The organism is Streptomyces netropsis, from assembly GCF_014203545.1.
Taxonomy (GTDB): Bacteria; Actinomycetota; Actinomycetes; order Streptomycetales; family Streptomycetaceae; genus Streptomyces; species Streptomyces netropsis.
In genome coordinates, this window is sequence record NZ_JACHJG010000014.1 from 1 (window position 1) to 106,257 (window position 106,257).

Genomic DNA, 106,257 nt, shown 5'->3' on the forward strand with positions numbered 1-106,257 from the left:
GTCGAGCGGCGCCGGATCCGCCGACGCCGCAAGGCCCGCTTGAAGGCTGCCGCCCTGGGGCGCTCGCGGGGCGGGCTGACCGCCAAGACACATCGACGCATCTGTCCACCGACCGCCGCTGCCCGGGCGACCTCTTCGGCTTCCTTCGGTGTCAACTCACCATGGCGGAAGAGCAACGTCAGCGGCCAGGTCGGAGTGCCCGACCGCTCACCGTCGAAGGGGTGCCAGTCATCCCCAGATGAAAGGGCGAGGCTAGAGGCAGATGCCGGGAGGGGCCGCGTTCGGACCAATGTTGCCGGTCCAGGTGTTGGCCGTGCCATCGGTGCCGGTGCCGCTGGTGTTGTCGCGGCAGTCGAGCATGCCGTTGCGGCGGGCGACGTTGGACCGGATGTTGTTGCCCCCGTTGCCGCCGGCATCGATTCGGATTCCGTCGCCCGCGTTGTCGTCGGCGATGTTTCCGGAGATGACGGAGTTCGTGAGGGAGTTCGCTGCCACACTGATGCCGTGACCAACGGTGCTTGATTCGGAATTTCTGATGACGTTGCTGGCGATGGTGACGTTGGTGCTGGGCGAAAGGCCGAAGGCGTTGGCCCGCACGCCTAGAAATCCCCTCTCAATGATGTTGGAGGTGATCTTCAAGTTCGTGTTGTTGTCGCCCAAGAAGATCCCGGGGGCGCCAAAGTTGTCCCGGATGATGTTACTCCCTACGCTGGAGTTGCTGGACTTGAAGATGAACGCAAAGGCCCTGTCTTCCAGGGAGGTATTGCTGTTTACTTTGACATTGTCGACTTCTCCGGGAGCCAGCGCGTCCAGAAGGACGCCGGAGTTTTCGTTACCAGAGAAGGTGTTTGTTTCGATGTCCGCCTTTTTCAGGCCCGCGTCTGAGTAGATTCCGCTGCCACTTGCAGAACCTGGTTGATTGTTCTGGCGGATGCAGTTCTGTTCAACCTCGGAAAGGATTGTGCCGCTGGAGTGGAAATAGACTCCGATGACATTGTTCTGGATCATGTTCTGTCGGACTTGGTGGCCTGAGTGTGTCGCACTCGTGACGATGCCATAGCTGGAGGTGTTGTTCTGAACGGTGAAGCGGGAGAATCTGATGCCGTTCTCCAGCAAGCGGACACTGCCTGAACCGCCCGCCGACTGAATGATCGCCTGTCTGGACGGATCCGGAGCTCCGGCCTGGCGGCACGCTGTCCCTGTGGGGGCGGCGGCCGGTCCGATCAACTGCAAATTCGCCTTGTTCACGGTGACAACCTCGTTGTATGTTCCGGCACAGACCCTGATCACATCTCCTGGTGAGGCCGCAGTAATCGCTGCCTGGATCGTGGTGAAAGGTGCGCCCGGGCATTGCACCCCGTTGTCATCCACAACGAGTACGGACTGGGCTGCCTGGCTGGGCACTGCTGAGAATGCCGTAGCCACTGCCACGCCCGCCATGACGAGGACTGTCTTCTTCATAACCTTCTCCTTGGATTTCGGTGCAGCCCACAATCAGGTCGTGCGGTAGCATGGTCGACTAGGTGGCACATGGCTGGCAGCGAAACTAATGGAATCACCTGGAATTGGCAGGACTCCATCAGCTATGCAGATCGAACGAAGAGCGGGTGGTTTCCGCTGATTACGAAGCTAGGTGTGCCACGTTAGGTGTGCAAGCGGTAGCACTCTGTATGTGCCGCTGGGCATGCGACGCCACTGACCCGCCGGGGAGGGCAAGCGCGTGCCTCAGCTCGGAAGGTTGTCGAACGGCGCCGTCCACTGCCGCAGAAGATCAGCCGGTTTCCCGCCCTGGCGGACCGAGGGCGGGCTCAGGATCGCCCGCCCGTGGGCCCGCAGCCTTGCACCTGCTGAGGACGGGATCTTCGCCGATGCTCAGGAAGAGGGCGACGCAGTGGCCTGATCGAATGCGCTTGGTCTGCTCCCTGTTGCGTGCCTCGGCCACCGGTCAGACTTCAGTGGCAAACGGTCAAGGTTCAGGGGCACCGGACAACCAGGGGCGGATCGAAGCGGTGGACCGCCTGGACGTGCACCACGGTCGCGGGGATACCCACCAGCCAGGTATCGCCCGGCTTCAGTGCGGTCTCCTCCGGTTCCGTTCGAAAGATCTCCCACTCGCGGGCCGCGGGTGTTGGAAGCGCCCTCTGGCCGTTCCATCTGATGTTCTCGGCGCCCGCAGCCCCGGCAAGCAGCACTGGCGAAGACCCAGCGGATCAGACCTCAGCCGCCGACGCGACGCCGTCGCGTCCAGGCCCGCGAAAGCGTGCTCGCGCCAGCGGGCAGCCACCGCGTAGCGCCAGCCGCAGGCGACAGCGACCTCGGCGGCCGCGGCGAACGACTCCCGGTCTACCTCCTTGATCAAAGGCTCGGGGCGCACGTCGATCAGCCAGACACCGCGGCGGGTCACCGCGAGGTAGTCAGGGGTGTGGGAGCGGCGCTTCCCGCAGGTCCCGAAGGAGATCTTCAACGGCTGCGAGACGACGTCGACCACATCGCCGGCGCAGTCCATTGCCAGCAACACCCGGCCCTCCTCCAGGCTCTCCGCGCCGTGATGACGGCCAGTGCTGGTCAGGAACCGCAGGCCAGGACGGTGCCGTTGGTCCCGGCGCCAGGTGAAGTGAAGTGCCGCATCGGGAGAGCCACCGGCTCGCGATCTTCGTTTCTGGTGACAGAAAGAGTGCTGAATGAGCGCGTGTGACAAGTCGAATGCCTTGTCGGTGACAACCAGACTGCTCTGACGGCTCCACTTCGCCAGCTCACTCGGCTCGGCAGGTGACAACTCCTGAGCTTCGGCTCATGTGACGGTCCGTCGGAGAGGCGCTCTGGACGGCGGGCCGTCATCAATCCCGACATTGAATGCGAGGCCCTGATGAGCACTCCCGCGCCCCGGCGGCCACACCACCCCCGCACCGGATCTGCCTCGCCAGCGCCGGTCGACTTCGCGAAGGTGGGCCGGAGCTCGGTGCGGCGCCGGGCCCGGGGCATGACGCACGCTGAGGCCGCGGCCGCGCTCGAGGACGCCCGCTTCGATGCCCGGCAGGACTCCCGCCACGAGGACCTGGCCCTCGATGAACGAGGGATGGCGGAGCTCGCTGAGTGGGAGCGTGTTGAAGGGCTGCTGGCCAGGATCGGCGGCGTGTACGACCCGGACGGTGACGTCGTCGTCCAGGAGGAGCGCGCCGCCGAAGCCGCGGCCGCCGCCGCGCGGGAGGTAGAGCTGCGCGAAGCCGACCGGATCGCCACCCGCGCCGATGAGCTCCAGGTGTTGCGCGACCGGGGCGCCCTGGAACAGGCCGAGCCCCGCGAGGGCGACGAAGCCGTCCGCGACGAGCTGACCCGCCGCGCCGGGTCGTACGTGCAGCAGGACGTCGACGCCTGGCTCGCCCGCGCGCTCGCCGCCCACCGCGGCCACTACGCCGACCCGGCCGCCCGCGAAGCTGCCGCCGGCCTGTTGCACCCGCCGGTCCTCGCCCACGCCGCGCTGCTCGCCGCCCTCACCCAGCTAGTCCCCGGCGCCGACGTCGACCAGCTCCCGTTCGCGGCCCGGCTGGCCGCCGCTGACTCCGAGGCCGCCGGCGAGCTCGCGGCGTTCCTCACCGGCGCCGTCACCGCGGGGATCCAGGCATGAACCACGACCAAGAGGTCGTTGCCATCTGGGAAGAGCACAGCGCCATCGGCCACCACTACGAGGAACTGCGCGCCGACGGTACGGTCGACTCCTGGACCGAGCCGCCCTTCGGCGAGACCCGGTACCCCGGCGAAGACGACCCTGACCACAACCCGATCTGCGACTGCCCCGGGCCGTCTCCTCTGGCCTTCTGCCTGGAGTGCGCCAGCTGCGCCGAGTGCGAGCAGTGCTCGTGCAACCGTCCCCGCCTGCTGTGAGGCTCACGCTGAGCGACAACAACACCTCACAACAACCTTCCTGAACACCTGTGAGCTGTGAGCCAAAATAGACCTGTATGCCCTGTTTGCCTATGGGGTAGGAACCTGTTTTCCCTGGTGAACAGGCTCCACGGCCTTCGGCCCCGCTCCTGTGAGGCCCCCGGGTCGGCTGTGGCTTTCCGTGGCCCACGAATCGCGTGCAACCGTGCAACGCGGCCGCGTTCGGGGTGCAACACGCACTGCAACGCGCGAGTGCAACAGGCTTCTGTTGCGGCCCTGACCTGCGATAACACCCCGCATTCCCACCGTGAGCACCGTGTTGCACCTCGGGTTGCACCCTCGGGTTCCAGCTGCTCACCCAGCCTCTGGCCGCGCAGGCCCGGGGGCATGCGCGATCCATCGGGGGCCGACTGGAGCAGCCCCCTCCTGAACAACCAGCCGCGGCTGTGCCCGACCGTGTCATGCTGACGGTCCGTGAGCGTGACACCTGCTGTCACGCTCCCTCGGGAAAGTGTCACGCCGCCTATGATCCTTCCCTGTATGTCCGTTTCTCGGAACCTGGAGGAGCCTCCAGGCCCGGTTTCGCGGGCGGAGCGTGACACATAAAAGTTGATCTCCCGCGCGCCTACGAGCACCACGGAACGTAGTTGTCCTGTGCTATCAAGCTTTGAGCGTGTGCCATCGAACTTTGACGGACGCGAGTTCGTGTCATCGAAGACTGATCACGGAGCGCGGCGTTCCACTGGGCCAGGGGGGGCGGGTGCTTTGCGGGGGCTGGTACTGGGCGGCGGTGAAGGAATGAAGGGAAACCGCTGTGTGATGCCCGCCGTGCGGTGGACCGTGGGAAGTCCTGATGGCGGGAGGCTGGGGGATTCGTGGAGCAGCGGGTGCGAGTTCTCGCCGGGCGGTATCGCTTGTTGGAGATATTGGGCACGGGAGGCTTCGGGGAGGTGTGGACCGCGCACGATCACGTCATCGGGCGCACCGTGGCGGTCAAGTTGCTGCGCGATCCGGGCAGCGCGGAGGCGGTGGCGATGTTTCACCGGGAGGCCCGCACGGCCGGTGGGGTCAACCATCCAGGGATCGTCACCGTGCACGATCTAGGCCAGGACGTAGACGGCACCCTGTTCCTGGTCATGGAGCGTCTACACGGCCGCGACCTGGCTACCGTCCTGTCGGACACTGGACGCCCTCTCGATGTCGACCTGATTGTCGAGTGGGCGGGACAGGTCTGCGCGGCTTTGGAGGTCGCACACGCGGCGGGCATGGTCCACCGCGACCTCAAGCCAGCGAACCTGTTCCTGACCACCGACGGGCGGGTGAAGGTTCTCGACTTCGGGATCGCCCGCTATATCGACTCCGCGTCCGCCACCGCCAGTAGAGTCTTCGGCACCCTGGCATACATGGCGCCGGAGAGGCTGAGCGGCCGTGCCGGCGACCATCGCGCGGACCTGTACTCCCTCGGTTGTGTCCTCTACGAACTCCTCACCGGGCGAACACCACTGTCCGGGATCGAGGGAGACGCCCTCGACCAGGTGGGGCTTCCCCAGGCTTTTGAGCATCTTGTCTCAGATCTCCTGGCGAAAGACCCTGACGACCGACCCGCGAACGCGGCCATCGTCCACGAGCGACTCCGGGCACTTCCTCCCCGGTCGGCACGGTCCTCCGGCCGGCCGCCCGGTCACCGTGACAATGCGGCCGGCGCAGGCGCGCTCCGACGGAGCGAGTTGCCTCCGCCTCCCGCGCCACGGTCACCGGCCCGCTGGATGGCGGTCTCCTTGGGTCTGGTCGAGGATGAGCACTTCCTGTCCGACGGGGAGCTGCCACCGTTCCCGTTTTGGTTCACGGTCACGACCCGGCTAAATACCGTTATCCCAAGCAGGGAGCAAAGCCCCGAATCAACCTACGTCGACCATGGCATCCAGCTGGTCCCGCAACAGTGGTATCTGGCGGTGGGCTTCGCCGTACCGAAAGACCGCTCGCGTCGTAGCGGCCTGTTTGTGAGGACGCCGCACGGGCGGACGGTGATCCTGCGGGACCCCCGAAAGGTGCGCCCCGGACCTCAGGCGATCATCGACGAAGCACCGTGAGAGCCCGTTTAGTCATCAGACTTCGATGGCACACGATCAAGATTCGGTGGCACAGGACAACTGCCGGTCAGTAGGTGACGAAGATCCGCCGCGCGGGCCCGTCCACCCGGATGCGCCCTCCGACGGGGATCACCATCTGCGGATCGGTGTGGCCGAAGTCCACGTCGAACACCACCATGGCGTCGGGGGCGTACTGACGCAGAGCGCGCAGCACGGCCTCCCGCTGCTCCCGACGGAAACGCGCCTTCTCCTCCCCGCCGAGCCGCTTCTCGAAGGACCAGCTCTTCGCCCGGCCTACCAGTACGGCCGGGAACTGCTCCAGGAGCCCGCGTTCCCCCATGTTCCGCAGGATCCAGAACACCTCCCGGGCGGCGGGCATGTCCTCGGACGTCTCCAGGAAGAGCACGTCGCCGCGGTAGGAGGCCGACGGCCGTACTTCGCGGTCGGCCATCAACAGCCAGGACAGGATCTCCAGATTGCCGCCCCACCCGGCCCCCTCGACGACCCGGTCCGCCTGGAACCAGGTCCAGCCCTCGGCGGGCTCCATCTCCGGTTCGCTCTCGAACGTCCGCGGTTCCTCCCAGGGGCGGTCCACGTCCCTGGAGGTATGCGGGGCGGTGAGTTCGTACGCGCCCGAGGTGAACAGGGCTGCCCGCAGGGAGTCGGCGGTCAGCCGATGCATCGCGCCGGGGCGCCCGAACTCGGCCATCACCGAACCGCCGTGGTAGGAGACCATGCCCAGTTCGCGGAGGAAGAGCAGCAGGTTGGTGTTGTCGCTGTAGCCGAAGAACGGCTTCGGATGCGCGCGGACGAGGTCGCGGTCGAGGTGGGGGAGGACCGTGATCTGGTCGTCACCGCCGATGCTGGTGATCACGGCCGTGATCTCGGGATCCGAGAAGGCCGCGTGGATGTCGGCCGCCCGGTCCTCGGGCGACGACCCCATCCGGCGGGTGGCCGGGTACTCGACGGGCTTCAGCCCGAAGTCGTCCCGCAGTCTGCGCAGCCCCAGCTCGTACGGCAGGGGCAGCAGGCCGGGCAGGCCGGACGAGGGGGACAGCACCGCGACGAGGTCGCCGGGGCGGGGCTTGGCGGGGTACTGGGGAGCCGTCATCGGCAGATCGTAGACGTCAAGTGGGCCTGGTGGCAGTGGATTTACGCCCGGTGGGGGACGGCTCCGTGCGGCTCGTGAGCCCCTCTCACGACCCGGCGTCGAACGCGCGACGCGCGGCGCGGCGCCAGCGGTTGGCGGGGAGGGCGGGGCGCAGGGCCGCGAACGCGCCGCAGTACTTGGTGAAGACGGCCGGCCGTACGCCGTAGGAGTGCAGCAGGAGGTCCGCCTCGGTGAGGTGCCCCGCCGTCTTCGTCTCGACCAGGACGAGGCCCGTGTCGCAGCGCACTGTCCGGCCCGCGCGCAGGTCCTCGCAGACCAGCCCGGCGTCGCAGGTGATGCGCTCGCCGTCGGCCACCAGGGTCGCGCGGAGATAGTCGGTGCTGAGGGACGGGTGCAGCGTGGCGGGGGAGTCGATGCCGTAGGCGTGGTGGAGGGTGTCGGCGAGGAAGGTCCGGAAGTGGCCGTCGAGCGGGGTGTCCTCGCCGGTCAGCGGCGCGCGGTGCTTGACGGTGTCACCACGTCGGCCTTTGAGCTTGATCTCGAACTGCCGCTCTCCCGAGTCCTGGTACACCCGCTCGCGGATCTTGAAGCGAAGCCGTCGCCCCTGCCGGTGGTCGTGGAAGGAACGGAGCCCGGGGGTGTCGTAGTAGACCGAGTGGTACCGGAAGGTGCGGCGGCCGTCGATGGCCAGGGCGCGGAACGGGCCGCCGGGCCGCCGGGGGTCGGTCAGCCGCTCGACCATCCGCAGATAGATGTCGACGGGCACGAGATAGCTGCGGTCGAAACGGGCGAGCAGTTCGGCCCGCTCGTTGACCTCGGCGAGGGAGATGGCTCCGGTGCCGTGGGCCGCCTCGCCGATGGCCCGCACGGCCGCTGCCGCCGGCGGCGCCTGCGCGATGGTGGTCATGCCGCCTCCCACGCGGGAGCCGCGGCGCGTACGGTCTCCGACGGCTCGGCCCGGCGGGTGTCCGCCCCCGGCTCGGGCTCGCGGTAGCGGACGTCGACGACCGTCAGATCGCGGACGAAGTCGACTTCCATGACCGTCCAGTTCAGGGGCTCGCCGAGGCGGCGGGCGAGATCGGCGCGCAGGGCCGCGGGGTCGCTGTGGACGGCGTCGAGGGTGACGACCGTGCGGCGGGAGCGGGCGAGCAGCCGGGGGTGGTCGGCGCCGTAGATGACGAGGAGCAGCAGGGCGCTCAGCGCGGCCGCGAGGGAGAACGCCAGATGCGGCAGCCCGCAGATGAGGCCGAGGACGAGCGTGGTGAAGTAGTAGGCGACCTCCTCGTGCTGGACGGAGTCGGAGCGGAGCCGGATGATCGACAGCACGCCGAAGAGCCCGAAGCCGAGCGCGGTGCCACCGTTGCCGCCCACCTCCGCGAGGGCCGCGACGACGGTGAACAGGGCGACGTTCAAGGCCAGGTAGGCCGGTACGAGGTCGCGCCGCCGGTGTCGCGGGTAGTAGATGGCGAAGGTCAGCAGGCACACGGCGGCGAGGTCGAGCCCCAGATGTGCGGCGAGGTGTCGTAGGGAGTCCATGGCTTCGCTCTCTCTGTACGTTCGAAGGAATGCGGACGTAGAGAGAACTCTGGGTGAACGAGTGCACACATGTGAGTGAACATTGCGGATCGTTGACGGAACCGGATGAGGACTGTCCGGAAGGACACCCGTCCTGTCGCATTCGACGTTCTTGCGATGCCGTGCCCCACCACTCACGGCGGCCCCACACAGTGAAGGCGGGCCGCCGTGCACCCCCCCCCCGCGCCCGGTGGCTCAGTCCGCGGCCGGCGCGCGCAGGGCGAGGATGGCCATGTCGTCGTGCCCGTCGCTCGGCCGCGCCGCGACCACGGCCTCGCCCAGCGACTCCAGGGGCAGCCGGGCGTGTGCCGCCGCCACCTCCGCGACCGTCCGCAGCCCCTCTTCCGGATCGCGGCCCGGGTGTTCGACGAGACCGTCGGTGAACATCAGCACCGTGGCCCCCGGGGGCAGCACGTGCCGGTGGTCGTGGCGGGCGAAGGTGGTGTCGACCCCGATCGGTACGTCGGGCCGGCCCTCCAGGTAGCGCGCGTCGCCGTCCGCCGTGACCACCAGCGGCGGCGGATGACCGGCGCTGCTCCACACGATCGACCACCCGTCGTCGTGCGGTTCGAGCCGGGCCAGGCAGACGGTCGCCATGGTGGGTTCGGCGACGGCCTGCAGAGTGCGGTCGAGCCGGCCCAGCAGCTCGCTGGGCAGCACGCCCGAGTCGTAGGCGAGGGCGCGCAGCATATTGCGGACCTGCGCCATGGCGGCGGCCGCCCGTACGTCGTGGCCGACGACATCGCCCACGATCATCGCCCGGGCTCCGTCGGGCAGCAGGAACGCGTCGTACCAATCGCCTCCGATCAGGGCCGGTTCGGCCGCGGGCCGGTACAGGGACCAGGACGTGAAGGGCGCGAGTTCGGGCAGGCTCGGCAGCAGCAGCCGCTGGAACTGCTCGGCCGCCGTACGGACCTGGCCGTAGAGCCGGGCGTTCTCGATGGCCACGCCCGCGGCGCCGGCGAGCGCGATCACGACGGCCTCGTCGTCGGCGTCGAACGGCTTGCCGTCCCGGCGATCGGTCAGATACAGATTGCCGTAGACACGGCCGCGCACACCGATGGCGACCCCGAGCAGCGTGGTCATCGGGGGATGGCCCGGCGGGAAGCCCGCGGACCCCGGGTGGGTGGTGATGGTGTCGACCCGCAGCGGACGCGGATCGCTGATGAGCAGGCCCAGCAGCCCCAGCCCGTGCGGGAGCGCCACCCCGGCCAGCCGTTCGTTCTCCTCCTCGTCCAGGCCGACGGGGATGAACTCGGCGAGCTCCGTCCCCTCCTCGTCGAGCACCCCCAGCGCGCCGTAGCGGGCATCCACCAGGTCCATGGCAGTGGTCACGATGCGACGCAGCACGACAGGCAGTTCCAGCTCGCCGCTGATCGCGAGTACGGACCCCAGCAGCCCCCGCATCCGCTTCTGGACGCGGGCGAACTCGGCCGGCTGCTCACCGGCCCACGCGGGGTTCGCGTCCAGGAGCACCCGATGGCTCGGGAGCCCGTACCGTGACTCTTCTTCGTCTGCTTCCGGTTTGCCTGTCACCACTGGTCAAGGGTAGTGAGTCCGTGCCCGCACGGGGGCGGGTTGCCGTAGGTCGGGCGTGTGAGCTTGACCCGCTCGGCGCAGCGCGAGCCGTTCCCCCCCCCCCCCCCCCCCGGGGCGCGCCGGAGGTGAACCTCCCACCACGCCCCGCGGGCTCCGGGCCCTCAGGTCCCGCTGGTACGAGGGGTGAGTCCCCGCAACGGGTTGAGCCGGTCCTCCCCGATGCGCGCGCGCAGCTCGGGGTCGGTCACTCCGAGCCCGGTGCGCGGCGCCATGCACAGCACCGCGATCTTGCCCACCTGCCGGCTGGTCTGCACGACACGGCACGCTTCCGCCGCGTCGGCCAGGGGATAGACGGCCGACATGGCCGGTACGACGTCCCCGCGCTCGAACAGCCGATGGGTCTCCCACTGCTCCTGGAGGTTGGCGGCGTGACTGCCGATGATCTTCTTGAGCCGCATCCACAGGTAGCGGTTGTCGAAGGAGTGTTGATACCCGGAGCTCGAACCGCAGGTCACCACGGTGCCGCCGCGTCGCGCCACGAACACGGAGATGCCGAAGGTGGCACGGCCGGTGTGCTCGAACACGATGTCCGGCTCGCGGCCGGCCCGTTCGATGATGAGCTTGCCGAGCCGCTTGCCCGCCTCGATCACCTGCTGCGGGTCGTCGCTCAGGTCATTGGTGATGCCCAGCTCGGCGCGATTGATCACGATGTCGCAGCCGAGTGCGCGCACCGCTTCCGCCTTGCGCTCGGAGCTGACGACCGCCACCGGAACGCCGCCGCCGTTCTTCACGAACTGGATCGCGTACGCGCCCAGTCCGCCCGCCGCACCCCAGATCAGGACGATGTCGCCCTGCTTCATCCGGGCGCCCCGGTCGCTGACGAGCATGCGGTAGGCCGTTCCGGCGCACAGCGGGTTGCTCGCGGCCTCTTCCCACGTCAGATGCGCGGGCTTGGGGACCAGCTGGCTCGCCCGTACGACGCCGTACTCGGCGAGCGCCCCGAAGTTCGTCTCGAATCCCCAGGCCCGCTGCTCCTCGCCCAGCACCGCGTCCGCCTGCGAGGCGGGCTCCTGGTCGTCCGCCTGGACGGGGTGGACCACGACGTGGTCGCCCACCTTCCAGCGTCGCACCCCGGAACCCGTGCGCACGACGACGCCGGAGCAGTCCGACCCGACGACGTGGTACGGCTGGTCGTGGCGCGTGGCCCAGCCTCCTTGCCGGGCGTTCTGCTTCAGGAAGCGGAAGGTCGGCAGCGGCTCGAACATGGCCGACCACACGGTGTTGTAGTTGATGGAACTGGCCATCACCGCGACCAGGACCTCGTCCGGCGCGAGTTCCGGCAGGGGCACGGTGCCGAGGCGGAGCGATTTGCGGACGTCCTTGTCGGCCACCCCGTCGAACATGTCGACGTCCTCGGCCCGCAGATGCAGAGCCAGGTAGTCGTCGGGCAGCGGAGCGTTCTCGATCTCCTCGGCCGACGCGCCGTTCAGCACGGCATCGGACAGCTGGCTCATGCTCGTCTCCTCGTCTCCACGGAACTCTCCTCGACTCGGGCGTCCTTGCCCGCGAGGCATCTCGAAATGGTCTTGTCGACGGATGTGAACGGCACTATCGCTCGGCCCCGGCCCGCTCGACCGGCCCCAGTTCGGTCCAGTTCCGCTCGATGTGGTCCAGCGCGGCCTCCCGGTCGGTACCGGGAACGACGACGCTCCAGCCGTCGGGGAGGTCCAGGTACGGTCGCCAAAGGGCGTATGCGCCCTGGCTGTTGACGACCACCTGCCAGTCGCTGTCACCCGCCTGCGAGTCGCCGGCACCCGCGTCGAATGGATTTCCGGTCATCACTTCGCCCCGCTCAGGTTGTCGTCGCGTGCCAGTCCGGCACGGTCCGGGTGGAACCGCACCGGCAGGCTGTGGAAGCCGTTCAGAAGGTTGGAGCGAACCCGCGGCGCCTCGCCGGTCCGCTCGAAGCCCACGGTGAAGTCCCGCAGAGCCATGAGAAGTTCGGATATCTCGATCCTGGCGAGATAGGAGCCGACACAGAAGTGGGGGCCGTAGCCGAACGCGATCTGTCTGTTGGGCGTACGCCCCAGGTCGAACACGTCAGGCTGGTCGAACACCCGCTCGTCCCGGTTGGCGGAGGAGTGCCACAGGGTCACGATCTCGTTCTTCGCGATGCGGACACCCTCGATCTCCGTGTCACGCACCGCGGTCCGGCCGAAGTGCATCGACGGGGACGCCCACCGCAGCACCTCGTCGACGGCGGTGTCGATCCCGCAGTCCCCGTCCTTGAGCCGTCGCCACTGCTCCGGATGCGCGGCGAGCGAGTACACGCTGTCGATCATGGTCAGTCGGCTGGTCTCGTCACCGCCGATGATCAGGCTGTAGCAGTTGAGGACGACGTCCTCGTCGCTCAGCGGCGCCCCGTCGACCGTGCTCTGAGCCAGCGTGCTGATCAGATCCTCGCCCGGTGCTGTGCGCCGCTCCTCCACCAGATCCTGGAAGTAGAGCAGGATCTCGTTGCGCGCCATCGCCGACTCCTCCTCGTCGATGGCGTCGTCATCGGCGCTCAGGGCGGTCTTCGTCTGGGTGAGGAGGAAGTCGCGATCGCTCTCGGGTACGCCCAGCAGATTGGAGATGGTGGTCATCGGGATGCGGCTGGCGATCTCCAGGGCGAAATCGCAGTCGCCGCGTGCGACCGCTTCCCGGACCAATTGACGGGTGTTGGCCCGCACCGCGTCCGCCACGGGTTTGAGCACCCGTGGCCCCAGGGCCCGCAGCAGGATCTTGCGCAACTGCTCGTGCCGCGGGCCGTCGGTGACCGCGAGCATCTTTCCCGCTCCCGCGTCGCCGCCCTCCAACAGGGTCACGAGGACATTGCCCCGCTCCGAGGTGAAGTTCTCGTCGTCGCGGTGGACGGCCATGATGTCCGCATGGCGCGACAGCACCCAGAACCCTCGCCGCTGCCGCGTCGGCGGATTCCATCGAACGGGGCTGGTGTCCCTCAGGGTGCGCCAGAACTCGGTGAGATCGTGGTCCGCGAAGGTGGCGGGGTCGGCGAGGTCGACCGTGTCGGTGGTGACCGTTGTGGCATTCATCGCGATGCTCCGGCTGTTCGGGCCAAGGGAGAGGTCGACATGTCCGGTGGTCACCAGCTGGTGCGCCAGAAGCGCCGGCGCGCGAACGGATAGCTCGGCAGGGGCACGCGGTGGCTCGGCTCCCCCTCGTGCAGGACGGCGAAGTCCACCCGTTGGCCCCGCGCCCAGGCCTCGGCGAGCCCGAAGAGCGTCTCCTCGTCGTGGCGCGCGTCGTCGGTGGCCGGCACGAGACCGCCGTCGGTGCGCCGGAAACCGGAAAGGTCCACCTGTCGCGCCGAGCCGCTGGAGGTCACCCGACCGCCGGTGCCGGCCGAGAGGGCCTCGAGCAGTTCACCCTTGGTGCTCACCACGGCCGCCCAGCGCCGGTCCATGATCCGGCGTCCGAGGTTGAGACTGAAGCAGATGTCGTCGAGCCGCGCCCCGGGATGCCGGACCATCCACTCCCGCAGGGCCGCGCGCCGCTCGGCCAGCCCCCGGTCGTCGAGCGCGGAGAGCGTGACGAGCCTCGCCGCCCTGGACTCGGGCTCCCGGGCGGGCAGGGCCGGCGGTTCCTCCAGCACCAGGTGCGCGTTGTAGCCACCGCCACCGAGTGCGGTGATGCCCGCGCGCCGGATGCCGGCCTTCGGCGCCCAGTCCGCGCCTTCCAGCTGGGGTACGAAGGGGGAGTGGGGGAAGTCGAGCTCCTCGTTCACCTCCGTCAGGTTGATCGTGGCGACCAGCTTCCGGTGGTAGAGGGACAGCGCTGCCTTGACGGTGCCGGACCCGCCCGCGGCCACTCCCGCGTGGCCGATGTTCCCCTTGACCGAGCCGATGGAGGTGGTGCCGGTCTCCTTGCCGAGCGCCATCTGCGCCGCGCGGACCTCCAGCCCGTCGGTGATCGGCAGGCCGAAGGTGTTGGCCTCGTACAGCGACACGCTGTCCGGGGTCACGCCGCCGACGTGCATGGCGTTGGCGATGCAGGCGCTGAGCCGCTCGGGTTGGGCGAAGCCGTACGACAGCGCGCTGGCACCGTTGTTGTTGATGGCCGACCCCTTCACCGTCGCGTAGATGTGATCGCGATCGGCGACGGCCTGCCGCAGCGGTTTGAGCAGGAGCGTCGCCACACCGCTGGCGAGCCGCGTTCCCGTGCCCTTGGCGTCGAACGGACGGCAGTGGCCGTCCCGGGACGCGATGCGGCCCTCTTCCCACAGGTAACCGCGGCGCTGGGGCAGCCGGACCATGACCCCGCTCGCGACGGCCATGTCCGTCTGGCCCAGCAGGAGCGACTGGCACGCGAGGTGCACCGCGTAGTGGAACCCGGTGCACACCGCCGTCAGGGTGACCGCCTCGCCCGTCAACCCGAGGTAGTAAAGGGCGTTCGAGGTCATCGTGTCCGTGAACCAGGCGTTGCTGCGGTCCATCACCTCGGGGCCGACCGAGACCCAGTCGGGCGGGGAGCTGTACTGCGCCGGAGTCATGGGATTGGCTCCCGCGTAGACGCCCACCTCGCCCCCGACGCGGTCCGGGTCGTAACCGGCGTCCTCCAGGACGTCCCAGACGCTCTCCAGGAAGATGCGGTGCTCCGGCGTCATCAGCGTCGCCACGTGGTCCGGGATGCCGAAGACCGAGGGGTCGAACTCGTCGTAGCCGTCGAGCGGCGCGCAGGCCCGTACGTATGCCGGGTTGTTGACCAGCGCCTGATCCACCTCGATCTCCTCCTTGCGGAGGAAGGTGATGGACTCCCGTCCGTCGACGAGGTTCTCCCAGAACTGCTCCTTGTCGCGCGCGCCGGGATAGCGGCACGCGATACCGATGATCGCGACGTCGCCGTCGTCGTATTCCTGCTCAGGGGTTTCGTTCATCAGCCTCAAGATCTCCAATGGACCAGGATGTTCACGGTGGGGACGGCTCAGCCGCCGGACGGCCTGCCCCGGCCGCGCACGACGGAACGGCGGGCCGTGGCACGGCGCCTCGCTTCCGTGATCGCGTCGGGAGTGGCACCCTGCTCCTCGGTGTCCAGCCACGTGCCGAGCGACGCGATGTCACGGAACCGGAAGAGATCCGACACCCCGACTCGTCTGCCGAACCGCTGACCCATCCGCTTGGCCAGCCGCACCAGCAGCAGCGAGTTGCCCCCGAGGTCGTAGAACGCGTCGCGCACACCGATGGTCTGCGGCGCACGGTCGAGGATCTCGGCCCAGAGCTCGACCAGGGCCACCTCGGTCGGGGTACCGGCCGCCTCCACCGCCGTCGGCGCGTCGGGCGTCGGAGGTTCCGGCAGGGCCGCCCGGTCGAGCTTGCCGTTCGGCGACACGGGGAGCGCGGCGAGGAACACCACCGTCTCGGGGACCATGTAGTCGGGCAGTGCCCCGTTCAGCCGGTCCGTGATACGGGACTGGAGGGCGGAATCCAGCCACGGGCCGCGGTCGGCGGACTCCCCGCCCCGGCCATCGTGCGGCACGACGTACGCCACCAGCGAGCCCGCGTCCTGCTGCCCGTCGGCCGCGCGCACCGAGACCGCCGCCTCCCGTACCTCGGGGCAGCCGGACAGCCACGCCTCGGCCTCCTCCAGCTCGATGCGGTACCCGCGTACCTTCACCTGGTGGTCCGCGCGCCCTACGAACTCCAGTTCGCCACCGGGCACGAACCGGGCGATGTCACCGGTGCGGTACATGCGTTCGCCGACGAGATGCGGATCCGGTACGAAGCGTTCGGCGGTCAGCCGCGGCCGATTGAGGTAACCCCGGGCCAGGCCCGCGCCGCCGAGGTACAGCTCGCCCGCCTCCCCTTCCGTCAGCGGACGCAGCTTCTCGTCCAGGACGTAGAGCCGGGCGGTGGACGAGGGCGTGCCGATCGACGGCTCGCCGGGCTCGCCGCGTGCGACGAGCTTGAACGTGCAGAAGACGGTTCCCTCGGTGGGCCCGTACCCGTTGAAGACCCGCTCCACCTCCGTCCCGTCGTACACCCGGTCCACGAGCCGGCGGCGTACCGTCTCCCCGCCGAGGACCACCGATCGCAGCCCGGGTGGCACTCCGCCGGCGTCGAGCAGGCTCGCCATGACGGACGGCACGGTGTTGAGGTGGGTCACCCGGTTCAGATGCGGGCTCTCCGGGAGGTGGACCGCGCTCTCCAGCAGCACCACGCCGCCGCCCCGGGAGAGCGGGGCGAAGATCTCCATGACCGCCAGGTCGAAGCAGACGGAGCTCACGGCCGCGACACCGCTCAGGTCGCACTCCGCGAAGATCCGGTCTGCCTCGGACAGCATCGCCGCGCAGCTGCTGTGCCGGATCGGCACTCCCTTGGGCCGGCCCGTCGAACCGGACGTGTAGATCAGATAGGCGGAGTCGCCCGGAACGGTGGCGACGGGCCGGTCCGTACCGCCCGGACCGCCTGCGGTCCCGGCGGCGTCGCCGAGCACGAGCACCGTGGGCCCCTGCGGGCAACGGTCCCGCGACGCGACCGAGGTCAGCAGCAGCCGGGTACCGCTGTCCTCCACCATGAAGCGCAGCCGCTCGTCCGGGTACTTGGGGTCGAGCGGCAGGTAGCAGGCGCCCGAGCGCAGGATCCCCAGGATGCCGACGAGCAGGCTCGGGGTGCGCTCGACGCAGATGCCGACGGCAACCCCGGCGCGCGCGCCCTCGGCGACCAGCCGTTCGGCCAGGAGCGCCGACTGCCGGTCGAGTTCTCCGTAGGTCAGCACCCCCGCGTCGGAGAAGACCGCCGGTGCGTCCGGGGTCTTCGCGGCGTGTTCCAAGAACCTGCCGTGAAGGGTGTCAGCAGTAGGTGTCACAGGTCCGTCTCCTCCGGCCGGTCGTCCACGGGAAGGTGCTCAAGTGCCAGGTCCGGCTGGTCGATCGCCTGGAAGAGCACGGAGCGGAAGCGCTCCAGCAGCATGGTCACGGTCTCTCTTTCCACAAAGTTCGGCTTGTACTGGACCTGGCCGACCACCTCGTCGGAGACATCAGCCATCGTGATCTCCAGGTCGAATTTCGCGATGTCCCGCCGTAGGGGAAGCGGGACGAGCGGCAGCGCCCCGGAGGGCTTCTCGGGCTCACCGACGCCGTGGAAGAGCGTGTTGGCGTAGGTGAACGCGTCGCCGGAGAGCCAGTTGACGGCGAAGTCGAACCAGGGTGGACGTCCGTCGGCCCGGGGCGGATTGAGCTCCGACACCAGCAGGTCCAGGGGGTAGTCCATGTGCTTCAACAGGCCGAGCGAGAACGTGTGGACCTCACCGAGCAGTTGACGGAAACTGCCGGCGCCACTCGGCCGGGCACGTACCAGCACCGTGTTGAGGTAGTATCCCACCGCGGACTCCCGGCCCGCCTCACCACGCTGCGCGATGGCCGTGGCGACCACGGTGTCCTCGGTGCCGACCACCCGGTTCAGCGTCGCGAAGAAGCCCGTCAGTACGAGGGTGCTGATCGAAACGCCCTCCCGCACCGCGAAGGCCTTCAGCCGGCGCGCCTCCTCGGCGCCCCACCGGAACGTCAGGTCCTCCCCCTCGTATCCGACCCCGGGGGGCCGCTGCCCGGCCGGTGCCACGGCCCCGGCCGACCGCTGCGGCAGGTCGAGGTGGGCCGGAGGCGCGGACAGGCGTTCCGACCACCAGTGCAGCGCCTCTTCGGCCTCCGCGCCCTGGAGCCACGCACACTCCCAATCGACGAAGTCCGTGTAGGGAGCCACCGGCTCCTGGGGCGCCAGGTCCCCGTGCAACGCCCGCTCGTAGTACTCCCGCAGATCGCCTACCACGATGTCCACGGAGGCGGCATCGGCGGCGACATGATGGATGACCAGCAGCAGGTGGTTGTCCTCGGCCCCGCGGGACACCAGCACCGCCCGGAGGATGGGGCCCTGGTCGAGGTCGAGCGGTCGGTGTCCGTGCTCCACGAGCAGGTCGCGCACCGCCTCGTCGTCGAGCCCCGAGCCGTCGACCGTCAGGAACTCGTACACCGGCTCCGCCAGGATCAGCTGGTAGGGCCGTCCGCCCGTCTCGACGAAGAGGGTGCGCAGCGCGGGGTGCCGCTCCACCACCGCTCGTACGGCCCGCTCCAGGGCCCGCTCGTCCACCACGGCGGGGATGCGCGCGGCGCACATGAGGTTGTAGGCCACGCCGTCGGGCGACAGCTGCTGCATCAACCAGATCGAGCCCTGCCCGTGCCCGGTGGGCGCCAGCTCGAAGGACCGCTGCTCCAGCGCGGACCGCAGGCTCTCACGCGCGGGCACCGCGTCGGCCGGAGCGTCCAGCAGCTGCCTCGCGACGAGTTCGTCCAGCAGTTCTTCCGCGTCCTCGTCCGTCAGCTGTGCGACGGCGGATGTCCGGTCGTACGTCTTCGCCGGCTCCGCCGCATCGTCGCCCGCGGCTGTCCCCTCCCGCCGGTCGACGAGCTCGAGAAGATGATCGAGCAGGTCCCGTACGGTGCGGCCGTCGAGGAACTCCACCGGCGACACCCGGTGCCCGAAGAGCGTCTGCATCCTGTTGCTCAGGCGGATGGCCAGCATGGAGTCCAGTCCGAAGTCCCGCAACCGGGTCTGGGGGCCGAACATCCTGGGCGGCACCCCGAGCACCTCGGCGATCTCGCCGAGGATCACGTCCCGCGGCGCCCGGCTCACGTCCGGGTCCGCCGGGGCCGTGCCGGTCCCGGGCGGCCGCGGCGCCTCGGTGGCGGTGCCGGCCTCGCCCCGGCCGTGCGATGCCGTCCCCGTCCCCAGCCAGTAGCGGTCCTTCTGCCAGCGGACGAGCGGTGTCTCGACCACCTGCGCGCCGTCCGGGAACAGCGTCGCCGGCGACAGGGGCACGCCGTGCGCGAACAGGGAGGCCGCGGAGCCGAGCAGGCTGCGGATGTCGCTCTCGCCCCGCCGCAGGGATGCGACCACATGGACGTGGGCTCCATGGGCCAGTGCCGTCTCCTCGACGGCGCCTCGCAAGGTTCCGTGCGGGCCGATCTCGATGAAGGTGTCGACGCCGCCCTCGACGAGCGCCGCGACCGCCGGGGCGAACCGCACGGGATTGCGGAGGTTGTGCGCCCAGTAGTCCGCGTCGACACGGGGGTCCACCACACCGTCGAGCGCCGTGGAGTGGAACGGCACCTCGAACGGCCGGGGTGTGACGTCCTCGAGCGCCTCGCGCAGCGTCGGCAGGATCGGGTCCATCAGCACGCTGTGCCCCGCCCGCTCCACACGGATGGAACGCGTCGGTATCCCCGCGCGCCGCAGATCCTCTTCCAGGGCGCGGACCGCGTCGGGCGCGCCGGAGACGGCCACGCTGGTGGGACTGTTGTACGCCGCGACGGAAGCGCGTCCCTCGTAGCGGGCGAGGTAGGGGAGGACGTCGTCCGACAGCTCTACGACGATCATGGCGCCCGGGCCGGACCCGTGCTGGATGAGGTGCGCGCGGGCGACGGCGATCCGGGCCCCGTCCTCCAGCGACAGCGCGCCGCCCACGCAGGCCGCGGCCACCTCGCCCACGCTGTGCCCGAGGAGCGCCGCGGGCTGCACGCCGAGATCGGTCCACAGCCGCGCCAGCGCGACGTGGAGCGCGAACAGCACGGGCTGTTGTATGTCCACCGCGTCCAGACGCGACGTCTCCGGTGGCGCCACCAGCTCGTCGATCACCGACCAGCCGGCCACGGCGCGCACAGCGGTGTCGCAGGCTTCCATCCGCTCCCGGAAGCCGGCGTGCCACGTGAGCAGTTCGCGGCCCATGCGCGGCCACTGCGTCCCGCTCCCGGAGAAGACCAACGCGACCCGCCCCCCGCCGCCGCCCTCGGCCGTGCCCCGCACGAGGTCGGTGTGCGGCTCGCCGGCGCTGACCCGCGCGAGCCCGTCGAGGAGGTCCTGGCGGTCACGTGCCAGGATCGCCACGCGGTGTGGGTGGTGGGTGCGCCGGTCCGCGAGGGTGTAAGCGAGATCGGGAACCCCGAGGCCGGGCTCGCGCTCGACGTGATTGGACAGTTCGCGGCAGGTGTCGAGCAGGGCTTCCGCCGAGCGGGCGGTCACCGGCACGAGGTGCACCCGCCCCGCCGGCTCGGGCGTGCGCTCGGCGCGGGCGAACGCCCCCCGCCGGCTCGGCGCGAGATGGCGGCCTCGTACCCCGCAGACGAAGGCGTCGGCGGTGACGGGAAGCCCGGCGGCGTGCAGCTCGCCCAGTGCACAGAGCAGGCTCCAGCCGTCGTCCGTGCCGCGCTGGAGCGTGGGGAGGCAGCTGACCGGATGCCCCGCGAGGGTCTCGCGCACCGGCTTCAGCAGCACCGGGTGGGGGCCCAGTTCGATGACGGCGTCGACGCCGTGCTCCGCCATCGCCTCTACGGCACCGGTGAGTTCGCTCCGCCCTCGGACGTTCTCCACCCAGTAGTCCGGGCCGAGGAGGTCGCCGCCGGCGATCTGCTTCCCGGTGACGGTGGAGATCATGGGAATGCGCGGCTCGACCGGCTTGATCCCTTCGAGCGCGGCGCGTAACGGGGCCAGTACGGGGTCCACCAGGGGCGAGTGCGACGCGTACCCCATCCGTACCCGGTGACAGCTCACGCCGTCCGCCGCGAGCCGCTCGGCCAACGCCTGGAGCGCCGCGGTCCCGCCCGAGACCAGCACGGACGTGGGGCTGTTGTGCCCCGCCAGGGTGAGGCCTTCGGCGGCGACGAGATACGGGGCGAGACGGTCCGCCTCGGCCATGACCACCATCGTGTCTCCGAGGCCCACGGCATGCCGCTGCACGAGCCGCGCGTGGTGCACGGCCAGCAGGGTCGCGTCCTCGAAGTCGAGGGCCCCGGCGATGTGGGCCGCGGCGAACTCGCCGATGCTCTGGCCGAGCACCAGATCGGGTTCCACGCCCAGCGAGCGCCAGGCGTCCGCGAGGGCGATCTGGAGGGCGAACAGGAGCGGTTGGACGACCTCCATGTCATCGAGCCGGGAGTGTTCCCCGTCCGCGAGCAGCTGGTCGACCACGGAGAAGCCCGCCAGCTCCCTGATGCGTGCGTCCGCGCGCATCAGGGACCGGCGGAACGCGGGCATCCCCGCGAGCAGTCGTCTGCCCATCCCCAGCCACTGGCCGCCGGTGCCGGAGCACAGGAAAGCCACCCGCGGCTTCCTCGCACCGCTCTCACCCACTGCCAGCCCCGCGTGGGCGCGGTCGGCGGCGAACGCGTCGAGCTGTGCACGGAGTTCGGTCCGGTTGCGGGCAGCAGCCGCGAGCCGGAACGGGCCCGTACCGCGCGTGTCGAGTGCCTGCCGGCACATGGCCGGCAGATCCGTCGTGGCATCGTCCGCCAGCTCGGCGCGGAGTTCGGCGACCCGGTCGGAGAGCGCCTGCGGGGAGTCCTCGGCCAGCAGCAGGAGCGAGCTCTCCGGGTGGGGGAACTCCTCGGCGACGACGTGGCAGTTGGTGCCGCCGAAGCCGAAGGCACTGACACCCGCCCGGCGCGCGTCCGACCGTCGTGGCCATGCTGTGGTCCGGTCCTGGACCCGCAGACGGGCCTCGGCGAAGGAGATCTGCGGGTTGGGACTGCTGTAGTGCAGACTGGCCGGGAGAACGCCGTTGCGCAGGGCGAGGGCCACCTTGACGAGACCGGCGACACCCGCCGCGGGTTCGAGGTGCCCGATGTTCGTCTTCACCGACCCGATCCGCAGGGCGTCCTCGGGCGCGCGGCCACGGCCCAGCACGGTCCCGAGGGCCTTCGCCTCGATCGGATCTCCCAAGGGGGTGCCGGTGCCGTGGCACTCCACGTAGTCCACCAGAGACGGTGAGACGCCGGCCCGCCGGTAGGCCGCGCGCAGCAGGGCTTCCTGGGCGCGGGGGTTGGGGGCGGTGAGCCCGTTGCTCAGACCGTCGTTGTTGACCGCGCTGCCGCGGATGAGGCAGTACACGGGCAGCCCGCGTTCCAGCGCCACCCGCAGCGGCGCGAGGACGACCACGGCCGCCCCCTCGGAGCGCACGGCGCCGTCGGCGCGCGCGTCGAACGCCTTGATACGGCCGTCGGACGACAGTGCCCCGGTCTGGTTCATGGCCAGAAAATGGTCGGTGAAGAAGCTCAGGTTCACCCCGCCGGCGAGGGCCAGCTCGCTCTCTCCGGCCCGGATCGCCTGACAGGCGAGGTGCACCGCGACGAGCGAGGCCGAACAGGCCGTGTCGACGGCCATGCTGGGCCCCTGCAGCCCGAGGACGTAGGAGACACGGTTGGCGATGATGCTGTTGTGCATCCCCGTTGCCGTGTGGGGCCCGATGTCCTGCCGCGAACCGCTCTGGTGCGCCATCGCGGCGTAATCACTCCAACTGGAGCCCATGAAGACGCCGGTGTCGCTCCCGACGAGGCCGCCCGGTGGAACACCGGCATCCTCCAGCGCCTCCCACGCCAACTCCAGCACCAGACGCTGCTGGGGATCCATGGAAACGGCCTCACGCGGTGAGATCCCGAAGAAAAGCGGATCGAACATGTCGATGTCGTCGAGGTACCCGCCCCAGCGGAACGCGGTCGTCTCACCGTCGGGTCCCAGACGCTCTCGGCGCCGAGGACGCACCGTGTCCACGGCGTCCCGTCCGTCCACGAGCAGTTGCCAGTACGACGACGGGTCCGCCGCTCCGGGAAGCCTGCACCCGATCCCGACGAGAGCCACCGGCTCCTGCGGACCGTACGTCCTCGTCGGATGCCGCTCCCCGTCCGCTGCGGAATCGGCGTCGTCGCGAGGGCCTCGGGCAAGGGCAAGGGACAGCCCCTCCAGCGTCGGGTGGTCCCACAGCAAGGTGACCGGCACCGGCCTTGCGAGAAATTCCGACAAGGTGGCGACAAGCGCAGTGGACTTCAGCGAGTCCAGCCCGTACCGGTGAAGTGGTGCCCATCGGTCCACCTCGCCCCGGGGCACGCCCAGCAAGTCCACGAGCCGAGAAAGAAGGAAATCTCTGATCTCATGGATACTGCGCGGAACGGAATCAGCTGACATGTCTCTTCCCTAGTACTTCTCAAGCAACGGAAGGGGGTTGGCCGAGTCGACCGCCATCGCACGGAAACGCTGCTGACCGGCGGAAATGGGCATCTTCCACATCGCCCACCCGCAACTATTCGCCAGAGCAAGCCGATCTTCAAACGCACTTTGTCGATGCAGTGGAACACTTCATGTGATGCTCGATCACACAGGTTCGGGCACAGGCGAAGTCACCAGGTGACAGGGAGACCGTGAACACCGTGGGAAAGCGGGCTCTCGCGGAAAGCGATCTCTTCGAAAGGGACGGCGAGCCGCAGTCCGGGCAGACGCTCGAGTCCTTTGGTGGATGACTCCGGCATCACACGTGAACGGTGCCGCGGACACACGTGACGCTCTCGCCGCCCGTCCACACCTCACCGCCGTGAGCCTCCACGGTGAGCACGCCCTGGCGCCCCAGGCAGGCGCCCTGACCCGCCCTGTAGGAGTGTGGGGCAGCGCCGGTGCCGATGAGCCACTGGGCGATGCCCGCGTGCAGACTTCCGGTCACCGGGTCCTCACGCACACCGGCCGGCTGGGCGAAGGCGCGCACCTCGAACCGCAGGCGTGAACCTTCGGGGTAAGCGCCGACGACGCCGAGCATCAGATCGCGCATGTGCCACTCGTCCGGATCCAGGGCCAGCACCTCCTCGGCCGCGGCCAGCTGGACGGCGGCCCAGCCCGGGCCGTTGTCCACCCACTGGTGGGCGATGATCCGCTCCCGGTCGATGCGCAGCCCCCGTGCGATGCGGTCGAGGTGCGCAGGGTCCAAAGGGCCGCCACGCCGGAGACCGGGGGCGCGGAAACTCAGGCCGGTGCCGGACCGCCGTACTTCGACCAACCCGATCCCGCACTCCTGCGTGAGTTTCCCCGGCGACTTCGGGACGCCGCCGGATTCGAGCCACGCGTGGGCGGAGCCGAGTGTGGGATGGCCCGCGAACGGGATCTCCCCGCCCGGTGTGAAGATGCGCAGCCCGTAGTCGGCCTCGTCGGACGTGGGCGGGACGACGAACGTCGTCTCGGACAGGTTGGTCCATGCCGCGAGCCGGGCCATGTCCTGGTCGGAGACTCCGTCGCCGTCCAGGACGACCGCGACGGGATTGCCGAGATAGGGCGTCTCGGCGAACACGTCGACCTGCGCGAAGGAACGCATGCGCCGGCCGGACGGCTCAGCCGTGTCCCTGCGACGGAGGTCGTGCCGCGGCCGCGGGGTCACTCGCCCTCCACCAGGATCAGGTCCATGTGGGTGCCGTCGCGGAGGGGCACGATGGCGCGGTACTCGGGCGAGGCGTACCAGCGGCGGGCGTGGTCCGCCGTCGGAAACGCCATCACCGAAAGATGTGTGGGCTTCCAGTCGCCCTCCAGCGCCTCGAACTCGCCGCCACGGATCATGAACCCGCCGCCGAACAGCTCCAGTGTGCGGAGCACTTTCGCGCGGTACTCCGCCATGCGCCGTTCGTCGCCGATGACTCCGACATTGCCGATCAGTAGTGCCGTCATGTGAAGGACTCTGCTTCCGGTTGGATCCTGGTGGGTTTCAGCAGGCGAAGTCGGTCACGGTGCCGATGCCGAGCCGCTGTGCGGCGCGGACGACGGCAAACCCGGACGCGACGTCCTGTGCCGCCATCCCCAGCGATTTGTAGAGCGTGCGTTCGGTGGGACGGGTACGGCCGGGGTGCTTGCCGAGCAGTACCTCGCCGATCTCGGGCAGCTGCCGGTCGGCCGGTACCAGACCTTCCTCGACCGGACCGCTGATCTCGGAGGACTCACGCAGGGCACCCTCCCGGCTGTCCACGAACACCGAACAGGACGCCACCGCGTGCGAGTCGAGTTCGCGTTTGCCGGGCACGGAAGAACCGACGGCGTTGACATGGACCCCGTCGGCCAGGTCCTCCGCCCGCACCACGGGATCGGTCGTGTCCACCGTCGTACACACCAGATCGGCGCCCCGCAACGCGTCGGCGGGCGTGTTCACCAGCTCGACGTCGACGTCGACCCGCGTACGCGCCCACTTCAGGAACTCCTCGGCCCGCACGCGGCCGCGGTTCCAGAGCCGTATCCGGTGTATGCGCCTGATCTCGTTCAACGCGAGAAGATGGCTGCGCGCCTGGGCGCCGGCGCCGATCAGGGCCAAGTCGCCGGCGTCGGGCCGAGCCAGGGCATCGGTCGCCACGGCGGACGCTGCGGCCGTCCGCAGCGCGGTCACCGCCGCTCCCTCCATCATGGCCAGGGGCTGCGCGGTCTCGGGATCGAACACCACCACCACACCCACGTGCGTCGGCAGGCCGCGAGCGGTGTTGCCGGGGGCGTGCAGCACCGCCTTGAGACCGTAGCCCGAGTCGGACTCGCCGGTGACGTGGCACGGCATGGTGGCGAAGAGCGAGGCGTCCCGGCCCGACGCCAGCACGGTGCGGACCGGCTGGACGACATCGCCCCCGCTGTAGCGGCGCATCACCTCGGCCACCACCCGGTACGCCTCAGCCACCGGGAATGCCTCCCGTACCTGATCTCCGCTCAACAGCAGCATGGGATCTCCTTCACTCTCTCCTGTGTCATGCGCCCGAGCCGTCCGGCACCGACCTGGCGAACACCGACCACACCATGCGGATCGGCCTGGTCCGCGAGATGAACTCCAGGTCGTACAGTGCGGCGCACGGCCCGGTGGTGAGCGCGAGGTCGGCCGTGCCGTCCAGGGCGGCGCGAGCCGCCGCGCTGGTCGAGGTGGAGTGGAGCACCTTGTGTGTGGTGTGCTTGCGCGACAGCAGTTGCGCGATGATCGGTTCGGGCGCGGGATGCGTCGCGATCGTGGGGGAGTCCGGCACCGGTGTCGCTCCGCGGCGCACGGCGAGGCCGTACAGCGGTGTGTCCATCACGAACACGTTGGTGAGCTCCAAGGCCGGGTCCATGTAGAAGTGGTTGATCGCCTTATAGGCGTTGGCCACGACCACGTGCGCCACGTCCGCGGCGCGTAACGCGGCACCCGCCTCCTCATAGGTGTCGAACAGACGGACAGCGGCCGCCGGGCCGTCGGGCCCGGCGGATCTGCGCGCGAACTGGGTCGCGGCCACCTCACTGCTCGTGCCGGGCGGCCCGAGCGTGCCCACGGCCGAGGTCCCGTCCGAACCGGGGTGCAGGAGCGTGGTGAAGCTCAGCAGCGTCATCCTTGTTTCCCTGAAGTTGGCGTTGTCCGGGTGCGGGAGCCCCGGGGCACTTCTCCGACGGTCCGGCCGCCGGCCCTCGGGTCCCCGTCGGTGACCACCGGCGTGAGCCATTCGGGATGAGCTCCGGCGGTGGATCTCGTGGCCGAGTCGTAGAGCGCGGCGACCCGGGTCGTGACCGGGCCGATGGCGCCGCTTCCGATGTCCCTCCCGGACAGGGAGGTCACGGAGACCACGCCCTTGCCGGTGGAGGAAAGGAAGATCTCGTCGGCGGTGAACAGCTCCGCGGGACTGAGCACGCGCTCCACGACCTCCGTGCCGGACTCCCGGCACAAGGTGATCAAGGTGTCCCTGGTGATGCCCGGCAGGAGATCGCCCGTATCGGGAGGGGTGACGATGCGGCCGTCGAGAACGGCGAAGACATTCGCGGTGCTCGCTTCGGCGACGTTGCCCGTGTGGTCCAGGAGGATGGCGTCGTCGAATCCGGCGGCACGAGCCTCGTCACAAGCGAGAGCGCTGGTCACATAGCCACCGGCGATCTTGGCTTGGGCGGGCAGGGTGTCGCGCGGCGGACGCCGCCACGAGCTGACCGCGCAGCGTGTTCCCTGCACGGTTCCCCCCGAGGGAAAACCGAACGTGGTGATGGACAGCCCGTCGGACACACCCGCCAGTGACACACCGGGGGGCGTGTTCGGCAGCAGAGAGAGCTTGTGCGCCAGGGGCCGCACATAGGTGTCCCCCTCGTGGCCGTTGCGCCTCAACAGCTCGACCGTGATGTCGATGAGCTCTTCGACCGCGCTCGGTACGGCGATGATGCGCAGGACCTGGCAGGCGCGCAGCAGGCGTTCGTAGTGTTCGCGCGCCCGGAACAGGAAGAGCCCGGAGTCCGAGCGGTAAGCGCGAATGCCCTCGAACGCACCCGTTCCGTAGTGCAGGGCCTGCGTGGAGAGCGGCAGTCTCCGGGCGGTCGCGGAAACGAACTCACCGCGGTCGTAGGCCCACTCGCCGAGCCCGAGCGCCGATGGAGTGGCCGTGGCCTGAGCAGCCATCATGCCCTCGTCGCGGCGATGCACTCGGCCGAGCTGTTCTCGGCGGACGGATCCGTACGCAGATCCACGACCCGCGCGGCCTTCCAGCTCACCATGGCTCCCGTGCTGGTGATGGGGCCGGGGGTGCCGAACCCGACGGTCAAAGGGGTGTCCAGGGCGTCGAGGCAGTCCCCGGCAGCCGGCGCGATGTCGTCGCGGTGGTGGTCCGGATCGGCCTTGAGGGTCAGCGAGAGCAGATCCCTGCCGCGGTCGTCCCGGGCCACGGTGATCTGGTAGTCCTGGTAGCCGCGGAACCGGCGGAGCAGCAGATCCTCGAGGTCGTAACCGTTGACGAGGTGGCCGTTGAGGAGGAGCCGGTCGCGCACCCGCCCGACCGCTTCCACCGCCGGCGCCGGTACGGCGGCACCGGGGGCGGGGTCGGTCATCCTCACCATGTCACCGGTTCGGTACCTGATGAGCGGCTTCGCACCCGAGTACAGGTTCGTCACGACGAGTTCGCCGTACCGTACGCCGTCGGTGTCGGGTCGCACCGGCTCAAGGGTCTCGGGATCGATCACCTCGTAGAGGTTGATCAGCGGGGCGGTGCGGAGCGCCCCGTCGGAGGTGGCCGCCGCGAGCACCGAAGCCTCCTGCGACGCGTAGAGGGCGTTGCGCGCCTCGGCCCCCCAGAGCACGCCGATGTTCTCCAGCAGACTGGGTGACATCAACTCGCCGGTGAGCATCAGGACATCGAGTGAGAAGTCACGCCGGGGATCCAGGCCCTCTTCGACCGCCTTCTGCGCGAGCCGCATGGCCATACCGGGGGTGCAGAACAACCCGGTCACCGGCAGGAGGCGCATGACCTCCAGGGCGCGTTCGAAGCCGATCACCGGTGAGTGCGGCCACATCTTGGCCACCGCGTGCCCCAGATTGCGGCACACGTCCCCGAAGGTGTCCCCGGTGGCGTGCAGCTCAGTGGGGCCGGAGATACCGATGACCTGGTCGCCCCCGTGTGCGGCCAGGACATCGCGGTAATAGGCGGTGAGTACGGTGTTGTTGTGGATGGTGTCCCCGTTGGTGCGTGGACACGGTGTTGCCGCCCCTGTCGTGCCGGTCGTCTCGTAGAAGACCCAGGCGTCGGAGACGGGGCGCGACAGAATGTCGAGCTGGGCCTTCCTCAGGTCGTCCTTGGTGGTGAACGGAACACTCCGCAGGTCGTCGATCCGCAGCGCGGACACGTCCGCGTCGGTGATCCCCGCCAATCGTTCTCGGTAGAAGGGGGAGTTGGCGCGCACGTAGGTGAGAACCTCGCGCAGCCTGCGGGTCTGGTGGGACGCCAGCATGTCTGCATCCCACCCCCCTGCGATGAACGCGTCGAACTGGTTGCGCAGCTCGTTCGTGAGCGCCGCGGATTCCGGGTCGTACTGTGTGAACACCCAATCCTCCAATCGGGGATGTGCCGTCTCTCGCGCGAGACGAATCGGATGGGTCAGGCGTCGTTCAGGTCGGCGACCACCCAGTCGGAGATCGACCGCCAGCGCTCCACAGCGTCGCGATGGAACTCGTTGGTCTGGTACTTCTCCAGTGCCAGCAGATCGGGTAGCACCCCGATGACGGCGAAGTCGTAGGAGACGTCACGGTCGACCACATTCCAGCCGACCCGCCAGGTAAGAAGCTCCGGGACGTGACGCCCGACCTCCCTGGCGAACTTCTCGGCCTCGATCACGGACGGCGAGTTGCGCTCGACGCCGTCCTTGAGCTTGAAGAGAGCAATGTGCGTGATCACCGCTGCCTTTCACGCACCCACAACGGCCTTCAGGGAGCGAGCAGTTCCGTTCCATGGGAGAGGCGTTGAGGCGTGTGCGATTTACGTCGGCACCGACGAAGCGAGGGGTCGCGGTCTTCGCGCCGGAGCCCCGGCGGGATGCGACTCTGCTGCTCATCGGCGAACAAGGGGATTCCTCTGCTGTACCACCGTTCCCGCGAAGAAAAGCATGGCGGGATCTCTTGGAACGATCATGCCGATGTCCCCGGCGCTGTTCAATCGCACTTTTCCGATGCTGTGGATCGAACAATCGAATGGACCGCGCCGACTGGATGGCAGACTCCGGAGTCTCACGGGTCTTGCGGCGGTCTCGAGGCGACCGGCATCACTCAGGATGGCGCCTGCGCAGGGGTACCGGGCGCTGCTTCGCGTGACACGTTGTCGTGTTCACTTCTTGAGCAACGTCTTCGTCGTGATTCCCAGGACTACGCCGAGACGGCCGGCCGCCGGTTCCCCAAGGCGGAACAGAGACAGCTGCTCCTCGGCGGGGCTACGGCACTCCCTGGGACAGACGGCCGCCAGGTCCGAGCAGACAACCGTGGCGGAGTGGCCAGGAGAAGAGGGTGTTCCGTCGAGCTACGCATGCCCGACGGGGATGCGGGGACCCGCAACGCAGCATTTTCGGCGGTGCGTTGCGGCGTCCCGCGCTCTGCTTACAACGTGGCGACCGGGCCGTCCGGCTGGTGGTGGCGCTGTTCGACCATCTCGCGGCTCAGCTCCTCGGTCTCCTGCTGGGAGAGCCGCTCGAATCCGTCCTCGGTGATGACGGACACGATGGGGAAGATCCGGCGGCTGATGTCCGGGCCGCCGGTGGCCGAGTCGTCGTCGGCCGCGTCGAACAGGGCCTGGAGTGCGGCCAGGGCCGCGTCGCGCCGGGACATGTCCGCGCGGTACAGCTTCTTCAACGCGCCCCGCGCGTAGGGGGACCCGGAACCCTCGGCGTGGAAATCCGTCTTCTCGTACGGGCCGCCGGTGACGTCGAAGCTGAAGATGCGGCCCCTCCTACCGAGGGGGGCCGTCGGGTCGTACCCGGTGAGCAGCGGCACCACGGCGAGACCCTGCATGGCTTGGCCCAGGTTCTGCCGGATCATCGCGGCCAGCCGGGCCGCCTTCGCGTTGAGGGTCATGGGGATGCCCTCGATCTTCTCGAAGTGGGTCAGCTCGACTTGGTAGAGCTTCACCAGGTCCAGCGCGAGGCCCACCGTGCCGGCGAAGGCGACAGCTGAGTAATCGTCCGCCGGGTGCACCTTCTCCAGGTCGCGCTGCGCGATGAGGTTCCCCATCGTCGCCCGGCGGTCGCCCGCGATCATCACGCCGTCGCGGTAGGTGAGCGCCAGCACCGTGGTGCCGTGCGGAACCTGGTCCGGCGCGGCCTGAACGCCCTCGGGAAGGAGCCCGACCGTGCTGAGCAGCTCCGGCCGGTGCGCCTGGACGAACTCGGTGAAGGAGGAGCTTCCAGGGGTGAAGAACTCCGCTCCTAAGCGGCCTATGCTGTCACTCCGCGCCATGTTTGTCCTCCTTGGGTCAGGTGCGAACGATCAACTACTACCATGAACGACCCTATGGAAAACTCCTGTTGCCAGTGAGGGCGAACGGGCCCCGGGCCGGATGCGACAGGCGCCCGGCGCGGCTCCTGCCGCACTCCTGACCGGCTGCTGACAAGTGGTCGTCCGTGAACAGGACCTCCGGGTTGATGAGCCGGCCGGCACGGGGCACAGAGCGCGACATTGACGTCTTCCACGCCGCTTTCGACTTCGCCCGTGTCGGGGCCGCCCGCGCCACCGGTCTACGCGATCTGCCCCTGTACGACGCCGTGCGGAACCGGGGCTGGCTGGAAAACATTCCAAATCACCCTAGACCTGTTGCGCTGGGCGCCGATGCCTGCCCTGTCCGGAAAGCTCCGCCTGCGGAACCCTCGTGCGCGGCTGCGGCTGCTCTCCGTCGCCGCCCCGCCCCTCACCACCGCACGCCGACGGCACCCGGATGTGCCCGCCCCTGGCCGCGGATACCCGCGGTCATCCGTGCGATCGACCGGCGCCAGACTCTCCCGAACTCTGGATGACCAGCGACAACGCTCCTGCTCCCCATGAACTTGCCATCCCTTCGGGGGCCGTGGGGCCCGGCACCCACGCGACGCGACAGCCGCGGCCTTGCCCTTCCGGCGCCACCAGGCGGCTTGGGCAGTTGAACTGGCGGACCGTCATGAAACGGCGCGGTCGACCGCCCCGGCCCAGCAGTACGTCACCGCGGGTCGCCCTGGCGTCGGTCGTGCCGGGCGTGGGCTCCGCGGTCACATTCCAGCCATTCCGATCTTGGACTCTTTGCCTGCACGCATTGCGCAGGTATTTTCCTTTTCGAGGAATCAATGAATTGAGTTACATCCGCTCAGCGCACGCGACGCAAGGTACCCCCACCGACCTGCATTACCCGCCGCTCCATCAAGAGTTTGGATGTGAATATGTCAGCCAACGGCGCCGGGATAAAAATATTCCGTCAATAATGGGTTCGCGGCGGCGGTAACGCCGGTACCCGTCGACTCCGCTCTTCCGGGATGCCACCACCCGGCAGAGCGATGACCGAAAGTGCCAGCCTTCCGAGCATCGGCCCGCGCGTCATGAACCGGAATCGTTCCCCGGTCCCCTGCGCAAGCCCAAAGAAATCGAGACCCCCCATGACATACCGACTGGACTTCAGTCTGACTCAGCTGCTCTATTTCGTCACCATAGCAGAGACAAGAAATATCTCTGAAGCCGCAGCTCGTCTGCACGCTTCACAGTCTGCCGTCTCCTCGGCCATTCAGAGGCTGGAGCGACAGTTAGGCAGTCAATTACTGTCGCGCCAGCACGCCAAAGGAGTCACGCTCACGCCGAGCGGTCAGCTGCTTCTCGACGACGCGCGGAAGGTCCTGTTTCAGGCCCGCACCCTCAAGGACCACAGCAGCAGACTCCAGGGCGAGACCGCAGGCCATATCGACGTCGGCTGTTGTTGCACGATCACCCCTTTTCTCATCCCGGAGGCCCTCGCCGGACTGGCGAAGTCGCATCCGGGTCTGAAGGTGAACCTCCATGACACGCGCAAGCCGACCGAACTGCTGCGCAACGGATCGTGCGATCTGGTGGTGACGTACAGCTTCACCCCCACCGAGGGCAGGACGTTTATCGAACTGGCCACCCCTCCGCTCTATTGCCTCATTCCTCAGGAGCACCCACTGGCGCGTGCAGGGCATGCCTCGCTGAGAGAGATAGTCGAGCTGCCGCTTTTGATGCTGAATCTGTCTTCCGACAACGCATACAAATCCTATATGGAATCCATTTTTGCGGTGGGTGGAATCCCCATGCCTGAAGTGATCTGGGCGACGGGGACGGAGGTGATGCGTAGTCTGGTCAGCATAGGGGCGGGATTCATGCTCACGCACCACCGCCCCCTGTCGTTGGATACGTCCGACGACAGGAAGAACGCACTGGTGGTGATCACGGACGATCGCCCTCCCCTGTCCATCGGGGTGCAAATGCCGAAAACCCAGGTATCGAGCCAGAAAACACGCCACGTCATACACGCCCTCCGCAAGGCGGCGAGCGAGATATACGCACCGGCGCCCCGCGCCCTGCTACGACCGCCGGTCGACGTCCGTGGGTGAGCCGCGCTCGGCGTAGGGAACTGACAAGGCGTTCTAGACGGATGCGCCGAAGAGCTGGGTCCAGTAGGTGCCGGCCCGGCTGCCGGTGGCGTAGCCGATGCCGATGTGTGTGAAGTGCGGCGTGAGGATGTTGGCGCGGTGGCCCGGGCTGTCCATCCAGCCGCGCAGGACGTCGACGGGGGAGCGCTGACCGCAGGCGATGTTCTCGCCGATGCCACGGTGCGGGCACCCCGCGGCGGCGGCCCGGTCCCATGGTTCGCGCCCCTCGGGGGTGGTGTGAGAATAGAAGTCACGGCCGACCATGTCGGTGCTGTGGCCCTGCGCGGCCGCGGTCAGTCGTGGGTCGACGGCAAGCGGCCGCAGCCCGGCGGCGGTTCGTTCGGCGTTGGTGAGCGTGACCACCTCCGATGCGAGCCGGGCCAGGCCGTCCTCGGTGAAGGGCCTGGCCCACACAGCGGTCCAATAGACCTCATCGGGGCGGCCGCCGACGGCGTGACCGATCCCGACGTGGGTGAAGTCCGGGTCGCGCAGCGGGAGCCGGCGCTCCGCACCGGCCAGGCAGTAGGCGACGAACTCGTCCGGGGTGCGAGGCCCGGAGACGAGGTGCTCGGCGAGCGTCAGACACCGGTATCCGCCGGTGGTGATCCGGTGGAAGAGCGAGGTCCCGTCGGGGCTCTCGACACCGAGGCGGCCGTGCGCGGCCATGCCCGCGGCATGCGTCCGCGCGGCGGTGACCAGGCGGGGTTCGAGGGCCACCGGTGCCGCGCGGCGCGCCGCCCGTTCGACGTTGACCAGCCGGAGGAAGGCGGCCTCGTCGGAGGTGGGTCGAGGCGTGGTGGGCGGCGGCTCGGTGTCGTCCAGGACGTCGACGCCGAAATCGCGGGCGACCCCGGCGAGACCGTCCGCGTACCCCTGGCCCAGTGCCCGTAGTTTCCAGCCCGCCCCGCGCCGGTAGAGCTCGGCCAGCAGCAGCACGGTCTCGTGCGCGGGCCGGGGCGGGGTGAAGCGGAGCAGCGCGGTCCCGGCGCTGCCCGAGACGGTCATGACGGGGACCGCCGCCCGGGCGAGCGGCGTACCGGGCACGGCGGAGCTGACGACCACCGTGACCCGGGCCGCACCGGACCGCAACCGCCGGGGGTCGACGACGACGGTGTCCCCGCGCAGCCGGGCGCCCGGCGCGGACGGCTGGTTGAAGAACACGAAGTCGGCGTCGCCCGCGACCTTGCCCGATTCGTCGGTGACGATCACCGACAGGTCGAACGGCCCCGGCACGTGGATCGACAGGGCGCCGTCCGGCAGTGCCCGGTTCTCCCCGGTGGTCAACTCGTTCATCGTGCCCCTCCCGCTGCCATCGGCCGACGCCGGGTCAACGCGCGGCGAAGGGCCGGCGGTTCCGCGGACAGGACGGCAACGTCGCTGATCAGATGGCGGCCGACGACGCGGGGAGCACGTGGTCGCCGATTCTGTCGGTGCTCAGGCACAGGGAGCAGACCACCGCGTCGTGGGTGCGGCAGGCGGCCACGTCCGGACGCTCGAACTCCTGTCGGCACACGTGGCACGCGTAGAGCGCGGCGCTCGGGTTGCCGTCCGCGTCGAGCAGGGGTTCGTCGATCCCGTCCGTGGTGCGGCGCAGGTAGTAGCGCCCCTTGGTCAGTACGGCCATCAGCGGGGTGAGGACGAAGGCGATCAGTGCCGCCGCGACCGGGGAGTACGGCTGAAGCGTGTCGCCCAGGGCGTGGAAGTACAGGGCGATCGACAGGCCGGAGGCGGCGACGAAGGCGACCGTGCCCACCGGGTTGACGGCGTAGAGCATGCCGCGCCGGAACTCGGGTGCGTGCGGGGAGAGCTTCAGGAGGTATTTGTTCACGATGATGTCGGTGGCGACGGTGACGACCCAGGCGATGGCGCAGTTGGAGTAGAAGCTCAGGACGTGGCTCAGGAAGCTGAACATGTCGGCTTCCATCAACGTCAGCGCGAAGGCCAGGTTGAGCAGGACGAACACCATGCGTCCCGGGTAGCGCTTGGTCAGCCGGGTGAAGGAGTTGGTCCATGCCAGCGAGCCGGAGTAGGCGTTCGTCACGTTGATCTTGATCTGGCTGATCACGACCAGCGCCACAGCCAGCGGAACGACGAGCCACGAGGGCATCATCGCGTCGAACGCCGCCTTGAACTGCTGAATGGGCTCCGCCGCGGCCGTCGGCCCCACGGAGGCGATGACGTACACCGCGAGGAAGACCCCGATCGCCTGCTTCAGCGCACCCAGCACCACCCAGCCCGGGCCCGCCACCACGACCGCCGCCCACCAAGCGCGCCGGTTCGCGTCGGTCCGAGGAGGCATGAAGCGCAAATAGTCGATCTGTTCGCCGATCTGCGCGATCAGCGACAGACAGACACCCGAGCCCAGCAGCACCGAGGCCGTATCCAACCCACCCTGCCCGTCGGTGCCCGCGTAGGACAGCCAGCGGTCCACCGTTCCCGGATCGGTGACCATCAGATACACCAGCGGTCCCACCATCAGCAGCAACCAGACCGGCGTCGTCCACACCTGGAGCTTGCTGAGCGCCTTCATCCCGTAGACGACCAGGGGTATCACCATGAACGTCGAGACCAGATAGCCCAGCCACAGCGGCAGTCCCAGGCCGAGCTTCAGTCCTTGCGCCATGATCGCCCCTTCGAGGGCGAAGAAGATGAAGGTGAAGCTGGCGAAGATGACGCTGGTCAGGACCGAGCCGTAGTAGCCGAAGCCGGAGCCGCGGGTGATCAGGTCCAGGTCGATGTTGTAGCGCGCCCCGTAATAGGCGAGCGGAAAGCCGGTGACGAAGATGATCACGGCGGCGACGAGGATCGCGGCCAGCGCGTTCCCGGTGCCGTGGGTGAGTCCGATGCCGGCGCCGATCGAGAAGTCGGCCATGTACGCGATCCCGCCCATCGCGGTGGTCGCCACGACCGTCGGCGTCCAGCGACGGTAGCTGCGCGGCGCGAACCGGAGGGTGTAGTCCTCCAGCGTCTCCCGGGCCGCGTGCTCGGCGTCGGCCCCGGGGCGCGGAGACTCTTCACGGCCGGCGGGATCCTTGAGGCGTGGCTCGGTACTCATGTTGTCTCCTGGGCACGTGGTGGCTGCGACGGCTTCGCAGCCGGCCACGGGGAACGCTAGGCAAGGCGTATTTCCTGCCGCCGCCTCGAACGTGAAGGCGATGTTTCCGTGTCCTCTGTTCAGGTGAGTCACCGCGAATGTGGGCGGTGTTCGGTGTCCCGACGCACGGGTTGTCGTTTGGACTGACAGGCGGTGCCGCCCCATGCCCTGTTGCGCGCAGTGGCGACCAGAGGACGGCTGTTGTGTGCAGTTCGTGGCGGAACAAGAAGAGGTAACCGGTGCCAACAGATGACATCGATCGTCGGCTCGCCCACGACCCCATCGCGATCGTGGGACTCGCGGGAATGTTCCCCAAGGCAGAGGACCTCGGCGAGTTCTGGGACAACGTCGTGGCGGGCAGGGACTGCACCACCGAAGTCCCGCCCGCCTGGTGGAAGACCGAGGACCACTACGACCCGGACCTGTTCGCACCCGACAAGACCTACGCCCGCCGCGGCGGGTTCCTCTCGCCGACCGTGTTCGACCCCCGCGCGTTCGGGATGCCGCCGAACACCGTCGACTCCACCGGGCTGGTGCAGCTGCTGAGCCTCATGGTGGCCAAGGAGGTGCTGCGGGATGCGGGGTGCGAGCAGGCCGAGTGGTACGACCCGGCGCGCACCGGGGTGGTGCTCGGGGTGTGCGGCACCAACTCCACCCTCATCCCGCTCGCCGCCCGTCTGTTGGCCCCCGCGATCACCGATATCGCGCGTCGGCACGGGGTACCGGAAGCGGAGGCGCGCCGGCTCGCCCGCTCGTATCTGGACACCCTGCCGCCGTGGACGGAGGACTCCTTCCCGGGAATCCTCGGCAACGTCGTCTCCGGCCGGGTCGCCAACCGCTTCGACTTCGGCGCCGCCAATCACACCGTCGACGCGGCCTGCGCCAGCTCCCTGACCGCCGTGCGGGCCGCCGTCGACGAACTCGTCTGCCGCCGGGCCGACTTGATGATCACCGGAGGGTGCGACGCGGACAACTCCGTGGTGTCCTTCATGTGCTTCAGCAAGACCCCCGCCCTCTCGCTCACCGGCCGGGTGCGCCCCTTCGACGCCGAAGCCGACGGCACACTGATCGGTGAAGGCATCGGCATGCTGGCACTCAAGCGCCTCGACGACGCCGAACGGGACGGCGACCGGGTCTACGCGGTCATCCGCGGCCTCGGCAGCTCGAGCGACGGCCGCGCCAAGAGCATCTATGCCCCCTGCGGACAGGGGCAGTTGGCCGCACTGCGGCGTGCCTACCACGACGCCGACTGCGCACCCCGCTCCGTCGAGCTGATCGAGGCCCACGGCACCGGAACCCCGGCCGGTGACGAGGTGGAGCTGACGGCGCTCGCCGAACTCATGGCCACCCCGGACGACAGCCGCTACGTCGCCGTGGGCAGCGTCAAATCACAGATCGGGCACACCAAGGCGGCGGCCGGCGCCGCCGGGCTCATCAAGACCGCGCTGGCCCTGCACCACAAGCTGCTGCCGCCCACCATCAACGTCACCACCCCCAGCGCCCCGGCCGCCCGCGAGGACGGCGCCCTCTACGTCAACACCACCGCCCGGCCCTGGATCCTCGACCCGGCCCGGCCGGTGCGCCGGGCGGGCGTCTCCGCGTTCGGCTTCGGCGGGGTGAACCACCACGCCGTGCTGGAGGAGCACCGTCCCCCGCAGGGCCGGCCGGAGCGACGGGTCCTGCACCGCACCCCCCGTGCCCGCCTGTGGCACGCCCCGACCCCGCGGGAACTGCTCGTCCTGCTGGAGAACGGCGGGGCACCCGACGACGGGCCGGTCCCGGCCGGTCACGCCCGCGTCGGGTACGTCGCGAAGGACGAGGAGCACCACACCAAGCTGCTCACCGCCACCATCGACCAACTGCGCAACAACCTCGGACTCGACGAGTGGCACCATGTCAGGGGCATCCACTACCGCCGCACCGCCCTGCCGTCCGGCACCAAGGTCGGCGCGCTGTTCGCCGGACAGGGCAGCCAGTACGTGGACATGGGCCTGCGGGCCCTGCTCGACGTACCACCCGTGCGCGCGGCCTTCGACGCGGCGGGCGCCCTCTTCCCGCCCGAGGACACCCTGGCCCGCACCGTCTTCCCACCGCCCGGCGCCCACGACAAGCAGCTCGCGGACGAGCGCCTGCGCCGCACCGCGTACGCCCAGCCCGCCATCGCCGCGCTGGCCATGGGGCAGTACCGGTTCCTGACCGAGCTGGGGTTCGCCCCGCACGCGGTGCTCGGCCACAGCTTCGGCGAACTGCCCGCGCTCTGGGCCGCCGGAACCCTGGACGACGACGCGTTCCTGGCACTCGCGCGAGCCAGGGGCCAGGCCATGCAGTCCCCGCCGCCCGGCAGCACCGACCCCGGGGCCATGGCCGCGCTGCGCGTTACGGAAGCCAGACTGCGGAACCTGCTGGCCGACCACCCCGAGCTGGTGGTCTGCGGCCGCAACGCGCCGGACGAGCAGGTGGTGGGCGGCCCGAGGGCGGCCGTCGAGGGCTTCGTGCGGTCGTGCGCCGGGCAGTCGGTGCCCGTCCAGCGGCTGCCGGTCGCCGCGGCCTTCCACACCGCGTTCGTCGAGCACGCCCTCGACGCCTTCGGCGCGGCCTGCGCCACCGTGGACTTCGCCGCCCCCGCCATTCCGGTCCACGCCAACACCGCGGGAGCGACGTACGGCCCTGACCAGGAAGCCAACCGGCGCACCCTCGTGGAACAACTGCGCCACCCGGTGGAGTTCGCCTCCCGGCTGGAGGAGATGCACGCGGACGGCGTCGGCGTCTTCGTCGAATTCGGCCCCGGGCGCACCCTGACCGGTCTGGTGGAACGCACCCTGGGCGAGCGCGGCGCCCAGGCCGTCCCGTGTGACATCAGTGGTGCCGACGGAGGGGTGGTCCTCAAGGAGGCGGCACTCAGGCTCGCCGTACTGGGGCTGCCACTGGCGGGCATCAACCGCTACGACGCCCCGGAGCGACCGCAACGCCCCACGGCCTCGAACGTCGCCCGCCTGCTGGAGGGACCGAACTTCGCATGGGAGGCCAGACAAGGAGCGTACGAGGCCGAACCCCCTCGCCTCCCGGAGCAGCAGCGGGCCCCGCAGCCCCTCGTGCCGCCCGGGACGGACCCGCTGTCCCAGGCCGCCGCCGAACACCTCACCGCCCATGTCCGTTATCTGAACGGTCAGTTGGACACCGCGGAGCAGCTCACCGGCCTGCTGGCGGCCGGCACCGTCGACGGGCACGTGGACGAATCGCTCGCCGCCGCCGTCCACGCCATCACGGAACACAGCATCGCGCTGGGGGAGGCACACACCCGCGCCGGCGAGGTCGTCACCCGGCTGCTGAACCTGCCTGCCGACGACCCCGAGGCGTGGCCCTCCACGGCCTCGCAGGCCCCGGACGGGCCGGCCGTCCGACCGCCCGGGACGGCCGCCGCCCCGGACCGGACCACTCCGCTCGTTCCCCGCCCGGCGGGCGAACCACTGCCGCGCCCCCGCCCCGCCTCCCGCACCGCGCGGCCCCCGGCGCCCCGGACCTCCGCTCTGGCGGAACTCATGGCCGACCAGGACGGGCCGGGGCGACCGGCACGGACATCGACGAACACCTCGGACGTGGACCTGGAGGAGATGGAACAGGTCTTCCACCAGGTGGTCGCCGAAAAGACCGGCTACGACGTCGACATGATCGAGCCGGACCTCTTCATCCAGGAGGACCTCGGTATCGACTCGCTCAAACAGGTGGAGATCGCCGCGGAGGTCTGGCGCCGCTATCCCGTGATCACCCGGGACGAACTCTTCCGGTTCACCGAGGCCCGCACGGTCGGCGAACTCACCGACATGCTCCGGAACATCCTCGGCGGCTCGCGCCCCGAACTCCGGCGGGCCGACGTCATGCCCCTCGACCGGGCCTTCGTGACGTTGCGGGAACTGCCCGCCGCCGACGTCCGTACCGATGCCTACGGCGACCGACCGTGCGCGCTGCTGCTGGACGACGGAGGCGAGCTGTGCGCGGCAGTGGCCGAAGCCCTGCGCACCCGCGGCTGGCGCACGTGCCATCTGACGCTCCCCGGCGCCGACCGCGCCGACGGCGAGACCTGGGCCCTCGCGGACTGGACCGAGACGGCACTGGCCGCCCGCCTCGCCGACGTCCTGGCGGCCACCTCTCGGATCGACCTGTGCGCCCTGCCGGTCGACCGCCGCGCCGACACGACGGCGGATCAGCTCGTCACCCGACTGCAACACGCCGTCCTGGTGGCCAAGCACACCTTCCCCGTACTGGAGGAGACCGCCCGCGGCGGCACGCGTGCCGGGTTCGTCACCGCCACCCGGCTCGACGGCGCCCTCGGCTACGCCGGGTCCGGCGAGGATCCGGTGGCGGCCTTCGCCGGTGGCCTCGGCGGCCTCGTCAAGACGCTCGCCCTGGAGTCGGGGCCCCTGTTCTGCCGGGCTCTGGACTTCGCCCCGGAGCTGGCCGCCCCCACCGTCGGCGATGCCTTCGCGGCGGAGATCGCGGACTCCGCCACCGACGTCCGCGAGGTGGGAGTCGACGCGACACGGCGCCGCACGCCCGTCCTGTCCACGACCCCGGACCCCCTGCTGCCGCACCCGTCGGAGACGGCGGAGCTGGGCCCCGATGACGTGCTGCTCGTCACCGGCGGCGCCTCCGGCATCACCGCGTGGTGCGTCGAAGCCCTCGCCGCCGAACACCGCTGCTCCTACCTGCTGCTCGGCCGGACCCCGCTCACGGAGGAACCGGAGTGGGCGGCGGGCCTGGACGGGCCCGAGGCGCTCCGCGACGCGCTCGCCGAGCGGCTGCGCGCCGCCGGGGACGACGCCGCCGACCCGCACCACCGGTCCCGCACCGACCGGCAGGCCCAGGAGATCCTGGCCGGCCGCAGGATCCGGTCCGTGCTCGACGCCCTGCGGGCACGAGGCGCCGAAGCCGACTACCTCGCCGCGGACGTACGCGAGGCCGACGCGCTGTCGCGGGCGCTGGCTCCGCACGCCTCGCGCATCACCGGCGTGATCCACGCCGCGGGATCCCTCGGCGACTCGCCCCTGGCGGACAAGACACTCGACTCCCTCGCCCGGGTGATCGGCACCAAACTGTCCGGCCTGCACCACGTGCTCGACGCCCTGGACTCCTCCCGGCTCCGTCACCTCGTGGTCTTCTCCTCCGTGTCGGGCATCTGGGGCAACGTCCGGCAGTCGGACTACGCGCTGGCCAACGAGGCCGTCAACCGCTACGCCTGCGCCTTCAAGGCGGCCCACCCGACCTGCAGGGTCACGGCCGTCGCCTGGGGCCCGTGGGCAGGCGGCATGGCCGCCCCCGTGCAGGAGTTCTTCCGCCAGCAGGGCGTCCCCGTGCTGGCGCGCGACGTCGGCTGCGACTACTTCCTCGGCCAGATGCGTCCCGGCAGCGGCGCGGACGAAGTCGTCGTCATCGGGCCGGTCACCCCGCTGTTCCGCCGGTCCGACAGCCTGCCGGACCAAGGGCTGACGGCGCTGCGCTCCCTGGACGGACTGGAGCGCGAGCCGATGCTGCGCGATCACTGCTGGGCGGGCGCGCCGCTGCTGCCCATGACGGCCGCCGTCGGATGGGGGGTGCGCGCCGTGGAGGGCGCTCGGGCCGGGGCCCGGCCGGTGGTCGAGTGCCGGGACTTCCGCATCCGCCGGGGCCTGTACTTCGACGGCTCGCAGCCGAAGCAGGCCGAGGTCCGCGTGGTGCCGGACCCCGAGACGCCGGCGACCGACGCCCGGGTGACCGTACACACCCTCGATGACGACCACGAAGCGCAGATGCGGTACGAAGGCGGCTTCCGGTGCGCCGACCGTGCCCCCGACGCGCCGCGCCTGGAACTGCCGCCCTACCTGATCGCGGACGAGCCGCACCCCGCCTACACCGAAGGATTCCTCTTCCACGGCCCCACGCTGCGCGGACTGCGCAACGTCCTGGCCGAGGAGGACGGCAGGCTCGTCCTGGCCGCGCGGCTGCCGGACCCCGTCCTCGCCCACGGTGCGTACGCCGGACAGCTCTACAGCCCCGGCCCGGCCGATCTGCTGCTCCAGACCGCGGCCCTGCTCGGGCGCCGGCAGCACGAGGACGGTTGCGCACCGGTCAGCGTCGAACGCGTGGAGCTGTTCACACCGATCCCGGGCGACGCGCCGTTCGCCATCGTCGCCGAACTGGAGTCGGCGACCGTGCTCGACGTGCGCTGCACGGTCACCGCCTGTTCCCCGGACGGAGTGGTCCACCAGCGCTGGTCGGGACTGACTCTGGTCGGGCTCAGCAAAGAACAGATGGCGGACCGGATGACCGCACGCAGCCGCCGGGCGTCCGCAGGGGGCGGGGCATGACGGGCTCGGGAACGACGGACGAGCTCGGCTTCGACGGTGTCCCGTTCGCCGAGCTGTACGGCGAATCCGCTGCGGTTCCACCGGGCGGCATCGGCAGCAGCACCGCCGCGTCGTCGGACCGGCCCACGCCGACGGAGCCGGCCCGGCGCATGGCACGGCAAGTACAGCGCGCCCACGCCTCCGTGCTCCAAGCACACCGGGCGATCAGCGCCCGGCAGGCCCTCCTCGCCGGGGCCGGTACGTCCACGGGGCCGCGGTACGACCCTCGCGCGTGGGCGCGGCTGGGCGGCGCGTTGGCGGTGCTACGGGCGGGGGCGGCCCGGCTGCCGGACGCCGCCGCGCCAGGTGTGTACGAGGTGACCTGGCGGGGCCGGGTGCCGACGGAACCGACCGGGCTCCATGCCCACCTCACCGGCCCCGGCTCGACCGGCGCCCTCTGCCTTGTCCACGACGGCGACCGGCAGCCCGTCGCCTCGATCGAGCGGAGCACGGCAGGGCTGTCCGAAGAGGAACCGACGCAGCGTCATATCCACGGGATTCCCGCGGAGTTCCGGCCCCTCGCGCGCACCGCCGTTCATCGGCTGTCCGCGCCCGGGCTCGACGCGCTCGCCGCCGGGGACATCGCCGGTGTCTTCGGCGACGCCTTCGACCAAGACGGCTTGGAGCCGGAATGCCTGCCCGAGCGATGGCCCGCCCGCCTGCTGGAGGAGATCTCCGTCATCGAACCGGGCGGCGGCCCGTACGCCCAAGGGCTGCTCGCCGCGTCCGCCCGTATCGAGGCCGCCTGCGACACCGAACCGGTGTGGCCGTGGCTGGTCGCGGCGGCCACCGAGGCGCTGCGGGTGTACGTCTTCCACCAGGGCCTGCACCTGTGCCTGCCCGGGGCGCGGGTGGTTCCCTCCGAGGACGGCCCCATGAGGGTCGAGGTGCTCGACTCCGCGGCGGCGCGCGCGAGCGAACTGCGGTTCGCGGTCGAGGTGACCGGACTCGGCCTGGCGCCCCGCCCGTACGCGACGGCCGACTGCCGGGTCACCGCGGCCGGGCGGACGGTGGCCCGGCTGCGGGACATCGGCGTGACCGTCCTGGAGCGGCCCGGTGCCGACGTCATGCCGCACCCCGAGCGGCTCAGCTGCCGTAGGTCGCCGACGGGCGCCCGGGTGGCCGTCAACGAACTGCACATCGCGCAGGCGGTGGAAGACGATCCGGCGGAGGTGTTCGCCGCGTACGGTGCGCGGCCCACCGCGACCGCGACCCGGCCCCGGCTGCCCCGCGGCGACCTGCGGATGGTGGACCGCTGCACGCGCGCCGACGCCGGCCCGGCACCGGACCGGCCCGGCGGCAGGCTGACCGCCGAGTACGACGTCCCGGCCGGTCCCTGGTACTGCCGGGAGAACGGTGACACCGGCGTACCGCCGTTCGCTCTGATGGAGATGGCGCTCCAGCCCCTGGGGCTGCTCGGCGGGCTGACCGGTATGACATGGGAGTACCCCGAGCAGGACTTCGTGTGCCGCAATCTCGAAGGACGGGCCAGGCTGGTCCGCGAGGTGGACCCCCGCGCGGTGACGGTAGGTCAGGATGTGGTCCTGCGCTCGTCCGTGCCGCTCCCGGGGGCGGTGATCCAGCGCTCCGACTTCGAGCTGAGCACCGACGGCGAGGCGTTCTGCGTCGGCGAGGCGACGCACGGCTACTTCACCGCCGAGGTGCTGGGCGCCCAACAGGGGCTGGACGGCGGTACATACGTCGCGCCGTGGCTGGAACGCCGGTCCCAGAGCCCGACCGGGGCACTTCGGCTGGACCTGCGTGACGACACCCGCGTGGGCACCGGCCGGCTGGCGCTGCTCGAAGACGTGGTCGTGGTGCCCGGTGGCGGTGACCACGGCGCCGGATACGTGTGGTGCGACAAATCGGTGCGCGACGACGACTGGTTCTTCGAGCAGCACTTCCCCCACGACCCGGTGCTGCCCGGATCGGTCGGGGTGCAGATGCTCTTCCAGGCCGTACAGGCGTGCGCCGTGCACACCGGACTCGTCGACCACCTGCCGAGCCCCCGGTTCGCGCTCGCGGTCGGCGAGGAACTGCGGTGGTCCTACCGGGGCCAGATCCTGCGCCACCACCGGCGGGTGCGCGGCGAGGCGCACATCCGCGAGGTGCGGCGGGAGCGCGACCGGCTGCTCGTGCTCGCGGACGGCAGCGTATGGCGTGACGACCTGCGGATCTATCACGTGGACAACATCGCCTTGGCCGTCCGGCCCGGGGCGGGGCGGGAGGCCGGGCGATGACCGTGCACCACGACGCGGACGGCGTGTACGCGGTCCTCTCCTCGCTCGATCTCCCGTGCTACGTCGTCGCCGTCGGCGGGCGGGTGGGGGCCACCCACGAGCGTCCCGCGCCGGGCTCCGCCATCACCCTGCTCGCCGCGGCCGGTCCGCTGCCGCCCCACCGCCTCGGCTCGGCTGCCTTCGCGCGCCACCACGGTGTGCGCTCCGCCTACATGGCGGGCGCGATGGCCGGCGGCATCTCCGGCGAGGACCTCGTCGTCGCGCTGTCCCGCGCCGGTCATCTCGCCTCCTTCGGGTCCGCCGGTCTGCCCGCATCCCGGCTGCGGGAGGCGCTCGGACAGCTGGAGAACCGGCTCGGCGACGCTTCGTACGCCTGCAACCTGATCCACAGCCCCATGGCGCCGGAGGCGGAACGGACCTGCGTGGACCTCTGCCTGCGCCACCGCGTGCGCTGTGTGGAGGCGTCCGCCTTCGTCCAGCTCACCCCGGACCTGGTGCGCTACCGCCTCACGGGACTGCGCACCGACCCCGGCGGCGGTGTCCGCGCGGGGCACCGGGTCATCGCCAAGATCTCCCGCCCCGAGACCGCGGAGCTGTTCCTGCGGCCGGCCCCCGAAGAGCTCGTCGCCGAACTGCTGGCCCGCGGCGGGATCACGGCCGAGCAGGCAACCCTCGCCCGTTCGGTGCCGATGGCCGACGACATCACCGTGGAAGCCGATTCCGGGGGCCACACCGACCGTCGGCCGCTGACCGTGCTCCTCCCGGCCATCGCTCGGCTGCGCGACCGGCTCGGCCGCCCGCACCCCGGTGGTGACCCGGTGCGCCTCGGCGCGGCCGGAGGCATCGGCACCCCCCGCGCCGTCGCCGCCGCGCTCGCCCTCGGCGCGGACTACGTCGTCACCGGCTCGGTCAACCAGGGCAGCGTCGAGGCCGGGACCTCGCCGTCCGTCAAGCGGCTGCTGGCCGAAGCGGGCCTGGCCGACTGCGTCATGGCGCCGGCCGCGGACATGTTCGAGCAGGGCGTCACCGTGCAGGTCCTCGGCCGGGGCACGCTCTTCCCGAGCCGCGCCGGGCGGCTGTACCGGCTGTACCGCGACCACCCCGGACTGGACTCCCTGCCCGCCGTCGAACAGCGGCGCCTGGAGCGGACCTTCGGGATGTCCGTGGACCGGGTGTGGCAGGAGACCACCGACTACCTGAAGGATCGTCACCCCGAACGGCTCGTCCGGGCACAGCAGGACCCCAAGCACCGGATGGCCATGGTCTTCCGCTGGTACCTGGCCATGGCCTCACGATGGGCGACCTCAGGGGTGGACGACCGTGCCGAGGACTGGCAGATCTGGTGCGGGCCGGCGATGGGCGCGTTCAACGACTGGACCGCGGACAGCGCACTGGCCGCCCCCGAACGCCGTCACGTCACCGCCATCGCCGAACACCTCCTGCGCGGCGCCGCCTACCACCGCCGACTGGACCAACTGCGCGCCGCGGGCGTACGGATCCCCGACAGCTGCGCCGAATACCGACTGCCCGCACCGCCGGTACCGCGACAGGCCGGGGTGCGTGACACCGCGCCCCGTGCCCGTCGCTGACGCCCGCGCCCGCTAGTTCGCGGTCAGCCGACGCCGAGGCGGCCACGTCCTTCGACGCGGCCGAGACCGCGCGTGAGACACGTCCTGACGTCGTTGGTGGGAACCGCGGTGCCGGAGAACGAGCGACCTGCCATGAGGCCGGAGGTCACCCTGCCGCCGAGGAAGGAGTCGAGGGGCGTGTAACCCTGCCGGCCCCCGGAGGCGGGCCGCACGACGGACCGTCCGACGACGCCACCGGTGCGGTTCGCGCCCGTGTACCAGGTGATGGTGCCGCTGCCCTTGACGCCCGTCGCCCCGGAGCAGTTCGCGAGGCCGCTGCCGCTCAGGGCGAGCCGCCCGGACCTGATCCGTGACTGCCTGCCGTCGGGGGAGACACAGCCGCTCAGGTGGACGGTGCCGCGGGCGGAGACGCGCCGGGGGGTGCCGGAGACGGCGGGCGACAGCGTGATGCCGGGCGCCGTCCGCAGGGAGCACCTGAGCGTGCCGCCCGCCCGGACGGCGTCGGGTCCGGCCTGTGCGGACGGCCGTGCGGGTGTCTCGGCGTGACCCGGCGCGGTACCGGTCACGAGCAGGACGACCGCCGCTCCGGCGGCGGTCGCCACGTCGGCGCCGCGCCGCGCCCAGGCGGCAGCGGCGGCGCGGACGGTGTGAGCCCTACCGGGCATGTGACTCCTCCTTGTGTCGCAACGGATCTTCGCCGCGACGGATGGTCGCGGTGAAGGGAAACGGGCGCTCCCGGTCGGGCAAGGTAGTCCAACCGCTCCCTGGATTGCCATAGTTCACCCAATTACTTACCCCATACGAGTAAAGTGCTGTTTGCCGGAACTGCTCGTATTTCGTCAGGATTGCCGCGTCGACGAAAGGACCCGCATGCGAGGCGAACGTCCGGTGGCCGCCCCGAAGGCACGCGGAGGCGGTGCGGCCGGGTGGTCCGCCCGGCACCCGTGGTGGGTCCTGGTGACCGCGCTGGGGCTCGGTGCCCTGCTGGCGTTCGCCGCCCTCGGCGCTCCGGCCCGGCTGTCCAACGGCGGCTACATCGCCCACGGCACCGAGGCGACGCGCGTCGAGAACGTGCTCACCCAGCGGTTCGGCGCGGGCATTCCGGACCTCGTGCTGCACGCGCGCGCCGCCGGGCCCGTCACCGGTCCCGAGGCGGCCGCGGCCGGGCGGGAGTTCGCCCGTCAGGTGGCCCGGCGGCCCGGGGTGCGCCAGGTCCTCTCCTACTGGACCGTCGGGGACGCCCGGCTGCTGAGCGAGGACGGGCACGCCGCCCTCGTCACCGTCGATCTCCACGGGGACGAGCACGCGACGGCCCGGCGCGCCGCGACGCTGGTGCCCGGGCTGACGGGCCGGCACGGGCCGCTGCGGGTCACCGCGACCGGTCCGGCGTGGGTCATGGCGCAGGCCACCGAACTCAGCGGACACGAGCTCGTCCGGGCCGAACTCATCGGCGTACCGCTCGCCGTACTGGTGCTGCTCTTCGCCTTCGGCTCGCTGACCGCCGCCCTGCTGCCCGCGCTGGTCGGAGGGCTCGCGGTGGCCGGCACGTTCGCGGTGCTGCGGCTGCTGACCGCGCTCCTGCCCGTCTCCGCCTTCGCGTCGAACATCACCACGGCGCTCGGCTTCGGCCTGGCCGTCGACTACGGGCTCTTCGTCGTCACGCGCTACCGGGAGGAACTGGCCGCCGGCGCCGACCCCGGCCGAGCCGTCATCCGCACCATGCGCACGGCCGGCCGCACCGTGAGCTACTCCGCGGCCACCGTCGTCGTCTGTCTGAGCGCGCTCCTGCTCTTCCCGCAGGGATTCCTGCGCTCCCTGGCCGTCGCGGGGGTGAGCGTGGTGGTGCTGGCGGCGGCCACGACCGCGCTGGTCCTGCCCGCTCTGCTCTCCGTCGTCGGCACCCGCATCGACCGAGGTGACGTCTTCGCGCCCCTGCGCCGAGCCCGGCGCGGCGACGGCACGTCGCCGTGGCATCGCGCCGCGCGCGCCGCCACGGCGCGACCGGTGCTGTCCGGTGGCTGCGCGGTGCTCTTCCTGGCGACGCTCGCCCTGCCCTTCGCGCACGTCCGCTTCGGCGTCGCGGACGAGCGCGTCCTGCCCGAGCGGGTCGAGTCGCACGCCACCGCCGTCACGGTGGAGCGGGACTTCGACCTGCCGTGGAACCGCACCCTGACCGTGCTCCTGCCAGAAGTCGACGCCGTGGACCAGGAGGCGGAACTGGACGCGTACGCCCGCCGCGTCTCCGCCCTCCCCACGGTGGACCGGGTCTCCACCGGCCTCGGTGCCTACGACGACGGCCGGCTCACCGAGGGCCCGCGCGTCGGCTCGCTCGCCCACATCACCCAGGGCGCGACCTGGCTGGCCGTGACCGGCAGCGGAACGCCCGAGCAGGACGAGCGCCTGGTCGAGGAGCTACGCGCCCTGCCGTCCCCCGGGCCACACCTCGTCGGGGGCCGACCCGCCCGGGTGCTCGACACCAAGGACGCCGTCTTCGCCGCCCTGCCGAAGGCGGCGGCCGTCGTCATCGGCGGGGTCCTCCTGCTGCTGTTCCTCTTCACCGGCTCGGTCCTCATCCCCGTCAAAGCGGTGCTCATGGGGGTGATGAGCCTGACCGCGAGTTTCGGAGCCATGGTCCACGTCTTCCAGGACGGGCACCTGCGTGGCCTCCTCGGCGACTTCACCGTCACGGGGGAACTGGAGACCTCCATGCCCGTCCTGGTCTTCGGCGCGGCCTTCGCGCTCTCCGTGGACTACGAACTGTTCCTCGTCTCCCGGATCCAGGAGGAGTACCGGGCCTCGGGCGACCACCGCGGCGCCGTGGTGAACGGCGTCGCCCGCACCGGCAAAATGATCACGACCGCTTCGGTGATCTTCGCCGTCGCGCTCCTTCCCCTGGTCGCCTCCGAGATCACGCTGCTCAAACTCATCGGATGCGGACTGGCGACGGCGGTCCTGGTCGACGCCACCGTCGTCCGGGGCGTGCTCGTGCCCGCCTTCATGCGGCTGACCGGTCACGCCAACTGGTGGGCGCCCCGCCCGCTCGCCGTTCTCCATCGACGGCTGGGCGCGGACCGGTGGCACGTCCCGCCGCCCCGGCCCGCGGACGTGCCGGCCGCCCGGCACCTCACCGCGGATGGGCGGCCGTACGAGGCGGCCGGCCTGGACTCCGGCCGGGCGTCACGAGAGGGACCGCCCTGAAACAGGCCTCGTCGTAGCGGCGCAGCACCAAACGGGCCACCGTCTCGTGCGCGCCCAAGGGCGCGCAGGTGATGTTCGCGCCGCAGTCCGCCGCCCGCCGGGCGAAGAATCCGGGGGCCAGCAGATAGGGGGCCACCGCCGTGCACCGGTGGCCCCGCGCCCGTAGCGCGACGACGGCCTCGGCGGGCGTGGGGGACGCCCCGCCCAGATACGACGGCAGCACCGGGCACCCCAGCCGCACTCCGAGCAGCCGTGCCGCCTCGGCCGTCGCGGCGTTCGCCGCCGGGTCACGGGAGCCGGCGGCCGCGAGGACGACCGCCCCGCCCCGGGCGGTCCCGGGCCAGCCGGCCTCGCGCAGCCGGTCGCCGAGGGCCGTCGCGAGCAGCGGGTCCGGGCCGAGGACACGGGCCACGGGAGCCCGGCCGAAACCGGCCGCGGCCAGGGCGGCGGGGATGTCCGTACGGACGTGGTAGCCGGTTCCCAGCAGCAGCGGCACCACGACCGGGGTGCCGCGCAGATCGTCCAGCGTCTCCGCCAGTCCGGGATCGGCATGGCCGAGGAAGCCGGCTCTCACCCGCAGGCCGGGACGCAACCCCCTTACCTGATCCAGGAGTTGACGGACAGTCCGGACGCCCGCCGGGTCTCGTGTGCCGTGGGCGACGGCGACCAGCACCGGCGTGCGCGCGGCGCGACCCGCGGTCATGCGTCACCCACCAGGCGGTAGCCGCGCTTGGGCACCGTACGGACCAGGTCCGCGTGCGGCCCCAGGGCCGACCGCAACCGGGCTACGGCCACCTCCACCGCGTGCTCGTCGGCGCGGGCGGCGTCCGGCCAGGCACGGCGCAGCAGCTCACCGCGGCTGAGCACATGGCCGTGCCGCTCGGCCAAGGCCCGCAGCACGGCCGCGAGCAGCGGCGGCAGCCACACCGCCGTGCCGTCGCGGAGCAGCGCGCTGCCCTGGAGCACCAACCGTCCGGGCGGGCGCAGGAGTTCCAGGCGGCCGCGCCCCGGCAGTACCTCACCGAGGGTCCGTACCAGCGAGCCCAGCCGGCCCCGCTCCGGGCAGTGCGGCCGGAGGCCGAGCTCCAGCAGGGGCCGCGCGCAGACCGTCCCGACACACACCCCCAGCACGTCCTCGCGCAGCGCCGCCACCAGCGCGCCGTGGCGGCCGAGGGCGGCGGCCGTCTCCAGCAGGGCGACCACCGCCGGGGCACTGGTGAAGGTCAGGGCGTGCACCTCCCCGCGCACGGTCGCCTCCACCAGCCTCCGCAGCGCCTCCGGGTCCTGGGGCGGACCCCACCGGTAGACCGGCACCTCGATGACCTCTGCACCACGCTCGCGCAACGCCGAGGCGAAGCCGTCGAGCGGGGCGCCGTGTTCCTGGATCGCCACCCGCCGACCGCGCAGATCCCGGGCCAGCAGCCACGTCAACAGCTCGTGATTGGCCTCGGAATCGGGGGAGTAGGCCTCGTCCACACCGCTCGCCCGGACCGCCCCGGTGGCTTTCGGCCCACGGCTGATGACGGTGGCGCCACGGCACAGCCGGGTGAGCTCCGCCCCGATGCCCCATCCGTCGGCGGTGCTCATCCAGCCGCGCCAGCCCAGCCCCGTGGTGGCCACCACGTAGTCCAGCGGCCCCGCGAGACAGCGCTCGGTGGCCCGGCGCAGCGCCGTGTCGTCCTCGAGCGGGACGATGCTCAGCGCGGGCGCCTCGACGACCCGGGCACCGCGCCGGCGCAGCAGCGCCACCAGCTCCTCCCGGCGCCGCGCGGCCGTCACCCCGACGGTGAAGCCCGTCAGCTGCCCCACGGGCGAGTCGTTCGGCGACGCGGTGGCCGTGCGGGTAGTTCTCATGTGTGCAGGCTGCGCGCCCGGTGTTTCCGCCGGATTGCCCGGCCGTCACACCCGGGTGAGAACCCGCGGCCGCTTTGTTACGGCACATGTCGTGGTCATCACCGAGCCTCCCGGGACGTATGAAGAGCCCGTACCCCGCGCGCAACACCGCGGACGCCGCCGTGAAACGGCCGGGGGCGAACGTGGTCGGCATGACGACGACCGACACGCACTGCCCGTACTGCGCACTGCAGTGCGGCATGGGGCTGCGACGCCCTCCCCCCGGCGCCGGGCCCGGCGTGCCACCCGTGGAGGTCGTCGAGCGCCCCGGCTTCCCCGTCAACCGGGGCGCGCTGTGCGGCAAGGGCCGCACCGCCGCCGCCGTCCTGGACCCGGCCGTGCGGCTGACGGCCCCGCTCGTCCGCGACCCGGCCACCGGCACCCTCGTACGGGCGTCGTGGGACGAGGCCCTCAGCCGGGTCGCGGCCGGGCTCGAGGAGACCGCCACCCGCTACGGGCCCGAGGCCACCGGCGTCTTCGGAGGCGGCGGCCTGACCAACGAGAAGGCCTATCTGCTGGGCAAGTTCGCGCGCGTCGTGCTGCGCACCCCGCACATCGACTACAACGGCCGCTTCTGCATGTCGTCCGCCGCGGCGGCCCACCGGGCCGCGTTCGGCATCGACCGGGGGCTGCCCTTCCCGGTCGAGGACATCGCTACAGCCGGATGCGTCATCCTGGTCGGCGCCAACCCCGCCGAGACCATGCCGCCCCTGCTGCGGTACTTCACCGAGCTCCGCCGCAACGGCGGCCATCTGATCGTCGTCGACCCGCGCCGCACCCGCACCGCCGAACGGGCCGACACGCACCTGCGCCCGGTGCCGGGCACCGACCTCGCGCTCGCGCTGGGGCTGCTGCACCTGGCCGTCGCCGACGGCCACCTGGACGAGGAGTTCATCGCCGACCGCACCACCGGTTTCGAGCAGGCCCGGGCGGCGGCGATGGCGCACTGGCCCGAGCGGGTCGAACAGCTCACCGGAGTACCGGTGCCGCTGATGCGCGAGGCGGTCCGCCGGTTCGCCGACGCCCCCACCGCCATGGTCCTCACGGCCCGGGGCGCCGAGCAGCACAGCAAGGGCACCGACACCGTCGGCGCGTGGATCAACCTGTGCCTGGCCACCGGCAAGGCCGGCCGCCCCGGCAGCGGCTACGGCTGCCTGACCGGACAGGGCAACGGCCAAGGCGGGCGCGAACACGGTCAGAAGGCCGACCAACTGCCCGGCTACCGCTCCCTCACCGACCCGGCGGCACGCGCCCACGTCGCGAAGGTATGGGGCGTGGACCCCGGCACGCTGCCGGGCCCGGGGGTGAGCGCGTACGAGCTGCTGGACCGCCTCGGCACCCCCGGCGGCGTCAAGGCCCTGCTGGTGGCGGGCTCCAACCCGATGGTCTCCGCCCCGCGCGCGGCCCACGTCACCGAACGCCTCGCGGCACTGGACTTCCTCGCCGTCAGCGACGTCGTGCTCTCGGAGACCGCGGCGCTGGCCGACGTGGTCCTGCCCGTGGCGCAGTGGGCCGAGGAGACCGGCACCACCACCAACCTGGAGGGCCGGGTCATCCTGCGCCGAGCCGCCGTCACCCCGCCCGACGGCGTCCGCACCGACCTCGACGTCCTGCACGGACTCGCCGCGCGGCTCGGTGTCCCCCGGGGTTTCCCCACCGACCCGCAAGAGGTGTTCGAGGAGCTGCGGCGCGCCTCCGCGGGCGGCCCCGCCGACTACGCGGGCATCAGCTACCCCAGGATCCGGGCCGAGGACGGCGTCTTCTGGCCCTGCCCCCACCCCACCCACCCGGGCACCCCACGCCTCTTCCTCGACCGCTTCGCCACCCCCGACGGCCGGGCCCGCTTCGCCGCCGTCTCCCACCGGCCGGCCGCCGAGGAACCCGACGCCCACTACCCGCTGCACCTGACCACCGGCCGGGTCACCGCCCAGTACCAGAGCGGGGCGCAGACCCGGCGCGTGCCCGAACTGAACGCGGCCGCGCCCGGACCCTTCGTCGAACTCCACCCCCGTCTCGCGACGCGCCTCGGCGTCACCGAGGGCCAGCTGCTGGCCGTCACCAGCCGCCGCGGCCGGGCCCTGGCCCCCGCCCGGATCACCGACGCCATCCGCCCCGACACCGTCTTCATGCCCTTCCACTGGCCCGGCGCCGGCCGCGCCAACACCCTGACCAACCCCGCACTCGACCCGGTATCGAAAATGCCCGAATTCAAGGTGTGCGCCGTCCGGTTGGAGAAGGCGGCCACCGGAGAGCAGCAGCCATGAACCCCCACCGGATCGCGGTCGTCGGCGCCGGCATGGCCGCCGCCCGCCTCGCCCGACAGCTCCAGGCCCACAGCGCCCCCGAGGACATCGAACTGACGCTCTACGGAGCCGAACCCGACGCCCCCTACAACCGCACCCTGCTCACCGAGGTCCTCACCGGCCGGTACGCCGCCGTCGACCTCCCCTACGGCCCGGGCACCACGGTCCGTACCGGCACCGAAGTCGTCGCCCTCGACACGGACGCGCGGAAGATCGTCCTCGCGGACGGGGAGCACACCGCCTACGACAGCCTGGTCCTGGCCACGGGCGCGAGCCCCGTGCGGCCGGCCCTCCCGGGCTCGCGCACGCCGGACGGCGACCTCCTCGGCGGCGTCCACCACCTGCGCACGCTCACCGACTGCCGACTCCTCGCCGACGCCGCCGCACGGGCCGCGCGAGCCGTCGTCATCGGCGGGGGAGTGCTGGGCGTCAGCGCGGCCCGGGCCCTCGCCACCCTCGGCCCGCACGTCGACCTCGTCCACCGGGAACCACACCTGATGGGCCGCCACCTCGACGCCGAGTCGGCGGCGGCACTGCGCCACCAGCTGACCGGCCTCGGCATCGACACCCACCTGGGCCACCGGCCCCGCGCCCTGCACGGCACCGGCCGGGTGACCGCCGTCGAACTGGCCGACGGCACCCGCCTGGACACCGACCTCGTGCTCCTCGCCTGCGGAGTCCGTCCCCGCACCCACCTGGCCCGGGCCGCCGGACTCGACGTGCGCCAAGGGATCGTCGTCGACGACCGCCTGGCGACCTCCGCCCCCGGCACCTACGCCCTCGGCGACTGCGCCGAACACCGGGGCGTCGTCCACGGTCTGGCGGACCCCGCCTGGCGACAGGCGGACACCCTGGCCGCCCTCCTCTCGGGCACCGACCCGCACGCCCGCTACACCGGCGCCCGCCCCCTGACCCGGCTGACGGCGGGCCCCGTGCAGCTGGCCGCCTTCGGCGACCCGGCCGCCGAACGCCACGGCGACCACGAGGTGCTGCGCCTCACCGACGCCACCCGCGGCACCCACAGGAAGCTCGTCCGACGCGGCGACCGACTGGCGGGCGCCGTCCTGCTCGGCGACCTCGCCACCCTCGGCGACCTGCTCGCCGTATGGCAACGCGACGAGGACCTCCCCGCCGACCCCCTGTACCTGATCCACGAAGGAGCCCGCCCATGACGCGACCGTCCGACGCCACCGACACCCGCCGCAGCCTCGTCCTGGCCGGCCACGGCATGGTCGGCCAGCGCTTCCTGGAAGCGCTGTACGAGAAGGAGGGCGCGGACCGCCGGTGGCGCGTCACCGTCCTGGCCGAGGAACCCCGGCCCGCCTACGACCGCGTACACCTCACCGCCACCTTCACCGGCACCCGCGCCGAGGACCTGGCCCTCACCCCGCCCGGCTTCCTCGACTCCCACGGCATCGACCTGCGCCTGGGCGAGCCCGCCACCGCCGTCGACCGCGACGGGCGCACCGTCACCACCGCGTCCGGAGACCGGATCGGCTACGACGCACTGGTCCTGGCCACCGGCTCCTACCCCTTCGTACCGCCCGTCCCCGGCCACGACGCCGACGGCTGCCACGTCTACCGCACCATCGAGGACGTCGCCGCCATCCGCTCCCGCGCCGCCGGCGCGCGCACCGGCGTCGTCGTCGGCGGCGGACTCCTCGGCCTGGAGGCCGCCGGGGCCCTGCGCGCCCTGGGACTGCGGACCCACGTCGTCGAATTCGCCCCCCGCCTGATGGCCCTCCAGATCGACGACGCCGGCGGCGCGGCCCTCCGCCGCAAGATCGAAGAGCTGGGCGTGTCCGTCCACACCGGAGCCGCCGCCGAACGGATCGACACCGACGCCGACGGGCGGGTCCGCGCACTGGCCCTCTCCGACGGCACCGTGCTCGACGCGGACCTCGTCGTCTTCTCCGCGGGCGTACGGCCCAGGGACCAGCTCGCCCGAGACTGCGGCCTGCCCGTCGGCGACCGCGGCGGCATCGTCGTCGACACCGGCTGCCGCACCGCCGACCCCCGCATCCACGCCATCGGCGAATGCGCCCTCGCCGCCGACGGGCGCGTCTACGGACTCGTGGCCCCCGGATACGCCATGGCGGAGACCGCGGCCCGCCGGCTGGGCGGCGAGGACGGCGAGTTCACCGGCGCCGACACCTCCACCAAACTCAAACTCCTCGGCGTCGACGTCGCCAGCTTCGGCGACGCCCACGGCACCACCGAAGGCGCCCTCGACGTCCTCTACGCCGACAGCCGGGCCGGCGTCTACAAAAAACTCGTCATCGGCCCCGACGGCAGCCTGCTCGGCGGCATCCTCGTCGGGGACGCCGACTCCTACGCCACCCTCCGACCACTCGCCGGGAGCAGCGCCCCCCTGCCCGTACCGCCCGAACAACTCCTGCTGCCCGCCTCGGCCGGACCCGCGGGCGGCCCGGTGGGGGCCGCGGCCCTTCCCGACGACGCGGTGATCTGCTCCTGTCACAACGTCAGCAAAGGCACGATCCGCACCGCGGTCGCCGAAGGCGGCTGCGCCACGGTCGCCGCCGTCAAGAAGTGCACCAAGGCCGGCACCGGCTGCGGCAGCTGCGAGAAGGCCCTCACCACCCTCGTCACCGACGAACTCGCCGCCACCGGCACCGAGACGGCCCGGGGCCTGTGCGAACACTTCACCCACACCCGCGCCGAGCTGTACGAGATCATCCGGGTCAAGGGCATCACCACCTTCACCCGGCTCCTCGCCGAGCACGGCAGCGGCCAGGGCTGCGCCGTCTGCAAACCCACCGTCGCCTCCATCCTGGCGACCCTCGGGGACACCCCCTACATCCTCGACGGCGAACAGGCCGCCCTCCAGGACACCAACGACCACTTCCTCGCCAACCTCCAGCGCAACGGCTCCTACTCCGTCGTCCCCCGCGTTCCCGGCGGCGAGATCACCCCCGACGGGCTCATCGTCATCGGCGAGATCGCCCGCGACTTCGGCCTTTACACCAAAATCACCGGCGGGCAGCGCATCGACATGTTCGGCGCGACCGTCGACCAGCTCCCCCCGATCTGGCGCCGCCTGGTGGACGCCGGATTCGAGTCCGGCCACGCCTACGGCAAGGCACTGCGCACCGTGAAGTCGTGCGTCGGGCAGACCTGGTGCCGCTACGGCGTCCAGGACTCCGTCGCCCTCGCCATCGACCTCGAACTGCGCTACCGGGGCCTGCGCGCCCCGCACAAACTCAAGTCCGCGGTCTCCGGCTGTGCCCGCGAGTGCGCCGAGGCACAGAGCAAGGACTTCGGCGTCATCGCCACCTCCACCGGCTGGAACCTCTACGTCGGCGGCAACGGCGGCATGACACCCCGCCACGCCGACCTGCTGGTCCAGGACGTCGACCGCACCACGCTCGTCCGCACCATCGACCGCTTCCTGATGTTCTACATCCGCACCGCCGACCGGCTCGAGCGCACCGCCCCCTGGATCGAGCGGCTCGAAGGCGGCCTCGATCACCTCCGTGCCGTGATCCTCGACGACAGCCTCGGCATCTGCGCCGAACTCGACGAGCTGATGGCCCGTCATGTGGACACCTACCAGGACGAATGGGCCGCGACCCTGGACGATCCCGAACGCCTGCGCCGCTTCGCCTCCTTCGTCAACGCCCCCGGCACCCCCGACCCCGCCGTGCGCTTCGTCCCCGAACGCGCCCAGATCCGACCCTCCCGCCCCGGCGACGTGGACGGCACGGCCCCGTCCGTGCCCCTGATCGCCGGCCCCGCCCTGAAGGTGCGTACCCCATGACCGACATCGTTCACGCCCCCACCGCCCCCATCGCGGAGCCCGCGCTCCCACCGCCGCCACCGAACGAAGCGGCAGGTACGGCCCCCGCCCCGGACGCGCTCGTCGAGATCGGCGACGGCGACACCTGGACGACCGTCTGCCGCTACGGCGACCTCACCCCCGGCCGGGGCGTCACCGCCCTCGTCGGCGGCGAACAGGTCGCCCTCTTCCGCGACGCCGCCGGAGCGCTCTACGCGCTCGACAACCGTGACCCCTTCAGCGGCGCCTACGTCATCTCCCGCGGTGTCACCGGCAGCCGCGCCGGAACCCCCGTGGTGACCTCACCCATGTACAAGCAGGCCTTCGACCTGCGCACCGGGGACTGCCTCGACGACGACAACGCCCCCGCCGCCCTGCGCACCTGGCCCGTACGGACCACCGGGCCGGCCACCTTGCCACCGCCACCGCGGCCCGCACCTCCGAGGGCCCGCACCCTCACCGAATGGCGCCCCGAGGACCCCGCGTTCTGGGAACGCGTCGGCGCCCGCATCGCCCGGCGCAACCTCTGGCTGTCCGTCCTCACCGAACACATCGGCTTCTCGATCTGGAGCATGTGGTCCGTCCTCGTGCTCTTCCTCGGCCCGGAATACGGCATCGACCCCGCCGGGAAATTCACCCTCGCCGCCGTCCCCACGGCCGTCGGCGCGGCCCTGCGCCTGCCCTACACCGCCGCGGTCGGCCGCTTCGGCGGCCGGAACTGGACCGTCGTCAGCGCCCTGCTGCTCCTGCTCCCCACCGCGTTCGTCGCCGTCGTCCTCGAACCCGGCGTCTCCTACTCCACGCTGCTCGTGGCCGCGGCCGTGGCCGGCGTCGGCGGCGGCAACTTCGCCTCCTCCATGGCCAACATCAACGCCTTCTACCCCCAGCGGCTCAAGGGCCGCGCCCTGGGCATCAACGCGGGCGGCGGCAACCTCGGCGTCCCCGCCGTACAGCTCGTCGGCCTGCTGATCCTCGCCACCGCCGGCGCCGCGCACCCGCGCCTGCTGCCCCTGATCTACCTCCCGCTGATCGCCCTGACCGCCGTCGTGGCCGCCCTGCGCATGGACAACGTGCCCACCACGCGGGAGACCGGACACGCCCTGCGCGAGATCACACGAGACCGTCACACCTGGGTGATGTCACTGCTGTACCTCGGCACGTTCGGCTCGTTCATCGGCTTCGGCTTCGCCTTCGGGCTGGTCCTCCAGGCGCAGTTCCACGACCAGCTCGACACCCCGGTCAAGGTCGCGTGCCTGACCGTGCTGGGCCCGCTGCTCGGTTCGCTCGCCCGGCCCTTCGGCGGTGCGTGGGCCGACCGCCACGGCGGTGCGCGGGTGACACTGGCAACCTTCGCGGCCATGACCGCCGGCACCGCCCTGATCCTCACCGCCTCCCGGCTCCATCTCCCGGCTCTCTTCCTCGGCGCGTTCGCCGCGCTGTTCGTCCTGAGCGGCATCGGCAACGGTTCCACCTATCGCATGATCCCCGCCCTCCACCGGGCCAAGGCCCGGGACCGGGCCCTCACCGGTGGCGCCGACCCCGCCGCGACCGAGGCCGCCGCCCACCGCCGCGCCACCGCCCTGATCGGCCTCGCCGGCGCGATCGGCGCCTTCGGTGGCGTGCTCGTCAACGTCGCCTTCCGGCAGAGCTTCCTCACCTTCCACAACGGCGACGCGGCCTACCTCGCCTTCCTCGCCTTCTACGTCGCCTGCTCGGCCCTGACCTGGATCGTGTACCTGCGCCCGTCCCGGCACCGGCTGAGCGGAGTCTGACGCCGCCCGGGGCGGGCACCTCGGGAAGAGGAAACGGTAGTGTGGCCGCCGCTTCTTCACGAGGGAGGGACCATGGCCGATGCGCCGCAGGCCACCACGGTGCGCGGGCCCCGCAAGGACCAGGCCCGCAACCGGCGACGGCTGCTCGACGCCGCCCGCGAGGCGTTCAAGGACCAGGGCCCGGACGCCGGCATCGACGGCATCGCCCGTCGCGCGGGGGTCGGCGCGACCACCTTCTACCGCCACTTCCCCACGAAGGACGACCTGGTCGACGTGTTGCTCGACGAACTGTCCGAAGGTTCCCGGGAGGCCGCCGAGCACGCCGCCGGCATCACCGACGGCTGGACGGCCTTCCGTACCGTCTTCACCCGGGGCTGCGTTCCGCACGAGGAGGACCTCGCGCTCTTCGACATCCTGTGCCGCACCAGCGCGCGGGCGGCCGAGCGCGGGCGGCGGGTCACCGTCGAGCTGATCGGCCCGGTCGTCGAACGCGCCCGGAGCGAGGGGATGTTGCGCGGCGACGCGACGGTGGAGGACATCGCCGCGTTCATGCGCATGGCCGACTCGGCCGCCTCCGCCGGGCAACGCCGGAGGGCGCACGACGTCCTCCTCGCCGGTCTGCGCTCCCGCGGCGGTGCCGCCGACGCGTGACGACACGAGGCCCCAGAGACGCTATCGCCCGGCCGGGGCGGCCGCTTCGAGGTCGTCGACGCTGCCGGACATGATGGTGCGCACGTGCTCGGTGATGTGCGCGGCGGGCCAGTCCCACCAGGCCAGGGCCAGCAGGCGGGCGATGTCGGCCTCGTCGAACCGGGTGCGGATGAGCTTGGCCGGGTTGCCGCCCACGATGCCGTAGTCGGGAACGTCGTCGACGACGACCGAGCCGGAGGCGATGATCGCGCCGTGCCCGATGCGGACGCCGGGCATCACCATGACGCCGTAGCCGAACCACACGTCGTTGCCGACCACGGTGTCCCCCCGGCCGGGCAGTCCGCTCAGCAGGTCGAAGTGCTCGGCCCAGGAACCGCCCATGACGGGGAAGGGGAACGTCGAGGGGCCGTCCATCCGGTGGTTGGCGCCGTTCATGATGAACCGCACCCCGGTGCCCAGCGCGCAGAACTTCCCGATGACGAGCTTCTCCGGCCCGTAGTGGTAGAGCACGTTGCGACTCTCGAACGCGGTCGGGTCGTCCGGGTCGTCGTAGTAGGAGTACTCCCCGGCCTCGATCAGCGCGGAGGTCACCAGCGGCTTCAACTGGACGACGCGCGGCTGGTCGGGGAAGGGGTGGAGCGCGGTGGGGTCGGCGGGAACGCGGTTCACGGTGACGTCACTTCCGGGTGGTTGCAGGGGGCATTCATGATGCCGCGCCGTTCCCCGCGTCCGCACGCCGATATGCGCGTCGCGCTCATGGCGTGGCCGAGGCCGGAGCCGGAGAGCCTCGCGCGCGGCTTCGCGGTCCTGTCGGCTTTCGGGCACGCCCCGGTTATGCAACTTGTTGCATAATGCGTCCACGTGCTCTACAACTGTGCTGACGACACAGCGCGAGGAGCCGCCCGATGAGCCCGTACCCGCACCTGCTGAGCCCCCTCGACCTGGGGTTCACGACCCTGCCCAACCGGGTGATCATGGGGTCGATGCACATCGGACTCGAAGAGGCCGAGGGGGGCTTCGAGCGGATGGCGGCGTTCTACGCCGCGCGGGCGCGCGGCGGCGCGGGGCTGATCGTCACCGGCGGCATCGCCCCCAACGAGGCCGGGCGCCCCTGGGAGGGCGGAGCCAAGCTGACCACGTCGGCGGAGGCCGAACAGCACCGGGCCGTGACCGCCGCGGTGCACCGCGCAGGCGGCAGGATCGCGATGCAGATCCTGCACTTCGGCCGGTACGCCCACCACCCCGGCCTCGTGGCGCCCAGCGCGCTCCAGGCGCCCATCAGCCGCCACACACCGCACGCCCTCACCGACGACGAGGTCGAAGCGACCGTCGAGGACTTCGTGCGCGCGGCGGAACTGGCCCGGCTCGCCGGCTACGACGGTGTCGAGATCATGGGTTCCGAGGGCTATCTGATCAACGAGTTCATCGCCCCCGGCACCAATCGGCGCACCGACCGCTGGGGCGGCTCGTACGAGAAGCGGATCCGCTTCCCCCTGGAGATCGTCCGCCGCACCCGCGAGCGCCTGGGACCGGACTTCATCCTGATCTACCGGCTGTCGATGCTCGACCTCGTACCGGGCGGCTCCTCACTGGAAGAGGTGATCACGCTGGCCCGGGAGATCGAGGCCGCCGGAGCCACGATCATCAACACCGGAATCGGCTGGCACGAGGCCCGCATCCCCACCATCGCGACCTCCGTGCCGCGCGGCGCCTACACCTGGGTCACGAGGAAGGTCATGGGCTCGGTCTCCGTTCCGCTGGTGACCAGCAACCGCATCAACACCCCCGAGCTGGCGGAGCAGTTGCTCGCCGAAGGGTGCGCGGACCTGGTGTCCATGGCCCGCCCGTTCCTGGCCGACCCCGACTTCGTGGCCAAGGCCCGGCAGGGCAGGGCCGAGGCGATCAACACCTGCATCGGCTGCAACCAGGCCTGCCTCGACCACACCTTCAGCGGCCTGATCACCTCCTGCCTGGTCAATCCCCGCGCCTGCCACGAGACGGAACTCGTGCTGTCGCCGACCCGCCGCCGCAAGCACCTCGCCGTCGTCGGAGCCGGCCCCGCGGGCCTGGCCTTCGCCGTGTCGGCGGCCGAACGCGGGCACACGGTGACGCTGTTCGACGCGGCGGACGAGATCGGCGGACAGCTGAACATCGCCCGGCGGATCCCCGGCAAGGAGGAGTTCGGCGAGACCCTGCGCTACTTCCGCACACAGCTCGAACTGCACGGCGTGGACGTGCGGCTGAACACCCCCGTCACCGCCGCGGACCTCGCCGAAGGCACCTACGACGAGATCGTCGTCGCCACCGGCGTCACCCCGAGGACCCCGGAGATACCCGGCGCCCGGCACCCCAGCGTCCTCAGCTACCTCGACGTCCTGCGCGACGGCGCCGAGGCCGGCGAACGCGTCGCCGTCATCGGCGCGGGCGGCATCGGCTTCGACGTCGCCGAATACCTCACCGACGGCGGCGAGGGGGCGAGCCTCGACGCGACGACGTACTTCCGGCAGTGGGGCGTCGACACGGACTACCGCACCCCCGGCGGACTCCGCGCGGCCGACCGGCCGAAGCCGCCCCGCACCGTGCACCTGCTCCAGCGCAAGACCACCAAGGTCGGCGCCGGACTCGGCAAGACCACCGGCTGGATCCACCGCACCGAACTCAAGCACCGGGGCGTCACCATGGTCGCCGGCGCGCGCTACGACCGCATCGACGACGAGGGCCTGCACATCACGGTCGACGGCGTCCCCACGGTCCTGGCCGTCGACACGGTGGTCCTGTGCGCCGGGCAGGAGCCGCGACGCGAACTGTACGAGGAGCTGCGCGCGGCCGGCCGGACCGTCCACCTCATCGGCGGCGCCGACGTCGCCGCCGAACTCGACGCCAAGCGGGCCATCCGCCAGGGCACGGAACTGGCCGCTGCCATCTGACCGCCACGCCTAGGATGCGGGCATGTCCCTCCCGCACGCGATCCTGACCGCACTGCTCGAAAAGCCCTCCTCCGGGCTGGAACTCGCCCGCCGTTTCGACAAGTCGATCGGCTACTTCTGGTCCGCCACACACCAGCAGATCTATCGCGAGCTGGGAAAGCTGGAACAGGCCGGACTGATCCGCGCCCTGCCGTCCGACGCGCCGACCCGCGGACAGAAGAAGGAGTACGAGGTCCTGCCCGCGGGCCGCGCCGAGCTGACCGCGTGGACGGCCCGGGCCGAGGACCCGAAGCCCATCCGCGACCCGCTCCTGCTGCGCATGCGCGCGGCGGGAGTCGTCGGCGTCCAGGGCCTCGAAGCCGAGCTGCGCCGTCACCTGGCACTGCACCGGCAGCAGCTCGCCACCTACACGGAGATCGAGGAGCGCGACTTCCCGCCGGAGCGGGACACGGAGGAGGACCGGCTGCGGCACCTCGTGCTGGGCGGCGGCATCGAGCTGGAGACCTTCTGGACGACCTGGCTGGCCAAGGCGCTCGCCCAGGTCGAGGAGATGACGGCGGGGGAGGGCGGAGCGCCCGCCGCCTGAACAGGGACCGCCCGGCCGCTCGCACCCCCCGCGGAGGTCACCTCGACCGCCCGGTCCGCGTTGCCGGGTGTGGTCGGCTGTGTTGAGGTGGAGCCGACCGTAATGTCTCCCATGCGTCTGCGGCCGTTCACGGGCTGCGGGGCGAGGTCGGATCATGGACGACGATCTTCGTGTGCCGGGACCCCCCGACGCCGTCCCGCACGGTGCCGCCCCGGCGGGCCGCCATGGCTGACACCCCACCCGACGCCCGACGGCAAAAAATCACCGGCGCGAAGGTCTTCGCGAGCGACTACCGCCCGCGCGACCTCGCCGACGAGGGATGGCCCGCCGACTGCGCCCACGCCCTGCTGCTGCGCAGCAGCCACGTCGACCGGCCCTACCTCCGCCTCGACCTCGACCTGCTCCCCGCCGACCTGCGACCCGACAAGCTCGTACGGGCCCAGGACCTCACCTCCCCGCCCTACCGCAACCAGATCTCGGCCGAGTCCGTGCAGGCCCTGCTCCCCGAGGGAGAAGTGGCCGACTATCTGGGGCAACCCGTCGCCATCGCCCTCTACGGCGACTTCGTACGGTTCCGCCGCGCCGCGCAGGAACTGCGCGAGGACGCCGGCCCCCTGGTCTACGGACCGCCCCAGGCGACCGGCCCGACCCCCACGACCGCGCAGGAGCTGGAGGAGTGGACGCACCTGCGGGCCACCGGCGCCAGGCGCCAGGCGCACTTCCTCCTCGACACCACCGTTCCCCAGGGCTACTCCCACTGGAGCCGGGGGCGGGTCACCTTCGACGGCACCTCCTTCGTCCGGGACAACCAACCCGACCCCGAGGCGGACGAGCTGTTCAGGGCCCTCGCGGCCGAGCCGACCGACCCCACGGAGACCCAGCTCGTCACCACGACCTTCACCCAGCAGACCGACCCGGCGTTCCTGGAGCCCGAATCCGGACTCGGCTGGCTGGACCGCACGACCGGTGCGCTGCACCTGCTCCTCGGCACGCAGTCCCCGCACGGCGACGTGCCCGATCTGCGCAGACTCCTCGGCGCGGGCAACCCGGCGGTGAGCTCCATCCGGCTGACGACGACCGACAGCGGCGGCGGCTTCGGCGGGCGGGACAAGTCCCCGTTCGCCTTCTACCTCGCGCTCGCGGCGGTCTTCTCCCCGGGACCGGTCCGGCTGGCCTACGACCGGCGCGAACAATTCCAGGGCGGCCTCAAACGCCACGGGTCCGCCGTACGCAGCTTGGTCCGCACCGGCCCCGACGGACGGCTGCGGTCCATGCGCTCCTTCATCGTCCTGCGGGGCGGCGTCGAGGCCAACCTCAACGGGGCCGTCCTCGGACTGGCGGCCCTGCACGCCACCGGTCCCTACCGCGTCCCGCGCGCCTCGGTCCACGGCATCGTGCTCGAACGGGCCATCCCCGCCGTCGGATCGATGCGAGGATTCGGCATCCCGCAGGTCGCGTTCAACCTCGAAACCGCCCTCGACCGCCTCGCCGTGCTGCGCCTGGGCATGGACCCCATCGCCTTCCGCCTCGCGAACGTCCTGCGCCCCCACACCGGCCCGGGCGACGGCGACGTCGACCTGGCCGGAACACCCCTGCGGTTCCACGTCGCGAACGCCGAGATCTGCGCCGCCGCGCTGGCACACCCGTTGTGGCGCACCCGGAACGACCCCCGGCGAGCCGACGGCACCCTCTACGGCGTGGGGTTCGCCTGCTGCATGGAAGCGTTCGGCACCAGCCAGGACAGCGTCTACAGCGCCGTGCACCTCACCGACGACGGACGCGTCGAGGTGTGGGGACAGAACGTGGACATGGGGCAGGGCGCACGCCGCTCCCTGGAACAGGCCGCCCGTGAACTCCTCGGCGCGCCCGTCGACGTCCGCCTCGGCGTGGTCGGCCCCTTCGAGAAGTTCGAGAAGCAGGTCGACGACCTGGGCGAGCACCGCCTCGCGGGGATCAAACTCAGCCACGGCGCGAGCAGCGCCTCCAAGACGGCGTTCTTCCATGTGCACGTCTTGCGGGAGACGTGCCGCGCGCTGCTGCGGCTGCGGCTCGTACCGGCGGCGCGCACGCTGCTGGGCCTGCCCACGCTCGCCGAGGACGTGCTGCTGGCCGCCTGGCGCGACGGCGCCTTCCGTCTGCCCGACCACGCACCCGTTTCCCTGGCCGCGCTGGTCGCGGAACTCCGGCGCACCGGAGCGGCGACCTACGCCGTCGCGCACGGCTATTTCTGCAACGGCTGGTCGTCGGCCACGTTCCGGGTCGACGGAGTCGCCCACGCGATGGACATCGACGCGCTGGGCTTCGCGACCTCTCCCGAAGGCCAGGTCCTCCTCCCGGAGTACCAAGGGCCGCTGCGACCGCCCCCCGGCGAAGGACCGGGAAAGGCGACGGTCCCACGGTCCCTGTACGCGGCGGCCGGTCACCTCGTCGGCGTGGAAGTCTCCCCCCGACAGGGGACGATCCGGGTCGTCGACGCCGTCACCTTCCTCGACGCCGGCGACCCCCTGCTGCCTTCGGTGATCGAGGGGCAGGTGGAGGGCGGACTCGCGATGGGCATCTCGCACACCCTTTTCGAGGAACTGCCCGAGGAAGCGGGCGCCGGCCCCTTCGTCAACTTCGACCGCTACCGGATGCCGCGCTACGCCGACGTCACCGCGATCCGGCGCGAGACGGTCCTCGTCCCCCTGCCCCCGGGCGGTGTGCTGGCGGGCGGCGGACCCGTGCTGCGCCACAAGGGCATCGGCGAGGCCACCATGACGACCGTCAGCCCCGCCATCGCCAACGCGGTCGCGCACGCCCTCGGCCACACCGACGACCGCTGCTGGCCCGCCGCCACCCCGATCCGGGTGGCCGACCTCCCCCTCCCCGCCGGACGGCCGTGATGCAGGAACCGCAGACCGCACTCGACCTCACCGTCAACGGCACCCGTCACACCGGACGGGACGTCCCGGGTGACATGTCGCTCGTGCACTTCCTGCACGAGGACCTGGGGCTGACCGGCACCAAGATCGGCTGCTCGATCGGCGAGTGCCGCGCCTGCACCGTCGCCGTCCGCCCCCACCCCGGCGCCGCGCTGGTGACACGGCAGTCCTGCATGACGAGCATGCGGCACGTGCGCGGCTGGGACGTCGTCACCGTCGAGGGGCTCGCGACGGGAGACACCCTGCACCCGGTCCAGGAGGCGTTCCTCGAACGGGACGCCTTCCAATGCGGCTACTGCGCACCCGGCTTCGCGATGGCGGGACGCGTCGCCGTCGAACACGCCGCGGGCGAGAGGGACGAGCGAGGTGTGGAAGCCCTTGTCGACGCCGTGCTCGGCCCGCACGTATGCCGTTGCACCGGCTACAACCGGTACCGGGAGGCGATCATCGCCGTCGCGTCGGCCGCCACGGACGAACGCCCGGCCGAGCCGGCCCCCGAGCCGTCCCCCATGCCGGAGACGCGCCCGCCCGCCCGTACGGTGACGGCCCGGCTGTCGGCCGAGGAGTCGGACGCGCTCGGGTACACCCCGCTCTTCGACGACCCGACTCTCGAGCTGGTCCGGCTGCTGCGCGACGGCGCCGAGATCGAACACTCCCTGCTCGTCCAGTACCTGTACGCGGCCTTCTCGGTCGAGGTCCCCCGCTACACCCGCCTCGCCGGCTGGCCCAGCCACCGCTACGGCGGCCGGCCGCTGCATCTGATGGGTGTGGCGATCGAGGAGATGACGCACCTCGACATCGTCAACGGCCTTCTCGTGGCCCTGGGTTCGGCACCCCACCTCGGGCGGCAGCAGTTCCCGTACGAGAAGGACATCTACCCCTTCGACTTCGTGCTGGAGCCGCTGAGCCTCAAGTCCCTCGCGAAGTACGTCTACGTGGAGGCCTCGCCGGAGGCGGTCGACCCGGACCGGCCGCACACGCCCGAGGACCGTGCCTTCATCGAGAGGCTCTACGAGGTGCTCGGCGCGGGCGCGCAGCCTCGCCCCAACCAGGTCGGCAGCCTCTACCGCAAGGTCGGCAGGGTCCTCGCACTCCTGGAGAAGCGCGAACCCGACCGCCTCGACTACCCCACCTGGCAGGCCCGGCTCGACGTACTCCGCGAGGAGGGGGAGAGCGAACACTTCGCGCTGTTCCGCGCGCTGTTCGAAGGAACCCACCCGGCTCTGCTCGGCGCCCACCGGGTATGGGACCCCGAGAGCCCGGACCACCCGGTGATCCGCCTCCACCACGCCACCGGGCTCCCCCCGTCCGGCGAACCCGTCCGCGACGAGACCGTACCGGCACTGCGCCACCTGGCGAATCTGCACTACTGGGCCGTCTGCATGCTCCTGGACCAGTCCTACCGACGCGGCGGACAGTTCCACAGCGCGGCCCGCCGCCACATGACCGGCCCCCTCAGAAGCCTCGGAACCGCCCTCGCCCACCTCGGCGAGGGCGTGCCCTTCGACGCGTTCGTCGCGGGCTACGCACCCGGACGGGACGAGCGGGAGAACCTCCTGCTGAGCCGGAGCATGGTGAGCCAGACGGCCATCGCCCAGGAACGCTACGCACGGCACCTCCCGCCCGACTACGCCCACACCTGCGCCTGGGAGACCCTCTGGGAGCTGTCCCTCCTGGAATGAGGCGGTCACATCAGCAGTGGCCCCCGTCGCCTTCATACGGCCACACCTCACGAGGCCGGGTAGCGGGCTTTCGGAAGAACGGGGAGCGCCGCGGAAATGAAAAAGCCCCGGACCGTATTGACGGCCGGGGTAATTCTCTGCGTATATTGGAGAATTCCATGCCGTGACGAACTCATGGCATGGGGAAGCTTTATGAGGTCATGATATCCGGGTGGGAGCAGAATTGTCAAACGAGAAATTGGCGCACGAGCAGGAATTCATCGATCTGCTCCACGGCCGCCTGGACGAACTGCGGGCCGGAGCCGAGGCGTCGGTGAAGGGCGCCCTGGCGCCGACGGGGAACGGACTCCAGGCACGGGTGGAGCGCGATGTGCTGGTCGCCGAGCAGTCCGGGCTGCTCGCCGCCTTCAACGCCGGGGAGAACGGGCTCTGCTTCGGCCGGCTGGTGTTCCGGGACGGGCGCGATCACCACATCGGCCGGATCGGCATCCGGCGCGACGACGCCGACCGCACACCGCTCGTCGTCGACTGGCGGGCGGAGGTCGCCCGTCCCTTCTACCTCGCCACCGGGCACACCCCCATGGGGCTGCGACGCAGGCGTCACATCACCACCGAGGGCCCCCGGGTCACCGCTCTGCACGACGAGATCCTGGACCTCGCCGACACCCTGCGCACCGGCCATGAGGGAACCGACGCGGACGCCGTCCTGCTCGCCGCGCTGGACGCCTCCCGCACCGGACGGATGCACGACATCGTGCAGACCATCCAGGCCGAGCAGGACCGCATCATCCGCGCCCCGCACCACGGCGTCCTCGTCGTGGAGGGCGGTCCCGGCACCGGGAAGACCGTCGTGGCCCTGCACCGTGCCGCCTTCCTGCTCTACGCCCACCGGGAGCAGCTGGCCCGCCGGGCCGTGCTGATCGTCGGGCCCAACCCCGCGTTCCTCGGCTACATCTCGGAGGTGCTGCCCTCGCTCGGCGAGACCGGCGTCCTGCTCGCCACGCCCGGCGAACTCTTCCCCGGCGTGACCGCCACCGGAACCGACACCGCCCGGGCCGCCGCCGTCAAGGGCGGCTTGGCGATGGCCGACGCGCTGGCGCGGTTCGTGCGGGACCGGCAGACGCTGCCCGACCCCGTGACCGTGATCGAGCACGAGGACGGCGAGCTGCTCCTGGACGCCGAGATCGCCCACGAGGCCCGGCGCCGGGCGCGCGAGACCGGGCTGCCGCACAACCTCGCCCGCCCGTACTTCGCGTTCCGCGTCATCGACGCGCTGACCGCGCAGCTGACCGACCGGATCGGCGCCGACCCCTACGGCGGACCGAACCTCCTCGGCCCCGACGACATCGCCCAGCTCGGCAAGGCCATCGCCACCAGCCCCGAGGTGCGCTCCGCCATCGAGGAGCTGTGGCCCGCCCTCACACCGGAGCAACTGGTCGCCGACTTCCTCACCGACCCCGTCCACCTCCCGGAGGCCGACGCGCGGGCGATCCGCCGCACCGGAGGCGACTGGACCCCCGCGGACGTCCCGCTGCTCGACGAGGCCGCCGAACTCCTCGGCGAGGACGACGCGGCGGCCCGCGCGGCCGCCGAGGCCGAGCGCCAGGAGCGGATCGCGTACGCGCAGGGCGTCCTCGACCTCAGCTACGGCTCCCGCACCCAGGAGTTCGAGGACCGCGAGGACGAGGACTCGGAGGTGCTGGCCGCCCACGACCTGGTCGACGCGGAACGGCTCGCGGACCGGCACGAGGAGGCCGACCACCGCAGCGCCGCCGAACGCGCCGCCGCCGACCGCACCTGGGCGTTCGGTCACATCATCGTGGACGAGGCGCAGGAGCTGTCCCCGATGGCGTGGCGGCTGCTGATGCGCCGCTGCCCGACCCGCTCGATGACCCTGGTCGGCGACCCGGCGCAGACCGCCGAGCCGGGCGGCTGCGGCGCGTGGGAGCCGATCCTCGCGCCGTACGTCGACGACCGCTGGGAACACGTCAAGCTGGGCGTGAACTACCGCACGCCGACGGAGATCATGGAGATCGCCGCAGACGTGATCCGGTCCGTGGACACCACCTTCGAGCCCCCGCGCTCGATCCGCTCCACGGGCGCGGGACCGTGGGCGCGGCACACCGACGACCTGAGCGGCGCGGTCGCCGAGGCCGTCGCCCGGGAGTCGCGCGCGGAAGGACGCCTCGCGGTGATCGCCCCGCGCGGGCACCACGAAGCCCTGGCCGCGGCCCTCCCGGACGCCTCCGCAGGCCCCTCCCCGGATCTGACCGGTCCGGTGGTGCTGCTCGACCCGAGGCAGGCCAAGGGCCTGGAATTCGACACGGTGATCGTGGCGGAACCGGGGGAGTTCGGGGTGAGTGACCTGTACGTCGCGCTCACCCGGGCGACGCAGCGACTGGGCGTGGTCCACACGGGGGCGCTGCCCGCGGGGCTCCAGGGGTTGGCCGCCGCCGACGCCGCGCCCGGCCGGTGACCGCCCGGTGCGGGGACGCGCCGCGTCCCCGCACCGGGGAGGAGGGGAGACCGCGCCCTACGGCTTCGCCGAGTCCATCCCGGGGCGGGCCTGCCGCCACAGCCCCCGTGTGAAGTCGGGGATGGCCTGCGGCGCGCCCTGTGCCTTGATCGAGGCAGAGCTGAGCGGCACCGGAGCGGTCCAGGTGGCCCCGTCGTACACGTCGAAGTCGGGCACCAGACCCAGCTGCATGCACTGCATCAGCCGGAAGACCATGATGTAGTCCATGCCGCCGTGCCCGCCGGGCGGGTTGGCGTGCTCCTTCCACAGCCAGTGGTCCCATTTCGCGTACTTCTTGAAATCGCCCCACTCGTCGTCGGACATCTCCGGCTCGAGATAGATCCTCGGCGGGTAGTCCTCGAAGACCCCCTTCGTGCCGCCCAGAATGTTCAGACGGCTGTAGGGATGCGGATTGGAGACCGCGTGCTCCAGCCGGATCACCCGGCCCTTCGCCGTCTGTACGAGACTGATCGACATGTCGCTCTGGATGTAGCTCTCCTTCCAGCTCGCATCGCCCGGCGGCATGTGCTGCGCGCGATAGGCGGCCAGTCCCAGGGCGGGGGAGCCGAACGTCGTGATCCGCACGGCGCGGTCCCCGCGGTTGACGTCCATGTAGTTGGCGACCGGCCCGCACCCGTGGTTGGGGTAGAGGTCGCCCTTGAGCCGGGTGTGCCAGAGCCGCCGCCACGGGCTCTCGTAGTACGTCGGTGAGAACATCAGACCGCGCAGATCGTGGATGTACGCTCCCGCGCCGTGCAGGAGGTCGCCGAAGAGCCCTGCGTGCGCCATGCGCAGGACCCGCATCTCGTTTCTGCCGTAACAGCAGTTCTCCATCTGTATGCAGTGCCGGCGGTTGCGCTCGGAGAGGTCCACCAACCGCCACAGCTGGTCGAGTTCCATGGCGAGGGGACACTCGACGCCGACGTGTTTGCCGTTCCGCAGAGCCGTCTCGGCCATCGGGAAGTGCCATTCCCAGGGCGTCGCTACGTAGACGAAGTCCAGATCGCCGCGCGCGCAGAGCTGTTCGTAGTCGTCGTCGCCCTTGGTGTAGAGGGCGGGAGCCGGCTGTCCCGCGGCCGTGACCTTGGCGGCGACCTTCTCCGCCTTCGCTCTGACGGGGTCGCACAGCGCGTTGACCCGGACACCGGGGACGGCGAGGAAGAGGTCGGTCATGGCGTCGCCGCGGTTGCCCAGGCCGATGATCCCGACCCGGACGGTGCCACGCCGCTCGAACGGCGTGCCGATCATGGTCTTGCCCTGGCGGGCCGGCCAGGCCGGCTCGTCGGCCGCCTGCGGCGCCGGGGCGCCGGGGTCATGGGGGGCGGCAGCCGCGGCGCTCGCCGCGCCGAGTCCGCCGAGGCCCACACCGAGTCCGGCGCCGGCGGCGCCCGCGGACCTCAGCACGGAACGACGGCTGACCTCGGGGTCCTCACGGTGGTGCTGCGGGGCTGGCTCGTGCATCGGTCCTCCTGGGAGCTGATGATGAGCTGCACGTGCGTGAACGTCGGTAAGGACCTTGACGGTTGAGGCGGATGCAGCGCAAGAGGCCCTGGGGGCTCTCGGCACCGGTTCGTCACCGCGTCCTTGATGCTGTCGGGCCTCGGCGAGGTCGCGGGCGTGGCACCGGCTCGTCTGCGACCGGAGCCTACGTGGCCTACGGCGGCCTGCCGTCGGTGGTGCCACCGTGGGCGGTCGTCGGCCTCCGCGCCGCCACCCAGGCCATCGGAACGGTCGCGGAACCGCTACCCCGCGGTCCGGGCGTCCCGGCCCTCGCCGACCCCGGCCCTGACGCGGCGTAGGCCCCGGCCCGTAGCCCGATTGGTTCGAATCCGGCCGGCATCGGCTTCACCGTGGCCGTGACCGGTGATGTGTTGTAGCGGGGAGGGACCACCGAAGGAAGGATCTCTATGCGCAGTCAACTGCTCAGACGCGGCGTGAGGACGGCGGCCGTCGCCACCCTCACCTTCGCCACCGCCGTGGGCGGAGCGAGCGGTGCCACCGCACAGCGGCACGGGGCGTCCCCGATCGACGTCACCGTCAACGCCTCGGGCATCAAGGCACCGCACCACCACGAAGGCGGCCGCGTCGCCTTCCGGGTCTCGACCGACGCCAAGGACGGCCGTCAGCTCCAGGTCGTGCGCCCGCACAAGGGCGTACCCATCAGCCGCGTGCTCCGCGACCTGGCCGACGCGGTCAGCCACACCCCGTCCAAGGCGGCGGCCGGAATGCGGGCGTTCGAGGCCGACGCCGAGGCGGTGGGCGGGGCCTTCGTCACCCGGAAGGTCAACGAGGAATTCATCACGTCGATCCCGGCCGGCACGGTCTACCTGATCGACTTCACGGCGTTCCTGGACCGTCCCACCAAGCCGGTGGTGAAGTCCCTCAAGCTGTACGGTTCGCACGGCGGGCACCACAAGGCCCTGACGAGGTCGCCGCACAGCACCGTGACCTTCCGGGACACCGACGCGGGACCGCGCTTCCGTACCGAGGGACTGGTCACCTCCCACAAGCCCATCCTGATCCGCAACGCCTCGACCGAGATCCACGAGGCACAGATCCAGCGGGTCACCGCGGGCACCACCGACCGCGGGCTCCGCGCGTACTTCGACGCGATGGCGCAGAACAAGAAGGCGAAGTCGCCCTTCACCGGTCAGCCCGTGGGCTTCGGCGGCATCTCGCCCGGTCACACGGCGCTTCTGCGCATCCACGGCCTGAAGCCGGGCACCTACGCGCTGACGTGCTGGGTTCCCGATGAGCACAGCGGTCTGCCGCATGTCTTCATGGGCATGTACAAGATCGTCCACCTCCGCTGAGGAGTGAGCCCGTCGGCGGAGGTCGTCGGGAGCGGTCCCCGCTCCCGACGACCTCCCCTCACGCCGCCGCCTTCTCGAACTCGCCGGTGAAGGCCGCGCAGAAGGCCTCCAGATCGCCGGGCTTGCGGCTGGTGACGAGCGTATTGGGGCCGCTCGCACAGATCGCGACCCGCTCGTCGACCCAGGTGCCCCCGGCATTACGGATGTCGGTGCGCAGACTGGGCCACGAGGTGAGCGTCCGGCCCCGCAGGACATCGGCCTCCACCAGGGTCCAGGGGGCGTGACAGATGGCCGCGACGGGCTTGCCCGCGTCGAAGAACCCCTTCGCGAAGGCCACCGCCCGCTCGTCCATCCGCAGGGCGTCGGGGTTGGCAACGCCCCCGGGCAGGACCAGCGCGTCGTAGTCGTCGACGCCGGTGTGATCCAGGTCCGCGTCCACGGCGAAAGTGTCGCCCTTGTCCAGGTGGTGGAACGCCTGGATCCGGCCGGATTTCGTGGAGACCAGCCGGGGGGTGCCGTCGGCGTCGAGCACCGCCTGCCAGGGATCCGTGAGCTCGATCTGTTCGACACCCTCCGGTGCCACCAGGAACGCGATCCGCATGCTGCTCATCATGGTCCTCTCGTTGTCGGAGAAGCGGTTCCGGCCGTGACGACGGGGCGGCGCGGTCACGCGGTCCCGCCCCCACGCCGGTACGGGTGACCGGGCGGCGGCCGAGGAAACCCCGGCCGCCCTGAATCCCCTCGAACGATGTGCCCGCGCTACTCCCTCGGCTTGTGGCGGTGCAGTGCCCAGCCGGGCAGCCCGAACCAGCACAGCACCAACCAGGCGACCACCCCCGCGACCAGCCAGGGAACCGCCGCGTTGTGCAGCGCGATCCGCAGGATCAACAGCAGCGCGCAGGTGACGGTGGCCAGGAGCAGCACGACACCGACCATGGTCAGCCGCCCGGCCCAGACGACGGTCTGCGGCTTCATCCGGCGTCCGCTCACGATCCGGTGGAACGAGACCGGGCTGACGAGGGCGCCGGTGGTGGCCGCTCCCAGGACGACCGTGATCACGTAGATGGTGTGATCGGTGTCGTCCAGGGTGGCGAATCGTGGTGTGAAGACCACGGTCAGCAGGAAGCCGAAGAGGATCTGCACGCCCGTCTGCGTGACGCGGACTTCCTGGAGCAGCTCGTTCCAGCGCCGGTCCGCCCGTTCGTCGGCCGATTCCTCGCGCCCGTTGTGCTGCTCCCCGCCCGGCCCGGTTCTGCCGCCCTGCCCGCCGGTCGCCGCCATGCGGTCCTCCTTCCTGTCCCGCCGCCGCGTCCCGCCGCTGTCCCGTCGCCGCGTCGCGATGCCCGGCGCTCTCCTCAGCTTGCGCCGGATCCGGCTCCGGGGTGGTCCGGGCGGAGGAACGGGCGGCGAGCTGAGCGGTTGCGGGATCCTCTCCGCCCGGGCGCCTCCCCACCTGCGGGGGGAGGCGCCGTCATCCGGTCGGCTGCCCGCCGATCGGCTCCGTTGCGCCGTTCGGTACCCCCACGTTAGGGCGAGGCCGCACCGGGAACATGGAAGGGCATGCCGAAGCCCGCCCGCACGACGTACGAGTCCCACTGGATGGATTCGACACCGGACACGGCGTACCCCGCGATCGGCCCCGAGGCCGTGGTGGAGGCGGATGTCGCCGTGGTCGGCGGTGGCATCGCGGGCCTGTGCACCGCGTGGGAGCTGGCCCGGGCGGGCCGGGACGTCGTCGTCCTGGAGGCCGACCGGATCGCCACCGGCGTCAGCGGCTACACCACCGCCAAAGTCTCGGCGCTGCAAGGCCTGTGCTACGCGCGACTGCGGACCGAGCACGGGGCGGACGCCGCCGCCCTCTACGCACGCTCGCAGCTCGACGCCGTGGAACACACGGCAGCGCTCTGCGGGGAACTGGGCATCGACGCCGAACTGGAGCGGGCCCCCGCGTACACGTACGCGCGGACGGCCGAGCACGTGGACGCCGTCGGCGCCGAGGCACGCGCGGCACGGGAAGCCGGCCTCGACGCCTCGCTCGTCACCGACACCGACCTGCCGTTCCCGGTGGCCGCCGCCGTACACGTCCCGGACCAACTCCAGTTCCACCCGCGCAAGTTCCTGCTGGCACTCGCCGAACAGTTCACCGCGGGCGGCGGACGCGTCCACGAGCGCACCCGTGTGGTGGGGCTCCACGACGGCGCGCACTGCCGTCTCACCACCGAGAGCGGAGCCGTGGTGCACGCGCGTGACGTCGTCATCGCCACGCACTACCCGGTGTTCGACCGGTCCCTGCTCTCCGCCCGGCTCACGCCGCGCCGGGAACCGGTCGTCGCCGCGCCGGTCACGGCCGCGCGGGCGCCCCGGGGCATGTACGTCACACCCGAGGACGACATCCGCTCGGTACGCAGCGCCCCCTACGGCGAGGGGCAGCGGCTGGTCATCGTCACCGGAGCGTCCTTCGCACCGGGTGCACAGGGCGTGGCCGACCGGTTCGAGCGGCTCCAGGCCTGGGCGGACGCCTGCCTGCCGGGCTTCGCCGACGCGCCGTCCGTCCACCGATGGTCCGCGCAGGACAACGACTCCGACGACCACCTGCCGTACGTCGGCCACGTCCATCCCGGAACCCGGCACGTCCACGTGGCCACCGGATTCGGCGGCTGGGGCATGACCAACGGGGTGATGGCCGGCCGGCTGCTCGCCGCCCGCATCACCGGCGCCCCGCGTCCCGCCTGGGCGCGGCTCGTCGACCCGAGAAGGCTGCCACCCCTGCGGGACACCTCGGAGCTGATGAAGGGCCAACTGGACGTCGCCCGGCACTTCGTGGGGGACCGGCTGCACACCACCCACGTCGACGCGGTCGCGGACATCACACCGGGCCGCGGGGCCGTCGTACGGATCGGCGGACGCCGGTGCGCGGTCTACCGCGACCCGTCCGGCGAGGCACGGGCCGTCTCGGCGCGGTGCACACACCTGGGCTGCCTCGTCCACTTCGACGACGCCGAGCGGGTGTGGGAGTGCCCCTGCCACGGCTCCCGGTTCGCCACCGACGGCTCGGTCCTGCACGGGCCCGCCGTCCACCCCCTCGAACCACGCGAGATTCCCGGCAATGACGATCACGACAAGGGGAACAAGGAAACGGACACGTCAGGCTGAGTGCGGTTGCGGACCCCGGGGGCCGCCCACAGGGTGGGTTCCGAAGGCAGCCGCCTTCCGACAGACAGGAGACCGGACCATGAGCAAGGCAAAGGGCAAGGCCAAGCAGGTCAAGGGCAAGCTGAAGGAGACCACCGGCCGCGCCACCGACGACAAGCGGATGGAAGCCGAGGGTCGCGCCGAGAAGGTGGAAGGCAAGGCCCACGAGGCCGTCGCCGACGCCAAGAAGAAGTTCGAGCGCTGACGCGCCGGTTTCGGCTGGGAATGCCGAAGCCGGTACGGACGGTAAGGACCGGAGAACATGCCTCGAGGATCAAGCCCGAAGCGTGAACGCCAGTACGAGCACATCAAGGAGAGCGCCGAGGACCGTGGCGAGAGCACGAAACGGGCCAAGGAGATAGCCGCCCGCACCGTGAACAAGGAACGCGCCCGCTCCGGTGAGTCCCGCACCGCGAGCAAGAGCTCCACGCAGGACATGTCCTCCTCCCGGCGAGGCGGACAGCGCTCCCACAGCGGCGCCCAGGGACCGACCTACGATCAGCTCTACGCCGAGGCTCAGCGCCGCAACATCCACGGCCGCTCGTCGATGAACAAGACCGAACTCAAGCGTTCCCTGGGACGTTGACGGGTCACTGATCGCAGGTCACCGCGGCCGTTCCGGACGGAACGGCCGCGGCTCGTCGTGACCGCGGGTCCGTACGGGCACGATCAGGACTCGATGACGGCTTTCACGCCCGTGACCTCCGCACCCGGTACGAGGGCGGTCCTCCGCCGTGCGAGCGGACGCCGCTCGCCGGTCCACGCGGATCCGCCGGAGGGGCTTCAGTGTGCGCTGGTGGCATACTGCCTTCGCCCAGCGCGGATGGCCTGTCGGTCCTTCTCGCTCGTCGCGCCCCATACCCCGTATTCCTGACCGGAGTTCATGGCCCATCGCAGGCACTGTTCCATGACAGGGCAGCGCCGGCACACGGATTTGGCGTCTTCGGTCTGCGTGACGGCAGGGCCCGTGGTGCCGACGGGGAAGAACAGGTCGGGGTCCTCTTCCCGGCAGGCGGCGTCTTGTCGCCAGTTCACGTGGCAACTCCCTCTGTCGCGATCGGATCGGCTCTCTCTCCGCGTTGCCGGGAAGAGACGGCGTATTCCTGATCCCGGCGACGGGCTGGGACTTCCGCGCGTCAGCCGTCCAGCAGGCGGCTCACCACCCTGCCGAAGACCAGCCGGCCGGACCAGGAGACGAGCGGATCGAACAGCCGCGGCAGCCCGCGGACACGCAGGTCCTCCTCCCAGACGACCCACGACCCCGCACCGTGCGCGCGCACCTCCAGCTCGGCCCAGCCGGTGACCACCGAACCCCGCTTCTCCAGACGGCAGCGACCGGGGGCGGTGGCGGAGGGCGGCTGCCAGCGCACGACGTCCATGCAGTCGTCGAAGGCGACGCGCCCGATCCCCGTCCTGGCCACGATCCTCGTCCCCACACCGGGCGGGTGCGGCGTCGGCACGACGATCCGGGTGAGCGGGACATGCGCCGCGTGGGCCTCCCAGTGGGTGAGCCGTTGCCACGCGGCACCCACGGGCAACCGTGACGGGCGTTCGATCAGGAACGGGGCCATGACGGCATCGTAGGCGGCGACGCGGCGTGGGGCGGCCGCGTCAGCCGACGACGGACTCCACCACGACCGCGACCGTCAGCAGCACCAGGAAGAAAGCCACCACGCCCGCGCAGCCACCGAGCAACACCGTGCGTGCCCGCACCGGCCGCCCCTCGGCGGCGCGGCGCCGGGCGAGACGGGCCAGCAGGCCCGCGGGGACGATCAGAGCCGTCACCGCGAGCCACCACCAGAGGTAGACCGGGGGAGCCGCCACGCCCCCGCGGCACCCCGCCCACAGCCCCACGACGGCGATCGCGGCCGCCGAGACCGCCGAGGCCACGGCCGGTATCCACCACCAGGCCCCCGCTCCGCCCCACCACACGCCTGCCCGGCGCGCCAGTGCGACGGTGGGCATCACCAGAGTCAGCGCGAGGACCAGGGCCACGCCGGCCACGACCGGGAGAAGGAAGGGCAGCACCACGACGGCCAGGGCGCCGCTGTCGTCTTCGGGGCCGGGGTGGGTCACCCCCCAGGACCACAGGGCGGCGGCCGCGAACGCCATCTCGACCATCAGCGCCGAGACCGTCACCGTGAGCCCGGACGACGGCCGTCTGTCGCTGTCTGCTGTCACTGTCTGCACGCCCTGATCATCCTCCGCCCCCTTCCGCGCAGGTGCGGGGGCCGCGGCGCGATGATTCGATGTCAGCGTCGGGACGAGGTGTTCGCCTCCAGGAGTGGATCATGTAGTGTTGCCAACTCCATTACGGAACGACCCAGGAGGTGAGACCCATTACCGCTGTAGCAGGCTGGGTGCTCTCATCTCACGGCTGTACGGTCCACTTGACACAGTGACCGCGAGAGCGCCCTTCGGTATCCCGAAAGGCTTCCCATGTCGGTTTCCCCGTCATCGCTCTCCCCTCTCTCCGGTCGTTCTGATCTTTCCCGATCCGTCATCGTCACCAGGCTCCGGGCCGTCGGCTGTGTCTTCGCCGAGGACGAGGCGGAGCTGCTCCTCTCCACGGCACGTACCCCCGCCGACCTCGCCGCCATGGTGGACCGACGGGTCGCCGGTCTTCCCCTCGAACACGTCCTCGGCTGGGCGGAGTTCCACGGCCTGCGCATAGCCGTCGACCCCGGAGTCTTCGTACCCCGCCGTCGCACCGAGTTCCTCGTCGGACAAGCCGTCGCCCTCGCCCGGCAGGCCACGGCCACCGCCGCTCGGACCGCCCGAGCCGTCGTCGTCGACCTGTGCTGCGGCTCGGGGGCCGTGGGCGCCGCGCTGGGCGCGGCCCTGGACCGGATCGAGTTGCACGCCGCCGACATCGACCCCGTCGCGGTGCGCTGTGCCCGCGGCAACCTCGCCCCGGCCGGCGGCCGGGTCTACGAAGGCGACCTCTACGAACCGCTGCCCCTCACCCTGCGGGGCCGCATCGACGTCCTCGTCGCCAACGCGCCCTACGTACCCACCGAGGCGATCGGACTGCTGCCCCCGGAGGCCCGCCTGTACGAGCCCCTGGTTTCGCTCGACGGCGGCGCGGACGGGCTGGACGTCCAGCGGCGGGTGACCGCCGCGGCACCGCAGTGGCTGGCACCGGGCGGCCATCTGCTGGTCGAGACGAGCGAGCGTCAGGCCTCGAGGACCGTCGAGGCCTTCGCCGCCAACGGGCTGATCCCGCGCGTGGTCAGCTGTGACGACCTGAACGCCACCGTCGTCATCGGAACCAGGCCCGCCGTCGCGCCCGCGAGGGAGCGGCACGGCCGGTAGAACCCGCGGGAGCCGCCTCGCCCCGGCCGTTAGGCTACCGGGGCGGGGCGGCCAAGTCCTGCCGAACCACAGCGGGTTGAGCGCCATGAGTCCCCCTGCCCGCCCTCAGATACCAGCGCAGCAGGTCCACCACCCTGCCGCCCAGGACGGGTTCGGCCCGGTCGATCAGCGTGTCCAGGTGCGTGCGCTCGCCGGTGGAGAGGGCGGCGTACACCGACGCCGCGTCGGCGGGGTCCCACCGTGGCACGGCGGCGCGGGCCCGGCCGCGCAGCCCCGGCTCCGGGTCGTCCAGCAGGCTCAGGTGACAGCGCAGCCGGACCGTGCTGCGGTGCCCCGACAGCAGACGGTAGGCGGCGGTCCGCGCATGCCGGGGACGGTCGACGGCCAGACGCTCCCACAGCCACGCTTCGGGGAGCTCCGCGGCGTACGGTACGAGCGCGACGGACACCTCGCGCACCACGGACGCCGACGGGTCGTCCAGCAGGGGGCGCAGCCACGTGGGCTCCGCCGCACCCAGCGTGCGCAGCCCGCCGACCGCGCGGGCCCGCACCGGACCGCTCGGATGCGCCAGCAAGGGGCGCAGCAGGTCGGCGTCCGCCCGGGTGCCGCACTCGCCCAGCCCGGCGACCGCCCCGGGCGAGACGGCCGCGGCCGGGCCGGCGCACGCCTTCCGGTAGTGCGGCAGCGGGTCCTGGCCGTTCCGGCGCAGAACCCACCGCGCGCAGGCGCGGACGATGCCCGAGCGGTCGACGAGGAACGCCGTGGCCTCCTCGGCGCGTCCGGTCCGGCCCAGCGCCGTCACCCCCGCCGCACGCACCCGCGAGTGGCGGGAGCCCAACAACAGCCGGAGGACCTCGTCGTGCCGCCCGTCCCCGACGCGGGCGAGGGCAGCGTCGGCGCACATGTCCTGGACGACCACGTCGTCGTCGGTGGCCGCGAGGCGGGCGAGACGGGCGGGGGAGAAGCGGTCCCGGCCGATCGCGATCCGGTGCGCGAGGCGCCGGGTGGCCCGGTCCCGGCTGCCCAGCAGGGCGTCGGTCAGCTCGTCGTCCGCCTGCCGCAGGGTCTCCACGACGAGCTCCTGGGCGTACTCGCCGTGCCGGCGCCGTGCCGTGCGCAGCACGACCGCGGTCACGGTGGCCAGGGTCGTCGGATCCGCCTCGGCCAGAGCCGCGCGCAGCAACTCCCGGGCCTGTGCGCGGACCGGGACGACCCAGTCCGCGCAGCGCACGGCGACGAGCGGCAGCAGCGCCGGGACGGCCGCGCCGCTCACCAGGGCGGCCTGCCGTATCCGGCCGTCGGGGTGGCACAGGGCCACGGCGAGCGACGGTTCGTTCGCGGGCGGCTCGCCCGCGCGTACCCACGCCATGGAGGGCAGCGTGTCCGACCAGTACCAGGACCGCCGCCGTATCCCGAGGTCGAGCGCGATCCAGTGCTCGGCGTCCCCGGCGTCGAGAAGCGTCTCCAGCGAGGCTGCACTCCCTCGGCGGACGGCGTCGACCGCCTTCCGGGCCGGCTCGTCGTGCTTGTTCACGTGGTGTCTCTCCGCCCGGGTCGTGCGATCCTGGGCTCGGCGGCCCGGCTGTACGCATGGGGAGTCGGCTTCCTGGCCCCGGGCATCGTGTGGTGGCCGACCGCCGTGCTCGGCGCGGCCGCCCTCGTCACCGCGTCGCGCCGCGGGCCGGGAGCGGACACCGCCCTCGCCGAACTCGTCGAATCCACCGTCGACCTGCACCTGCACCTGCGCGGACGTGCGGCCGAACTCGGCATCGACTGCGCGCGCCCGCCGACCCGAGCCGTGGGGGCGGCCGTGACCCGCGCCCTGCGACAGGCCGCCTGAACACCGGCCCGGGCGGCGGGGCTCAGCGGCGCGGGCGGCGCCGCCAGGCGCCGACCAACTGGCTGCCGACGTAGAGCGCGGAGACGGTCGCGAGCAACGGCCGGAGGAACATCACGTCGTCCGACATCCAGCCCCAGGCCGCCATCATGACGCAGAGCGGCAGGAACAGCAGACGCAGCGTCCACCAGTGCCAGGGCTTGCGTACGGTGTAGACCCGATGGGGTCCCTGTCCGTCGGCGGCGGTGGCCTTCTCCCAGTCGCCCATCGCCCCGGGGCGGGTGAGGATCCGGGCGTCGGGCAGCTCCGTGAGGACCTCGGCGCGGGTTCCGAAGGCCGCGGGCAGGGGCGGCATGCGCAGCGCCGCGACGAGGTCCGCCTGTCGGCGCGGGGCGTCGTCGGAGCCGCGCAGCAGGGCGATGAGCGGGCGGATGTCGGCGATGTCGTACACGCCGGCCACCGCCTGGGCCGTGGCCGTCACCTCGTCGAGGCCGGGCACGGGGGCGGCCGGATCCCACTGGTGCTCGGCCAGTCGCTTGCCCTGGTGCACCAGGGTGAAGCCGTGCCGGTCACCCGACCGGTGGAGTATCAGGGCGGGCCACCGCTCCCGGGTGGTGAAGGTGCCCGCCGCGGTGACGAGCCGGTCCCGGGTGTGCAGGGAGCCGCGGCGCGCGTGGTCGGGGTGGAGCGCCATCTCGACCAGGGTGTGCCAGCCGTTGGCGGCCGTGGCCACGCGCAGCGGCGGCCCCGAGGTGAGGGTCGCCTCGGCGACCGTGTCCAGGGTCGCGGCGACGACGGCGAGGGAGCAGTGTTCCGCCGACGGGTACGGCTCGCCCGCAGCCGTTGCCTCGGCCGGACCGGGGACGGGCAGCGGGGCAGGCCGCGGGGGACGGCCGAAGAGCGGGGTGTTCCCCGCGACCTGCATCCGTACTCCGGTGCGGTATTCCAGGAACTCCTGGCGCGGGTCCCCCACATAGGCCCAGGGGAATCGGGTGGCGTGCACGCCGATGGCCCGGAACTGTTCGAGCGACTCCGCCCAGCGGCCGGAGTTGGCCAGCATCAGGGCGAGGTGGTTGCGCACGTCGGCGACCTCCGGGTCGCCCGCCTCGTAGTGCGCGACCATGTCGAGGGCGCGCTGGATCGCGGCATCGATCCGGGCCGGGTCGATCGGCCCGTCCGCGACGGCGGAGGCCACGATGACGTACTCGACGGCCGCCTGGAGCGGCAGCGATTGCACCTTGGACGGGGGCAGCGCCTGATCGGCGGCGCGTTCCGCGAAGGCGAACATCTCCTCGTGCGAGCCGTACCACTTGTCGCACAGGTACTGCAGGGCCGTCGCGTGGCAGCCGAAGTGATGCGGGGAGCGGGCGGTGGCCTCTTCCCAGTAGCTGTCGAAGATCTCACGGGGTGCCTGGCAGCCCCGGGCGTGCGTGAGCGCGATGCGCCAGGGCACCGGGTCGGCGGGGTTGAGCTCGATGGCCGTCCCGATCACCGGGACGGCGTCCTCCAGCAGCGCGAAGAAGCCGCGGAACCGGTCCTCGCTCACGTCGTCGGCCCGCGCCGAGCTGCGGATCTCCCACGCCTGAAGGATGCACAGGTCCGCCTTCACCAGCATGGCGTCCGGGTCCTCGGGCGCCGCGGACAGCCAGGCGTCCAGCCAGCCGGGGTTGTGCAGCGCGAAGGAGGCCAGGTCCGAGACGCAGGCGTCGCGGCGCTCCCACTGCATGTCGAGCCGGGTGGTGGCGAGGAGTTCACGGGCCGCACCGAAGTCACCGGAGGCGGCCGCGACCAACGCGGCGCGCAGCGGCGCGTCCGGGGCGTCGACGACGACGGCCTCGTCGGGCGGCAGCCCCACGCTCAGGGCGGAGGCATGGCGCGCCATGCGAGGGTAAGTGATCAAGGAACGCGGAGAGAACATAGGTTCCCTATTAAAGGACGTATTCCCGCATTCGCCGAATCAAATAGGACCGGCCCGGGGGCCCGGTGGCTCCGGGGCGACGGCTGCGGACCGGCCCCACCCGGTCGTCGGACGGGCCCGCGGACGCGCGCACACCTCGTCAGTTCGCGTGTGCACGGCGTTCCGCGACGCCGGCAGGAAGACACCCGGTGTCGCGCGGACTGCGTTCGGCGGCTCCGGCGGTCCTGCCGCAGAGGTCAGCCCGTGGCCACACCGTCGGCCGGGGTCTGCCGGGCGGGCTCCTCGGGGGTGTGGTCCTCGGCCGGGGCATCGCCGCGCAGTGGGACCTCCCGGACGAACCAGGCGGCCGCGAAGGCGATCACCGACACGACCGCGGCGCCGACGAGGATGCCGTGCAGCCCACTGGTGACGGCGGCCTGGAAGGCGGCACGGACAGGAGCAGCCATGTCCTGCACCAGGGCCGGAGTCACTTCACCGGCTCCGGAGGACGCCCGCTGGGCAGCCTCGGAGCCGAGCTTCCCGGCCAGGCTCGCTTCCATGCGGCTCGCGTAGACGGCACCGAGCAGCGCAATGCCGAGCGACCCGCCAATGGTGCGCATCAAGGTGACCGTTCCGCTGGCGGCGCCCATGTCACGGGGGTCGGCGCTGTTCATCGTGATGAGCATGACGCTCTGCGTCAGCAGACCCATCCCGAGGCCCGTGACGAGGGTGAGCGCGGAAGCCACGGCCGTGCCGGTGCTCACGTCGAGCAGCAGCAGGAGGAGCGAGCCCACGGTCATGGCGGCGCCACCGAGGATCGGGTAGACGCGGTAGCGGCCGTTGCGGCTGACGAGGCGGCCGGTCGTGAGCTGGGCGCCGAGCATGCCGAACATCAGGGGCAGCAGCAGCATGCCGCTGGCCGTCGGGGACGTGCCCTGGACGAACTGCATGTACTGCGGAAGGTAGTTCGTCACCGTGAGCATCACCGCCCCGACGAGGAAGCTGAGGATCTGGGCGAGGGTGAAGTTGCGGTTGCCGAACAGCCGGGGCGGGATGACCGGTTCCTCGGCGCGCCGCTCGGCGTACACGAACCCGGCCAGCGTGAGGACGCTGACGGCGCCCAGGGCGAGGATGACCGGCGAGGACCAGGCGTAGCTGGTGCCACCCCAGCTGGCGAGCAGCGTCAGCGCCAGGATCCCGGCGGTGAGCAGGCCCGCGCCCGCGTAGTCGATCCGAGCCTTGATCCGCTCGGTGCGCAGCCGGATCCCGATGCCCACGATCAGCAGGGCGACGGCTCCGATGGGCACGTTCACGTAGAAGGTCCAGCGCCAGCTCAGATGATCGGTGAGAAAGCCGCCGACCAGCGGGCCGCCGATGAAGGCGACCGGCATCATCGCGCCGATCATCGACTGCAGACGGCCGCTCTCCCTCGGCGGCACCAGAACGCCGATGATCGACAGGGCGCCGACCATCAGCCCGCCGGCCCCGACCCCCTGCACGGCGCGGAACGCGATGAGCTGGCCCATGTCCCGCGCGAGCCCGGCGAGCATCGAGCCGATCAGGAAAAGCACGATCGCGGTCATGAAGGTGCCCTTGCGACCGTAGAGGTCGCCGAGCTTGCCCCAGATGGGGGTGGTCGCGGCGGTGGTGAGCAGATAGGCCGTCACCACCCAGGACAGGTGGTTCAGCCCGCCGAGCTCACCCACGATCGTGGGCAGCGCGGTGCCCACGATCAGGCCGTCGAGCATGGCCAGGAACATGCCGAGCATCAGGCCGAACACGCCGAAATAGATCGACCTGTGGCGTGCCGGCTCTTCGTCCCGCTCCTCTTCCGGCGTCGGACTGTGGACGTCGTGGTCGTTCATCGCTGATCCCCCTGGCAGTGATGGGTGTGCTGAGGCGGTGGTGTGTACGTCGTATTGAGTTGCGTACAACGTACACACCGCTGTGTACGCTGTCCACTGGAGATACGATGTACACACACCAGCTAAGGAGCCCGGCCCGTGACCGACCGGAAGAAGGGCGAGGAAGGCGAGGAAGAGGCCCCGGTCTCCCTCTGGGAGCGGCTCGAACGCCCCTCGCCCACCCCCCGAGCAGCAGCCCTGACACCCCATCGGATCGCCACGGTGGCGGTCGGGATCGCCGACGCGGAGGGCCTCGACGCCGTCACGATGCGGCGGCTCGCCACCGCCCTGGGGGTCGCGCCGATGGCCGCCTACCGTTACGTGTCGGGCAAGGACGACGTCCTGGCGCTCATGGTCGACCTGGTCTACGGAGAGCTGGCGGTCCCCACCGCCATCGACTGGCGGGAGAGCATGCGTGTTCTCGCCCTCAACACACGCACCCTGTTGCTCGAACACCCCTGGCTCGCCCGGCTCCCCGCACCCCAGGCGGTGCTCGCGCTGACCCCGAACAGGATTGCCGTGGCGGAGCGGGCGCTGACGGTGCTCGACGGTCTGGGCCTGGACGCCGACACGATGATGTCCGTACTCCAGGCGGTCACCGCGTACACCTACGGCAGCACCCACTCCGAGATCGCCATGCGCCAGCTGATGGAAGGTCAGGGCTGGTCCAGCGGCGACGAGGTGAGGACGGCGCTGGCTCCCCAGATGGCGTGGCTCATGAAGACCGGCCGCTATCCGGCCTTCCAGAGCTACGCCCTTCAGGCCCACCGCAAGGACGACGCCCGGTGGCGCTTCGAAACCGGCCTGGACTACGTCCTGGACGGCATCGCGGCCCGGATGAGGGGCTGACTGCGCCCCGTCTGATCGATTGTGGACACCGGGGGGCGGGTGGGCCGACAATCACCCCATGACGTCTCCCGATTTCCGTACGCAGGTGAGCCGCCGGCCGTCGGAGGCGGAGCGGGACCGGGCGCTCGAAGTGCTGCGGGCCGGCACCGGCGAGGGCCGGCTCTCGCACGACACGTTCATGCACCGCATGCAGATCGTCCTCACCGCCCGCAGCCGGGCCGAGATCGACGTCATCGTGGCCGATCTGCCGGCCCGTAGAAGCCTCTCGGACGTCATCGTGCGTACGGTGGCGCGCTTTTCGGCCCTCGGGGTCCGCCTGCGCGGTGCCTGGCACATGGCGCGCCTCCCCGGGCTGCGCCTTCCCGCACCGGACACGAAGCCGCTGTGCATCGGCCGTTCCCCGCTGTCGGATCTGCGCTTCGACCACGACACGGTCTCGCGCCGGCATGCCGAACTGCGTTACCTGGGCGGCTCCTGGCGGCTGTCCGACCTGGGCTCACGCAACGGCACGTACGTCAACGGCCTCCGCATCGCCGGTACCGTGTGCGTCCGCCCGGGCGACCACGTCGCCTTCGGCAGCCTTCACTTCCGCCTGTCCGCGTAGCCGCGGCGCCCGCTCATCGGTCAGGCGGGCGGCTTCCACAGCGTCAGCGTGCCGGAGTACGTGGGCGGGTCGAGGAAGCGCCCCGTCGGCGTCACCTCGGTGATCCTGAACATCGAGAGGTTCCCCTTCGAGGTCATCATGCCGCGCGGCCACCGCCGGGGCGACCGGGGCGGGCAGCCGGCCGTCGAAGGCGCGCGCCGCGCGCCCCGACGCCTGCTCGGACAGGTCCGGCGGCCGCTGAGCGGTGTTGGCGATCTGCGTGGCCACGGTCAGCGGACCGCCCGCGCCGTAGGGGTGGCGGCCGGTGGCCGTCACGGCGGCGATCAGACCGAGGGAGAACACGTCGGTGGAGGGGGTGAGTTCGGCCCCCATGCCGTGCTCGGGCGACATGAACTGCGGGGTACCGATGAAGGCGCCGCTGCGCGTCAGCCGGGTGGCCTCCGCGGCGCGCGCGATGCCGAAGTCGATGACCCAGGGGCCGTCCGCGCCGAGCAGGATGTTCCCGGGCTTGAGATCGCGGTGGACGACACCGGCGGTGTGCACGGAGTCCAGCGCCCATGGGCCGGGACCGGTACCGGCGTCGACCGATGGCGCGCAGGCCCTCGGACGAACGACGATGTCGGCCATGACGACCCCCTCGCGCGCTCGTTCCTTCGACGCGGCAGCCGCCCGCTACGCGGCGCACCGCCCTTCCTACCCGCCCGCCCTCCTGGACGCCGTCGAGGAGCTCGCCGGACGCCCGCTCGCCGGAGCCCGCGTCGCGGACGTCGGGGCCGGCACCGGCATCGCCACCCGCCTCCTCCACGCCCGCGGAGCCCGCGTCATAGCCGTCGAGCCCGGTGACGGCATGTCGGCACAGTTCCGCCGGTCCCTCCCCGACGTGCCGGTCGTGCGCGGCGACGGCAACCACCTTCCGCTGGCCTCCGCTTCCACCGACTTCCTCACGTACGCCCAGGCCTGGCACTGGACGGACCGGAGCCGGTCGGTCCCCGAAGCGCTCCGCGTCCTGCGCCCGGGCGGCGCGCTCGCCCTCTGGTGGAACGACTTCGATGCCGACGTCCCGTGGATCGCCGACCAGGACACCCGCCTTCGCCGCTTCTTCGGCGAGACCGAGAGCACCCGGTTCGCTCCCGTGCACCTGCGCGGCCTGCCGAGCGGGCTCGGTTTCGTCAGCCGCCAAGTGCCCTGGACCCGGCGCGTGCCGATCGACGTGCACCTGGGCAATCTCGGCAGCCACTCCGCCTTCCTCGTCACCGGTCCCGAAGCCGCCGACGCGTTCCTCGCCGAAGAGCGTGACCGTCTGACCGGGTTCTTCCCGGACGGCATGGTGGAGGAGAGCTATACGGTCAGCCTCAGTGTCGCCCTCGCGGATTGAGGTGGTGGTATCGCGAATCCGATGTCTGAGACGCGCGATCGCGGGCACCCGCTGGTGGACCGACCCTTTCGTCCGACTCACCGAGTCCCCATCAGCGAATCCCCATCACTGAGGAGGAGACGTCATGTCACAGATCGAGGAGTCCATCGAGGTCGCCGTCCCGGTCACCACGGCGTACAACCAGTGGACCCAGTTCGAGGACTTCCCCCGGTTCATGAAGGGCGTCGAGCGCATCGAACAGCGCACGCCGACCCTCACCCACTGGGTGACGAAGATCGACGGCGTCACCCGGGAATTCGACGCCGAGATCACCGAGCAGATCCCCGACGAGCGCGTGGCCTGGACGACCGTGTCCGGCGAGGTCCGCCAGGCAGGTGTGGTCACCTTCCACCGCCTCGACACGACACGCACCAAGGTCATGCTGCAGTTCGACCACGCTCCCGAAGGCATCGTCGACACCGTCGGCGACAAGCTCGGCTTCGTCCGCCGCCAGGCCAAGGGCGATCTGGAGCGCTTCAAGACGTTCATCGAGTCCCGCGGCATCGAGTCCGGGCAGTGGCGCGGCACCGTCGTCTGACCCGCGCCCCGCGGCCGGGCGCCTACGGCCGCCACGTCGCAACCACCACGAAAGCAGCGGTACGGCCGGTTTGCGCCGGAGAAGCCCGGGTACTCGATGGCTCGGCCTTCCTCCGCGGAGGGCCGGGCCCACCGGGCAAGTGCTGATCAGGAGGAACGATGGACCGGGGAAGCAGCAAGCACGGCGCCAAGCGGGACGACGAACTGAAGAAGGAAGTGGAAGGCCTGACCCGCTCCGGGAGGCCGACGCGCGCCCAGGAGTGGCGCGAGGTGGAGACGTCGGCGACCGAGGAGACCGCGGCGGAGGAGGGGACCGCCCCGGGAGAGGGCAAGAGCGGAAGGTGAACGGCCGGCCCTCGGACCCGCGGGCGGGACGTGGGGACGGGCCGAAAGCCGGGCATCAGGCCAGCAGCTTCTCCGGGTGGAGAGGCAGATCGCGGACGCGCACGCCCGTCGCATGGTGCACCGCGTTGGCGATCGCCGCGGCCGTGCCCACGATGCCGATCTCGCCGATGCCCTTGCTGCCCATGGGGTTCAGATGAGGGTCGTGCTCGTCGATCCAGTGCGCCTCGATGTCGCGGATGTCCGCACAGGCAGGCACGTGGTACGACGCGAGGTCGCGCTCGGCGAAGTCACCGAACCGCGTGTCCAGGGTGCTGCTCTCGAGGAGCGCCATCCCCACACCCATCACCATCGCGCCGACGAGTTGGCTGCGCCCGGTACGGGCGTTGAGGATCCGGCCCGTGGCGAAGACGCCCAGGAGACGGCTGACACGGATCTCGCCGGTGTCGGCGTCGACCCGCACCTCGGCGAACTGCGCGCCGAAGGAGGACTTCGCCTGGGGCGGCTCGGACACGATGTCGTCCGAGGTGTCGGCGGTGACGGTCAGACCGCCGGCCGGGACCGTCCCTGCGTGCTCGCCGATCAGATCCCCCAAAGCACGACAGGCCTTGTGCACGGCCCACCCCCAGGAGGCGGTCCCGCAGGAACCCCCGGCGAGCGGGGCGGTGGGCAGGGCGCTGCTGCCGATCTCGACCGCGACCCGGTCCATCGGGACGGCGAGCGCCTCGGCCGCGATCTGCGTCAGCACGGTACGGGCCCCCGTACCGATGTCCGTCGCGTTGACCCGCACGGAAAAGCGGCCGTCGCCGTCGACGCGCGCCTGTGCCGACGAGGCCGACACATAGACGGGGTAGCAGGAGGAGGCCACGCCGGTACCGATGAGGTGGCGGCCCTCCGCGCGCGAGCGGGGGCGCGGGTCCCGCTCGTGCCAGCCGAAGCGCCGCGCGCCCTCCCGCAGACACTCCACCAGGTGCCGGCTGCTGAACGGTTTCCCGCTGTCCGGCTCCGTCGCCGTGTCGTTGCGCACCCGCAGCTCGACCGGGTCCACCCCGGTGGCGCAGGCGAGTTCGTCCATCGCGCACTCCAGTGCGTACATCCCCGAGGCCTCGCCGGGCGCCCGCATCCAGGACGGGCTGGGGACGTCGAGCGCGACGACCCGGTGGGTGGTACGGCTGTGCGGCGAGACGTACATGGTGCGTGAGGGGGTGGCGGCCTGTTCCACGAACTGCCGGACGGTGGAGGTCTGGGTGATGACCTCGTGGGCGAGGGCGCTGATCGTCCCGTCCTCGCCCGCCCCGAGCCGGACCCGCTGGATGACGGGCGGGCGATGACCGACGACGGCCGCGAGCTGCGCCCGGGGCAGCGCGAGCTTGACGGGCACCCCGGTGTGCCGGGCGGCCATCGCGGCCAGGACCACCTGGGGGCGGGGCGTGCCCTTGGAGCCGAAGCCACCGCCCACGTGCTCGGAGACGACGGTGATTCGCTCCTTGTCCGTGCCGAAGAGCGCGGCCAGGGTCTTCTGGACGGTGGTGGCGCCCTGGCTGGAGTCGTACGCGAGGAGGCGGTCGTCCTCCCACCGGGCGGTCGCGGCGTGCGGTTCCATGGGGTGGTTGTGCAGACCGGCCATGGTGTACGTGGCGTCGACGCGCACGGCAGCGCGCTCGTACGCCGTGTCGAAGTCGCCGCGCTCGCGGCTGCCGGGAAAGCCGCCGTTGGCCTCGTCGGGGACGTAGAGGCCCGGGTGGTCGGGGGCCAGCACGGCGTCGTGGTCCTCGGCCGCGTACGTGACCCGCACCGCGGCGGCCATGGCGCGTGCGGCCTCCAGGCTGCGGGCGACCGCCAGCGCGACGTACCAGCCGCGGTGCGGCACGCGGTCGTTCTGCAGGAGGAGCAGGGTGGCGTCGTCCACGTCCTTCAGCCGCGGGGCGTTCTCGTGGGTCAGGACGGCGAGGGCCCCCGGCTCGTCCATCGCCCGGCCCGCGTCGACCGAGACGACCCGCCCGCGGGCGATCGTGGCGGGGACGGGCCAGGCGTAGGCGGTGCCGGGCGGGGTGTGTTCGGCGGCGTAGCGGGCCGCCCCGGTGACCTTCTCGCGCCCTTCGACGCGCACGGGCCCGGGCGTACTCGTGGTGCTCATGAGACGGTCCCCTCGGTGACTGCGGCGGCGCCGCCGAGGCTGGCGAGTCCGCTGAGGACGCGCACGGCCAGATTGCGCGCGAGACGCACCTTGAAGGCGTTGTCGCGCAAGGGCTCCGCGGCCGCCAGCTCGGCGTCGGCGGCGCGGGTGAAGGACTCCTCGGTGGCCCGGGCCCCCCGCAGCGCGCCCTCCGCCGCGCGGGCCCGCCACGGCTTGTGGGCCAGACCGCCGAACGCCAGCCGTACATCCTGGACACTGCCGTCACGCACCTCGAGCGCGGCCGCGACGGAGACGAGGGCGAAGGCGTACGAGGCACGGTCGCGCACCTTGCGGTAGCCGGACCCGCCCGCCGGCGGGGGCGGCAGCTCGACGGCGACGACGAGCTCGGCGGGGCGGATGACGGTGTCCAGATGGGGTTCGTCGCCCGGCAGCCGGTGGAAGTCCGTGAGGTCGACCGTCCGCTCGCCCCCGGGCCCCCGCAGATGGACGACGGCGTCGAGCGCCGCGAGCGCCACGGCCATGTCGGAGGGATGCGTGGCCACGCAGGCCTCGGAATGGCCGAGTACGGCGAGGTCGCGGTGGACGCCGTCGCGGGCGGGGCAGCCGCTGCCGGGTACGCGTTTGTTGCACGGCTTGCCGACGTCCTGGAAGTACAGGCAGCGGGTGCGCTGGAGCAGGTTCCCGCCCGTGGTGGCGGTGTTGCGGATCTGACCCGACGCGCCCGCCAGCACCGCCTGGGACAGCGCCGGGTAGCGGGTGCGTACGGCCGGGTGGGCGGCGAGGTCGCTGTTGCGGACGCCGGAGCCGATCCACAGGCCGCCGCCCGCCGTCTCCCGGATCTCCGCGAGGGGCAGTCTGCTGACGTCCACCAGGAGACCGGGGGACACCACGCCCAGCTTCATCAGGTCGACGAGGTTCGTACCGCCGCCGAGGAACACGCCGTCCGGGTGGTCGGCCAGGGCCGCGATGGCCGCGTCGACGTCGTCGGCGCGCGTGTAGGCGAACCTCCTCACCGCGTCACGTCCTCGATCGCGCCGACGATGTTCGGGTACGCGCCGCACCGGCACAGATTGCCGCTCATCCGCTCGCGGATCTCGTCGGGGGAGAGGGGGACGGGCGGGCCGGGCGGACCGGCCGTCAGGGAGGTGACGTACGAGGGGTGACCCGCCGCCGCCTCGGAGATCGCCCCGACCGCCGAGCAGAGCTGTCCCGGGGTGCAGTAGCCGCACTGGAAGCCGTCGCGGTCGACGAACGCCTGCTGGAGCGGATGCAGTGCGCCGCCTTCGGCCGGGCCCACCAGTTCCGCCAGGCCCTCAACGGTGGTGATCTCCGCGCCGTCGTGGGCGACCGCCGGCAGCAGACAGCTGTTGGTGCGCCGCCCGTCGACCAGTACGGTGCACGCCCCGCACTGCCCGTGATCGCAGCCCTTCTTGGCACCGGTGAGATCCAGGTGCTCGCGCAGGGCGTCGAGCACGGTGGTGCGGTTGTCGAGGGTCAGCCGCCGGGGAACGCCGTTGACCCGGAGGGTCACCGTCGACGTGGTGGTCCGGTCAGGGTCGCCGGACCGTCCCGGACCGGTGGACCGGTCGGGGGCGGGGTGCGTTGCCACGGTGCCTCGCCTTTCGCTGGTGTCCCATCAGCACCGTGACGAGGTCCCCGGTTCCCCGGCGGGTAAACGCACCGGGGAGGGACGACACCCATTCGGCCCGCCTCGCGACGGGCCCGCGGCCGTAGCCCCGTGACCCGGGCTCACGCCTGCTCGGCGGCGGCCAGGAGCGCGGCCACATCCAGCTTCTTCATGCCCAGCATGGCCTTCATCGCGCGCTGCGAGCGTCCCTCGTCCGGATCGGTCAGCAACTCCGTCATGACAGCCGGGACGACCTGCCAGGACAGCCCGTACTTGTCCTTCAGCCAGCCGCACGGGCCCTCCGCACCGCCCTCGGAGAGCTTGGCCCAGTAGTAGTCGACCTCGTCCTGATCGGCGCAGTCGATCTGGAACGAGATCGCCTCGTCGAACGTGAAATCGGGGCCGCCGTTGATCGCGGTGTACGGCTGGCCGTCGAGGACGAACTCGACGGTCAAGACGGTGCCGGCCTCCCGCGGGCCGGCCTCGCCGTAGAAGGTGACGCGCCTGATCCCGGAGTTCGGGAACACCGAGACGTAGAACTCGGCGGCCTCCTTGCCCTCGGTGTCGAACCAGAGGCTGGGGGTGATCCGGGGCATGACACTCTCCTGAGTCGTCGGCGTTGCGGCCCTGTGCCTCCCCCACCGTGGCACCGGACCGAGACCGTCGCTACCGCGTATGCGGGGAGGGGGTCACTTCAGCGCGCTGCGCTGGTGCCACTGCTCCCAGGTCTCCTGCCAGACCTCGAGGCCGTTGCCGACGTCCGTCTTCTTGGTGCTGCTGGTGCCCTTGACCTCGACGGTGGAGCCGATGGACAGGAAGTCGTAGACCTTCTTGGCGTCGCCGGTGGTCATGCCGAAGCAGCCGTGGCTGTTGTTCTCCACGCCGATGGAGTTGTTCCAGGGCGCCGAGTGCAGGAAGGTCCCGGAGGCGGTCAGATGGGTCACCCACTTCGAGTCCAGCATCCACTGCTTGCCGTAGCCGATGGTGGAGGAGTCCATCGTCTCCGCGGCGTTCTTGCTGCGCACCGTGTGGATGCCGCCGCGCGTGGGGTCGGTGGGGGAGCCCGCGGAACCCTTGATGTCGCCGATGGGCTTGCCGTCCTCGTACATGGTCAGGGTGTGGCCGGGGACGTCGATGACGGCCTTGCGGTCGGCGCCTACGGTGAAGCCGAAGTTGTAGTTCCGCGCGAACCAACCGCCCTCACCGGAGTTGATCCCGGACAGCGAGCCGTTCACGGAGACCTTGGTTCCGCTCGGCCAGTAGTCCTTGGGCCGCCAGTCGATCCGGTCCTGGCCCGAGTAGTCCTTGACCCATCCCCAGGAGCCTTCCACCTTGGGCTGGGTGGTGACCTTCAGGGACTTCTCGATCTCGGCCCGCTTGCTCTCGTCCACCGGCTTGTCGAAGAGGATCGACACCGGCATGCCCGTACCGACGGTCTGTCCGTTGCTCGGCGTGTTGGTGAGCTTGTTGACCGCGGGCGCCTGCCGTGTGGTGAAGGTGGCGGTCGAGGACGACTCCTTGCCCTTGCCGTCCTTGCCGCCCTTGGCCTTGGCCCGCACGGTGTACGTGGTCTGGGGGCCGGCCTTGCCGTCCGAGGACCAGGAGGAACCGTCGGCCGCCAGCTGCCCCGTGACCTTGTTGCCCTTGTCGTCCTTGACGTCCACCTCGGTGAGCCGTCCGCCGTCCGCCTTCACCGCTATCGGCGAGCCGAGCGCGACGTCCTTGCCGCCCGCCGGGCTGACGGTGATTTTGGCTTCCGGCCCCGCATCGGAACCGGAGCCACCGGAACCGCCCCCGCAAGCGGTGAGCATCATGGATCCCGTGAGAGCGGAAACCAGCAGAACGGAGCGACGGCTCGATCCGAGGTGCACGTCAGTCGACCTTTCCAGCAACAAGAACAAGGCAGCGGGTCACGGCCTCGGCGACCCACCAGCACGGCGGCAAACGCCGTCCACAGCTCTACAGATGAGCTGCGGGCTTGTGCGGTTGCATGGAGAAAGAAACGTTTGTGCGCCTGATCGGCCGGAGTGTCCGCCTCCGCCGGGCCGACGGCCGGTCTACGCGGTGAATTCCGTCAGATCGATGGAGTGGACGAACAGCGGCACGTCGTACTCGGGATGCGTGATCTCACGCTCCTGCGCCATGCCGAGCTTGCGCAACACGTTCCGAGAGGCGTCGTCGCCCGGCCGGGACAGGCTGATGACGCGGTCGAGCCCACGCTCCTGCAACGCGAACTCCAACGTGGCCTGGGCTGCTTCGGACGCATACCCCTGGCCCCAGAACTGCCGTCCGAGCCGCCAGCTGATCTGGACCTCGTGCTCCAGCTCGGGCAGCGAGAGGGGCACGGACAGACCGACGCACCCGGCCAGTTCACCGGAGGCGAGCAGCTCGACGGCGAACAGACCGAAGCCCTCGTCGTCCCACTCCTCCTCCCACCTCTCGATGTCCTCGGCGGTCTCCTCCAGGTCCCGGACCGAGCCGTCACCGACCCAGCGCATGACCTCCGGGTCGGCGTTGATGTCGGCCATCGGGCCGAGATCGTCCTCGCGCCAGCGGCGGAGCATGAGTCGGGGCGTTCGAATCTCTGTCACGGCGATCATCCTGCCGACAGGAGGCGAACAAAGCCAAACGGGACGCGCCACCGAACGCCGGACCGACCGCACCCCGCGATCCCGCCACCCCGTGGCGAAGCGGGACCACGCGCGTTGACAACCGGGTACCTGATGGCTGTAATGGCGGGGCGCCGCGTGACGCCGACCAAAGAGCAGTGGGCAGGTCGGCAGTCGGGCGAGCGCCGTACCAAGGGACCGAACCATGAGTGCATACTCCGCACCCCGCGCCTGACGTCAGCACGTCCGCGCGTCTTCCCTTGTCCTCCGCGGTGCCCCGCACCGCCCTGTGACGTCATCACACGCCGTTGCCTTCCCGACGGCCGCCCGGGTGTCCGACCGGCGACCGCTCCAGGCGAGGGATCGCGTGCCGCGCGCCTCACGCCATCCACCCTCACCACGGTCCGACCGTGGAACCCGCGTACTTCTCTGGAGATCCGACACCGCATGCCCACCTCCTTCAACCAATCCGTCATCGAGGAGTTCCGAGCCAACGACGGAAAGGTCGGCGGCCCCTTCGAGGGCGGCGACCTGCTCCTGCTCACCACCACCGGCGCGAAGTCGGGAGAGGAGCACACCGTTCCGCTCGGATACCTCCGCGTCGGCGGGCTGCTGCTCGTCATCGGCTCCGCCGCCGGCGCGCCCCGTCACCCCGCCTGGTACCACAACCTGCTCGCCCACCCGCTGGTACGGGTGGAACTCGGCACCGAGACGTTCGAAGCGATCGCGGTGCCCGCCGAAGGCACGCGGCGCGACCGGCTCTTCGAGCAAGTGGCCCGTGTGGAACCGGGATACGCCGACTACCAGAACCGCACCACCCGACTCCTGCCGGTCGTGGCGCTGGAGCGCCCCGGCCTCGAGCCGGGGGAGGGGCCGGGCAAGGTCACGCATCTCGCCGACAAGCTCCTGGAGGTCCACACATGGCTGCGCGCACAGCTGCGCCATGTGGTCGCCGAGGTCGACGCCCACTTCGCCGCGCGGGCGGACCGTACCGGGCCCGGCGACCCCCCGACGCCCGGGCTGGGACTGCAGATCCGGCAGCACTGCCTGGCGTTCTGCCAGTCCCTGGAGTTCCATCACGCGGGCGAGGACGCGCATGTCTTCCCCGCACTCGCGCGTCACCACCCCCACCTGGCGGCCGCGCTCGACCGGCTCCGTGACGAACACCGGACGGTCGCACGCCTCCAGGGCGAGCTGGTCGCCCTGCTGGCCGACATCGGCGGCGCCGACCCCGTGCGCTTCCGCGCCGAGCTGAACCGCATGGCACGCGAACTGACGGCGCACCTCGACTACGAGGAGGAGTCACTGATCCCCGTCCTCGCCGAGATCCCGTTCCCCCCGGCCCCACCGGCGGCCGACGCCGCCGGAACCGCGACCGCCTGACGAATGATCAGGGGCGGCGGCCGGCTGCCGCCCCTGACCGTTCCTCGTGGCCGTTCACGACAGCGGGCGCGCCGCACGGAACGCGTGCAGGTGGATGAGGACGCCGTGCCCCTTGCCGAGGGCGAACGGGCGGTACGGGTCGCCGGGCGGTCCGATGTCCCGGGTGGGGCGGGCCCGGTACGACCAGTCGCGGGCCGCCGGCGGCGCGGTCCGCAGATCCACCAGGAAATCCCGGTATCGCGTCTCGTGGCCCACCCGCTCCAGGAGCTCCTCGCTGCTGCCCGCCCTGGGCGCCCCGAACTCCTCGGTCCGCCACTTCCCGTCGTCGCCCGGCACGGTGGCGGCTCCGCGTCCGAAGGTCGTGCCCACGCTGAGGTAGTGGTCTTCGCCGAGCAGTTCTCGCAGGTACGCACCTTGGGTGACGGGGTAGTGCGTGGGGTCGTAGGTCTCGTACGCGGTGTGCCCGTTGTGGCCGGACAGCAGGATCTTGTGACCGGTGTGCCTGTACCACCAGGCGGTGTTCCGAGCCATCAGTTCGTCGCGATAGCGCATGGCCTCGGGCCAGCTCGCCGAGTCCTTGAGATCGAAGGACAGCAGGGTGGCGGTCTGTTCGATGACCCGCGCGTGCTGCACGGCCCAGTCGTGTGCCGCGCGGTCGGGCCCGGGGCGCAGGCCCTCCAGGGTGCTCACGGCTCGCCGGGCCAGGCCGGCCAGCCGACGGCGTTCGGCCGGGGGCAGCGCGCTGAAGTCGGCCTCGGCGGCATGGGTCCACAACTCGCCGTAGAGCCCGTCGAACCTCGCCCGCAGTGCCGGATGCCGTCGGCCGACGTACCCGAGGACCCGCTCGAACAACATGTCGTCGATGCGCGGGTAGGCCAGGTCGTTCCCCATGAACCGCACCGGGGACTCCGGGTGGCGCACGTTGTGCTCACGCATCCACGTGATCAGGGCCAGATACTCCTGGACGAGCCACGGCCACGCGCCGTTCCCGAACTCCTCCTCCATGATCGCGCGCGGATCGCCGGTGCCGTGCCGCACATACGCGTCGATCCGCAACCCGGCACCCCAACCGGCCTCCAACGCGAAGGTCGTGAACCCCTTCTTCTCGACCAGGTACCGGAAGACCCGGTGCTTGAGGGTGAACAGCTCGTGCGCACCGTGGGCCACTTCACCGAGCCCGACCACCGGCACGTCACCGATCGCCGCGCCCAACGGGCGCAGATCGCCGAGGTCGCCGGACGGCTCGGTCGACCGCAGGGGCCGGGAGGCGCGGGCCAGCGCGGCGACGACCGGTTCGTCGCCCGTCGGGGCGGTCCGGGCTTGCGCCGGCCGCGCGGTGGCGGCGAGGCCCAGGGCGGGCAGCGCGGCGAGCAGCGACCGCCGTGAGACGGGTGACATGCGGGTTCTCCCTACGGGTGGGTCCGGGTGATCGGTCCGGATCCAGTCTTCCCGGGGGCGCGCCGCGTCGGCGATCCGGCCACCACCCGCCTTGCGGTGGGGACAGCCCTACCGCGCCTCAGCTCGGCTCCAGCGCCCGGATCCGATGGTCGAGCTCCCGCTCGTAGAAGTCGATGAACCCGTCCGGGTCCGGGCCGGCGTTCTGCATGACCAGATGGTCGAAACCGGCGTCGACGTACCGCTGCGCGGCCTCGACGTAGCGGGCGGGATCGGGCCCGCAGGCGAACTGCGCGAGGATGTCCTCCTCGCGGACGGTGGCCGTGGCGGCGTCGAAGTTGGCCGGGTCGGGCAGCTCGCTCATCACCTTCCAGCCCGTCACGGCCCAGCGTGAGGTCTCCAGCACCGCCTTGGCGGCGGTGTGTTCGTCGGCCGCCCACGCCATGGGCACCTCGGCATAACAGGGTCCGCTGCCACCGGCCTCGCGGTAGTGCCGGACGAGCTCCGGCTTCGGCTCGGTCGCGAACAGCCCGTCCCCGTGCTCGGCCGCGATCCGGGCCGAGGCCGCCCCGCCGGCTGCCACCGGGATCAGCGGCGGCTCCTCCGGCAGGTCGAAGACCCGCGCGTCCTCCAGCCGCAGGTGCTTGCCTTCGTAGGAGCGGTAACCACCGCGCCACAACGACCGGATGATCTCCAGGGCCTCTCGCAGCATCTCGTGGCGCACCCGGACCGAGCCGGCAAACCCCGGACCGACGACGTGTTCGTTGAGCCGTTCCCCGGACCCGACACCGAGGGTGAAGCGGCCGTCGCAGACCAGGGCGAGCGTGGCGGCGGCCTGAGCGATGATCGCCGGGTGGTAGCGCACCGTCGGGCACGTCACGCCCGTCACCAGACCGATCCGCTCGGTCTTCACCGCGATCGCGCCCAACACCGTCCAGGTGAACGGTGAATGCCCCTGGTTGTCCAGCCAGGGATGGAAATGATCACTCATCTCCACGAAGTCGAACCCGGCCCGTTCGGCCCGCACGGCCTGCCGGATCAGCTCGCCCGGCCCGAAGGACTCCGCCGCCAGCTTGTAGCCGACCTTCATCTGCCTCACTCCTTTGGCTCGTGCGACGTGCTCGTGCGACACGTCCGATGAGCCGCCCGTCGCCCTGACGTGTTCCCCGACCTGCGCGCGGTAGGGGGCCGGGCCGGGCGGCGCCGCTCATGACGGGGCGAGCCCCCGGCCGTCGCTGCTCGCGTCGGCCGGGGCGGGAGGCGCGGGCGGGTTCTAGCTGCCGTTCCCCGCGGCGGCCTTGTGGTCGTTGTGGCTGTCGTGGCAGGTGCCCCCGTGTACGAGGCCGAGGTGCATGACGACGGTGGGCCGGAGCTTCTTCGCCAGGTGCCGGACCTTCTCGTCGTGGCCGTATTTGAGCTCGTGGTCGATCAGGTCCAGGGTCTTCTCGTGCCCGGCGGCCTGCGCCTTGAGCCACGCGGCGTCGTACGCCTTGGTATGGGCCTTCGCCCGCAACGCCGCGAGCTGCTTCTTCTGCTCGTCGGTGGGGGAGCCGGGCAGGGAGGCCCTGAGCTTGTCCGCCAGCTTCTTCACCTCGTCATCCATCTTCATGTGGTCGCGGACCAGGACCTTGGCGACCCGCTTCACACAGGACGTGGTGGCGTTCTTGCCGGCGTCCTTCGCGGTGGCGATCTCGGCCAGATTGTTCCGGTGGGCGGTGCGCAGGAAGGTGTCGTCGGCCGAGCTGGTGCGGGGGGAGGTGGCCAGGGCGGGGCTGATGGCCGCACCGCTCACGGCCAGTACCGCCACGGCCGTGGCCAGCTGGTGTCGCATACGCATGGGTTGCTCCGTTCGTTCTCGGGCTGACGGCCCGCGCGCGACGATGTGTGCCGGGCGGGCCGCCGTGCGGTGCCGGGTCACGCGGCTCGCTGGTACGGCGCCCCGGCGACAACATGCCTGCCACCGAGCCGGGTCAGCGCGCGCAGCATCCCGCGAACGGCCCAGCGGGCGCACCCGGGTGGCTCAGCCGTCGGGTGTCCGGCACCTGTCGATGCTCCCGACGATCGGTCGAACGCCCCGCACGTCGGCCTCAGCCGCGGTCGACGTGCTCGCGCAGGATCCTGCGGTGGGCCGCGTCGACGTCGAACGTGGTCTTGTTCCAGTCGCCGGTCGTCATGACGTCGACGGACCAGATGACCGCGTCGGCGTCCGTTTCGTCGAGTTCGACGGAGGTGACCGTGCCCTTGGTCCGGCCGAGGGCCGTCGCGGCCGCGTCCCGCGGTGACACCTTGGCCTTCCCCGGCAGGTCGGCCAGCTCCTGCTTGTCCCCGTCCGGGTCCGCCTTCACCCGGGACTCGAGGACCTTTCCGGAGACGGCGTCGACACGGACGACGTGGGCGTCGCCGCACCGGCGGACGGCGTCGTTGACGAGGCGTTCCCGTCACCACCCCCGTCACCGCACCCCGCCACCGGTGCGAGCGAGAGGGCGAGCCCGCACAGCGCGCCGACGCCGCGACGGCGTCGTGGACGCGGACCGCCGTGCACGTCGGATCCGGATACGGATGCATCGTCCATGGGCACACGTGTTGCCCCGACCCGCCCCGGTCATGCCCCGTCGCGTCGGGAATCACCCGACGGTGGGCGGCGCGGCGCGGGCTCACCCCCCGTCGACGCGGAGCCGCACCTGCTCCTCCAGCCGCTCCAGGCTCCGCTCCAGCGCGGTGCGCACCGTCTCCTCCCCGGGGTCGTGCCGCTCGTCGAAGAAGGTCAGGTGGACCGTCACCTCGCTCGCGCCCACGCCGACGCCGGTCACCTGGAGCCACCCTGCGTAGCTCGAGCTGTCCCGCGTCCCCCACTCCACCCGCAGCCGGTCCGGAAACGTGCGGAACAACGCGGCCGCGTCCTCGCCGGTGCGGTCCTCGTGCACGGTCACGGCCGGGAGCCCCTGCGCCGCGTGCACATGCAGGTCCGACGGCAGCCAGCTGTCGAGCCGGCTCACCATGCTCGCCTGGTCGAAGACATGCTCAGGCAGCGCGGGCATCGTACGGGAACGCTCGTAATCGCTCATGCCACACCCATCGTCGGTCCGGAACCCTCCCTGACCGGCCTGCCCAGCCGACGGCGCCCGAGGCGCGAAACCACCCGTTCGCTCCGGCCCGGGTCCGTCCTTCGGCCCCCGCAGGATCGCGGCCGGTTTCGCGTCACGACCACCTCCCCCGCGAGGGGATGTAGGCGATACTGGCCACCGCGGCAGAAGCTGGGGGCGAGTCCATGGAGGGGCCACACACGGTGAGGGCGGGCGAAGACGCGCCTCGACACGGCGTTCTCGACATCCGTCCCTGCGCGGACCGGCCAGGAATGTCCGCCTCCGGTGAGATCAGCCTGACGACGCAACCGGAATGGGAGGGTGCGTTGGAACGCCTGCTCTCCCGCGGCGGGGACGCCTATCTGGAACTGTCGGACGTCACGTTCGTCGACGTCGCGGGCACCTCCGCCCTGGCCCTCGCGGCCCAGCGGCTCGGCCGCGCCGGCAGACGGATCGTCGTCCACGAGCCACCGCCGTCGCTGCGTCGTGCGTTGGAGATGTTCTGGTCCGATCTGACGGTGATCGAGGTGACGGGGTGACGGGCGTGACAGTCAGCGGCGAGGCGTTCGTGCACCCGGCCCTTTTCTACCGCGGTGACACCGCATACCTGGCCGCCACCGTGCCCTTCATCCGGGACGGGCTGGCCGCGGGGGAGCCGGTGGCCGTGGCCGTTCCCGAACGGAACCTCGCTCTGCTCCGGGAAGCCCTGGGCGGGCAGGCCGACGCGGTGCGCTTCATCGACATGCAACAGGCCGGGCGCAATCCGGGCCGGATCATCCCGCGCGTCCTGCGCGCGTTCGCCGACGCCCATCAGGGCCGTCGTGTGCGGATCATCGGAGAGCCGATCTGGGCCGGCCGCACCGCGCAGGAGTACCCGGCGTGCGTGCAGCACGAGGCGCTGATCAATTACGCCTTCACGGGGCGCGACGTCACCATCGTGTGCCCCTACGACACCGGCCGGCTGTCCGCCGCCGTGCTGGCCGACGCCGAGGCCACCCATCCCGTCGTCAGGGACGGCGGCCTGGAGCGGCCCAGCGGGGCCTACGCACCCGACCGCGTCATCGCCCGGTACAACGAGCCCCTGCCGCTGCCGCCCGGAGTCTCCACGTTCACCTTCGACGCGAAGAGCCTCCCCGAGGCCCGGCACTTCGCCGCCGGGCTCGCCGCGGGGTTCGGGCTGCCCGACGGCAGGCACAGTGATCTGGAACTGTCGGTGGCGGAGCTGACCACCAACAGCGTGGTGCACGGCGGCGGTGCCGGCACCCTGCGGGTCTGGGCCGAGGGCGACCACCTGGTCTGCGAGGTCGAGGACCGTGGACACATCAGCGCTCCGCTGGCCGGCCGCTGTCCGCCCCCGCCGACCCAGCCCGGTGGCCGGGGTCTGCTCATGGTCCACTACGTCACCGACCTGGTCCGTACCCATACCCGCCCGCAGGGCACCACCACCCGCTTCTACCTCCGGCGCTGACCGGTCAGGACACGAGCACCGTCACACCGTCGGCGCGCAGCGGCCGCGCCGAGACCGCGAACCCGTGACGGGGGCGTGCCGAGAGCGACATCGTCGCGCGTCGTGAGGGGTGTTCCCCCCGTCCTGCCGAACCACGCCTGCCACCGGGAGCCCGACGACGCCGGTCAGCCCATCGTGCCGGGCGCATCTCCATGCTGGTCATCCCGGCAATATCAACGTTCCGTACGACTCGGCAGAGACCCGCCGCACACCGGGCGGCGGCGCGAGCCCCCGAGGCGCCAGCGCCCTGCCGCGCGCGCCGTGCGCACGAGCAGTGCGCCGCGCGCTGGATCATGCACACGGGGTGTCTTTTCCCCTCGTGTCCCCCTCGTGCGTCCCACAAGGTGACCCCCGCAGCAGATTTCCCCAAGGAGATCGACTGCGACCCTACTGTCTGGACATGGGACACACCGCCTCGGGACCGGCACATCCCGCCGGATACCGCGAACTCGTCACCCGTCCCCTGCTGATCTGGGCGGCGGTCATGACCACCGCCCGACTGCCCGTCGCCATAATGCCGCTGGCCTGCGTCTTCCTCGTCCGCGAGGAACCCGGCGGCTACGCACTGGGCGCGTTTCTCGCTGCGGCGTTCACGCTGGGCGAGGTCGTGGGCGGGGCAATCCTCGGGCCACGGCTACGCCCCAAACGCGTCGTCGGCCAGCTGGCCTGCGGGCTGGGCGGCGGAGCCGTCGCCTTCGCCGCGCTCGGCATACTGCGAGGCGCTCATCCGGTGCTCCTGGCGGCGCTCGCCGCTCTCGCGGGCGCCGCACCCGCCGCGAGCCCCGCGGGCCTGCGCACGCTGCTCACCACCCAGGTGCCCGCACAACTGCGCCCCCGCGTCCTGAGCGCCGAGACCATGCTCGCCTACACCACCTCGGCCGTCGGCCCGGCACTCGTCAGCTGGCTGGCCCTGGACTTCGCCTCCTGCGCCCCCCTGTGGGTGGCCGCCCTGCTGGCCTTCACCGCAGCCAAGGCGCTGCGCGCATTGCCGATGCGATGGGAGTCCGACGAGGCGACCCGCACCGGCCCCTCGCTCCTGCGGTGCGTTCTCCCCGCCTGGCCCGCCTATCTCGCGGGCGCGGCCGCACTCATCCTGTTCGCCCTGTCGGAACTGGCGCTGCCCGCGTTGATGGAGGAGTGCGGCGCACCCATCGGCTGGGTGGGTCTCATGCTCACCATGCAATCGGGCTTCGCCGTACTGGGCGCCATGATCTACGGGCTCCGCCGCTGGCCGGGCGACCCCCAGCGGCAAGGGCTCGTCCTGGTGCTCGGCATCGCGGGCTGTGTGGTGTCCGCGGCCCTCGGCCACTGCCTCGCGGCCATCGTGGCCGCGCTGTCGGTCGCCGGCCTGCTGTACGCGGGTGCCCAGGTCACCCGGCACATGGCGGTGCGCGAGAGATTGGAGCCCGCCGCGTTGGCCGCCGGCTACTCGGTGATGGGAGCGATCGCCGCCATCGGCTACGCGCTCGGCGCGACCCTGGCGGGCGCCATGCTCAGCTCCACCACTCCCACGTTCACCCTCCTCACCGGGGTGGCCGTCGCCTGCGTCCTCATCTCCATCGGCGCACTGGGCGACCGCCGCCGCCGCGAACCTCCCGCCCGGGAGTTCGCACCGGACGAGGAAGAGCCGAGAGTGCCACGGCAGGCGTTGGGCGGGTCCCCGGACACCGCGCGGACCCACCACGACCCGTGAGGGAGGGCGTGCGGTGGCCGCGACCGCATCACGTGCCGAGCAGGTCGAGGATGTCGTCGGCGTGCTCCTCTTCCTCCTCGAGGATGGATTCCAGCAGTCGGCGCGTGGTGGGGTCGCGGTCCGCCAGCCAGCGGACGATCTCCTGGTAGCTGGAGATGACGATCCGCTCGGCGAGCAGATTGTGTTCCAGCATCTCCTTCAGTTCGTTCGGCGACGGGGTGGTGTAGTCGGTGTGCGCACGCCGGGCCAGGGTCGCCGGGTCGAAATCGGGCTCGCCACCCAGCTGGGAAACGCGTTCGGCCGCCCTCATGGCGTGCTGCATCTCCTGCGCCGCGTGCTCGGTGAACTCGGCGGCCACCTGGGCCCGGTCGATGCCGGTGGCCGAGATGGCGTGCCGGGTGTAGCGCAGCCAGCACACCATCTCCGTCGCGATGACGTCATTGAGGATGTCGATCACGCGTTCGCTGTCGACGCCGTACGAGTCGGTGACGGGCCCCGCCTCCATCTTCCGTCGTGCGTCCTCGCGGATCCTGGTGACGTCCAGAACGAAGTCGTCGCTCATGCCCGGGCCCTCTCTGCTCGCGTCGCGCCCCGCTTCCGGAGCTCGGGGAAGAAGAAGGTTCCCCCGGAGTGGGGCACAGCCACGCAGGCCGCCCCAAGATGACCGGTTCGCCGCAACGGGGGGGGCGGGGTCAGTCGCGGACGGGGACCTTGTGGGCCACCGCGGTGACGTGGAGTTCACCGTGGTCGACGACGTCGCCGAGCGCGATGGTGCGGTAGGTCGTGGCGCCCGGCGGCGTCACCCGCAGGAAGTCGGCTCGGCGGGCCTCGGTGCCGGAGTGGGTCCAGGCCACGTTGGCCTGCGCCGCCTCGCCGGGACGCAGCCGTACGACCTTGTTGCCGGGGTCGTCCGCGTACCAGGTGTTGCCCCGCACCGTGCGGGTGGGCAGCGGGGCGTGCCGGGCGTTCTCCAACCCCAGCCCCGGATAGCCGCGCAGTGCGCAGAGGCGGTCGGTGGTGTTCCGCAGCTCCAGTGTGCCGCCGGCGTGGTTCATTCCGCCGCCGAGCCGGTCGCGGAAGGAGATCCGCAGGTCGGGGGTGCCGCAAGTGGCGACCGCCTGCGGCGCGGACGCTCCCGCCGGAGCTGCCTGGGCGGCCCCCGCCCCGGCCGTCACGGCGAGCGCCGTGCCGATCGCGGCAGCGGTGGAGACGAGTTGGGCGGTGGTGGGACGTATCACGAGCGTGTCCTTTCCACAGGCGCTGGACATCCGTTGTCCTGGCCCGGCGCGCGCCGGGCCACCTGGCCGCCTACCCGCAGGGGGCGCGGGCGAACACGGGCGGTCGCGCCGACCGCACGGCCCGAGGGACGCCGGGACGGTGTGAGGCCGGTCTGCCCGGCACCCCGGGGCCGAGCAGACCGACGCGGTGTTCGGGGCATGGGCCGGGCACTCAGCCCAGGATGTGCACCTCGGTGCTGTTCGTCCCCGTGCGGCTCTTCTTGACGGCCACGAGGTCGGGACGGCCGTCACGGTTCCAGTCGGCGACGGAGAAGTCGAACGTCCCGTCCGTCTCGTGGAGTGCTGTGCCGGTCTGGAGGGTGAAGCGTTGGAAGTTGCTGGCGCCGGAGAGGATATGGACTTCGGTGCTGTTGGTGCCGGTTCTGTTT

84 protein-coding genes and 1 pseudogene are annotated in these 106,257 nt (G+C 71.4%); 35 read left to right on the forward strand and 50 right to left on the reverse strand.

Going from position 1 to position 106,257, the window contains the following annotated elements; genetic code table 11:
* Positions 1–252: 252 nt before the first annotated feature.
* Positions 253–1,461 (reverse strand): right-handed parallel beta-helix repeat-containing protein, encoded by a 1,209-nt coding sequence (locus tag FHS38_RS27700; protein ID WP_184738095.1) that lies wholly within the window; start codon positions 1,459–1,461, stop codon positions 253–255.
* Positions 1,462–2,071: 610 nt separating this feature from the next.
* On the reverse strand, positions 2,072–2,518 hold the full coding sequence (locus FHS38_RS35700; RefSeq protein WP_260420978.1) for a hypothetical protein: 447 nt from the start codon (positions 2,516–2,518) through the stop codon (positions 2,072–2,074).
* A 462-nt stretch (positions 2,519–2,980) separates the two neighbouring features.
* On the opposite strand from FHS38_RS35700, the gene FHS38_RS27710 reads away from it, so the two are divergent.
* The 3 genes from FHS38_RS27710 to FHS38_RS27720 all read left to right on the forward strand — a co-directional run bounded on the left by FHS38_RS27710 (position 2,981) and on the right by FHS38_RS27720 (position 5,972).
* Positions 2,981–3,625 (forward strand): hypothetical protein, encoded by a 645-nt coding sequence (locus FHS38_RS27710; protein WP_260420979.1) that lies wholly within the window; start codon positions 2,981–2,983, stop codon positions 3,623–3,625.
* The gene (locus FHS38_RS27715; protein WP_184738100.1) at positions 3,622–3,882 is read left to right on the forward strand and encodes a hypothetical protein; all 261 of its coding nucleotides are present in this window, start codon (positions 3,622–3,624) and stop codon (positions 3,880–3,882) included. Before FHS38_RS27710 ends, FHS38_RS27715 begins: the two co-directional genes overlap by 4 nt.
* Before the next feature lie 875 nt (positions 3,883–4,757).
* Complete coding sequence (locus FHS38_RS27720) at positions 4,758–5,972, forward strand: serine/threonine-protein kinase (protein WP_311775289.1); 1,215 nt, start codon at positions 4,758–4,760, stop codon at positions 5,970–5,972.
* Positions 5,973–6,039: 67 nt separating this feature from the next.
* Here FHS38_RS27720 and FHS38_RS27725 read toward each other — a convergent pair whose 3' ends face one another.
* The 18 genes from FHS38_RS27725 to prcB form a co-directional block, all read right to left on the reverse strand.
* Positions 6,040–7,083 carry a S66 family peptidase gene (locus tag FHS38_RS27725; RefSeq protein ID WP_184738102.1) on the reverse strand — a complete coding sequence of 348 codons (1,044 nt, stop codon included), beginning with the start codon at positions 7,081–7,083 and terminating at the stop codon, positions 6,040–6,042.
* A gap of 85 nt (positions 7,084–7,168) precedes the next feature.
* The gene (locus FHS38_RS27730; RefSeq protein ID WP_184738104.1) at positions 7,169–7,990 is read right to left on the reverse strand and encodes a polyphosphate polymerase domain-containing protein; all 822 of its coding nucleotides are present in this window, start codon (positions 7,988–7,990) and stop codon (positions 7,169–7,171) included.
* A complete protein-coding gene (locus tag FHS38_RS27735) occupies positions 7,987–8,619 on the reverse strand; it encodes a DUF4956 domain-containing protein (protein WP_184738106.1) in 633 nt (210 codons plus the stop codon). Before FHS38_RS27735 ends, FHS38_RS27730 begins: the two co-directional genes overlap by 4 nt.
* 234 nt (positions 8,620–8,853) lie before the next feature.
* Positions 8,854–10,197 (reverse strand): PP2C family protein-serine/threonine phosphatase, encoded by a 1,344-nt coding sequence (locus FHS38_RS27740; RefSeq protein WP_376700074.1) that lies wholly within the window; start codon positions 10,195–10,197, stop codon positions 8,854–8,856.
* 161 nt (positions 10,198–10,358) lie between these two features.
* Entirely contained in the window at positions 10,359–11,711 is a 1,353-nt protein-coding gene (ccrA, locus tag FHS38_RS27745; RefSeq protein ID WP_184738108.1) for a crotonyl-CoA carboxylase/reductase, read from the reverse strand.
* A 94-nt stretch (positions 11,712–11,805) separates the two neighbouring features.
* The gene (locus tag FHS38_RS27750; protein WP_184738110.1) at positions 11,806–12,036 is read right to left on the reverse strand and encodes an MbtH family NRPS accessory protein; all 231 of its coding nucleotides are present in this window, start codon (positions 12,034–12,036) and stop codon (positions 11,806–11,808) included.
* Positions 12,036–13,292 carry a cytochrome P450 gene (locus FHS38_RS27755; RefSeq protein WP_184738112.1) on the reverse strand — a complete coding sequence of 419 codons (1,257 nt, stop codon included), beginning with the start codon at positions 13,290–13,292 and terminating at the stop codon, positions 12,036–12,038. Before FHS38_RS27755 ends, FHS38_RS27750 begins: the two co-directional genes overlap by 1 nt.
* A gap of 50 nt (positions 13,293–13,342) precedes the next feature.
* On the reverse strand, positions 13,343–15,133 hold the full coding sequence (locus FHS38_RS27760) for a beta-ketoacyl synthase N-terminal-like domain-containing protein (protein ID WP_184738113.1): 1,791 nt from the start codon (positions 15,131–15,133) through the stop codon (positions 13,343–13,345).
* A 47-nt stretch (positions 15,134–15,180) separates the two neighbouring features.
* On the reverse strand, positions 15,181–17,061 hold the full coding sequence (locus FHS38_RS27765) for a non-ribosomal peptide synthetase (RefSeq protein ID WP_184738115.1): 1,881 nt from the start codon (positions 17,059–17,061) through the stop codon (positions 15,181–15,183).
* Positions 17,058–23,201, reverse strand: a complete 6,144-nt coding sequence (locus FHS38_RS27770; protein WP_184738117.1) for a type I polyketide synthase — start codon at positions 23,199–23,201, stop codon at positions 17,058–17,060. The genes FHS38_RS27765 and FHS38_RS27770 overlap by 4 nt, the downstream gene beginning before the upstream one ends.
* 340 nt (positions 23,202–23,541) lie before the next feature.
* A complete protein-coding gene (locus FHS38_RS27775) occupies positions 23,542–24,372 on the reverse strand; it encodes a PhzF family protein (RefSeq protein ID WP_184738119.1) in 831 nt (276 codons plus the stop codon).
* 59 nt (positions 24,373–24,431) lie between these two features.
* Entirely contained in the window at positions 24,432–24,719 is a 288-nt protein-coding gene (locus FHS38_RS27780) for a DUF1330 domain-containing protein (protein ID WP_184738121.1), read from the reverse strand.
* 37 nt (positions 24,720–24,756) lie between these two features.
* On the reverse strand, positions 24,757–25,746 hold the full coding sequence (locus tag FHS38_RS27785) for an ornithine cyclodeaminase family protein (RefSeq protein ID WP_184738123.1): 990 nt from the start codon (positions 25,744–25,746) through the stop codon (positions 24,757–24,759).
* 25 nt (positions 25,747–25,771) lie between these two features.
* Positions 25,772–26,380: a hypothetical protein gene (locus tag FHS38_RS34895; protein ID WP_221495440.1), complete on the reverse strand. Its 609-nt coding sequence runs from the start codon at positions 26,378–26,380 to the stop codon at positions 25,772–25,774.
* Positions 26,377–27,426, reverse strand: coding sequence for an aminotransferase class IV (locus FHS38_RS27795; protein WP_184738125.1), 1,050 nt, complete (start codon positions 27,424–27,426; stop codon positions 26,377–26,379). The genes FHS38_RS34895 and FHS38_RS27795 overlap by 4 nt, the downstream gene beginning before the upstream one ends.
* Complete coding sequence (locus tag FHS38_RS27800; protein WP_184738127.1) at positions 27,426–28,841, reverse strand: phenylacetate--CoA ligase family protein; 1,416 nt, start codon at positions 28,839–28,841, stop codon at positions 27,426–27,428. The genes FHS38_RS27795 and FHS38_RS27800 overlap by 1 nt, the downstream gene beginning before the upstream one ends.
* Before the next feature lie 53 nt (positions 28,842–28,894).
* Positions 28,895–29,191: a Dabb family protein gene (locus tag FHS38_RS27805; protein ID WP_184738129.1), complete on the reverse strand. Its 297-nt coding sequence runs from the start codon at positions 29,189–29,191 to the stop codon at positions 28,895–28,897.
* A gap of 692 nt (positions 29,192–29,883) precedes the next feature.
* Complete coding sequence (prcB, locus tag FHS38_RS27810; protein ID WP_184738130.1) at positions 29,884–30,738, reverse strand: proteasome subunit beta; 855 nt, start codon at positions 30,736–30,738, stop codon at positions 29,884–29,886.
* 1,163 nt (positions 30,739–31,901) lie between these two features.
* Here prcB and FHS38_RS27815 point away from each other — a divergent pair.
* Entirely contained in the window at positions 31,902–32,867 is a 966-nt protein-coding gene (locus FHS38_RS27815) for a LysR family transcriptional regulator (protein ID WP_184738132.1), read from the forward strand.
* Between the two features lie 33 nt (positions 32,868–32,900).
* Here the strand turns inward: FHS38_RS27815 and FHS38_RS27820 are convergent, their stop codons facing one another.
* Entirely contained in the window at positions 32,901–34,199 is a 1,299-nt protein-coding gene (locus FHS38_RS27820) for a CAP domain-containing protein (protein ID WP_184738134.1), read from the reverse strand.
* A gap of 88 nt (positions 34,200–34,287) precedes the next feature.
* A complete protein-coding gene (locus FHS38_RS27825) occupies positions 34,288–35,961 on the reverse strand; it encodes a purine-cytosine permease family protein (RefSeq protein WP_184738136.1) in 1,674 nt (557 codons plus the stop codon).
* A gap of 278 nt (positions 35,962–36,239) precedes the next feature.
* Here FHS38_RS27825 and FHS38_RS27830 point away from each other — a divergent pair, with 278 nt between their 5' ends.
* The 3 genes from FHS38_RS27830 to FHS38_RS27840 are packed head-to-tail and all read left to right on the forward strand — an operon-like array spanning position 36,240 to position 46,209.
* A complete protein-coding gene (locus tag FHS38_RS27830; protein WP_184738138.1) occupies positions 36,240–42,341 on the forward strand; it encodes a type I polyketide synthase in 6,102 nt (2,033 codons plus the stop codon).
* Positions 42,338–44,620, forward strand: a complete 2,283-nt coding sequence (locus tag FHS38_RS27835; protein ID WP_184738140.1) for a hotdog family protein — start codon at positions 42,338–42,340, stop codon at positions 44,618–44,620. Before FHS38_RS27830 ends, FHS38_RS27835 begins: the two co-directional genes overlap by 4 nt.
* Positions 44,617–46,209: a PfaD family polyunsaturated fatty acid/polyketide biosynthesis protein gene (locus tag FHS38_RS27840; protein WP_184738142.1), complete on the forward strand. Its 1,593-nt coding sequence runs from the start codon at positions 44,617–44,619 to the stop codon at positions 46,207–46,209. Before FHS38_RS27835 ends, FHS38_RS27840 begins: the two co-directional genes overlap by 4 nt.
* Before the next feature lie 23 nt (positions 46,210–46,232).
* On the opposite strand, the gene FHS38_RS27845 is transcribed toward FHS38_RS27840, so the two are convergent.
* Entirely contained in the window at positions 46,233–46,874 is a 642-nt protein-coding gene (locus FHS38_RS27845; RefSeq protein WP_184738144.1) for a hypothetical protein, read from the reverse strand.
* A 205-nt stretch (positions 46,875–47,079) separates the two neighbouring features.
* Between FHS38_RS27845 and FHS38_RS27850 the strand changes: the two genes are divergently transcribed.
* Positions 47,080–49,407: an MMPL family transporter gene (locus FHS38_RS27850; RefSeq protein WP_184738145.1), complete on the forward strand. Its 2,328-nt coding sequence runs from the start codon at positions 47,080–47,082 to the stop codon at positions 49,405–49,407.
* Here FHS38_RS27850 and FHS38_RS27855 read toward each other — a convergent pair.
* Together FHS38_RS27855 and FHS38_RS27860 are read right to left on the reverse strand one after the other, a co-directional pair.
* On the reverse strand, positions 49,334–50,110 hold the full coding sequence (locus FHS38_RS27855; protein ID WP_260420980.1) for a sirohydrochlorin chelatase: 777 nt from the start codon (positions 50,108–50,110) through the stop codon (positions 49,334–49,336). The genes FHS38_RS27850 and FHS38_RS27855 overlap by 74 nt on opposite strands.
* Positions 50,107–51,261, reverse strand: a complete 1,155-nt coding sequence (locus tag FHS38_RS27860) for a uroporphyrinogen-III synthase (protein ID WP_184738147.1) — start codon at positions 51,259–51,261, stop codon at positions 50,107–50,109. Before FHS38_RS27860 ends, FHS38_RS27855 begins: the two co-directional genes overlap by 4 nt.
* A gap of 191 nt (positions 51,262–51,452) precedes the next feature.
* Here FHS38_RS27860 and FHS38_RS27865 point away from each other — a divergent pair, with 191 nt between their 5' ends.
* The 6 genes and pseudogenes from FHS38_RS27865 (at position 51,453) to FHS38_RS27885 (ending at position 59,822) form a co-directional block, all read left to right on the forward strand.
* Positions 51,453–53,564 carry a molybdopterin oxidoreductase family protein gene (locus tag FHS38_RS27865; RefSeq protein WP_184738149.1) on the forward strand — a complete coding sequence of 704 codons (2,112 nt, stop codon included), beginning with the start codon at positions 51,453–51,455 and terminating at the stop codon, positions 53,562–53,564.
* Positions 53,561–54,775, forward strand: a complete 1,215-nt coding sequence (locus FHS38_RS27870; protein ID WP_184738151.1) for an NAD(P)/FAD-dependent oxidoreductase — start codon at positions 53,561–53,563, stop codon at positions 54,773–54,775. Before FHS38_RS27865 ends, FHS38_RS27870 begins: the two co-directional genes overlap by 4 nt.
* Positions 54,772–57,381 (forward strand): nitrite reductase large subunit NirB, encoded by a 2,610-nt coding sequence (nirB, locus tag FHS38_RS27875; RefSeq protein ID WP_184738153.1) that lies wholly within the window; start codon positions 54,772–54,774, stop codon positions 57,379–57,381. The genes FHS38_RS27870 and nirB overlap by 4 nt, the downstream gene beginning before the upstream one ends.
* Positions 57,378–57,788 (forward strand): annotated as a pseudogene (gene nirD / locus FHS38_RS35710) (nitrite reductase small subunit NirD); the annotation flags it as partial. The gene nirB and the pseudogene nirD, both read left to right, overlap by 4 nt.
* 24 nt (positions 57,789–57,812) lie before the next feature.
* Positions 57,813–59,171 carry a nitrate/nitrite transporter gene (locus FHS38_RS27880; protein WP_260420999.1) on the forward strand — a complete coding sequence of 453 codons (1,359 nt, stop codon included), beginning with the start codon at positions 57,813–57,815 and terminating at the stop codon, positions 59,169–59,171.
* Positions 59,172–59,243: 72 nt separating this feature from the next.
* Complete coding sequence (locus tag FHS38_RS27885) at positions 59,244–59,822, forward strand: TetR/AcrR family transcriptional regulator (RefSeq protein WP_184738155.1); 579 nt, start codon at positions 59,244–59,246, stop codon at positions 59,820–59,822.
* A gap of 21 nt (positions 59,823–59,843) precedes the next feature.
* Here the strand turns inward: FHS38_RS27885 and FHS38_RS27890 are convergent, their stop codons facing one another.
* Positions 59,844–60,491, reverse strand: coding sequence for a CatB-related O-acetyltransferase (locus tag FHS38_RS27890; protein WP_184738156.1), 648 nt, complete (start codon positions 60,489–60,491; stop codon positions 59,844–59,846).
* Between the two features lie 236 nt (positions 60,492–60,727).
* Here FHS38_RS27890 and FHS38_RS27895 point away from each other — a divergent pair, with 236 nt between their 5' ends.
* The 5 genes from FHS38_RS27895 (at position 60,728) to FHS38_RS27915 (ending at position 70,414) form a co-directional block, all read left to right on the forward strand.
* Positions 60,728–62,749: an NADPH-dependent 2,4-dienoyl-CoA reductase gene (locus FHS38_RS27895; protein WP_184738158.1), complete on the forward strand. Its 2,022-nt coding sequence runs from the start codon at positions 60,728–60,730 to the stop codon at positions 62,747–62,749.
* Positions 62,750–62,771: 22 nt separating this feature from the next.
* Complete coding sequence (locus FHS38_RS27900; RefSeq protein WP_184738160.1) at positions 62,772–63,335, forward strand: PadR family transcriptional regulator; 564 nt, start codon at positions 62,772–62,774, stop codon at positions 63,333–63,335.
* 224 nt (positions 63,336–63,559) lie between these two features.
* On the forward strand, positions 63,560–66,217 hold the full coding sequence (locus FHS38_RS27905; protein WP_184738162.1) for a xanthine dehydrogenase family protein molybdopterin-binding subunit: 2,658 nt from the start codon (positions 63,560–63,562) through the stop codon (positions 66,215–66,217).
* Entirely contained in the window at positions 66,217–67,938 is a 1,722-nt protein-coding gene (locus FHS38_RS27910) for a 2Fe-2S iron-sulfur cluster-binding protein (protein WP_184738164.1), read from the forward strand. The genes FHS38_RS27905 and FHS38_RS27910 overlap by 1 nt, the downstream gene beginning before the upstream one ends.
* A gap of 238 nt (positions 67,939–68,176) precedes the next feature.
* On the forward strand, positions 68,177–70,414 hold the full coding sequence (locus FHS38_RS27915) for a HelD family protein (protein WP_184738428.1): 2,238 nt from the start codon (positions 68,177–68,179) through the stop codon (positions 70,412–70,414).
* 57 nt (positions 70,415–70,471) lie between these two features.
* Here FHS38_RS27915 and FHS38_RS27920 read toward each other — a convergent pair whose 3' ends face one another.
* Positions 70,472–71,914 carry a Gfo/Idh/MocA family protein gene (locus FHS38_RS27920; protein WP_184738166.1) on the reverse strand — a complete coding sequence of 481 codons (1,443 nt, stop codon included), beginning with the start codon at positions 71,912–71,914 and terminating at the stop codon, positions 70,472–70,474.
* 188 nt (positions 71,915–72,102) lie between these two features.
* On the opposite strand from FHS38_RS27920, the gene FHS38_RS36410 reads away from it, so the two are divergent.
* Together FHS38_RS36410 and FHS38_RS27930 are read left to right on the forward strand one after the other, a co-directional pair.
* Positions 72,103–72,252: a hypothetical protein gene (locus FHS38_RS36410; protein ID WP_184738168.1), complete on the forward strand. Its 150-nt coding sequence runs from the start codon at positions 72,103–72,105 to the stop codon at positions 72,250–72,252.
* Positions 72,253–72,360: 108 nt separating this feature from the next.
* The gene (locus FHS38_RS27930) at positions 72,361–73,266 is read left to right on the forward strand and encodes a hypothetical protein (protein ID WP_184738170.1); all 906 of its coding nucleotides are present in this window, start codon (positions 72,361–72,363) and stop codon (positions 73,264–73,266) included.
* 58 nt (positions 73,267–73,324) lie between these two features.
* On the opposite strand, the gene FHS38_RS27935 is transcribed toward FHS38_RS27930, so the two are convergent.
* Positions 73,325–73,867 (reverse strand): type 1 glutamine amidotransferase domain-containing protein, encoded by a 543-nt coding sequence (locus FHS38_RS27935; protein ID WP_184738172.1) that lies wholly within the window; start codon positions 73,865–73,867, stop codon positions 73,325–73,327.
* A gap of 158 nt (positions 73,868–74,025) precedes the next feature.
* Positions 74,026–74,547, reverse strand: a complete 522-nt coding sequence (locus FHS38_RS27940; RefSeq protein WP_184738174.1) for a DUF6328 family protein — start codon at positions 74,545–74,547, stop codon at positions 74,026–74,028.
* 279 nt (positions 74,548–74,826) lie between these two features.
* Here FHS38_RS27940 and FHS38_RS27945 point away from each other — a divergent pair, with 279 nt between their 5' ends.
* From FHS38_RS27945 to FHS38_RS27955, 3 genes are all read left to right on the forward strand, one after another.
* Positions 74,827–76,419, forward strand: a complete 1,593-nt coding sequence (locus tag FHS38_RS27945; protein ID WP_184738176.1) for an FAD-dependent oxidoreductase — start codon at positions 74,827–74,829, stop codon at positions 76,417–76,419.
* Positions 76,420–76,498: 79 nt separating this feature from the next.
* Positions 76,499–76,663 (forward strand): CsbD family protein, encoded by a 165-nt coding sequence (locus FHS38_RS27950; protein WP_184738178.1) that lies wholly within the window; start codon positions 76,499–76,501, stop codon positions 76,661–76,663.
* A gap of 57 nt (positions 76,664–76,720) precedes the next feature.
* On the forward strand, positions 76,721–77,044 hold the full coding sequence (locus FHS38_RS27955) for a plasmid stabilization protein (RefSeq protein WP_184738180.1): 324 nt from the start codon (positions 76,721–76,723) through the stop codon (positions 77,042–77,044).
* A 197-nt stretch (positions 77,045–77,241) separates the two neighbouring features.
* Here the strand turns inward: FHS38_RS27955 and FHS38_RS27960 are convergent, their stop codons facing one another.
* The 3 genes from FHS38_RS27960 to FHS38_RS27970 form a co-directional block, all read right to left on the reverse strand.
* Complete coding sequence (locus tag FHS38_RS27960) at positions 77,242–77,493, reverse strand: WhiB family transcriptional regulator (RefSeq protein ID WP_184738182.1); 252 nt, start codon at positions 77,491–77,493, stop codon at positions 77,242–77,244.
* 101 nt (positions 77,494–77,594) lie between these two features.
* The gene (locus FHS38_RS27965) at positions 77,595–78,029 is read right to left on the reverse strand and encodes an SRPBCC family protein (RefSeq protein ID WP_184738184.1); all 435 of its coding nucleotides are present in this window, start codon (positions 78,027–78,029) and stop codon (positions 77,595–77,597) included.
* A gap of 40 nt (positions 78,030–78,069) precedes the next feature.
* A complete protein-coding gene (locus FHS38_RS27970; RefSeq protein ID WP_184738186.1) occupies positions 78,070–78,648 on the reverse strand; it encodes a hypothetical protein in 579 nt (192 codons plus the stop codon).
* A gap of 249 nt (positions 78,649–78,897) precedes the next feature.
* Between FHS38_RS27970 and FHS38_RS27975 the strand changes: the two genes are divergently transcribed.
* Positions 78,898–79,773, forward strand: coding sequence for a putative protein N(5)-glutamine methyltransferase (locus FHS38_RS27975; protein WP_184738188.1), 876 nt, complete (start codon positions 78,898–78,900; stop codon positions 79,771–79,773).
* A 34-nt stretch (positions 79,774–79,807) separates the two neighbouring features.
* Here FHS38_RS27975 and FHS38_RS27980 read toward each other — a convergent pair whose 3' ends face one another.
* Complete coding sequence (locus tag FHS38_RS27980; RefSeq protein ID WP_184738190.1) at positions 79,808–81,307, reverse strand: hypothetical protein; 1,500 nt, start codon at positions 81,305–81,307, stop codon at positions 79,808–79,810.
* Here FHS38_RS27980 and FHS38_RS27985 point away from each other — a divergent pair, their 5' ends adjacent.
* A complete protein-coding gene (locus tag FHS38_RS27985; RefSeq protein WP_184738192.1) occupies positions 81,308–81,613 on the forward strand; it encodes a hypothetical protein in 306 nt (101 codons plus the stop codon).
* Between the two features lie 22 nt (positions 81,614–81,635).
* Here FHS38_RS27985 and FHS38_RS27990 read toward each other — a convergent pair whose 3' ends face one another.
* A complete protein-coding gene (locus FHS38_RS27990) occupies positions 81,636–83,492 on the reverse strand; it encodes a hypothetical protein (RefSeq protein WP_260420982.1) in 1,857 nt (618 codons plus the stop codon).
* 272 nt (positions 83,493–83,764) lie between these two features.
* Positions 83,765–85,372 carry an MDR family MFS transporter gene (locus FHS38_RS27995; RefSeq protein WP_311775290.1) on the reverse strand — a complete coding sequence of 536 codons (1,608 nt, stop codon included), beginning with the start codon at positions 85,370–85,372 and terminating at the stop codon, positions 83,765–83,767.
* A 138-nt stretch (positions 85,373–85,510) separates the two neighbouring features.
* Here FHS38_RS27995 and FHS38_RS28000 point away from each other — a divergent pair, with 138 nt between their 5' ends.
* Both FHS38_RS28000 and FHS38_RS28005 read left to right on the forward strand, forming a co-directional pair.
* Complete coding sequence (locus FHS38_RS28000; RefSeq protein ID WP_184738196.1) at positions 85,511–86,260, forward strand: TetR/AcrR family transcriptional regulator; 750 nt, start codon at positions 85,511–85,513, stop codon at positions 86,258–86,260.
* 58 nt (positions 86,261–86,318) lie between these two features.
* Positions 86,319–86,864 (forward strand): FHA domain-containing protein, encoded by a 546-nt coding sequence (locus tag FHS38_RS28005; RefSeq protein WP_184738198.1) that lies wholly within the window; start codon positions 86,319–86,321, stop codon positions 86,862–86,864.
* Here the strand turns inward: FHS38_RS28005 and FHS38_RS36415 are convergent.
* Positions 86,757–87,491 (reverse strand): protein kinase domain-containing protein, encoded by a 735-nt coding sequence (locus tag FHS38_RS36415; RefSeq protein ID WP_184738200.1) that lies wholly within the window; start codon positions 87,489–87,491, stop codon positions 86,757–86,759. The two genes, FHS38_RS28005 and FHS38_RS36415, sit on opposite strands and share 108 nt — an antisense overlap.
* Between FHS38_RS36415 and FHS38_RS28015 the strand changes: the two genes are divergently transcribed.
* The 3 genes from FHS38_RS28015 (at position 87,490) to FHS38_RS28025 (ending at position 89,160) form a co-directional block, all read left to right on the forward strand.
* Positions 87,490–88,239 carry a class I SAM-dependent methyltransferase gene (locus tag FHS38_RS28015; protein WP_184738202.1) on the forward strand — a complete coding sequence of 250 codons (750 nt, stop codon included), beginning with the start codon at positions 87,490–87,492 and terminating at the stop codon, positions 88,237–88,239. The genes FHS38_RS36415 and FHS38_RS28015 overlap by 2 nt on opposite strands.
* A 124-nt stretch (positions 88,240–88,363) precedes the next feature.
* Positions 88,364–88,816, forward strand: coding sequence for an SRPBCC family protein (locus FHS38_RS28020; protein WP_184738204.1), 453 nt, complete (start codon positions 88,364–88,366; stop codon positions 88,814–88,816).
* 158 nt (positions 88,817–88,974) lie between these two features.
* Positions 88,975–89,160, forward strand: a complete 186-nt coding sequence (locus FHS38_RS28025) for a hypothetical protein (RefSeq protein ID WP_184738205.1) — start codon at positions 88,975–88,977, stop codon at positions 89,158–89,160.
* A gap of 55 nt (positions 89,161–89,215) precedes the next feature.
* On the opposite strand, the gene FHS38_RS28030 is transcribed toward FHS38_RS28025, so the two are convergent.
* From FHS38_RS28030 to FHS38_RS28055, 6 genes are all read right to left on the reverse strand, one after another.
* Positions 89,216–91,294 (reverse strand): xanthine dehydrogenase family protein molybdopterin-binding subunit, encoded by a 2,079-nt coding sequence (locus tag FHS38_RS28030; RefSeq protein ID WP_184738207.1) that lies wholly within the window; start codon positions 91,292–91,294, stop codon positions 89,216–89,218.
* A complete protein-coding gene (locus FHS38_RS28035) occupies positions 91,291–92,307 on the reverse strand; it encodes an FAD binding domain-containing protein (protein ID WP_184738209.1) in 1,017 nt (338 codons plus the stop codon). Before FHS38_RS28035 ends, FHS38_RS28030 begins: the two co-directional genes overlap by 4 nt.
* Positions 92,304–92,825, reverse strand: a complete 522-nt coding sequence (locus FHS38_RS28040) for a 2Fe-2S iron-sulfur cluster-binding protein (RefSeq protein WP_311775297.1) — start codon at positions 92,823–92,825, stop codon at positions 92,304–92,306. The genes FHS38_RS28035 and FHS38_RS28040 overlap by 4 nt, the downstream gene beginning before the upstream one ends.
* 218 nt (positions 92,826–93,043) lie before the next feature.
* Positions 93,044–93,517: a VOC family protein gene (locus FHS38_RS28045; protein WP_184738214.1), complete on the reverse strand. Its 474-nt coding sequence runs from the start codon at positions 93,515–93,517 to the stop codon at positions 93,044–93,046.
* Between the two features lie 93 nt (positions 93,518–93,610).
* Positions 93,611–94,735, reverse strand: coding sequence for a L,D-transpeptidase (locus FHS38_RS28050; protein WP_184738215.1), 1,125 nt, complete (start codon positions 94,733–94,735; stop codon positions 93,611–93,613).
* Between the two features lie 243 nt (positions 94,736–94,978).
* Positions 94,979–95,512 (reverse strand): GNAT family N-acetyltransferase, encoded by a 534-nt coding sequence (locus FHS38_RS28055; RefSeq protein ID WP_184738217.1) that lies wholly within the window; start codon positions 95,510–95,512, stop codon positions 94,979–94,981.
* Positions 95,513–95,977: 465 nt separating this feature from the next.
* Here FHS38_RS28055 and FHS38_RS28060 point away from each other — a divergent pair, with 465 nt between their 5' ends.
* On the forward strand, positions 95,978–96,913 hold the full coding sequence (locus tag FHS38_RS28060) for a nitroreductase/quinone reductase family protein (protein ID WP_184738219.1): 936 nt from the start codon (positions 95,978–95,980) through the stop codon (positions 96,911–96,913).
* A gap of 54 nt (positions 96,914–96,967) precedes the next feature.
* On the opposite strand, the gene FHS38_RS28065 is transcribed toward FHS38_RS28060, so the two are convergent.
* The 5 genes from FHS38_RS28065 to FHS38_RS28085 form a co-directional block, all read right to left on the reverse strand.
* Entirely contained in the window at positions 96,968–98,311 is a 1,344-nt protein-coding gene (locus FHS38_RS28065) for an erythromycin esterase family protein (RefSeq protein ID WP_184738220.1), read from the reverse strand.
* 118 nt (positions 98,312–98,429) lie between these two features.
* Positions 98,430–99,398, reverse strand: a complete 969-nt coding sequence (locus FHS38_RS28070; RefSeq protein ID WP_184738221.1) for a TIGR03557 family F420-dependent LLM class oxidoreductase — start codon at positions 99,396–99,398, stop codon at positions 98,430–98,432.
* Positions 99,399–99,581: 183 nt separating this feature from the next.
* Positions 99,582–100,145 (reverse strand): DUF4142 domain-containing protein, encoded by a 564-nt coding sequence (locus tag FHS38_RS28075; protein ID WP_260420983.1) that lies wholly within the window; start codon positions 100,143–100,145, stop codon positions 99,582–99,584.
* Positions 100,146–100,395: 250 nt separating this feature from the next.
* Positions 100,396–100,653 carry a PepSY domain-containing protein gene (locus FHS38_RS28080; protein WP_184738223.1) on the reverse strand — a complete coding sequence of 86 codons (258 nt, stop codon included), beginning with the start codon at positions 100,651–100,653 and terminating at the stop codon, positions 100,396–100,398.
* Positions 100,654–100,962: 309 nt separating this feature from the next.
* Complete coding sequence (locus tag FHS38_RS28085) at positions 100,963–101,373, reverse strand: SRPBCC family protein (protein ID WP_184738225.1); 411 nt, start codon at positions 101,371–101,373, stop codon at positions 100,963–100,965.
* A 290-nt stretch (positions 101,374–101,663) separates the two neighbouring features.
* Between FHS38_RS28085 and FHS38_RS28090 the strand changes: the two genes are divergently transcribed.
* The 3 genes from FHS38_RS28090 to FHS38_RS28100 all read left to right on the forward strand — a co-directional run bounded on the left by FHS38_RS28090 (position 101,664) and on the right by FHS38_RS28100 (position 104,591).
* The gene (locus FHS38_RS28090) at positions 101,664–101,930 is read left to right on the forward strand and encodes an STAS domain-containing protein (protein WP_260420984.1); all 267 of its coding nucleotides are present in this window, start codon (positions 101,664–101,666) and stop codon (positions 101,928–101,930) included.
* Positions 101,927–102,859 (forward strand): anti-sigma factor RsbA family regulatory protein, encoded by a 933-nt coding sequence (locus FHS38_RS28095; protein ID WP_311775291.1) that lies wholly within the window; start codon positions 101,927–101,929, stop codon positions 102,857–102,859. The genes FHS38_RS28090 and FHS38_RS28095 overlap by 4 nt, the downstream gene beginning before the upstream one ends.
* 439 nt (positions 102,860–103,298) lie before the next feature.
* The gene (locus FHS38_RS28100; protein ID WP_184738229.1) at positions 103,299–104,591 is read left to right on the forward strand and encodes an MFS transporter; all 1,293 of its coding nucleotides are present in this window, start codon (positions 103,299–103,301) and stop codon (positions 104,589–104,591) included.
* Between the two features lie 28 nt (positions 104,592–104,619).
* Here FHS38_RS28100 and FHS38_RS28105 read toward each other — a convergent pair whose 3' ends face one another.
* From FHS38_RS28105 to FHS38_RS34900, 3 genes are all read right to left on the reverse strand, one after another.
* On the reverse strand, positions 104,620–105,153 hold the full coding sequence (locus FHS38_RS28105) for a ferritin-like domain-containing protein (RefSeq protein WP_184738231.1): 534 nt from the start codon (positions 105,151–105,153) through the stop codon (positions 104,620–104,622).
* Between the two features lie 130 nt (positions 105,154–105,283).
* Positions 105,284–105,829, reverse strand: coding sequence for a DUF4232 domain-containing protein (locus FHS38_RS28110; protein ID WP_184738233.1), 546 nt, complete (start codon positions 105,827–105,829; stop codon positions 105,284–105,286).
* A gap of 211 nt (positions 105,830–106,040) precedes the next feature.
* The coding region (locus tag FHS38_RS34900; protein WP_221495444.1) for an FG-GAP repeat domain-containing protein at positions 106,041–106,257 on the reverse strand (217 nt) is incomplete at its 5' end.

Coding starts and splice junctions, on each gene's coding strand:
- FHS38_RS28020 (WP_184738204.1), top strand. CDS start 88,364: ATGTCACAGATCGAGGAGTCCATCGAGGTCGCCGTCCCGGTCACCACG.
- FHS38_RS28105 (WP_184738231.1), bottom strand. CDS start 105,153: ATGAGCGACGACTTCGTTCTGGACGTCACCAGGATCCGCGAGGACGCA.
- FHS38_RS27795 (WP_184738125.1), bottom strand. CDS start 27,426: ATGGCTGCTCAGGCCACGGCCACTCCATCGGCGCTCGGGCTCGGCGAG.
- FHS38_RS27730 (WP_184738104.1), bottom strand. CDS start 7,990: ATGACCACCATCGCGCAGGCGCCGCCGGCGGCAGCGGCCGTGCGGGCC.
- FHS38_RS27955 (WP_184738180.1), top strand. CDS start 76,721: ATGCCTCGAGGATCAAGCCCGAAGCGTGAACGCCAGTACGAGCACATC.
- FHS38_RS27870 (WP_184738151.1), top strand. CDS start 53,561: ATGAACCCCCACCGGATCGCGGTCGTCGGCGCCGGCATGGCCGCCGCC.
- FHS38_RS28065 (WP_184738220.1), bottom strand. CDS start 98,311: ATGTCACCCGTCTCACGGCGGTCGCTGCTCGCCGCGCTGCCCGCCCTG.
- FHS38_RS27755 (WP_184738112.1), bottom strand. CDS start 13,292: ATGAATGCCACAACGGTCACCACCGACACGGTCGACCTCGCCGACCCC.
- FHS38_RS27780 (WP_184738121.1), bottom strand. CDS start 24,719: ATGACGGCACTACTGATCGGCAATGTCGGAGTCATCGGCGACGAACGG.
- FHS38_RS27950 (WP_184738178.1), top strand. CDS start 76,499: ATGAGCAAGGCAAAGGGCAAGGCCAAGCAGGTCAAGGGCAAGCTGAAG.
- FHS38_RS27710 (WP_260420979.1), top strand. CDS start 2,981: ATGACGCACGCTGAGGCCGCGGCCGCGCTCGAGGACGCCCGCTTCGAT.
- FHS38_RS27840 (WP_184738142.1), top strand. CDS start 44,617: ATGACCGTGCACCACGACGCGGACGGCGTGTACGCGGTCCTCTCCTCG.
- FHS38_RS27760 (WP_184738113.1), bottom strand. CDS start 15,133: ATGAACGAAACCCCTGAGCAGGAATACGACGACGGCGACGTCGCGATC.
- ccrA (WP_184738108.1), bottom strand. CDS start 11,711: ATGAGCCAGCTGTCCGATGCCGTGCTGAACGGCGCGTCGGCCGAGGAG.
- FHS38_RS27930 (WP_184738170.1), top strand. CDS start 72,361: ATGCGCAGTCAACTGCTCAGACGCGGCGTGAGGACGGCGGCCGTCGCC.
- FHS38_RS27905 (WP_184738162.1), top strand. CDS start 63,560: ATGGCTGACACCCCACCCGACGCCCGACGGCAAAAAATCACCGGCGCG.
- FHS38_RS27735 (WP_184738106.1), bottom strand. CDS start 8,619: ATGGACTCCCTACGACACCTCGCCGCACATCTGGGGCTCGACCTCGCC.
- FHS38_RS27850 (WP_184738145.1), top strand. CDS start 47,080: ATGCGAGGCGAACGTCCGGTGGCCGCCCCGAAGGCACGCGGAGGCGGT.
- FHS38_RS27715 (WP_184738100.1), top strand. CDS start 3,622: ATGAACCACGACCAAGAGGTCGTTGCCATCTGGGAAGAGCACAGCGCC.
- FHS38_RS28005 (WP_184738198.1), top strand. CDS start 86,319: ATGACGTCTCCCGATTTCCGTACGCAGGTGAGCCGCCGGCCGTCGGAG.
- FHS38_RS28045 (WP_184738214.1), bottom strand. CDS start 93,517: ATGCCCCGGATCACCCCCAGCCTCTGGTTCGACACCGAGGGCAAGGAG.
- FHS38_RS27940 (WP_184738174.1), bottom strand. CDS start 74,547: ATGGCGGCGACCGGCGGGCAGGGCGGCAGAACCGGGCCGGGCGGGGAG.
- FHS38_RS27935 (WP_184738172.1), bottom strand. CDS start 73,867: ATGCGGATCGCGTTCCTGGTGGCACCGGAGGGTGTCGAACAGATCGAG.
- prcB (WP_184738130.1), bottom strand. CDS start 30,738: ATGGCGCGGAGTGACAGCATAGGCCGCTTAGGAGCGGAGTTCTTCACC.
- FHS38_RS27965 (WP_184738184.1), bottom strand. CDS start 78,029: ATGGCCCCGTTCCTGATCGAACGCCCGTCACGGTTGCCCGTGGGTGCC.
- FHS38_RS28075 (WP_260420983.1), bottom strand. CDS start 100,145: ATGCGTATGCGACACCAGCTGGCCACGGCCGTGGCGGTACTGGCCGTG.
- FHS38_RS27835 (WP_184738140.1), top strand. CDS start 42,338: ATGACGGGCTCGGGAACGACGGACGAGCTCGGCTTCGACGGTGTCCCG.
- FHS38_RS27845 (WP_184738144.1), bottom strand. CDS start 46,874: ATGCCCGGTAGGGCTCACACCGTCCGCGCCGCCGCTGCCGCCTGGGCG.
- FHS38_RS27920 (WP_184738166.1), bottom strand. CDS start 71,914: ATGCACGAGCCAGCCCCGCAGCACCACCGTGAGGACCCCGAGGTCAGC.
- FHS38_RS34895 (WP_221495440.1), bottom strand. CDS start 26,380: ATGACGCTGCTGAGCTTCACCACGCTCCTGCACCCCGGTTCGGACGGG.
- FHS38_RS27865 (WP_184738149.1), top strand. CDS start 51,453: ATGACGACGACCGACACGCACTGCCCGTACTGCGCACTGCAGTGCGGC.
- FHS38_RS27775 (WP_184738119.1), bottom strand. CDS start 24,372: ATGCGTTCCTTCGCGCAGGTCGACGTGTTCGCCGAGACGCCCTATCTC.
- FHS38_RS27995 (WP_311775290.1), bottom strand. CDS start 85,372: ATGAACGACCACGACGTCCACAGTCCGACGCCGGAAGAGGAGCGGGAC.
- FHS38_RS28025 (WP_184738205.1), top strand. CDS start 88,975: ATGGACCGGGGAAGCAGCAAGCACGGCGCCAAGCGGGACGACGAACTG.
- FHS38_RS27700 (WP_184738095.1), bottom strand. CDS start 1,461: ATGAAGAAGACAGTCCTCGTCATGGCGGGCGTGGCAGTGGCTACGGCA.
- FHS38_RS27770 (WP_184738117.1), bottom strand. CDS start 23,201: ATGTCAGCTGATTCCGTTCCGCGCAGTATCCATGAGATCAGAGATTTC.
- FHS38_RS28070 (WP_184738221.1), bottom strand. CDS start 99,398: ATGAAGGTCGGCTACAAGCTGGCGGCGGAGTCCTTCGGGCCGGGCGAG.
- FHS38_RS28100 (WP_184738229.1), top strand. CDS start 103,299: ATGGGACACACCGCCTCGGGACCGGCACATCCCGCCGGATACCGCGAA.
- FHS38_RS28015 (WP_184738202.1), top strand. CDS start 87,490: ATGACGACCCCCTCGCGCGCTCGTTCCTTCGACGCGGCAGCCGCCCGC.
- FHS38_RS36415 (WP_184738200.1), bottom strand. CDS start 87,491: ATGGCCGACATCGTCGTTCGTCCGAGGGCCTGCGCGCCATCGGTCGAC.
- nirB (WP_184738153.1), top strand. CDS start 54,772: ATGACGCGACCGTCCGACGCCACCGACACCCGCCGCAGCCTCGTCCTG.
- FHS38_RS27725 (WP_184738102.1), bottom strand. CDS start 7,083: ATGACGGCTCCCCAGTACCCCGCCAAGCCCCGCCCCGGCGACCTCGTC.
- FHS38_RS27825 (WP_184738136.1), bottom strand. CDS start 35,961: ATGAGTACCGAGCCACGCCTCAAGGATCCCGCCGGCCGTGAAGAGTCT.
- FHS38_RS27975 (WP_184738188.1), top strand. CDS start 78,898: ATGTCGGTTTCCCCGTCATCGCTCTCCCCTCTCTCCGGTCGTTCTGAT.
- FHS38_RS28085 (WP_184738225.1), bottom strand. CDS start 101,373: ATGAGCGATTACGAGCGTTCCCGTACGATGCCCGCGCTGCCTGAGCAT.
- FHS38_RS27860 (WP_184738147.1), bottom strand. CDS start 51,261: ATGAGAACTACCCGCACGGCCACCGCGTCGCCGAACGACTCGCCCGTG.
- FHS38_RS27750 (WP_184738110.1), bottom strand. CDS start 12,036: ATGACCGGAAATCCATTCGACGCGGGTGCCGGCGACTCGCAGGCGGGT.
- FHS38_RS28050 (WP_184738215.1), bottom strand. CDS start 94,735: ATGATGCTCACCGCTTGCGGGGGCGGTTCCGGTGGCTCCGGTTCCGAT.
- FHS38_RS27945 (WP_184738176.1), top strand. CDS start 74,827: ATGCCGAAGCCCGCCCGCACGACGTACGAGTCCCACTGGATGGATTCG.
- FHS38_RS27900 (WP_184738160.1), top strand. CDS start 62,772: ATGTCCCTCCCGCACGCGATCCTGACCGCACTGCTCGAAAAGCCCTCC.
- FHS38_RS28090 (WP_260420984.1), top strand. CDS start 101,664: ATGTCCGCCTCCGGTGAGATCAGCCTGACGACGCAACCGGAATGGGAG.
- FHS38_RS27895 (WP_184738158.1), top strand. CDS start 60,728: ATGAGCCCGTACCCGCACCTGCTGAGCCCCCTCGACCTGGGGTTCACG.
- FHS38_RS28060 (WP_184738219.1), top strand. CDS start 95,978: ATGCCCACCTCCTTCAACCAATCCGTCATCGAGGAGTTCCGAGCCAAC.
- FHS38_RS27815 (WP_184738132.1), top strand. CDS start 31,902: ATGACATACCGACTGGACTTCAGTCTGACTCAGCTGCTCTATTTCGTC.
- FHS38_RS27855 (WP_260420980.1), bottom strand. CDS start 50,110: ATGACCGCGGGTCGCGCCGCGCGCACGCCGGTGCTGGTCGCCGTCGCC.
- FHS38_RS27820 (WP_184738134.1), bottom strand. CDS start 34,199: ATGAACGAGTTGACCACCGGGGAGAACCGGGCACTGCCGGACGGCGCC.
- FHS38_RS27785 (WP_184738123.1), bottom strand. CDS start 25,746: ATGCTGCTGTTGAGCGGAGATCAGGTACGGGAGGCATTCCCGGTGGCT.
- FHS38_RS27885 (WP_184738155.1), top strand. CDS start 59,244: ATGGCCGATGCGCCGCAGGCCACCACGGTGCGCGGGCCCCGCAAGGAC.
- FHS38_RS28030 (WP_184738207.1), bottom strand. CDS start 91,294: ATGAGCACCACGAGTACGCCCGGGCCCGTGCGCGTCGAAGGGCGCGAG.
- FHS38_RS27990 (WP_260420982.1), bottom strand. CDS start 83,492: ATGGCGCGCCATGCCTCCGCCCTGAGCGTGGGGCTGCCGCCCGACGAG.
- FHS38_RS27910 (WP_184738164.1), top strand. CDS start 66,217: ATGCAGGAACCGCAGACCGCACTCGACCTCACCGTCAACGGCACCCGT.